This window comes from Citrobacter sp. Cpa228 (genome assembly GCF_030333085.1).
Taxonomy (GTDB): Bacteria; Pseudomonadota; Gammaproteobacteria; order Enterobacterales; family Enterobacteriaceae; genus Citrobacter; species Citrobacter pasteurii.
Window position 1 is genome coordinate 1 of sequence record NZ_JAOWGQ010000055.1, and the last position, 115,343, is coordinate 115,343.

General features: G+C 53.7%; 98 protein-coding genes (1 of these 98 running past the window's edge). 63 read left to right on the top strand and 35 right to left on the bottom strand.

All coding sequences use genetic code 11. From position 1 onward, the window contains the following. Positions 1-313 precede the first annotated feature (313 nt). Entirely contained in the window at positions 314-1,612 is a 1,299-nt protein-coding gene (locus tag OGX91_RS18590; RefSeq protein ID WP_286627146.1) for an MFS transporter, read from the top strand. On the opposite strand, the gene OGX91_RS18595 is transcribed toward OGX91_RS18590, so the two are convergent. The 5 genes from OGX91_RS18595 to trxC all read right to left on the bottom strand — a co-directional run bounded on the left by OGX91_RS18595 (position 1,609) and on the right by trxC (position 7,331). Continuing rightward, positions 1,609-1,932 carry a YfiM family lipoprotein gene (locus OGX91_RS18595; RefSeq protein ID WP_005121215.1) on the bottom strand — a complete coding sequence of 108 codons (324 nt, stop codon included), beginning with the start codon at positions 1,930-1,932 and terminating at the stop codon, positions 1,609-1,611. The genes OGX91_RS18590 and OGX91_RS18595 overlap by 4 nt on opposite strands. Before the next feature lie 44 nt (positions 1,933-1,976). Then, positions 1,977-3,332 (bottom strand): CDP-diacylglycerol--serine O-phosphatidyltransferase, encoded by a 1,356-nt coding sequence (pssA, locus tag OGX91_RS18600; protein WP_286627299.1) that lies wholly within the window; start codon positions 3,330-3,332, stop codon positions 1,977-1,979. Between the two features lie 114 nt (positions 3,333-3,446). Further along, positions 3,447-6,107 (bottom strand): bifunctional acetate--CoA ligase family protein/GNAT family N-acetyltransferase, encoded by a 2,661-nt coding sequence (locus tag OGX91_RS18610; protein ID WP_040233403.1) that lies wholly within the window; start codon positions 6,105-6,107, stop codon positions 3,447-3,449. Positions 6,108-6,143: 36 nt separating this feature from the next. Next, positions 6,144-6,842 (bottom strand): tRNA-uridine aminocarboxypropyltransferase, encoded by a 699-nt coding sequence (gene tapT / locus OGX91_RS18615; RefSeq protein ID WP_005121220.1) that lies wholly within the window; start codon positions 6,840-6,842, stop codon positions 6,144-6,146. Between the two features lie 69 nt (positions 6,843-6,911). After that, on the bottom strand, positions 6,912-7,331 hold the full coding sequence (gene trxC, locus OGX91_RS18620; protein WP_003037559.1) for a thioredoxin TrxC: 420 nt from the start codon (positions 7,329-7,331) through the stop codon (positions 6,912-6,914). Positions 7,332-7,538: 207 nt separating this feature from the next. Here trxC and OGX91_RS18625 point away from each other — a divergent pair, with 207 nt between their 5' ends. Next, complete coding sequence (locus OGX91_RS18625) at positions 7,539-8,618, top strand: tRNA/rRNA methyltransferase (RefSeq protein WP_005121221.1); 1,080 nt, start codon at positions 7,539-7,541, stop codon at positions 8,616-8,618. A gap of 33 nt (positions 8,619-8,651) precedes the next feature. Here the strand turns inward: OGX91_RS18625 and ung are convergent, their stop codons facing one another. After that, positions 8,652-9,341 carry a uracil-DNA glycosylase gene (ung, locus tag OGX91_RS18630; protein ID WP_003037561.1) on the bottom strand — a complete coding sequence of 230 codons (690 nt, stop codon included), beginning with the start codon at positions 9,339-9,341 and terminating at the stop codon, positions 8,652-8,654. A 317-nt stretch (positions 9,342-9,658) separates the two neighbouring features. Here ung and grcA point away from each other — a divergent pair, with 317 nt between their 5' ends. After that, positions 9,659-10,042: an autonomous glycyl radical cofactor GrcA gene (gene grcA / locus OGX91_RS18635; RefSeq protein WP_005121223.1), complete on the top strand. Its 384-nt coding sequence runs from the start codon at positions 9,659-9,661 to the stop codon at positions 10,040-10,042. A 123-nt stretch (positions 10,043-10,165) separates the two neighbouring features. Here grcA and srmB read toward each other — a convergent pair whose 3' ends face one another. Continuing rightward, positions 10,166-11,494 (bottom strand): ATP-dependent RNA helicase SrmB, encoded by a 1,329-nt coding sequence (srmB, locus tag OGX91_RS18640; RefSeq protein ID WP_003037569.1) that lies wholly within the window; start codon positions 11,492-11,494, stop codon positions 10,166-10,168. Positions 11,495-11,624: 130 nt separating this feature from the next. Between srmB and trmN the strand changes: the two genes are divergently transcribed. Next, complete coding sequence (gene trmN / locus OGX91_RS18645; RefSeq protein WP_149692214.1) at positions 11,625-12,362, top strand: tRNA(1)(Val) (adenine(37)-N(6))-methyltransferase TrmN; 738 nt, start codon at positions 11,625-11,627, stop codon at positions 12,360-12,362. On the opposite strand, the gene nadB is transcribed toward trmN, so the two are convergent. Then, entirely contained in the window at positions 12,347-13,969 is a 1,623-nt protein-coding gene (nadB, locus tag OGX91_RS18650) for an L-aspartate oxidase (protein ID WP_286627149.1), read from the bottom strand. The two genes, trmN and nadB, sit on opposite strands and share 16 nt — an antisense overlap. Before the next feature lie 263 nt (positions 13,970-14,232). Between nadB and rseD the strand changes: the two genes are divergently transcribed. The 12 genes from rseD to acpS all read left to right on the top strand — a co-directional run bounded on the left by rseD (position 14,233) and on the right by acpS (position 23,828). Continuing rightward, the gene (gene rseD / locus OGX91_RS18655; RefSeq protein WP_124022090.1) at positions 14,233-14,397 is read left to right on the top strand and encodes a rpoE leader peptide RseD; all 165 of its coding nucleotides are present in this window, start codon (positions 14,233-14,235) and stop codon (positions 14,395-14,397) included. After that, positions 14,394-14,969: an RNA polymerase sigma factor RpoE gene (gene rpoE / locus OGX91_RS18660; protein WP_003037573.1), complete on the top strand. Its 576-nt coding sequence runs from the start codon at positions 14,394-14,396 to the stop codon at positions 14,967-14,969. The genes rseD and rpoE overlap by 4 nt, the downstream gene beginning before the upstream one ends. A 31-nt stretch (positions 14,970-15,000) precedes the next feature. Continuing rightward, positions 15,001-15,651, top strand: coding sequence for an anti-sigma-E factor RseA (gene rseA, locus OGX91_RS18665; RefSeq protein ID WP_286627151.1), 651 nt, complete (start codon positions 15,001-15,003; stop codon positions 15,649-15,651). Then, positions 15,651-16,607, top strand: coding sequence for a sigma-E factor regulatory protein RseB (rseB, locus tag OGX91_RS18670; RefSeq protein WP_005130331.1), 957 nt, complete (start codon positions 15,651-15,653; stop codon positions 16,605-16,607). Before rseA ends, rseB begins: the two co-directional genes overlap by 1 nt. After that, a complete protein-coding gene (gene rseC / locus OGX91_RS18675; protein WP_005130330.1) occupies positions 16,604-17,068 on the top strand; it encodes a SoxR-reducing system protein RseC in 465 nt (154 codons plus the stop codon). Before rseB ends, rseC begins: the two co-directional genes overlap by 4 nt. Before the next feature lie 270 nt (positions 17,069-17,338). Continuing rightward, complete coding sequence (lepA, locus tag OGX91_RS18680; protein WP_005130327.1) at positions 17,339-19,138, top strand: translation elongation factor 4; 1,800 nt, start codon at positions 17,339-17,341, stop codon at positions 19,136-19,138. Positions 19,139-19,153: 15 nt separating this feature from the next. Beyond that, complete coding sequence (gene lepB, locus OGX91_RS18685) at positions 19,154-20,128, top strand: signal peptidase I (protein ID WP_005130326.1); 975 nt, start codon at positions 19,154-19,156, stop codon at positions 20,126-20,128. A 238-nt stretch (positions 20,129-20,366) separates the two neighbouring features. Further along, positions 20,367-21,047 carry a ribonuclease III gene (gene rnc / locus OGX91_RS18690; RefSeq protein WP_003037579.1) on the top strand — a complete coding sequence of 227 codons (681 nt, stop codon included), beginning with the start codon at positions 20,367-20,369 and terminating at the stop codon, positions 21,045-21,047. Continuing rightward, positions 21,044-21,949: a GTPase Era gene (era, locus tag OGX91_RS18695; RefSeq protein WP_005130325.1), complete on the top strand. Its 906-nt coding sequence runs from the start codon at positions 21,044-21,046 to the stop codon at positions 21,947-21,949. The genes rnc and era overlap by 4 nt, the downstream gene beginning before the upstream one ends. Before the next feature lie 27 nt (positions 21,950-21,976). After that, positions 21,977-22,705 (top strand): DNA repair protein RecO, encoded by a 729-nt coding sequence (recO, locus tag OGX91_RS18700; RefSeq protein ID WP_003037583.1) that lies wholly within the window; start codon positions 21,977-21,979, stop codon positions 22,703-22,705. Between the two features lie 11 nt (positions 22,706-22,716). Continuing rightward, positions 22,717-23,448 carry a pyridoxine 5'-phosphate synthase gene (gene pdxJ / locus OGX91_RS18705; RefSeq protein ID WP_005130320.1) on the top strand — a complete coding sequence of 244 codons (732 nt, stop codon included), beginning with the start codon at positions 22,717-22,719 and terminating at the stop codon, positions 23,446-23,448. After that, a complete protein-coding gene (acpS, locus tag OGX91_RS18710) occupies positions 23,448-23,828 on the top strand; it encodes a holo-ACP synthase (RefSeq protein WP_005130319.1) in 381 nt (126 codons plus the stop codon). Before pdxJ ends, acpS begins: the two co-directional genes overlap by 1 nt. 129 nt (positions 23,829-23,957) lie before the next feature. Here the strand turns inward: acpS and OGX91_RS18715 are convergent, their stop codons facing one another. Beyond that, a complete protein-coding gene (locus OGX91_RS18715; protein WP_003037590.1) occupies positions 23,958-24,218 on the bottom strand; it encodes a YfhL family 4Fe-4S dicluster ferredoxin in 261 nt (86 codons plus the stop codon). A 55-nt stretch (positions 24,219-24,273) separates the two neighbouring features. Next, positions 24,274-25,122 (bottom strand): MurR/RpiR family transcriptional regulator, encoded by an 849-nt coding sequence (locus tag OGX91_RS18720; RefSeq protein WP_005130317.1) that lies wholly within the window; start codon positions 25,120-25,122, stop codon positions 24,274-24,276. 117 nt (positions 25,123-25,239) lie between these two features. On the opposite strand from OGX91_RS18720, the gene murQ reads away from it, so the two are divergent. From murQ to tadA, 4 genes are read left to right on the top strand one after another with little or no spacing between them, the layout of a single operon-like run. Next, complete coding sequence (murQ, locus tag OGX91_RS18725; protein ID WP_040233419.1) at positions 25,240-26,133, top strand: N-acetylmuramic acid 6-phosphate etherase; 894 nt, start codon at positions 25,240-25,242, stop codon at positions 26,131-26,133. A 9-nt stretch (positions 26,134-26,142) separates the two neighbouring features. Continuing rightward, complete coding sequence (locus OGX91_RS18730) at positions 26,143-27,507, top strand: PTS transporter subunit EIIC (RefSeq protein WP_286627156.1); 1,365 nt, start codon at positions 26,143-26,145, stop codon at positions 27,505-27,507. 3 nt (positions 27,508-27,510) lie between these two features. After that, positions 27,511-28,146 carry a phosphatidylglycerophosphatase C gene (gene yfhb / locus OGX91_RS18735; protein ID WP_040233423.1) on the top strand — a complete coding sequence of 212 codons (636 nt, stop codon included), beginning with the start codon at positions 27,511-27,513 and terminating at the stop codon, positions 28,144-28,146. Between the two features lie 17 nt (positions 28,147-28,163). After that, complete coding sequence (gene tadA / locus OGX91_RS18740) at positions 28,164-28,700, top strand: tRNA adenosine(34) deaminase TadA (protein WP_072041501.1); 537 nt, start codon at positions 28,164-28,166, stop codon at positions 28,698-28,700. Between the two features lie 12 nt (positions 28,701-28,712). On the opposite strand, the gene mltF is transcribed toward tadA, so the two are convergent. Then, positions 28,713-30,263 carry a membrane-bound lytic murein transglycosylase MltF gene (gene mltF / locus OGX91_RS18745; RefSeq protein ID WP_040233426.1) on the bottom strand — a complete coding sequence of 517 codons (1,551 nt, stop codon included), beginning with the start codon at positions 30,261-30,263 and terminating at the stop codon, positions 28,713-28,715. A 257-nt stretch (positions 30,264-30,520) separates the two neighbouring features. On the opposite strand from mltF, the gene purL reads away from it, so the two are divergent. From purL to glnB, 5 genes are all read left to right on the top strand, one after another. Beyond that, entirely contained in the window at positions 30,521-34,408 is a 3,888-nt protein-coding gene (purL, locus tag OGX91_RS18750; RefSeq protein WP_199946805.1) for a phosphoribosylformylglycinamidine synthase, read from the top strand. 635 nt (positions 34,409-35,043) lie between these two features. Continuing rightward, positions 35,044-36,474 carry a two component system sensor histidine kinase QseE/GlrK gene (gene qseE / locus OGX91_RS18755; RefSeq protein WP_149692258.1) on the top strand — a complete coding sequence of 477 codons (1,431 nt, stop codon included), beginning with the start codon at positions 35,044-35,046 and terminating at the stop codon, positions 36,472-36,474. A 22-nt stretch (positions 36,475-36,496) separates the two neighbouring features. Next, on the top strand, positions 36,497-37,240 hold the full coding sequence (gene qseG, locus OGX91_RS18760) for a two-component system QseEF-associated lipoprotein QseG (RefSeq protein WP_040233432.1): 744 nt from the start codon (positions 36,497-36,499) through the stop codon (positions 37,238-37,240). Beyond that, the gene (gene glrR / locus OGX91_RS18765; RefSeq protein WP_304502307.1) at positions 37,240-38,574 is read left to right on the top strand and encodes a two-component system response regulator GlrR; all 1,335 of its coding nucleotides are present in this window, start codon (positions 37,240-37,242) and stop codon (positions 38,572-38,574) included. The genes qseG and glrR overlap by 1 nt, the downstream gene beginning before the upstream one ends. A gap of 60 nt (positions 38,575-38,634) precedes the next feature. Then, complete coding sequence (gene glnB, locus OGX91_RS18770) at positions 38,635-38,973, top strand: nitrogen regulatory protein P-II (RefSeq protein WP_002914032.1); 339 nt, start codon at positions 38,635-38,637, stop codon at positions 38,971-38,973. 101 nt (positions 38,974-39,074) lie between these two features. Here glnB and hmpA read toward each other — a convergent pair whose 3' ends face one another. Then, on the bottom strand, positions 39,075-40,265 hold the full coding sequence (gene hmpA / locus OGX91_RS18775) for an NO-inducible flavohemoprotein (RefSeq protein ID WP_016150774.1): 1,191 nt from the start codon (positions 40,263-40,265) through the stop codon (positions 39,075-39,077). Positions 40,266-40,590: 325 nt separating this feature from the next. On the opposite strand from hmpA, the gene glyA reads away from it, so the two are divergent. Next, the gene (gene glyA / locus OGX91_RS18780; RefSeq protein ID WP_003037627.1) at positions 40,591-41,844 is read left to right on the top strand and encodes a serine hydroxymethyltransferase; all 1,254 of its coding nucleotides are present in this window, start codon (positions 40,591-40,593) and stop codon (positions 41,842-41,844) included. A 72-nt stretch (positions 41,845-41,916) separates the two neighbouring features. Here glyA and hcaD read toward each other — a convergent pair whose 3' ends face one another. From hcaD to hcaE, 5 genes are read right to left on the bottom strand one after another with little or no spacing between them, the layout of a single operon-like run. Further along, complete coding sequence (gene hcaD / locus OGX91_RS18785) at positions 41,917-43,119, bottom strand: phenylpropionate dioxygenase ferredoxin reductase subunit (RefSeq protein ID WP_149692221.1); 1,203 nt, start codon at positions 43,117-43,119, stop codon at positions 41,917-41,919. A 9-nt stretch (positions 43,120-43,128) separates the two neighbouring features. Next, positions 43,129-43,941 carry a 3-phenylpropionate-dihydrodiol/cinnamic acid-dihydrodiol dehydrogenase gene (gene hcaB / locus OGX91_RS18790; RefSeq protein ID WP_149692222.1) on the bottom strand — a complete coding sequence of 271 codons (813 nt, stop codon included), beginning with the start codon at positions 43,939-43,941 and terminating at the stop codon, positions 43,129-43,131. After that, on the bottom strand, positions 43,938-44,258 hold the full coding sequence (gene hcaC / locus OGX91_RS18795) for a 3-phenylpropionate/cinnamic acid dioxygenase ferredoxin subunit (protein ID WP_199946807.1): 321 nt from the start codon (positions 44,256-44,258) through the stop codon (positions 43,938-43,940). Before hcaC ends, hcaB begins: the two co-directional genes overlap by 4 nt. After that, a complete protein-coding gene (gene hcaF, locus OGX91_RS18800; RefSeq protein WP_286627166.1) occupies positions 44,258-44,776 on the bottom strand; it encodes a 3-phenylpropionate/cinnamic acid dioxygenase subunit beta in 519 nt (172 codons plus the stop codon). The genes hcaC and hcaF overlap by 1 nt, the downstream gene beginning before the upstream one ends. Beyond that, positions 44,773-46,134, bottom strand: coding sequence for a 3-phenylpropionate/cinnamic acid dioxygenase subunit alpha (gene hcaE, locus OGX91_RS18805; RefSeq protein WP_286627168.1), 1,362 nt, complete (start codon positions 46,132-46,134; stop codon positions 44,773-44,775). The genes hcaF and hcaE overlap by 4 nt, the downstream gene beginning before the upstream one ends. Positions 46,135-46,269: 135 nt before the next feature. Between hcaE and hcaR the strand changes: the two genes are divergently transcribed. Continuing rightward, positions 46,270-47,163, top strand: coding sequence for a DNA-binding transcriptional regulator HcaR (gene hcaR, locus OGX91_RS18810; protein ID WP_005130297.1), 894 nt, complete (start codon positions 46,270-46,272; stop codon positions 47,161-47,163). 3 nt (positions 47,164-47,166) lie between these two features. Here the strand turns inward: hcaR and OGX91_RS18815 are convergent, their stop codons facing one another. Then, the gene (locus OGX91_RS18815; RefSeq protein WP_199946809.1) at positions 47,167-48,360 is read right to left on the bottom strand and encodes an ROK family transcriptional regulator; all 1,194 of its coding nucleotides are present in this window, start codon (positions 48,358-48,360) and stop codon (positions 47,167-47,169) included. A 114-nt stretch (positions 48,361-48,474) separates the two neighbouring features. Here OGX91_RS18815 and OGX91_RS18820 point away from each other — a divergent pair, with 114 nt between their 5' ends. The 4 genes from OGX91_RS18820 to OGX91_RS18835 all read left to right on the top strand — a co-directional run bounded on the left by OGX91_RS18820 (position 48,475) and on the right by OGX91_RS18835 (position 55,333). Beyond that, positions 48,475-51,741, top strand: a complete 3,267-nt coding sequence (locus OGX91_RS18820) for a DUF5107 domain-containing protein (protein ID WP_286627170.1) — start codon at positions 48,475-48,477, stop codon at positions 51,739-51,741. Positions 51,742-51,814: 73 nt separating this feature from the next. After that, complete coding sequence (locus OGX91_RS18825) at positions 51,815-53,254, top strand: sugar porter family MFS transporter (protein WP_005130294.1); 1,440 nt, start codon at positions 51,815-51,817, stop codon at positions 53,252-53,254. Further along, positions 53,254-54,096: an aldose 1-epimerase gene (locus tag OGX91_RS18830; RefSeq protein WP_286627172.1), complete on the top strand. Its 843-nt coding sequence runs from the start codon at positions 53,254-53,256 to the stop codon at positions 54,094-54,096. The genes OGX91_RS18825 and OGX91_RS18830 overlap by 1 nt, the downstream gene beginning before the upstream one ends. An 88-nt stretch (positions 54,097-54,184) precedes the next feature. Next, a complete protein-coding gene (locus OGX91_RS18835) occupies positions 54,185-55,333 on the top strand; it encodes a 3-phenylpropionate MFS transporter (RefSeq protein ID WP_199946813.1) in 1,149 nt (382 codons plus the stop codon). Here the strand turns inward: OGX91_RS18835 and csiE are convergent. The 7 genes from csiE to OGX91_RS18870 form a co-directional block, all read right to left on the bottom strand. Next, positions 55,328-56,605 (bottom strand): stationary phase inducible protein CsiE, encoded by a 1,278-nt coding sequence (csiE, locus tag OGX91_RS18840; RefSeq protein ID WP_199946814.1) that lies wholly within the window; start codon positions 56,603-56,605, stop codon positions 55,328-55,330. The two genes, OGX91_RS18835 and csiE, sit on opposite strands and share 6 nt — an antisense overlap. Before the next feature lie 609 nt (positions 56,606-57,214). Beyond that, on the bottom strand, positions 57,215-57,814 hold the full coding sequence (locus OGX91_RS18845; protein WP_005130287.1) for a KpsF/GutQ family sugar-phosphate isomerase: 600 nt from the start codon (positions 57,812-57,814) through the stop codon (positions 57,215-57,217). Then, positions 57,811-59,448 carry an FGGY-family carbohydrate kinase gene (locus OGX91_RS18850; protein ID WP_149692231.1) on the bottom strand — a complete coding sequence of 546 codons (1,638 nt, stop codon included), beginning with the start codon at positions 59,446-59,448 and terminating at the stop codon, positions 57,811-57,813. Before OGX91_RS18850 ends, OGX91_RS18845 begins: the two co-directional genes overlap by 4 nt. Positions 59,449-59,465: 17 nt before the next feature. After that, positions 59,466-60,419 carry an ABC transporter permease gene (locus OGX91_RS18855; protein ID WP_005130284.1) on the bottom strand — a complete coding sequence of 318 codons (954 nt, stop codon included), beginning with the start codon at positions 60,417-60,419 and terminating at the stop codon, positions 59,466-59,468. 1 nt (position 60,420) lies between these two features. Further along, the gene (locus OGX91_RS18860; RefSeq protein WP_040233450.1) at positions 60,421-61,410 is read right to left on the bottom strand and encodes an ABC transporter permease; all 990 of its coding nucleotides are present in this window, start codon (positions 61,408-61,410) and stop codon (positions 60,421-60,423) included. Further along, complete coding sequence (locus tag OGX91_RS18865) at positions 61,403-62,911, bottom strand: sugar ABC transporter ATP-binding protein (RefSeq protein WP_040233452.1); 1,509 nt, start codon at positions 62,909-62,911, stop codon at positions 61,403-61,405. The genes OGX91_RS18860 and OGX91_RS18865 overlap by 8 nt, the downstream gene beginning before the upstream one ends. Before the next feature lie 104 nt (positions 62,912-63,015). Continuing rightward, positions 63,016-63,999, bottom strand: a complete 984-nt coding sequence (locus OGX91_RS18870) for an autoinducer 2 ABC transporter substrate-binding protein (RefSeq protein ID WP_003037665.1) — start codon at positions 63,997-63,999, stop codon at positions 63,016-63,018. 420 nt (positions 64,000-64,419) lie between these two features. Between OGX91_RS18870 and OGX91_RS18875 the strand changes: the two genes are divergently transcribed. Together OGX91_RS18875 and OGX91_RS18880 are read left to right on the top strand one after the other, a co-directional pair. After that, positions 64,420-65,058: a DUF1007 family protein gene (locus tag OGX91_RS18875; protein WP_286627177.1), complete on the top strand. Its 639-nt coding sequence runs from the start codon at positions 64,420-64,422 to the stop codon at positions 65,056-65,058. Next, positions 65,049-66,029, top strand: coding sequence for a nickel/cobalt transporter (locus tag OGX91_RS18880; protein WP_286627178.1), 981 nt, complete (start codon positions 65,049-65,051; stop codon positions 66,027-66,029). The genes OGX91_RS18875 and OGX91_RS18880 overlap by 10 nt, the downstream gene beginning before the upstream one ends. A 104-nt stretch (positions 66,030-66,133) precedes the next feature. On the opposite strand, the gene suhB is transcribed toward OGX91_RS18880, so the two are convergent. Then, on the bottom strand, positions 66,134-66,937 hold the full coding sequence (suhB, locus tag OGX91_RS18885) for an inositol-1-monophosphatase (RefSeq protein WP_003037670.1): 804 nt from the start codon (positions 66,935-66,937) through the stop codon (positions 66,134-66,136). A gap of 118 nt (positions 66,938-67,055) precedes the next feature. Between suhB and trmJ the strand changes: the two genes are divergently transcribed. The 11 genes from trmJ to sseB all read left to right on the top strand — a co-directional run bounded on the left by trmJ (position 67,056) and on the right by sseB (position 76,003). Further along, positions 67,056-67,787 carry a tRNA (cytosine(32)/uridine(32)-2'-O)-methyltransferase TrmJ gene (gene trmJ / locus OGX91_RS18890; protein WP_149692233.1) on the top strand — a complete coding sequence of 244 codons (732 nt, stop codon included), beginning with the start codon at positions 67,056-67,058 and terminating at the stop codon, positions 67,785-67,787. A 239-nt stretch (positions 67,788-68,026) separates the two neighbouring features. After that, positions 68,027-68,518, top strand: coding sequence for a Fe-S cluster assembly transcriptional regulator IscR (gene iscR / locus OGX91_RS18895; protein ID WP_003037674.1), 492 nt, complete (start codon positions 68,027-68,029; stop codon positions 68,516-68,518). 242 nt (positions 68,519-68,760) lie between these two features. Next, positions 68,761-69,975 carry a cysteine desulfurase gene (gene iscS, locus OGX91_RS18900; protein ID WP_151217660.1) on the top strand — a complete coding sequence of 405 codons (1,215 nt, stop codon included), beginning with the start codon at positions 68,761-68,763 and terminating at the stop codon, positions 69,973-69,975. Between the two features lie 25 nt (positions 69,976-70,000). Then, positions 70,001-70,387 (top strand): Fe-S cluster assembly scaffold IscU, encoded by a 387-nt coding sequence (iscU, locus tag OGX91_RS18905; RefSeq protein ID WP_002913991.1) that lies wholly within the window; start codon positions 70,001-70,003, stop codon positions 70,385-70,387. 20 nt (positions 70,388-70,407) lie between these two features. Beyond that, the gene (iscA, locus tag OGX91_RS18910; RefSeq protein WP_003037681.1) at positions 70,408-70,731 is read left to right on the top strand and encodes an iron-sulfur cluster assembly protein IscA; all 324 of its coding nucleotides are present in this window, start codon (positions 70,408-70,410) and stop codon (positions 70,729-70,731) included. A 108-nt stretch (positions 70,732-70,839) separates the two neighbouring features. Next, complete coding sequence (hscB, locus tag OGX91_RS18915) at positions 70,840-71,355, top strand: co-chaperone HscB (protein WP_005120410.1); 516 nt, start codon at positions 70,840-70,842, stop codon at positions 71,353-71,355. Between the two features lie 15 nt (positions 71,356-71,370). Beyond that, a complete protein-coding gene (gene hscA, locus OGX91_RS18920) occupies positions 71,371-73,221 on the top strand; it encodes a Fe-S protein assembly chaperone HscA (RefSeq protein ID WP_005120411.1) in 1,851 nt (616 codons plus the stop codon). A gap of 1 nt (position 73,222) precedes the next feature. After that, a complete protein-coding gene (gene fdx, locus OGX91_RS18925) occupies positions 73,223-73,558 on the top strand; it encodes an ISC system 2Fe-2S type ferredoxin (RefSeq protein ID WP_003037690.1) in 336 nt (111 codons plus the stop codon). 11 nt (positions 73,559-73,569) lie between these two features. Then, positions 73,570-73,770, top strand: coding sequence for a Fe-S cluster assembly protein IscX (iscX, locus tag OGX91_RS18930; RefSeq protein WP_003037694.1), 201 nt, complete (start codon positions 73,570-73,572; stop codon positions 73,768-73,770). A gap of 61 nt (positions 73,771-73,831) precedes the next feature. After that, entirely contained in the window at positions 73,832-75,115 is a 1,284-nt protein-coding gene (gene pepB, locus OGX91_RS18935) for an aminopeptidase PepB (RefSeq protein WP_005120412.1), read from the top strand. Between the two features lie 111 nt (positions 75,116-75,226). After that, positions 75,227-76,003, top strand: a complete 777-nt coding sequence (gene sseB, locus OGX91_RS18940; protein ID WP_005120414.1) for an enhanced serine sensitivity protein SseB — start codon at positions 75,227-75,229, stop codon at positions 76,001-76,003. Between the two features lie 36 nt (positions 76,004-76,039). Here sseB and timP read toward each other — a convergent pair whose 3' ends face one another. Then, the gene (timP, locus tag OGX91_RS18945) at positions 76,040-76,168 is read right to left on the bottom strand and encodes a small toxic inner membrane protein TimP (protein WP_342446913.1); all 129 of its coding nucleotides are present in this window, start codon (positions 76,166-76,168) and stop codon (positions 76,040-76,042) included. Positions 76,169-76,506: 338 nt separating this feature from the next. Beyond that, a complete protein-coding gene (gene sseA / locus OGX91_RS18950) occupies positions 76,507-77,358 on the bottom strand; it encodes a 3-mercaptopyruvate sulfurtransferase (protein WP_155021416.1) in 852 nt (283 codons plus the stop codon). A 206-nt stretch (positions 77,359-77,564) separates the two neighbouring features. Between sseA and OGX91_RS18955 the strand changes: the two genes are divergently transcribed. The 13 genes from OGX91_RS18955 to OGX91_RS19015 all read left to right on the top strand — a co-directional run bounded on the left by OGX91_RS18955 (position 77,565) and on the right by OGX91_RS19015 (position 97,259). Next, positions 77,565-82,496: an alpha-2-macroglobulin family protein gene (locus tag OGX91_RS18955; protein WP_286627180.1), complete on the top strand. Its 4,932-nt coding sequence runs from the start codon at positions 77,565-77,567 to the stop codon at positions 82,494-82,496. Next, on the top strand, positions 82,497-84,809 hold the full coding sequence (gene pbpC, locus OGX91_RS18960; RefSeq protein WP_188232145.1) for a peptidoglycan glycosyltransferase PbpC: 2,313 nt from the start codon (positions 82,497-82,499) through the stop codon (positions 84,807-84,809). It begins immediately after the preceding gene. A 137-nt stretch (positions 84,810-84,946) separates the two neighbouring features. Next, positions 84,947-85,378, top strand: coding sequence for a nucleoside-diphosphate kinase (gene ndk, locus OGX91_RS18965; protein ID WP_181617591.1), 432 nt, complete (start codon positions 84,947-84,949; stop codon positions 85,376-85,378). A 252-nt stretch (positions 85,379-85,630) separates the two neighbouring features. Next, positions 85,631-86,797 carry a dual-specificity RNA methyltransferase RlmN gene (gene rlmN / locus OGX91_RS18970; RefSeq protein WP_003037713.1) on the top strand — a complete coding sequence of 389 codons (1,167 nt, stop codon included), beginning with the start codon at positions 85,631-85,633 and terminating at the stop codon, positions 86,795-86,797. 284 nt (positions 86,798-87,081) lie between these two features. After that, positions 87,082-88,071, top strand: coding sequence for a cytoskeleton protein RodZ (gene rodZ, locus OGX91_RS18975; RefSeq protein WP_005120425.1), 990 nt, complete (start codon positions 87,082-87,084; stop codon positions 88,069-88,071). A 26-nt stretch (positions 88,072-88,097) separates the two neighbouring features. Further along, positions 88,098-89,216: a flavodoxin-dependent (E)-4-hydroxy-3-methylbut-2-enyl-diphosphate synthase gene (ispG, locus tag OGX91_RS18980; protein ID WP_040233471.1), complete on the top strand. Its 1,119-nt coding sequence runs from the start codon at positions 88,098-88,100 to the stop codon at positions 89,214-89,216. A 110-nt stretch (positions 89,217-89,326) separates the two neighbouring features. Then, a complete protein-coding gene (hisS, locus tag OGX91_RS18985) occupies positions 89,327-90,601 on the top strand; it encodes a histidine--tRNA ligase (RefSeq protein WP_286627187.1) in 1,275 nt (424 codons plus the stop codon). A 13-nt stretch (positions 90,602-90,614) separates the two neighbouring features. Beyond that, positions 90,615-91,235 carry a YfgM family protein gene (locus OGX91_RS18990; RefSeq protein ID WP_005120429.1) on the top strand — a complete coding sequence of 207 codons (621 nt, stop codon included), beginning with the start codon at positions 90,615-90,617 and terminating at the stop codon, positions 91,233-91,235. A gap of 10 nt (positions 91,236-91,245) precedes the next feature. Further along, entirely contained in the window at positions 91,246-92,424 is a 1,179-nt protein-coding gene (gene bamB / locus OGX91_RS18995; protein ID WP_005120430.1) for an outer membrane protein assembly factor BamB, read from the top strand. Positions 92,425-92,542: 118 nt separating this feature from the next. Continuing rightward, positions 92,543-94,015: a ribosome biogenesis GTPase Der gene (der, locus tag OGX91_RS19000; protein ID WP_286627191.1), complete on the top strand. Its 1,473-nt coding sequence runs from the start codon at positions 92,543-92,545 to the stop codon at positions 94,013-94,015. A 288-nt stretch (positions 94,016-94,303) separates the two neighbouring features. Further along, on the top strand, positions 94,304-95,845 hold the full coding sequence (locus tag OGX91_RS19005; RefSeq protein WP_040233473.1) for a peptide MFS transporter: 1,542 nt from the start codon (positions 94,304-94,306) through the stop codon (positions 95,843-95,845). Between the two features lie 63 nt (positions 95,846-95,908). After that, complete coding sequence (locus tag OGX91_RS19010; RefSeq protein WP_005120434.1) at positions 95,909-96,991, top strand: Gfo/Idh/MocA family oxidoreductase; 1,083 nt, start codon at positions 95,909-95,911, stop codon at positions 96,989-96,991. A 52-nt stretch (positions 96,992-97,043) separates the two neighbouring features. Further along, positions 97,044-97,259: a zinc ribbon domain-containing protein gene (locus OGX91_RS19015; RefSeq protein ID WP_005120435.1), complete on the top strand. Its 216-nt coding sequence runs from the start codon at positions 97,044-97,046 to the stop codon at positions 97,257-97,259. On the opposite strand, the gene xseA is transcribed toward OGX91_RS19015, so the two are convergent. Further along, complete coding sequence (gene xseA / locus OGX91_RS19020; protein ID WP_199946821.1) at positions 97,256-98,629, bottom strand: exodeoxyribonuclease VII large subunit; 1,374 nt, start codon at positions 98,627-98,629, stop codon at positions 97,256-97,258. The genes OGX91_RS19015 and xseA overlap by 4 nt on opposite strands. A 160-nt stretch (positions 98,630-98,789) precedes the next feature. Between xseA and guaB the strand changes: the two genes are divergently transcribed. Both guaB and guaA read left to right on the top strand, forming a co-directional pair. Continuing rightward, positions 98,790-100,256 (top strand): IMP dehydrogenase, encoded by a 1,467-nt coding sequence (guaB, locus tag OGX91_RS19025; protein ID WP_040233522.1) that lies wholly within the window; start codon positions 98,790-98,792, stop codon positions 100,254-100,256. Positions 100,257-100,319: 63 nt separating this feature from the next. Beyond that, positions 100,320-101,897 (top strand): glutamine-hydrolyzing GMP synthase, encoded by a 1,578-nt coding sequence (guaA, locus tag OGX91_RS19030; RefSeq protein ID WP_005120440.1) that lies wholly within the window; start codon positions 100,320-100,322, stop codon positions 101,895-101,897. A gap of 93 nt (positions 101,898-101,990) precedes the next feature. Here the strand turns inward: guaA and mscS are convergent, their stop codons facing one another. Continuing rightward, on the bottom strand, positions 101,991-102,869 hold the full coding sequence (mscS, locus tag OGX91_RS19035) for a small-conductance mechanosensitive channel MscS (protein ID WP_005120442.1): 879 nt from the start codon (positions 102,867-102,869) through the stop codon (positions 101,991-101,993). 365 nt (positions 102,870-103,234) lie between these two features. Next, positions 103,235-103,438, bottom strand: a complete 204-nt coding sequence (locus OGX91_RS19040) for a YfgG family protein (RefSeq protein WP_072033354.1) — start codon at positions 103,436-103,438, stop codon at positions 103,235-103,237. Positions 103,439-103,788: 350 nt separating this feature from the next. Here OGX91_RS19040 and OGX91_RS19045 point away from each other — a divergent pair, with 350 nt between their 5' ends. Further along, positions 103,789-106,059 (top strand): sensor domain-containing phosphodiesterase, encoded by a 2,271-nt coding sequence (locus OGX91_RS19045; protein WP_149692241.1) that lies wholly within the window; start codon positions 103,789-103,791, stop codon positions 106,057-106,059. Here the strand turns inward: OGX91_RS19045 and ppx are convergent. The 4 genes from ppx to purM all read right to left on the bottom strand — a co-directional run bounded on the left by ppx (position 106,039) and on the right by purM (position 111,541). Beyond that, positions 106,039-107,580 carry an exopolyphosphatase gene (ppx, locus tag OGX91_RS19050; RefSeq protein WP_040233481.1) on the bottom strand — a complete coding sequence of 514 codons (1,542 nt, stop codon included), beginning with the start codon at positions 107,578-107,580 and terminating at the stop codon, positions 106,039-106,041. The two genes, OGX91_RS19045 and ppx, sit on opposite strands and share 21 nt — an antisense overlap. 4 nt (positions 107,581-107,584) lie before the next feature. Further along, a complete protein-coding gene (ppk1, locus tag OGX91_RS19055) occupies positions 107,585-109,651 on the bottom strand; it encodes a polyphosphate kinase 1 (protein WP_005121867.1) in 2,067 nt (688 codons plus the stop codon). Positions 109,652-109,865: 214 nt separating this feature from the next. Continuing rightward, a complete protein-coding gene (gene purN, locus OGX91_RS19060) occupies positions 109,866-110,507 on the bottom strand; it encodes a phosphoribosylglycinamide formyltransferase (RefSeq protein WP_286627198.1) in 642 nt (213 codons plus the stop codon). Further along, positions 110,504-111,541, bottom strand: coding sequence for a phosphoribosylformylglycinamidine cyclo-ligase (gene purM / locus OGX91_RS19065; protein ID WP_003838485.1), 1,038 nt, complete (start codon positions 111,539-111,541; stop codon positions 110,504-110,506). Before purM ends, purN begins: the two co-directional genes overlap by 4 nt. Before the next feature lie 295 nt (positions 111,542-111,836). Here purM and OGX91_RS19070 point away from each other — a divergent pair, with 295 nt between their 5' ends. The 3 genes from OGX91_RS19070 to uraA form a co-directional block, all read left to right on the top strand. Continuing rightward, a complete protein-coding gene (locus tag OGX91_RS19070; protein WP_182290130.1) occupies positions 111,837-113,267 on the top strand; it encodes a 6-phospho-beta-glucosidase in 1,431 nt (476 codons plus the stop codon). 183 nt (positions 113,268-113,450) lie between these two features. After that, on the top strand, positions 113,451-114,077 hold the full coding sequence (gene upp, locus OGX91_RS19075) for a uracil phosphoribosyltransferase (protein WP_003037929.1): 627 nt from the start codon (positions 113,451-113,453) through the stop codon (positions 114,075-114,077). Positions 114,078-114,173: 96 nt separating this feature from the next. Continuing rightward, positions 114,174-115,343, top strand: the 5' portion of a protein-coding gene (gene uraA / locus OGX91_RS19080; protein ID WP_003037932.1) for a uracil permease. The gene runs 120 nt beyond the window's last position; 1,170 of the gene's 1,290 nt are visible here — the first part of the coding sequence; the start codon lies at positions 114,174-114,176; its stop codon lies off the right edge, out of view.

Consider the following 115,343-nt stretch of genomic DNA (forward strand, 5'->3'; position numbering starts at 1 on the left):
AGCCCATCCTGACGGATGGGCTTTTTTGCGTCTGTGCGGGGTAAAAACCGCCGGATGCAGCGTCCCGCCTTATCCGGCCTACAGGCGCTGGACTGAATGTATTTTGTAGGCCTGATAAGCGCAGCGCATCAGGCAATTCTGACAGCCAACCTGGTTCTCTTCCTTCGAACATTTCTTAATCCTTTTCCTGCTAATTAAAATCGTGATCTATCTCCCATAATAAATTATAACAATTATATAACATTTAATTTACCAAAACAGACACGAAACATCATTGATAGATTCATAAGATCCTGGCAGGGGTACAATTTTAATGGCTGATAGCAGTGTAACTGAGAACGGGGCGCTGGCAGATGGCGACACCCGTCGTCGTATATGGGCGATTGTCGGAGCATCGTCAGGGAACCTGGTCGAATGGTTTGATTTCTATATTTACTCTTTCTGCTCTCTCTACTTTGCTCATATCTTTTTTCCATCTGGAAACACCACCACGCAACTCTTACAAACTGCCGGCGTTTTTGCTGCAGGCTTTCTGATGCGGCCAATCGGGGGATGGCTTTTTGGTCGTATTGCGGATAAACACGGGCGTAAAAAGTCTATGCTGCTGTCCGTTTGTATGATGTGCATGGGATCGTTGGTGATCGCTTGTCTTCCGGGATATGAAACCATCGGCACCTGGGCTCCCGCGCTATTACTGCTGGCCAGATTATTCCAAGGGTTATCTGTTGGTGGGGAATACGGAACCAGCGCTACCTATATGAGTGAAGTAGCCGTTGAAGGTAAGAAAGGTTTTTATTCCTCATTCCAGTATGTGACGTTAATCGGCGGGCAGTTACTGGCATTGCTGGTTGTGGTCATATTACAGCAAACGTTAGAAGACTCGGCGCTAAGAGCGTGGGGTTGGCGTATTCCCTTTGCGCTGGGAGCCGTGCTGGCTATTGTTGCGCTATGGTTGCGTCGCCAGTTGGATGAAACCTCGAAACAGGATGTCCGTGCGTTGAAAGAAGCGGGTTCTCTGAAAGGGCTGTGGCGTAACCGCAAAGCCTTTCTTATGGTACTGGGATTCACCGCTGCTGGCTCGCTGTGTTTTTATACGTTTACGACCTACATGCAGAAATATCTGGTTAATACGGCTGGTATGCATGCCAACGTGGCCAGCGGCATTATGACAGCTGCATTGTGCGTGTTTATGCTAGTGCAACCGCTGTTCGGTGCGTTGTCAGATAAAATAGGCCGACGGACTTCAATGCTGTGTTTTGGCGCGTTAGCCGCGATTTTCACTGTTCCCATTTTGACCGCGTTGCAAAGCGTGACGTCTCCTTACATGGCGTTTGCTCTGGTGATGTGTGCCTTGTTGATCGTGAGTTTCTATACGTCAATTAGCGGTATTCTGAAGGCCGAAATGTTCCCGGCGCAGGTGCGTGCTCTGGGGGTTGGGTTATCTTATGCGGTGGCTAATGCTTTGTTTGGTGGTTCAGCCGAATATGTTGCGTTATCCCTGAAGTCTGTCGGTATGGAAACGACATTCTTCTGGTACGTTACAGCGCTGGCAGTCGTCGCATTTTTGGTATCACTGATGCTGCATGGGAAGGGGAAAGGCCTGCGCCTCTAATAATGTGCCAATTGCCAGACCGCATAGCCGGTAGACGCGCCAGCCACATCCCAGGCGAAGTCCTTCCAGCTCCAGCCGCTCCCGGCGGGGCGGCTGTCCCACAGCTCTTTTGACGCGCCCAGGCTGACTGAGAACATCAAACCGATAGCTGCGCTACGATCGCGGCTGTTGCCCTGATGTTGGGCATATTCGTTTCCGGCTGCGGCAAGCATGGCGGAGGCGATAAAGTGTTGAGCTTTGTCTTGCCCACTCCAGCTGTCGTTAGCCATGTGGCTACAACCGGAAAGAAGCAAAACACTGGTAAGAATAAACAGACGCACCGTGGCCTCCATAGGAAAAACCCCGTCACTGGACGGGGTCTTGGTTACAGAATACGGCTAATTAATCTGTCGATACGAATACGGCGTAATCGACGGATAAGCTTACGTACTTTGACTGGATAGTCGGCAATGCTCTGCAGGTCGCGATAGTGCTTCACGACGGTGGTATGCGTGCGGATGAGCTCCAGCTCTTTATCGCGCAGGGGAGTCAGCTCTTGCTGAGGATCGTGGATAAGGATGGCGTTTTCCAGATCCAGACGCCAGGCGCGAGGGTTAAGGTTGTTGCCAGTCAGCAGCATCCATTTATCATCAACCCACATGCCTTTCAGATGATAGGTGTTGTCATCATCTTTCCATAAGCGCACTACCAACTGGTCGGTATTCACGTAATACTGCAGTCTGCTCAGGAAACGGCGCAGATTTATTTCATACAGATAAGGCAACGCACCGATGATCTTGAATGGCTCATCTTCTGGAATGAAGAAGTCGTTGGCGGTTTTATCACCGACAATGATTTCGACCTTTTTCCCTTCACGCAGTAGTTGAATGATATTGCGCACCAGGATGGCAGGTAGGTTGAAATAAGGCGTACAAATGGTGAGTTTGTGCTCCGCGCAGGGCATGAGGTGGAAAATAGTCTTATTTAACAGACTGGATTTTCCGAGCCCAACCAGCGGCGTGACCGAAAGCTGTTCATTATCCGCATCACCCTGAAAATGGAAGGATGCATCGCGCAATTCCTGACGGTACAGGCGGATATCGTTTTTAATTTCCGGACTTTTAGGACGATGGATATCATCGAGACGATTAACGCCGCGCCCATTCATCAGGTTCTGCGTAACCCAATCGTACATGATATCGGCCATCTTCGCGTTGCGAATCAGCTGATAGCGGTCATAGCGGTATTTATCATGTTGGTGTAAGTAAACATCGTTCAGACTGGCCCCGCTATACAGGACGCTATCATCAATGATAAAGCCTTTAAAATGCAGAACACCAAGCGCTTCGCGGGTGTTAATTGGCACGCCGTAGACAGGGATATCGATACCCGGGTTTTCCTGCGCCATTCGACAATACCAGTCAGCGTTGGTATTGGATGCCGCAACACCAATACGTCCACGCTGGGCTCGGTGCCAGTCGACAAGCACCCGTACATCTAGCTCTGGACGCTGCCGTTTTGCCGCATAGAGCGCATCGAGAATGCCTTTGCCACCGTCATCCTGTTCCAGGTACAGTGCAATGATGCAGATCCGTCGCGTCGCGCTGGCTATTTTTTCCAGCAGAGTCTCCCTGAAATTAGCGGGAGCATAAAAGAAATCTACATCATCAACTGACTGAGAAATCTTAGGTAGTTGGGCAAGGTGTTGTTGATGTTTATTACGCTTAAATTTTGACAACATCACAGTGCATTTCTTCTCTGTTCATTGAAGGGTCCTCTGTGCTTTGCAGACGACATAAGCGGGCAATGATACCACCAGTCCCCATTAATGTGGTCAACATTTCCAGTACCTTACTCACGATTCCTCGAATTGGGCCAGATTAAGCGATAGCCCAACAATTCCCTCTTCGAGCTGGACGTCAACGACAAACCCGAGTTTTCGGGCCAGGGCGACCATCCCACGATTGTTTGGCATCGTAATACCATTCAAACGTATAAGTCCGTGATCTCGCGTATATGCGATTAATTTTTCCATCAACCGGCGACCCAATCCAAGCCCTTTGAGATCGGAACGAACCAGCACGGCAAACTCGGCATCAACGTTATCAGGATCCGAGATTGCTCGCGTTACGCCGAGGATCTCTTGCTGATTATCTTTACAGCGTACCGCCACAAAGGCCATTTCCCGATCGTAGTCGATCTGCGTCATATTGGCTAAATCTTCATGGGTGAATTCGTTGATCTCACTGAAATAGCGATAATAAAGATCTTCTTTAGTTACCTGAGATATGAACTGCTGCAGATGAGGTTCATCCTCTGGCAAAATGGGACGGAACAGGCAGCGCTCCCCGTTTTTCAACTCCACCCACTCTTCAAGCTGATGGGGATAAGGGCGTACCGCAAGCCTGCTTTCGTTATCGCCCGTGAAAGGGGCAATATCCAGTGTGACGTCCAGTGCAGTAAATTCCCCAGCAGAGGCCAGTAGAGGATGGATATCCAGGCGCTGAATTTCCGGACAATCGACGATCAGGTTGGAGACCTGGACCAACAGTTGGCTTAAGCCTGCAATATCTAAGGGACGTAGTGCGCTGCGAGCGCGGATCTTTTTGTTTTTGATCCCCTGGATCACCAGATAACGCGCCAGGTTCATGTTGAGTGGCGGCAATGCGACAACAGCTTGCTCTTCAGGACGCCACTCAACTCCGCCTTCGCCCAGCATAATCAACGGGCCAAATACCGGGTCCTGTTCGACGACGACGCGCAGCTCCTGAGCGCCGGCGCGGTTAGCCATACTTTGTACTAACAAACCGTGGATACGTGCCTGTGGCCAGGCCATTTTTACCCGATCAAAAATCGCATTGGCTGCCTGCTGCACTTCTGTTGCCGTACGCAGGTACAACATAACCCCCTGAACTTCCGACTTATGCGGGATATCAGGAGAGCGCAGCTTCAGTGCTACCGGGTAACCGATTTGTTCTGCGATGTGGACGGCTTCTGCACTGTCGCTGGCGATCCATGTCGGCAGCGTGTGTAAGCCATAGGCGTGTAAAATCGGCTGTACTTCATGGGTATCCAGCGACGTTGCGCCTTCGGCAATCGCCTGCTGTAACAGATTATGCGCCTCGGCGGTGTTGGTGGTCAGAGAGTCGGGCAGCGCAGGCGTTTCCCGTAGTTGCTTCTGGTTACGTCGATATTCCACCATATGCATAAAGGCGGTGATGGTGCCTTCAGGTGTGCGGTAAGTCGGTAATCCGGCTTCGCTAAACAGTCTGCGTGCTTCCTGGGATGAAAACTCGCCGCACCAGTTGGTCAGCAACGAGACGAACTTGCCGCGCGGATGACGCTTTACCGCTTCGATCAATGCTTGCGCGCTTTCGGTTCCGGGGGCGGCTGCGCTGGGTGAGTGAATCACCATTAGCGCGTCGAAATCCTGGCTGGCAAGCAAAATATCCAGTGTCTTAACATAGTGCTCACTGCTGGCGTCGTCCCGCAGATCCAGCGGGTTGGCGATATCAACGTGTTCAGGTAGGGCATCGCGTAATTTCTGGCAGGTATCTTCACTCAATGTCGCCAGCTTGCCATTTTTTGACCATAGCTCATCTAATGCCAGTGCGGCAGGTGCGGCTCCATTGCTGATGATCATCAGCCTGTCGCCACGCAGCGGGCGCATGTGGCTCAGGGTTTCCACCGCTGAGAACAGCTCGTGAGTGTCTTGTACGCGTAATAAACCGGCGCGCTGAATAGCCGCATCCCACGCGGGATCCATCCCAGCACTGGTATGCAGCAGGCGCTGAGCCGCCGGACTGCGACCACTTTTGATCACCAAAATGGGTTTGTTGCGTGAGGCGCTACGGGCGGCGGAGACAAAGCGGCGGGCATCGCTTAAATGTTCGAGATACAGCAATATCGCGCTGGTTTTACTGTCGCGTGCCAGGTAATCCAGTAGCTCATCAACGTCGATATCCAGGCTGTCACCCAGCGCGATAAAGTAAGAAAAGCCCATTTCTCTCTGCTGTGCCCAGTCGAGTATGGTATTGGATACGGCGGCGGATTGAGAGATGAAAGCCAGCTTGCCTCGCTTAATCGGGACGGGGGAAAAGCTGGCGTTAAGCCCCTGCCAGGGAGCGAGAAGCCCCAGACTGTTGGGACCCAGCAGACGTATGTTGTAGCGTGATGCGCAGGCCAACAGCTCCGCGTGTTGCGCCGTAGGAGCCGAGAGAATAATGCAGGTTTTACAACCTTTCTCGCCAAGCGCTTCGAGCAACGTCAGGTTGCGGCTGGCATTGGTGCACAATACGGCGAGATCGGGGCTAAAAGGCAGGCTGCTGATATTGGGCCAGGCCAGTACGCCCAACACCGCTTTCCAGGCGGGGGTCACTGGTAAAACGGGGCCGTTGAACCCTCCTGCCAGCAGGTTACGCATCATCAGGTATCCTGCTCGATTAGGCTTCATTGACGCCCCAATCACAGCAATGGATTTCGGTCGCAGTAGTGCTTCCAGACCACGCTGACTCATATCGGCTTCCTTAATGACTCCAGTGACCGAATGATTTTACACGCTTTCTGGCGAGTCTGCTGTGACGCTTCCCTGATGTTGCGTTTTTCCTGCCAGGTAGCGTGTTTTAAAGCGCGTGAAGTGTTCACCTAATCCTTCGGCTGCCTGCTTATCGCCTGCCAGATCCAGTAAAGCGATTGCCACTTCGGCAGTGCAATATTGCCCCTCGGCATGGACTTCGCGCAGATGGTAAGCGGAGAGGCGTGATAGATCGACGGAGATCACCGGTAGGTTATCAAGGTACGGGCTTTTGCGGAACATTTTGCGTGCTTCCGGCCAGGTGCCATCAAGCATAATGAACAGCGGTGGTTTACCCGCCGGTGGTGTGAAAATGACCTCACGCCCCTCGTCGGCATAAGATGCCGGGAATACGACCATCGGCTGATAATCCGGATTTTTCACCAGCTCAAGCAATGCTGACGGCGGTTCGGTACGTGACCACTGAAACGCAGCGGTATCAGGCAGTATATCGGCAATTAAACGCCCGGTATTGCTGGGTTTCATCGGTTCGGTATCAAACATCACCAGGCAAAAACGACTTTTCGCCTGAGCTGGCGTCAGCGTTTCACACAGGCACAGTTTCAGCGGTAGCAGGCAGCGCTGACAGCGACGAATGCGGTTACCTCGGGCAAGAAAAGGGCGCGTGGCGCGCGCAAGACGCTCGGCACGTAACTGGAGAACGGCGTTATTGGTCATCGGGAAGCACGTTGAAAAATGCTATTGTCTCAGAGGACAAAACGGGGCACAAGATGTGCCCCGCAGAGTTTATAATGATTCGTTAAGCCAGCTATCAAACGGGGCCTTAGGTACGGCGCCATTAAGCATGTCGACGATTTCACCTTTTCTGAAGATCATGATGGTCGGGATGCTGCGGATACCGAAGCGGGCGCTGAGCTCACGTTCGGCTTCCGTATTCACTTTAACAAAACGTACTTTACCGCTACGTTCTTCCGCGACATCTTCAAAAATTGGCGCGAAGTTGCGGCATGGGCCACACCAGGGAGCCCAAAAATCAACCACCACTGGGAGATCGTCTTTTAACAGTTTATCCAGTGTTTCACCGGTCGCATTGATCACCTCCCCATCAAACAGGTCGTGACCACAGCGTCCGCATTTAGCCGCTTCCTGGACACGATCGTCGGGGATGCGGTTGATAGCCTGGCAGCTGGTACAAACGGTATTCATAACTAACCTCTGGATGAATGGAGTGGACTTCACGGCAGTAACGCCAGTATGTTTCTATTATGTTACATATTATCGGGGAGTCTGTTCTAAACAACAATGCGTTTTATTCAATGAGTACAATAGTCCTTAGCTTTTAAATGAAATAATGGCTAACGACGTGCACATCGGGTAATCTGCGCGCTTCGCGCAGAGCAGGTGGAGAAAAACATGAGCGACGAACTGAAGAACAAAAACGGCAAGGTCAAAGTGATGTACGTCCGCAGTGACGATGACTCGGATAAACGCACCCAAAATCCACGTACTGGTAAAGGCGGCGGTCGCCCCGGTACTTCCCGAGCCGAAGGCGGTCGTCGCCCTGCCCGTGATGACAGAAAGGGGCCGAACAGCGAACGCGGTCGTGAACGTGGTCGTGACCGCGATGTTGAACGCGACCGTAAACGTGAAGATTCACCGTGGCGTACCGTATCCCGCGCACCGAGTGATGATACTGCGGATAAAGCCGATCATGGTGGCATCAGCGGTAAGAGCTTTATCGATCCTGAAGTACTGCGTCGTCAGCGCGCGGAAGAAACCCGCGTTTATGGCGAAAATGCGTGCCAGGCGTTGTTCCAGAGCCGCCCGGACGCCATTGTCCGCGCCTGGTTTGTTCAGAGCGTCACCCCGCGCTTTAAAGAAGCATTACGCTGGATGGCGGCAAACCGCAAAGCCTATCACGTGGTTGATGAGGCCGAACTGGCGAAAGCATCTGGTACCGAGCACCATGGTGGTGTCTGCTTCCTGATCAAAAAGCGTAACGGTACCACCGTTAAGCAGTGGGTTGGTCAGGCCGGAGCGCAGGATTGTGTGCTGGCGCTGGAAGATATCGCCAACCCGCATAACCTGGGCGGTATGATGCGTAGCTGTGCGCACTTCGGCGTGAAAGGCGTAGTGGTACAGGACGCAGCATTACTGGAATCGGGTGCGGCTATCCGTACCGCTGAAGGTGGAGCAGAGCACGTTCAGCCGATTACCGGTGACAGTATTGTCGACGTGCTGGATGATTTTCGTAACGCGGGTTACACGGTAGTGATGACCTCAAGCGTGAAAGGCAAACCGCTGTTTACAACCACGCTGCCAGAAAAAATGGTGCTGGTGTTAGGCCGCGAACGTGAAGCTCTGCCAGAAGCAGCTTGCTCAGCAGACGATCTGTGCGTTGCGATTGATGGTACTGGCAACGTAGAAACGCTTAACGTCTCCGTTGCGACAGGTGTACTGCTCGCGGAGTGGTGGCGTCAGAACAAAGCCTGATAATAAAAATGCCAGCGATTCGCTGGCATTTTTTTACTCGCTCTCCGCCGGCAATACCGGCATCCAGTCGATCGGCTTTTCTCCCCGTTGTTCCAGCCATTCATTAGCCAGCACAAAGTGATTGCAGCCAAAGAAACCGCGATGGGCAGAAAGAGGGGACGGGTGCGGTGCTTTCAGCACATGGTGGCGCTGTGCATCAATAATCGCGCCTTTCTTCTGCGCGTGAGAACCCCAAAGCAGGAAAACAACCCCTTCCCGATGTTGGTTAATCAGGCTGATGACTTTATCGGTAAAGGTTTCCCAACCCAGACTGGCATGCGAATGCGCCTGACCCGCCCGAACGGTGAGCACGGTGTTCAGTAGCAACACCCCCTGGCGTGCCCAACTTTCCAGATATCCGTGCGTTGGGCGGGTGAAGCCGGGAATTGTTGCTTCCAGCTCTTTGTACATGTTCAGCAACGAAGGCGGAGTGGCAATCCCCGGACGAACAGAGAACGCGAGACCGTGTGCCTGGCCTGGACCGTGGTAGGGATCTTGTCCCAGAATGACGACTTTCACGTCGCCAAGTTCGGTAAAGCGAAACGCGTTAAACACATCTTTTTGCGGCGGATAAATTGTCATTCCTGACTGACGCTCGCCGGCAACAGTATGCAGTGTGTTAACAAAATAAGGCTGCTGTTTTTCTTCAGCCAGCACATCGTGCCAGGTTAATTCGGTGGCCATCTCGCTCTCCTGCGAATTTTCAATCCCCCTAGCTTAACTGCTTCTTTCGACGTCGCAAAATTCTGTACGTTTCTCAAGGGGCTACCCCTTAAAGATAGTTGAAAATTTATGTAAAAAGTTTATCTGTTTGCATGGCGTAAGTTGATGTAAAACAATAAAATCCACCTATCACCACTTTTGATGTGTGGTTTTTATTGATTTAAATCAAAGATTCAAGGGTGGGTGAGGGGTATATATACACTCAAGCAACAATGGTTTTACCAATTGGCCGGATGCGGCCAACCGAAATCAAATAATTTTGCCGGGGAGGCATCAACATGATTACAGGTATCCAGATTACTAAAGCTGCAAACGACGACCTGCTGAACTCTTTCTGGCTGCTGGACAGCGAAAAAGGCGAAGCACGCTGCATCGTTGCGAAAGCAGGTTTCAATGCTGATGACGTCGTTGCCGTCAGCAAACTGGGCGAAATCGAATACCGTGAAGTACCGGTAGATGTACAGCCAGAAGTTCGTGTAGAAGGTGGTCAGCACCTGAACGTTAACGTTCTGCGTCGTGAAACACTGGAAGATGCAGTTAAGCACCCGGAAAAATATCCGCAACTGACCATCCGTGTTTCTGGTTATGCAGTGCGCTTTAACTCTCTGACTCCAGAACAGCAGCGCGACGTTATTGCTCGTACCTTTACTGAGAGCCTGTAAGGCTCACGGAGTCATACTCCGGTAATCAGATAATCAAAAAGCGGAAGATGCTCTGACATCTTCCGCTTTTTTGTCGTTGAAAGAAGGTAAAAAAATACCGGGTTGATTCACCCGGCACTCGGTTTACTCTTTGTCGGACTGCTGGGTAGCAGCTCCACTTGGCTTACGACGTTTGCCGATATTTTTGGCGTCGCGGTGACGTTTTTTCACCCGTGGCTTCTCTTTCTCTTTCGCTTTTTTCTCGGCGCGCTTCGCCAGCACTTTCTTGGATGGCTTACCGTTGGATTTCTCACTTGGCGCGCGCGTGGTTGGACGCAGTTCGTCGATGACGCGTGCTTTCAGCGGCTCGTCAATATAGCGGCTCGCTTTGCCGAGCAGCAGGTGGTCATGCGCTTCAACCAAAGAGATTGCAGTACCTTTACGCCCGGCACGACCGGTACGACCAATGCGGTGCAGATAGGCATCGCCACTGCGCGGCATGTCGAAGTTAAACACGTGGCTGACGTCAGGAATATCGATCCCGCGTGCGGCAACGTCAGTTGCTACCAGCACGTTCACGCGACCATCGGTCAGGCGCTTGATCGCTTCGTTACGTTTGTTCTGCACCATCTCGCCTTCGAGATAGCAGTTATTAATGCCTGCCTGGCGCAGCCAGCCTGCCAGCTCGTGCACACGTTCGCGTTTGCGTACAAAGACAATTGAGCGGGTCGCTTCCGGCTGTTTTAACAGATGGATCAGCAGGGCAGTTTTGTGCTCGATATCATCGGCACGGTAGTAAAACTGATGGATCTTCTTGCGTTCGCGGGTGGACGGATCCGCCGAGACTTCGACAGGATCTTCCAGCAGACGCTCGGCAAAATCTTTGATCGCATCGCCTTCCAGCGTGGCGGAGAACAGCATGGTTTGCTTACGCCAACGGGTTTCACCGGCAATATGCTCGATGTCCTGGGCAAAGCCCATATCCAGCATACGGTCTGCTTCATCGAGGATCAGCGTTTCAACTGCATGGCAGTCGAAGTTCTCTTCTTTAATGTATTGCAGCAGACGACCAGTGGTGGCGACCACGATGTCCTGGTTTTCGCTAAAGACTTCCATGTGGTTCATGTAAGCCACGCCACCGGTAATGGTGGCGATATCCAGATGCGTATTTTTGGCCAATTCACGGGCGTGTTCGGCAACCTGCATCGCCAGTTCGCGCGTCGGTGTCAGGATTAAAATGCGCGGTGGACCGGATTTCTTGCGCGGGAAGTCGAGCAGGTGCTGCAACGCTGGCAGCAAATATGCCGCCGTTTTACCGGTGCCTGTCGGCGCAGAACCGAGTACATCACGGCCATCGAGCGCAGGCGGAATGGCGGCAGCCTGAATGGCGGTCGGGCGAGTGAAACCTTTTTCCTGGAGGGCATCCAGAAGGCTTTCATCGAGTTCAAGTTCGGAAAAAGTCGTTACAGTCATGTTCTACCTCTGAGTGGGGCGCTGATTATAGACGTTACGGCTGCAATCTTCATCTGTTTGTATGGATATACCTTCTCAGGTATTGTTTTTATCCTATGTTATCGTTTTTTTTCCAGGAAGGTTGTTCTTCATGCCCCAGTCTACATCCGTACTTCGGCGTAATGGATTTACTTTTAAGCAGTTTTTTGTGGCACACGATCGTTGTGCAATGAAAGTCGGAACGGACGGCATTTTATTGGGTGCCTGGGCTCCTGTGGCTGGCGTAAAACGGATCCTTGATATTGGTACCGGGAGCGGTCTGCTGGCGCTGATGTTGGCCCAACGTACAGATGAAAACGTCATCATTGATGCTGTTGAGCTTGATGTTGACGCCGCGCAGCAGGCACAGGATAACATCGCGCAATCTCCGTGGATGCATCGTGTGAGGGTACATTCAGAGGATGCTCAGCAATGGGTACCGCGCCAGACCGTACGTTTTGACCTGATTATCAGCAATCCACCCTATTATGAACAGGGTGTGGAATGCGCAACCCCGCAACGTGAACAGGCGCGCTACACGACCACGCTCGATCACGAAGCATTGCTCACCCTGGCGGCTGACAGCATTACGGAAGAAGGTTTTTTTTGTGTGGTGCTACCGGAGCAGATTGGTAACGCGTTTACCCAGCAGGCACTTAGCATGGGCTGGCATCTGCGATTGCGCACGGATGTAGCAGAAACCGAGGCTCGTCTACCACATCGGGTTTTGCTGGCATTCTCCCCGCAGGCCGGGGAGTGCTTTAGTGACAGGCTGGTTATCCGTGGGTCAGACCAGCGTTATTCTGAAGGCTACACGGCGCTGACCCAGGCGTTCTATCTGTTTATGTGATGACTGAGCGGCGAGAGAATAGACGGGCCTGATTCAGGAAGCTGTTCTGGATAATCCAGCGTATAGTGCAGGCCCCGACTTTCTTTGCGCATCATCGCACAGCGGACAATCAGCTCAGCTACCTGCACCAGATTGCGCAGTTCCAGCAAATTATTCGACACGCGGAAATGGGCGTAATATTCGTCGATTTCCTGCTGCAACATCGTGATACGGCGCAGGGCGCGCTCCAGACGTTTAGTGGTGCGCACAATTCCGACGTAATCCCACATAAACAGCCGCAGCTCATGCCAGTTATGCTGAATGACAACCAACTCATCCGGGTTTTCTACCCGGCTTTCATCCCAGCCCGGGAGCGTGCTGACGCCGCGTGCATAAGGCATACGCCTGTCGATATCTTCGGCCGCGGACCAGCCGTAAACCAGGCACTCCAGCAATGAGTTCGACGCCATGCGGTTGGCGCCATGCAGGCCGGTATAACTCACTTCGCCGATCGCATACAGCCCGTCGACATCTGTACGACCAAAGTCATCAACCATCACGCCGCCGCAGGTATAGTGCGCGGCAGGAACGATAGGGACCGGCTCTTTGGTCAGATCGATGCCCAGTCCCAGCAATTTTTCGTAAATCATCGGGAAATGCTGACGAACAAATTCTTCTGGCTTATGGCTGATGTCGAGGAACATGCAGTCAGCACCCAAACGCTTCATCTCATGGTCGATGGCACGGGCGACAATATCACGTGGGGCAAGCTCGCCGCGTTTGTCAAAGTCGGGCATAAAGCGTGAACCGTCCGGGCGCTTCAGGTGTGCGCCTTCGCCACGTAGCGCCTCGGTCAGCAGAAAATTGCGTGCCTGCGGATGATACAGCGCCGTCGGGTGAAACTGGTTAAATTCCAGATTGGCGACACGGCACCCTGCGCGCCAGGCCATTGCAATTCCGTCACCCGAAGAAATATCCGGATTGGTGGTGTATTGATACACTTTTGATGCGCCGCCGGTGGCCAACACTACCGACTTCGCATGGCAGGTCTCAACGGCTTCTTTATTGCGATTCCAGATCCAGGCTCCGACAACCCGACGCGTTCCCGGCAGACCGATTTTATCGGAGACAATCAGGTCGACAGCATTACTGCGCTCGAGAACCCGGATGTTGGGATGATTTTGTGCCTGGCTGACGAGGGTGGTTTCGACTTCTTTGCCGGTAGCATCCGCAGCGTGCAGGATGCGTCGATGGCTATGACCGCCTTCACGGGTCAGATGGTAACTCTCTTCACCATTGGGCTGAACCTGCGTATCAAATAAGACGCCTTGATCAATTAGCCACTGGACACATGAACGGGCGTTACTGGCAACAAACTCAACGGCATGACGATCGCAAAGACCGGCCCCGGCAATCAGCGTGTCTTCAACGTGGGAGTCAATGCTGTCGGTTTCATCGAAAACAGCGGCAATACCGCCCTGGGCATAAAATGTCGAGCCTTCACTGACAGGCCCCTTGCTCAGAACAATAACCTGATGTTTTTCAGCCAGCCGCAGAGCCAGTGAGAGTCCGGCAGCCCCGCTGCCAATAATCAGCACGTCACAGGATAATTCAGGAGTCGTATTCATGATTTTTGTTTAATTTACTAAACAGTGTTTGATCACCATAGCACCACATTGCGCGATACTGCACGTTTTATTTTTAATCGTGTTGCAATGACTAAACACAGAGGAAAGGCATGTGGATGAGTGAACGAGCAAAAATATTTTGTGAAGCAGGCCGTTAGCATCAGATTATGAGGTGAAATAAAGTGGCTGTTGGGTTACTCTGCAGGCGGTGAAATGGGCATTTCTATACAGATAGTGCGTTGATCGGGTTATGTAGACTTATAATGAGAGATAAGACCTGTCTACAACATGACAAACAAAAACAAATGCGTAACGGAACTTTACGAAACTTGAGCACTCTAAGCTTTTGCTTGCTCATAGTGAAGCTTATGGAGTGGCGTTTCGAAAGCGCGTGGAAATTTGGTTTGGGGAGACTTTACCTCGGATGAGCGAGCAGTTAACGGACCAGGTCCTGGTTGAACGGGTCCAGAAGGGAGATCAGAAAGCCTTTAACTTACTGGTGGTTCGCTACCAGCATAAAGTGGCGAGTCTGGTTTCCCGCTATGTACCATCGGGCGATGTTCCCGATGTTGTACAAGAAGCATTTATTAAGGCCTATCGTGCGCTGGACTCGTTCCGGGGAGATAGTGCTTTTTATACCTGGCTGTATCGTATTGCAGTCAATACAGCGAAGAATTACCTGGTCGCTCAGGGGCGTCGTCCACCTTCCAGTGATATAGATGCGATTGAAGCAGAAAATTACGAAAGTGGCGGTGCGCTGAAAGAAATTTCGAACCCTGAGAACTTAATGTTGTCAGAAGAACTGAGACAGATAGTTTTCCGAACTATTGAGTCCCTCCCGGAAGATTTACGCATGGCAATAACCTTGCGGGAGCTGGATGGCCTGAGCTATGAAGAGATAGCCGCTATCATGGATTGTCCGGTGGGTACGGTGCGTTCACGTATCTTCCGAGCGAGGGAAGCTATTGATAATAAAGTTCAACCGCTTATCAGGCGTTGACGATAGCGGGATACTGGAAAAGGTATTAGGCATGCAGAAAGAAAAACTTTCCGCTTTAATGGATGGCGAAACGCTGGACACTGAGTTACTCAAAGAGCTGGCTCATGACCCGGAAATGCAAAAAACCTGGGAGAGTTATCACCTGATTCGCGATTCCATGCGAGGTGATACCGCCGACGTTCTCCATTTCGATATTTCCGACCGCGTAATGGCTGCTATCGCAGATGAGCCAGTACGTCAGGCGGTGCCATTGATTCCTGAGGCCCAGCCAGCACCGCATCAGTGGCAGAAGATGCCATTCTGGAAGAAAATGCGTCCGTGGGTCGCGCAGCTTACCCAAATGGGTGTGGCCGCGTGTGTATCACTTGCAGTTATTGTTGGCGTCCAGCACTATAATGGACAATCTGAAACGTCCCAGCAGCCCGAAACGCCGGTATTTAATACATTACCGATGATGGGTAAAGCCAGTCCGGTGAGCCTGGGTGTACCTTCTGACGCGACGGCCAGCGGCGGTCAGCAACAGCAGGTACAGGAGCAGCGTCGTCGTATTAATGCCATGTTGCAGGATTACGAACTGCAACGTCGACTGCACTCCGAACAGCTTCAGTTTGAGCAGGCGCAAACACAGCAAGCCGCTGTCCAGGTGCCAGGAATTCAAACTTTAGGAACGCAATCGCAGTAATGAAGCAACTTTGGTTTGCCATGTCACTTGTGGCTGGTAGCCTGTTCTTCTCTGTAAACGCCTCGGCCAATCCTGCGTCCGGGGCGTTGTTGCAGCAGATGAATCTGGCCAGCCAGTCGCTCACCTATGAGCTGTCATTTGTCAGCATCAATAAGCAGGGTGTTGAATCCCTACGTTATCGCCATGCCCGCCTGGATAACCGTCCGCTCGCGCAACTGTTGCAAATGGATGGACCGCGCCGGGAAGTGGTGCAACGTGGCAACGAAATCAGTTACTTTGAGCCAGGACTTGAACCGTTCACGCTGAATGGCGACTATATCGTTGATTCTCTGCCATCCCTGATTTACACCGACTTTAAACGTCTTGCACCTTACTATGATTTTATCGCGGTAGGACGCACGCGTATTGCAGACCGACTCTGCGAAGTTATCCGCGTGGTAGCGCGTGACGGTACGCGTTACAGCTACATCGTCTGGATGGACACCGAAACCAAGCTGCCAATGCGTGTCGATCTCCTCGATCGGGATGGCGAAACGCTGGAACAGTTCCGCGTTATCGCCTTTACTGTTAACAACGGTGTCAGCGACAGCATGCAGACGCTGGCGAAAGCCAATCTGCCGCCGTTACTGTCAGTTCCTGCGGGGGAGAAAACGAACTTCAACTGGAGTCCATCGTGGTTACCACAAGGATTCAGTGAGGTCTCCAGCAGCCGACGTCCACTGCCGACAATGGATAACATGCCGATTGAATCGCGCCTGTATTCTGATGGCCTGTTCAGTTTTTCTGTGAACGTGAACCGTGCGTCGCAAAACAGCGCCGATCAGCTGCTGCGTACCGGACGTCGAACGGTCAGTACTACCGTGCGGGATAATGCCGAAATCACTATCGTCGGTGAGCTTCCGCCGCAAACGGCGAAGCGTATTGCAGACAATATCAAGTTCAGGGCCGCGCAATGATTAAAGAATGGGCAACGGTTGTTTCCTGGCAAAATGGTCTGGCAACGGTCAGCTGCGATGTTAAAGCATCGTGTAGCAGCTGCGCCTCGCGGGCTGGATGCGGCAGTCGTGTGCTGAACAAACTGGGGCCGCAAACAACGCATACTATCGTGGTACCCAGCGATGAACCGCTGACGCCAGGGCAGAAAGTTGAACTGGGTATTGCCGAAGGGAGCCTGTTAGGCTCGGCGATGCTGGTTTATATGTCTCCGCTGGCGGGACTCTTTATTTTTGCTGCGCTGTTTCAGGTGCTGTTTGGCAGTGATATCGCCGCACTCAGCGGGGCGATACTGGGCGGCGTGGGGGGATTCCTGATTGCGCGAGGATATTCCCGTAAGCTTGCTGAGCGCAAAGCCTGGCAACCGGTTATTCTCAACGTAGCTCTCCCGCCTGATCTGATTCGTGTTGAAACCCAGCAGTGATATCTTTGCCTGATGGCGCTGCGCTTATCAGGCCGACAGCGTCCTCAGATGCAGAGGTAGGCCGGATAAGGCGTTTATGCCGCCATCCGGCAAAAGTTTCACTGACTTTGCAAAGTTGTTTCCAGTTCCCGCTATCCTTGCTCTATGAACATTTCCTCGCCTCAGCGATGTAGTGTAGAATGCGGCGTTTCACTAAAACAGACGTTAAGCTCAGAACAGCGACTTCTCAGAGCCTGCCCAGGCAGGCGTAAGGCACAATAATTACACTATATGAAGAACATACGTAACTTTTCAATCATAGCTCACATCGACCACGGTAAATCGACGCTGTCTGACCGTATTATCCAGATCTGCGGTGGCCTGTCTGACCGTGAAATGGAAGCGCAGGTTCTCGACTCGATGGATCTTGAGCGTGAGCGCGGTATTACTATCAAAGCGCAGAGCGTGACGCTCGATTTTAAAGCATCTGATGGTGAAACCTACCAGCTTAACTTTATCGACACCCCGGGCCACGTTGACTTCTCTTATGAAGTTTCACGCTCTCTTGCCGCCTGTGAAGGCGCACTGTTGGTCGTTGATGCCGGGCAGGGTGTTGAAGCGCAAACACTGGCTAACTGCTATACCGCCATGGAAATGGATCTGGAAGTGGTGCCGGTACTGAACAAAATTGACCTGCCAGCCGCCGATCCAGAGCGTGTGGCGGAAGAGATTGAAGATATCGTCGGTATCGATGCGGCTGACGCTGTCCGTTGCTCGGCGAAAACCGGCGTTGGCGTGACCGACGTTCTTGAACGTCTGGTGCGTGATATTCCGCCGCCGGAAGGCGACCCGGAAGGCCCGTTACAAGCGCTGATTATCGACTCCTGGTTCGACAACTATCTCGGTGTGGTCTCGCTGGTGCGTATTAAAAACGGCACCATGCGTAAAGGCGACAAAATTAAAGTGATGAGCACCGGGCAGGTTTACAACGCCGACCGCCTGGGGATCTTTACGCCGAAGCAGGTTGACCGTACAGAACTGAAGTGTGGCGAGGTAGGTTGGTTAGTTTGCGCTATTAAAGACATCCTCGGCGCACCGGTAGGCGATACCCTGACGCTGGCTCGTAACCCGGCAGATAAACCCCTGCCTGGCTTTAAAAAAGTGAAGCCGCAGGTATATGCGGGTCTGTTCCCGGTCAGCTCCGACGACTACGAAAACTTCCGTGATGCGCTTGGTAAGCTGAGCCTCAACGATGCTTCCCTGTTCTACGAGCCGGAAAGTTCTACCGCGCTGGGCTTCGGCTTCCGCTGTGGCTTCCTGGGGCTGCTGCACATGGAGATCATTCAGGAGCGTCTGGAACGTGAATACGATCTGGATCTGATCACCACTGCGCCGACCGTAGTTTACGAAGTGGAAACCACCGCGAAAGAGACTATCTACGTCGATAGCCCGTCCAAGCTGCCGCCGCTGAATAACATTTACGAACTGCGCGAGCCGATTGCTGAATGTCATATGCTGCTGCCGCAGGCATACCTCGGCAACGTTATTACGCTGTGTATCGAGAAGCGTGGTGTACAGACCAACATGGTTTACCACGGTAACCAGGTTGCGTTGACCTATGAAATCCCGATGGCGGAAGTGGTGCTCGACTTCTTCGATCGTCTGAAGTCGACCTCTCGTGGTTACGCGTCGCTGGATTATAACTTCAAACGCTTCCAGGCGTCTGACATGGTGCGCGTTGATGTTCTCATCAACAACGAACGCGTCGATGCACTGGCACTGATTACCCACCGCGATAACTCCCAGAGCCGTGGCCGTGAACTGGTCGAGAAGATGAAAGATCTGATCCCTCGCCAACAGTTTGATATCGCAATTCAGGCGGCCATTGGTACGCACATCATTGCGCGTTCAACGGTGAAGCAGCTGCGTAAAAACGTTCTGGCTAAGTGCTACGGTGGCGATATCAGCCGTAAGAAAAAGCTGCTGCAAAAACAGAAAGAGGGTAAAAAGCGAATGAAGCAGATCGGTAACGTCGAACTGCCGCAGGAAGCCTTCCTCGCTATTCTGCATGTCGGTAAAGACAGCAAATAATCTTAAGGAGTTGGCATGGCGAACATGTTTGCCCTGATTCTGGTGATTGCCACACTGGTGACGGGCATTTTATGGTGTGTAGATAAGTTTGTCTTCGCGCCAAAACGCCGGGAGCGCCAGGCTGCGGCACAGGCCGCTGCAGGCGATTCACTGGATAAAGCAACGCTGAAAAAAGTTGCCCCTAAGCCGGGCTGGCTGGAAACCGGTGCGTCTGTTTTCCCGGTACTGGCTATTGTGCTGGTGGTGCGTTCATTTATTTATGAGCCGTTCCAGATCCCGTCGGGTTCGATGATGCCAACACTGTTGATTGGTGATTTTATTCTGGTAGAGAAATTTGCCTACGGAATTAAAGATCCTATTTATCAGAAAACGCTGATCGAAACCGGCCATCCGAAACGCGGTGATATCGTGGTATTTAAATACCCGGAAGATCCGCGTCTGGACTACATCAAACGCGCTGTCGGTTTACCGGGAGACAAAGTGACGTATGATCCGGTGGCGAAAGAGGTGACGATTCAGCCTGGATGCAGTTCTGGTCAGGCGTGTGAAAACGCGCTGCCGGTAACGTACTCTGATGTTCAGCCAAGTGATTTTGTACAGACGTTTGCTCGCCGCAACGGCGGGGAAGCGACCAGCGGTTTCTTTGACGTTCCGCTGAATGAAACGAAAGACAACGGTATTCGCCTGACCGAGCGTAAAGAAACGCTGGGTGAGGTAACACACCGCATTCTGATGGTGCCAATCGCGCAGGATCAGGTGGGGATGTATTACCGTCAGCCGGGTCAGCAGTTAGCCACCTGGATCGTTCCTCCGGGGCATTACTTCATGATGGGCGATAACCGTGACAACAGCGCGGACAGCCGTTATTGGGGATTTGTACCGGAAGCAAATCTGGTGGGTAAAGCGACCGCTATCTGGATGAGTTTCGACAAACAAGAAGGTGAGTGGCCAACAGGCGTTCGTTTGAGCCGCATTGGTGGCATCCACTAATTGCTGATAATGGTTCACGCTGTTGTCTTAATAACAACAGCGTGAATTATTTCTCGGATTAATTCCCTCAGACTAACGACATCCCTTGTCGTTGTGTATAGAATATTCCCCCGAAGTTTTAGGTTGGCACCGTCAGGTTGCCACGGCACACGAAACAGCGTTGGTTTCTCTAATGACGGATGTATATCAGGTCTGTTTCGTGTGCTGAATTGTTGACGCATTCATTTATTGGTATCGCATGAATCCCATCGTAATTAATCGGCTTCAACGGAAGCTGGGCTACACTTTTAATCATCAGGAGCTGTTGCAGCAGGCATTAACTCACCGTAGTGCCAGCAGCAAACATAACGAGCGTTTAGAATTTCTGGGCGACTCTATTTTGAGCTTTGTTATTGCGAATGCGCTGTATCACCGTTTCCCGCGTGTGGACGAAGGTGACATGAGCCGCATGCGCGCCACGCTGGTGCGTGGAAATACGCTGGCTGAATTAGCCCGTGAATTTGACCTCGGTGAATGTTTACGCCTGGGACCGGGCGAGCTGAAAAGCGGCGGTTTTCGTCGCGAATCAATTCTGGCCGATACCGTCGAAGCGTTGATCGGCGGCGTCTTCCTCGACAGCGATATTCAAACCGTTGAACAGCTGATCCTGAACTGGTATCAGACTCGTCTGGATGAAATTAGCCCAGGCGATAAACAAAAAGATCCGAAAACGCGCCTGCAGGAATATTTGCAGGGTCGCCACTTGCCGCTGCCGTCTTATCTGGTGGTGCAGGTTCGTGGTGAAGCACACGATCAAGAATTTACTATCCACTGCCAGGTCAGCGGCCTGAGTGAACCGGTGGTTGGCACAGGTTCGAGCCGTCGTAAGGCTGAGCAGGCTGCCGCCGAACAGGCGTTGAAAAAACTGGAGCTGGAATGAGCATCGATACAACTTACTGCGGATTTATTGCCATCGTCGGTCGCCCGAACGTCGGCAAATCCACCCTGTTGAATAATCTGCTTGGGCAGAAGATTTCCATCACCTCACGTAAGGCGCAGACAACACGTCACCGCATTGTCGGTATTCATACCGAAGGTGCGTATCAGGCGATTTATGTTGATACCCCGGGCCTGCACATGGAAGAAAAGCGCGCCATCAACCGCCTGATGAATAAAGCGGCGAGCAGCTCGATTGGTGATGTTGAACTGGTTATTTTCGTTGTCGAAGGCACGCGCTGGACGCCGGACGACGAAATGGTGCTTAACAAGCTGCGCGACGGTAAAGCGCCGGTAATTCTGGCCGTGAACAAAGTTGACAACGTTCAGGAAAAAGCCGATCTGCTGCCGCACCTGCAGTTCCTGGCAAGCCAGATGAACTTCCTCGATATCGTCCCGATCTCTGCCGAGACTGGCCTGAATGTTGATACCGTTGCGGGCATCGTACGTAAGCATCTGCCGGAAGCTATTCATCACTTCCCGGAAGATTACATCACTGACCGTTCTCAGCGGTTTATGGCTTCTGAAATCATCCGCGAAAAGCTGATGCGTTTCCTCGGCGCTGAATTGCCGTATTCCGTAACCGTTGAGATTGAGCGTTTTATCTCCAACGAGCGTGGTGGCTACGATATTAACGGTCTGATCCTCGTTGAACGTGAAGGGCAGAAGAAGATGGTTATTGGCAACAAAGGGGCCAAAATTAAAACCATCGGCATCGAAGCGCGTAAAGACATGCAGGAGATGTTCGAAGCGCCCGTTCACCTCGAACTGTGGGTGAAAGTAAAATCTGGCTGGGCCGATGACGAACGCGCGCTGCGTAGCCTCGGTTACGGCGACGACGTCTAAACCCATCTTCTGAAACACGGCGAGTATATGGAAGGATGGCAACGAGCCTTTGTCTTGCATAGTCGCCCCTGGAGCGAAACCAGTCTCGTGCTGGACGTCTTCACGGAAGAGTCGGGTCGCGTGCGCCTTGTCGCCAAAGGCGCACGTTCTAAACGTTCCAATCTGAAAGGCGCACTCCAGCCTTTTACCCCGTTGTTGCTTCGCTTTGGTGGACGTGGTGAGGTCAAAACTCTACGTAGTGCTGAAGCCGTTTCTCTGGCACTCCCTCTTAGCGGTATCACGCTGTACAGCGGCTTGTATATCAACGAGCTTGTCTCGCGCGTCCTTGAATACGAGACCCGCTTTTCTGAACTCTTTTTCGATTATCTGAACTGTATTCAGGCGCTGGCTGGTGCGACAGGTTCGCCAGAGCCTGCGCTGCGTCGCTTTGAGCTGGCCTTACTTGGACATCTGGGATACGGCGTCGATTTTACCCACTGTGCGGGCAGCGGCGAGCCGGTAGACGACACCATGACCTATCGTTACCGGGAAGAAAAAGGGTTTATTGCCAGCGTTGTTATTGATAACAACACGTTTACCGGACGCCATCTCAAAGCGCTTGAGTCGCGTGAATTTCCCGATGTCGATACGTTACGCGCCGCGAAACGCTTTACCCGCATGGCGTTAAAGCCGTATCTTGGTGGTAAGCCGTTAAAAAGCCGGGAACTGTTCCGGCAATTTATGCCAAAACGCGCAGTAAAAACAAATAATGATTAATGAGGATTGTCATGGCTGAATTACTGTTAGGCGTCAATATTGACCACATTGCCACGTTACGTAATGCACGCGGTACCGCATACCCGGATCCGGTTCAGGCGGCGTTTATCGTTGAACAGGCGGGCGCGGACGGTATTACCGTACACCTGCGTGAAGACCGTCGTCATATCACCGACCGCGACGTACGTATTTTGCGCCAGACGCTGGATACACGCATGAATCTGGAAATGGCTGTCACCGAAGAGATGCTGGCGATTGCCGTTGAGACTAAGCCGCATTTTTGCTGCCTGGTGCCGGAAAAACGTCAGGAAGTCACGACGGAAGGTGGTCTGGACGTCGCCGGCCAGCGAGACAAGATGCGCGATGCCTGCAAACGCCTGGCGGACGCTGGCATTCTGGTTTCGCTGTTTATCGATGCCGATGAAGAGCAGATTAAGGCCGCAGCCGAAGTCGGCGCGCCGTATATCGAAATTCACACCGGCTGTTACGCCGATGCGAAAACCGACGCAGAGCAGGCCAGCGAACTGGCGCGTATCGCCAAAGCGGCAACTTTTGCCGCCAGCCTTGGCCTGAAGGTGAATGCGGGTCACGGCCTGACATACCACAACGTTAAAGCCATTGCGCGGATCCCGGAAATGCATGAGTTGAACATTGGCCATGCCATTATCGGACGCGCGGTGATGAGCGGTCTGAAAGATGCCGTGGTGGAAATGAAACGCCTGATGCTGGAAGCGCGTGGCTAATGGCGATTCTGGGTTTAGGCACGGATATCGTGGAGATTGCGCGGATCGAGGCGGTGATCTCCCGCTCCGGTGAACGCCTGGCCAGACGGGTCCTGAGTGACAATGAATGGGCCATCTGGGAAACGCATCAGCAACCGGTGCGTTTTCTGGCAAAGCGCTTTGCGGTAAAAGAGGCCGCAGCAAAAGCCTTCGGGACGGGTATTCGCAACGGTCTGGCGTTTAATCAGTTTGAAGTTTTTAACGATGAACTTGGTAAGCCGCGTTTGCGGTTATGGGGCGAGGCGTTAAAACTGGCGGAAAAACTGGGTGTCGCGCATATGCATGTGACGCTGGCCGATGAGCGTCACTACGCCTGCGCTACGGTGATTATCGAGAGTTAGATTCTGCACGTTGCCGGATGGCGACGCGTAGCGTCTTATCCGGCCTACGGGTAATACGATTATTGCGGGGGCTGGGTAGGCCTGATAAGCATTAGCGCCATCAGGCTTCATCGTCGGATGGCGACGCGGTTAAAGTTTATCGGCGTGGTGCATCAGCACAAACTTATCCCACAACTGCTCTTCCGTTTCGACATGTGCCGGATCTTTCAAAATAGTATTGGGGATCGGGCACACTTTCTGGCAGGTTGGCGTGTCGTAATGGCCTACGCATTCCGTACATTTGTCGCTGTTAATCTCGTAAATGCTGTCACCCATCGAGATTGCCTCATTCGGGCATTCGGGCTCGCACATATCGCAATTGATACACTTTTTAGTGATTAACAGGGCCATCAGGAAACTCTCAAAACATCACAAATCGGGCGGGCATTATACGCGCATTCTTTGCTCAGACCAGTTTTTTTACCAGAGCTTCGCTGTGGCGAATGCGTTCCGGGGCGTGCTCCAGATCCTGCTGCACCAGCGCCATAAACAGTAAATCAGTCAGCATCATTTGCGCGTGGGTGGAGGAAATCGCTGCGCTACGCGTGGCCTGCTCCTCGGCAATCGTGTACAGACAATGGCTTGCGCGCTGCTGCAGGGCGTTCGGTGTAAATCCGGTGATGGCGAGAATTTTGGCTCCGGCGCGCAACGTTTCATCCGCAGCCAGGTTGAGCTCACGGCGTTCGCCGGTATACGAAATGGCCAGCAGCAGATCGTTGGGCGAAAGCGCCTGCACTGCCGCCAACAGGGCATGCATATCGCGTTCAACCACCGCGTTAAAACCAATCTTTAGCAGTTTCCAGGCAAAATTCTGCGCCACCAGACCCGATGCGCCAATCCCGGTCACGATAATGCGCCGGGCTGAACGCAGCATTGTGACGCTCTCCATCAGTTTCTCTTCGCTGTTGACGTCCAGCGTCGCATGCATCGCCGCCACGTTCTCCTGAATCAACTTTTCCCCCACCAGACGCATAGGATCGTCACCGCGAATCTGATTATGTACCGGAATGGAATGGGGGTTGGGATTGCTGGCCAGCGCTTCGCTGATCGCCAGTTTGAGTGCCGGAAATCCTTTAAAACCCATCTTTTGCGCGAACTTCACCACGCTGGACTGACTGACACCCGCCTCCGCGGCCAACTGCTGCGAACTGAGATGACGCGCAGTATCCGGCTGGGCAAGGAGATAATCCGCCAATTTTTTATCGCTTTGCGCGAGATCCGGGTAACGCTGACGAATGCGAATTAAACAGTTCATGCTGTCTCCTGGCGAAAACGTGATGGCGATTACAAAACAAAATTTCATTCGCCTGGATGAATATAATATTCCATTATGGCAGATTATTATGAATTAAAAATTCCTAAGGAACAAAAAATGAATCTCGGTGCATTAGTTTCAGAAACCCGCAATCCACAGACCATGGACCTGGATGCGCTCTCCACGCTGGAGTTGGTTCATCGTTTTAATCAACAGGATACGCTGGTAGCCGAAGCAGTAAAAGCAACTCTGCCTCAAGTTGCGTGCGCGGTCGATGCGGCAGCTAACGCGCTAAAAGCAGGTGGCCGCATTATTTACATGGGAGCGGGGACCAGCGGGCGTCTCGGGGTACTGGATGCGTCTGAATGCCCACCGACCTTCGGCGTTCCACACGGTCTGGTGGTTGGGCTGATTGCCGGTGGGCCGGGCGCGCTGCTGAAGGCGGTTGAGGGTGCGGAAGATAACCCACAGCTAGGTGAAGACGATCTGCGTGCGCTCAATCTTACCGCACAGGATCTGGTGGTGGGACTGGCGGCTTCAGGTCGTACGCCGTATGTGATTGGCGGGCTGAAATATGCGCGTTCGGTAGGTTGTACGACGGCGGCTATTTCCTGCAATCCGGATTCACCTATTGCACATGAAGCGGATATTGCCATCTCCCCGGTGGTGGGGCCGGAGGCGCTGACGGGCTCAACGCGACTGAAATCCGGTACCGCGCAAAAGCTGGTGCTCAATATGATCTCCACCGGGGCGATGGTGAAGTTTGGCAAGGTTTATCAGAACCTGATGGTGGACATGCAGGCAACCAACGTCAAACTGGTCGATCGGGCGTGCCGTATGGTGGTTGAAGCCACGGGCATTGCGCGTGAACAGGCGCAAGCGCTGCTAAAGCAGACTGATTTTGACGTCAAGCCGGCTATTTTAATGGCGCTCACAGGCCTGGATGCCGCTGCCGCCCGCGAAAAGCTTGCCGCTCACCAGGGTTTTTTACGCGCGGCGTTAGAACACTAAGAGGTGTATATGGATAAGACGGCGGTGCTGGCCAGCGATATTCTGCTGGGCGTTGGCGGAGAGAAAAATATTCTGCGCCTGGAAAACTGTATGACCCGCGTCAGGGTGGAAGTTCAGGATGATGGACAGCTCGATATCCCTCGTCTCAGGCAACTGCCCGGTGTCAGCGGCTACGTGAAGCAGGGCGCGCAGCACCAGATCATTGTCGGCCCCGGTAAAGCGGCCAAGGTGGTGGATGCTATGCGCTCTCTGATTGCCGATAGTGGCGAAGGTGCAGATACGAATGATATCGAGCGCACGAAGTCAGAGGCCAAAGCGAAGTACAAAGCGCCCATGAGCGATGCGCTGCGCAAGCTGGCGAACGTCTTTATCCCTCTTATTCCGGCATTTATTGCCTCCGGTTTGATTACCGGCATTATTAACATCCTTAAGCGCCCGGACATCGTGGGGGATTTTGCGACCCACTATCCAAATATGCTTGGGCTGATGGGAATATTTGGCAGCGCCGTGTTTGCCATCATGAATATTCTGGTCGGGGTAAATACCGCCAAAGTCTTCGGCGGTTCGCTGGCGATGGGCGGGGTGATGGCGGGGATCCTCTCCAGTCCGCAACTGGCGCAAATCACGCTGTTTGGCGAAGCGTTGCAGCCGGGGCGCGGCGGGGTGATCGCGGTGCTGCTGGTGGTGGCGTTGATGTGCTGGATCGAACGCAAATTCCGCGAGCTGTTGCCGGAATCGCTGGAGCTAATCCTCAACCCACTGCTGACCACCCTTATTACCGGGACAATCGCCATTGTGGCGCTGCAACCGCTTGGCGGCTGGATTTCTGAGTCTATTGCTCACGGCGCATCCTGGGCTATCGATCGCGGCGGTTTCCCGGTAGGTGCCGTGCTGGCAGGAACCTTCCTGCCGTTGGTGCTCACTGGACTTCATCAGGGATTGGTGCCCATCCATGTTGAGCTGGTTCAGGCACACGGTTATAACGCGCTCTTTCCTATCCTGGCGATGGCAGGCGTCGGACAAATTGGTGCTTCCATTGCCGTACTGATGAAAACCCGAAATGCGCGGTTAAAAAAAGTAATCAAAGGTGCGCTGCCGGTTGGGCTGCTGGGCATTGGCGAGCCGCTGATTTTTGGCGTCACGCTGCCGTTAGGTAGACCGTTTATCGGTGCCTGCCTTGGCGGAGCGGTAGGTGGGGCGCTGATTAGCTACTGGAAGGTGGCGACGGTTATCACCTTTGGCATCTCTGGATTACCGCTGGCACTGACGATTGTTGCCGGAAAAGTGATGTTCTATCTGTTAGGCTATTTGGTAGCAGTTATCGCCGGGTTCCTGTTTACCTGGCTATTGGGGTTCAACGATCCAGAGGACTAAGGTTTGACCAATCACCAGCGCCGCGTTGTCTTTTTTGATTTGGATGGCACTTTACACCAGCAGGATATGTTCGGTAGTTTTATACGTTATCTGCTGCGTCGCCAGCCGTTGAACGCGTTGTTGGTGCTACCTCTGTTACCGGTGATTGCGCTGGCATTGCTGATACAAGGGCGTGCCGCCCGCTGGCCAATGAGCCTGCTGTTATGGGGATGCACTTTTGGCCGCAGCGAGGCGCGTCTGAAAGCGCATCAGTCCAACTTTGTGCGCTGGTTTCGCAGTAACGTGACGGCGTTTCCGCTCGTTCAGCAGCGTCTGACAACCTACCTGTTAAGCTCTGACGCTGACATCTGGCTTATCACTGGCTCTCCGCAGTCGCTGGTCGAGCAGGTTTACTTCGACACGCCGTGGCTACCGCGTGTCAATTTGATCGCCAGCAAAATGGCGCGGGGATACGGCGGGTGGGTACTGACGCTGCGCTGCCTGGGCCATGAGAAAGTCACTCAACTGGAGCGGCAGATTGGCGCACCACTGTCTCTTTACAGCGGCTATAGCGACAGTAAGCAGGACAATCCGTTGCTCTCTTTTTGCCAGCATCGCTGGCGCGTCACGCCGCGCGGAGAGCTGCAACAACTCGAATAGAGTAAACGATAGCGTCTGTGTATAATGCGCCCGCTTTTATTGGTGGAGTAACCCCTTTGTCTGAAGTTGAATTTAGCCACGAATACTGGATGCGTCACGCCTTAACGCTGGCTAAACGCGCCTGGGATGAGCGTGAAGTCCCGGTGGGTGCAGTATTAGTGCATAACAACCGCGTGATTGGCGAAGGCTGGAACCGTCCGATCGGCCACCATGATCCGACTGCTCACGCTGAGATTATGGCGCTGCGTCAGGGCGGCCTGGTACTACAAAACTACCGTCTGTTAGATGCCACGCTGTACGTCACTCTGGAGCCGTGCGTGATGTGTGCAGGCGCGATGGTCCATAGTCGTATTGGCCGGGTGGTTTTTGGCGCACGCGATGCGAAAACGGGCGCTGCCGGGTCATTAATGGATGTGCTGCATCACCCTGGGATGAATCATCGGGTTGAGGTGACCGAAGGTGTGTTACGGGATGAATGCGCCACGCTGCTCAGTGATTTTTTCCGCATGCGTCGGCAGGAAATCAAAGCGCTGAAAAAATCCGCCAATCAGTAAATACCAACCAGACTACTTGTCCTCTTTCTTCTGTGCTGAAAACAGCAGAGAAGGGGAGTGCGACAGATAGTTTGACGACGTCTGAGTCAGAAAGGCTGAAAGTGGAAATTTATCTTTACCCAACAGCTCAGTCGGTGACACCGCAGGGTAATTCTGAGCCAGTTGCTGCGTTTCCTGCGCCTGTTTTTCTTTCTCCTGCAGATACCCCACCAGGCTAATCTGGTATTTACGGATGTTTTCCACATAGGCGTAGGCCTCGTGACCGCGCGCATAGCCATAGGTCAGCTTGTTGTAATACGGCTTTTGGCTGAGTAGCGGCAGACGCTGTTTTACGTCGGACCAACTGTTCGGATTGCCTTTGGTTTTCACTGTCAGCGCCCGGGCATCCAGCATGTGCGCATACCCCATGTTGTAGGCCGCAAGTGCAAACCAGATGCGTTCTCCTTCGGGGACAGTATCCGGCACTTTACTCATCATGTCCTGCAAATACCGCGCGCCGCCGCTGATGCTTTGTTCGGCGTCGGTACGATCAGTTAGCCCGAGACTCTGGGCGGTATTTTTGGTCAGCATCATCAGCCCGCGTACACCGGTCGGGGAAGTCGCCTGCGCGTCCCAGTGTGACTCCTGATAGGATATTGCCGCGAGCAGTCGCCAGTCTATCTCCTGCGCATACTTCTCAAAGAGCGGCTTGAGGTCCGGTAATACGCTGTCTACGGCGCGCAAAAAGGTGCGGGTATCGACATAGTCAAAATCATCGCCATGCCCAAGATACTTCTCTTCCAGTCGCGCCAAAGAACCATCTTCATTCATGGTATTAAAGAAATCCAACAGCGCGGCAGATAGCGTGTTGTCGTCGTCCAGACGACTAAACCAGGTCACCGGCTGTTCGTCGGAGACGTCCAGCGCCACGGCCAGCTCAGGATGAACGCGCTGGTATAAGCTGATGGCAACGGAATCGGCAATGGTGTAATCCAGCTTTCCGGCGATAACATCATCAAGCAGTTCAGTGGTGCCCTTTTTCTCATCAACGTTCCAGCTCAGGTCCGGGTATTTTTTTTCTTTTAACTGCTGGAGGTCGTTTATCACCACGTGTCCCGGGGCTATGGTCAACTGATTATCGGTCACACTGGCAAGGCTGCGAGGGCGATATTGCCCAACCCGATACACCAGTTGTTGCGATACGGAATAGTAGGTCGGACCCGGCTGATAATTTTTAACGCGCTCGCTGTTATAGACCAGGCCTGCGGCTAACAGATCGGCATTACCGTTATCCAGGTCGTCAAAAAGCTGGCTGATGTTCTGGCGTACGGTGATTTTCAGCTTCACACCCAGGTAGTTGGCGAAGGCTTTAGTCAGTTCGTAATCCAGGCCAAACTTTTTCCCATTAAGCGTGGCATAAGTGAGCGGTGAGTCGATGGTACTGACGCGCAGCTCTCCCCGCGACTGAATGGCGGCGATACGATTGTCGGCTTTACCGAACCAGGGGATAGATGGCCAAAGGGCCGCTGCCAACAACAGCGTTAATATGCCGATGAACAGATAATTAATCTTTAATTTTTTCAATTAGTTAATTCTCTGAACCGTACGTTTTCTCTGCCTGCTGTGGTGCTGATTAAGAAGTGAAGTTGTCATTAATGAGCGGCATTTTGCTTAAACTTGCGCCAGTTGGCAACTTATTCAGAAACCAGACCGCATTTGATGATAAGAAATGGTTGTGATTTTATTTCGACGCAAACGGTTTCGTCGACGCGCCAGATTCTTTATAATGACGCCCGTTTCCCCCACTTGGGCACACCGAAAGCTTAGAAGACGAGAGACTTATGATGGAAATTCTGCGTGGTTCACCTGCACTGTCTGCATTCCGTATTAACAAACTGCTGGCACGTTTTCAGGCTGCCAACCTCCAGGTCCACAATATTTACGCCGAGTACGTCCATTTTGCCGATCTGAATGCACCGTTGAATGAGGATGAGCACGCGCAGCTAGCACGTCTGCTGAAATATGGTCCTGCTCTTCACAGCCACGCCCCTGAAGGCAAACTGCTGCTGGTTACGCCTCGCCCTGGCACCATCTCCCCGTGGTCTTCTAAAGCGACTGATATTGCCCACAACTGCGGCCTGCAGCAGATTAGCCGCCTGGAACGTGGCATTGCCTGGTATGTTGAGGCCTCTACGCTGACCTCTGAGCAGTGGCAGATGGTTGCCGACGAACTGCACGACCGCATGATGGAAACGGTTTTCCCTGCGCTGAACGATGCCGAAAAACTGTTTGTTCATCACCAGCCAGCACCGGTCTTAAGCGTTGACCTGCTGGGTGAGGGACGCCAGGCGCTGATCGACGCTAACCTGCGTCTGGGTTTGGCGCTGGCGGAAGACGAAATCGACTATCTGCAGGATGCGTTCACCAAACTGGGACGCAACCCGAACGACATTGAACTGTATATGTTTGCGCAGGCTAACTCCGAGCACTGCCGCCACAAGATTTTTAACGCCGACTGGGTTATCGACGGTAAACAACAGCCTAAGTCGCTGTTCAAGATGATCAAGAATACCTTCGAAACCACGCCGGACCACGTGTTGTCTGCCTATAAAGACAACGCCGCGGTAATGGAAGGTTCTGAAGTGGGTCGCTATTTTGCCGATCACAAAACCGGCCGCTACGATTTCCATCAGGAACCAGCCCACATCCTGATGAAGGTAGAAACTCATAACCACCCGACGGCTATCTCTCCGTGGCCAGGTGCGGCAACCGGCTCCGGCGGAGAAATCCGCGATGAGGGTGCAACCGGTCGTGGTGCAAAACCGAAAGCCGGGCTGGTAGGCTTCTCCGTCTCCAACCTGCGTATTCCTGGCTTTGAACAGCCTTGGGAAGAGGACTTTGGTAAGCCGGATCGTATTGTCACCGCGCTCGACATCATGACCGAAGGCCCGCTGGGCGGCGCGGCGTTTAACAACGAATTTGGTCGCCCGGCGCTGACCGGCTACTTCCGTACCTATGAAGAAAAGGTCAACAGCCATAACGGCGAAGAGCTGCGCGGTTACCATAAACCGATCATGCTGGCAGGCGGGATCGGTAACATCCGTGCCGATCACGTGCAGAAGGGCGAGATCGTCGTTGGCGCCAAGCTGATCGTCCTCGGCGGCCCGGCGATGAACATTGGCCTTGGCGGCGGGGCAGCCTCCTCTATGGCTTCTGGCCAGTCTGATGCCGATCTTGATTTCGCTTCTGTACAGCGTGATAACCCGGAAATGGAACGTCGTTGCCAGGAAGTTATCGACCGCTGCTGGCAGATGGGCGATGCCAACCCGATCCTGTTTATCCATGACGTTGGCGCGGGTGGCCTGTCTAACGCCATGCCGGAGCTGGTCAGCGATGGCGGCCGCGGCGGTAAGTTCCAGCTGCGTGACATCCTCAGCGACGAGCCGGGCATGAGCCCGCTGGAAATCTGGTGTAACGAATCCCAGGAGCGCTATGTGCTGGCGGTTGCCGCCGACCAGCTACCGCTGTTTGACGAACTGTGTAAGCGCGAGCGCGCGCCGTATGCGGTGATCGGTGAAGCCACCGAAGAACAGCATCTGACACTGAGCGATAGCCACTTCGACAATCAGCCGATCGACATGCCGCTCGATGTGCTGTTGGGCAAAACGCCGAAAATGACCCGCGATGTGCAGACGCTGAAAGCCAAAGGCGATGCACTGAATCGTAGTGAAATCTCGATTGCAGATGCGGTTAACCGCGTGCTGCATCTGCCGACTGTCGCGGAGAAAACGTTCCTCGTGACCATCGGCGACCGTACCGTTACCGGTATGGTGGCGCGCGATCAGATGGTGGGGCCATGGCAGATCCCGGTCGCCAACTGCGCGGTCACTACTGCAAGCCTTGATAGCTACTACGGTGAAGCGATGTCTCTCGGCGAGCGCGCGCCAGTCGCATTGCTCGACTTCTCAGCCTCTGCGCGTCTGGCGGTAGGCGAGGCGCTGACCAACATTGCGGCAACGCAGATTGGCGATATCAAACGCATTAAACTGTCGGCCAACTGGATGGCGGCTGCGGGTCACCCTGGCGAAGACGCCGGGCTGTACGAAGCGGTAAAAGCCGTTGGGGAAGAATTATGTCCGGCGCTTGGCCTGACCATTCCGGTGGGCAAAGACTCTATGTCGATGAAAACCCGCTGGCAGGAAGGCAACGAACAGCGTGAAATGACCTCGCCGCTGTCGCTGGTGATCACCGCCTTTGCCCGCGTGGAAGATGTGCGTCACACCATCACTCCGCAGCTTTCTACTGAAGACAACGCCCTGTTACTGATTGACCTTGGTCTTGGTCACAACGCGCTGGGCGCAACGGCGCTGGCGCAGGTTTACCGTCAACTGGGGGATAAGCCTGCCGATGTGCGTAACGTAGAGCAGCTGAAAGGCTTCTACGACGCCATTCAGGCGCTGGTCGCACAGCGTAAGCTGCTGGCCTACCATGACCGTTCCGACGGCGGACTGCTGGTTACGCTGGCGGAAATGGCTTTCACCGGTCACTGCGGTATTGAAGCTGATATTCACTCTCTGGGTGACGATCGTCTGGCGGCGCTGTTTAACGAAGAGCTGGGCGCGGTCATTCAGGTTCGGGCAGCCGATCGTGACGCGGTTGAGGCGTTGCTGGCTCAACATGGCCTGGCCGATTGCGTGCACTATCTGGGTCAAGCCGTGCAGGGCGACCGCTTTGTGGTTGAAGCAGATGGTCATGCGGTGTTCAGCGAAAGTCGTACCACGATGCGTATGTGGTGGGCGGAAACCACCTGGCAGATGCAGCGTCTGCGCGACAACCCGGAGTGTGCCGATCAGGAACACGATGCTAAAACCAACGATGCCGACCCAGGCCTTAACGTTAAACTGTCGTTTGATATCAACGAAGATATTGCCGCGCCGTACATCGCCACTGGCGCGCGTCCGAAAGTGGCCGTGCTGCGCGAGCAGGGCGTGAACTCCCACGTCGAAATGGCGGCGGCTTTCCACCGTGCGGGCTTTGACGCCATCGATGTACACATGAGCGACCTGCTGGGCGGACGCATCGGCCTGGGTAACTTCCAGGCGCTGGTGGCTTGTGGTGGCTTCTCTTACGGCGATGTGCTTGGCGCAGGCGAAGGTTGGGCGAAGTCAATTCTGTTCAACAACCGTGTGCGTGATGAGTTCGAAACCTTCTTCCATCGCCCGCAAACGCTGGCACTCGGCGTGTGTAACGGATGTCAGATGATGTCTAACCTGCGTGAGCTAATCCCCGGAAGCGACCTGTGGCCGCGCTTTGTGCGTAACCACTCCGACCGCTTTGAAGCCCGCTTCAGCCTGGTCGAAGTGACGCAAAGCCCATCTTTACTGCTTGCCGATATGGTGGGGTCGATGATGCCGATTGCCGTTTCTCACGGAGAAGGTCGCGTAGAAGTGCGTGACGATGCGCATTTGGCTCAGCTTGAGAGCAAAGGGCTGGTGGCGCTGCGCTACGTTGATAACTTCGGTGAGGTGACCGAAACCTATCCGGCTAACCCGAACGGTTCGCCGAACGGTATTACCGCTGTTACCACCGAAAATGGTCGTGTAACCATTATGATGCCACACCCGGAACGCGTGTTCCGTACCGTGAGCAACTCCTGGCACCCGGAAAACTGGGGCGAGGATAGCCCGTGGATGCGTATCTTCCGCAACGCGCGTAAACAGCTTGGATAATTAGCCTATGATCATCAGGCCCCTCTCGTGAGGGGTTTTTTTTTGTCTGCCGTCTGATGACGCTACGCTTATCAGGCTTACGGGGAAATGCGGTTGTAGGCCGGATAAGGCGTTCACGCCGCTATCCGGCAATAAACTCAGCGCTTGCACCTAAAAGTAAAGTGTCGGGAAATGCCGACATAGGTGAGGTGGCGTTGTCGTCAAAAAGAGACATTTAATTTTTTGATTTATAAAGAATTTGTTTTTAAATGCTACAGGTGTTGCTGATTGGCGACGGTGTGGGTGAAAAATGGTCAAAATCATTTCTCAAATAAATAATCATATTTTCTATATTTATCATTGTGTTAATAAAGTGTTTTGAATATTGGCACAGATGCTGCATAATATTAACCAGTGGCTCATTCACCTTCTTATGTCAGCCCCTTCGGGACGTGCTACATAAACTTCGAATGACGCACAACAAGGTGCCTGCCGTCCAACATCTGATATTAGCGAAGCTCATATCAACCTTCGGGCGAAACGTCGAGTTAGGCACCGCCTTATTCCATAACAAAGCCGGGTTAATCCCGGCTTTGTTGTATCTGACGTTCCCCTCAGTTAGCATCAATCTATTTCCGTCCATTGAGAGTAACGCCTTGAAGCGCTGGTCTGTTTTCCCCCGATCTTTACGTCAATTGGTGACGCTGGCATTTTTGCTGATCCTGCTGCCGTTGTTAGTTTTGGCCTGGCAGGCGTGGCAAAGTCTGAATGCCCTGAGCGCGCAGGCAGCGCTGACTAACCGAACTACGTTGATTGACGCCCGACGCAGTGAAGCGATGACCAATGCTGCCCTCGAGATGGAGCGTAGCTACCGACAGTATTGTGTGCTGGATGATCCGACGCTGGCAAAGGTTTACCAGAGCCAGCGTAAACGTTATAGCGACATGCTGGATGCACATGCGGGCGTGTTGCCGGACAACAAGCTCTACCAGGCGTTGCGGCAGGATCTCAACGATCTCGCTCAATTGCAGTGTCGTAACAGCGGCCCTGACAGCGTGGCGGCAGCCCGCCTGGAAGCCTTCGCTAATGCGAATACCGACATGGTGCAGGCCACACGTACCGTGGTTTTCTCGCGTGGTCAGCAGTTACAACAAGAAATTGCCGAACGTGGTCAGTTCTTTGGCTGGCAGGCGCTGCTGCTGTTTCTCGTTAGCCTGGCGATGGTGCTGCTGTTTACCCGCATGATTATCGGCCCGGTGAAGGGCATCGAGCGGATGATCAACCGTCTGGGAGAAGGGCGCTCACTGGGCGATAGCGTATTATTTACCGGGCCCCGTGAGCTGCGATCCGTGGGGCAGCGCATTATCTGGCTGAGCGAACGTCTTTCCTGGCTTGAGTCGCAGCGGCATCAGTTTTTACGCCATCTTTCTCATGAGCTGAAAACACCGCTGGCGAGTATGCGCGAAGGTACCGAATTGCTGGCCGATCAGGTAGTGGGCCCGTTAACACCGGAGCAAAAAGAGGTGGTCGGCATCCTCGATGACAGCAGCCGCAACTTGCAAAAACTGATTGAGCAGCTTCTCGATTACAACCGCAAGCTGGCGGATGATGAGGTTGAGCTTGAAAGTGTAGAAATCGCGCCGCTGGTGGAAAGCGTGGTTTCTGCGCATAGCCTGCCCGCCCGCGCCAAAATGATCCATACTGATGTTGCGCTTGCGGTGAACGCCTGCCTGGCTGAGCCGATGCTATTAATGAGCGTGCTGGACAATCTTTATTCCAATGCGGTGCACTACGGCGCTGAATCCGGTAACATTTGGATCCGCAGCAGTTTGCATGGCTCAACGGTATATATTGATGTAATGAATACCGGCACACCGATTCCAGAAGCGGAACAGACCATGATCTTCGAGCCTTTTTTCCAGGGAAGCCATCAGCGAAAAGGGGCGGTAAAAGGAAGCGGATTGGGGCTGAGCATTGCCAGAGATTGCATCCGCCGTATGCGGGGCAAACTGTATCTGGTTGATGACCATGCGCAAAACGTTTGTTTTCGCATAGAGCTGCCGCTAGCTGCTGCGAAAAATCACTAAAATAAACCTAAGTCTGGTGAGTATGCCTTACGTTGTTGTTCGAATGCTTAAACGACATTTTTTCCGTCGCGTTATCCTCGCAAGCCTGCCGTGTCTGGCGCTGGTTGGCTGCGTTCCGAACGCGGTGAATCATATCATCGGCGATCCTTCTCAGGAGAAAATTCCGCCGCATCAACTGGCGGACTACCTTGCAACCGACTGTACGGATATCTGGTCGCTGTCTGGCCAGTCCACAGAAACCAACCCGCTGTACTGGCTGCGGGCGATGGACTGTGCCGATCGCATGATGCCGGTGCAGGCGCGCAGTGAAGCCAGTGCTCAACTCACGGATTCCTGGCAGGGCGCTTTCAAACGCGGGATCCTGCTTGATAACGCCCGTATTACCCCGCCTGAACGGCGGGAGGTAGTTACGCGTCTCGACGCGTTAAACCCACAAATTCCGACTCAGGTTCGACCGCTTTATCAGGCCTGGTTCCGTAATCAAATGTTGCAGTTACAGCTTGCCGAAGAGCGCCTGCGCTACAGTAAGCTCCAGCAGTCGTCAGACAGCGATCTCGATACGCTGCGTCAACAGCAACAGCATTTGCAGTCCCAGCTCGATCTCACGACCCGCAAGCTGGAGAATCTGACCGATATTGAGCGCCAGCTTTCCACGCGCAAACCCGCCGGGAGCTACAATCCTGATGCGCCGCACGGGAACGATAAACTCACCACGCCCGATGACGAGAATGGCGCCACGCCGCCAGCCGATGAGGTAACGCCATGATAAGCCGTAAGCCTGCGCATCTGCTGCTGGTGGATGATGACCCGGGTCTGTTGAAATTACTTGGAATGCGACTGACCAGTGAAGGCTACAGCGTCGTGACCGCGGAAAGCGGGCAGGAAGGGCTACGGGTGCTGAATCGCGAAAAAGTGGATCTGGTTATTAGCGATCTGCGCATGGATGAAATGGACGGCATGCAGCTGTTTACTGAAATCCAGAAAGTGCAGCCGGGCATGCCGGTGATTATCCTGACCGCTCACGGCTCCATCCCGGACGCCGTTGCGGCGACCCAGCAAGGGGTGTTCAGTTTTCTCACTAAGCCAGTCGACAAGGACGCGTTATATCACGCGATTGACGGGGCGCTGGAACAGTCTGCGCCTGCTACTGATGACAGTTGGCGTGAGTCTATTGTCACCCGCAGCCCGCTGATGCTACGTCTACTGGAACAGGCGCGAATGGTGGCGCAATCGGATGTTAGTGTCTTGATCAACGGCCAAAGCGGAACCGGGAAAGAAGTTTTCGCCCAGGCTATTCACAACGCCAGCCCGCGCAGCCACAAGCCCTTTATTGCCATTAACTGTGGCGCGTTGCCGGAACAACTGCTGGAGTCTGAACTGTTTGGTCATGCGCGCGGCGCTTTTACCGGCGCGGTGAGTAATCGTGAAGGGTTGTTTCAGGCCGCAGAAGGCGGCACGCTTTTTCTCGATGAGATTGGCGATATGCCTGCACCGTTACAGGTGAAACTGCTGCGCGTATTGCAGGAACGAAAAGTCAGACCGTTGGGCAGTAACCGCGATATCGACATTGATGTGCGGATCGTTTCTGCGACCCACCGCGATTTACCCAAAGCGATGGCTCGGGGCGAATTTCGCGAGGATTTGTACTATCGCCTCAACGTGGTGAGCCTGAAGATCCCTGCGCTGGCCGAGCGTACGGAAGATATTCCGCTGCTGGCGAACCATCTGCTGCGCCAGTCTGCTGAACGGCACAAACCGTTCGTACGCGCCTTTTCAACCGATGCCATGAAGCGGTTAATGACCGCCAGCTGGCCGGGCAACGTGCGTCAACTGGTCAACGTAATTGAGCAGTGCGTGGCGTTGACCTCTTCGCCAGTGATCAGCGACGCGCTGGTGGAGCAGGCGCTGGAAGGGGAAAACACCGCGCTGCCGACCTTTGTTGAGGCGCGTAACCAGTTTGAGCTTAACTATCTGCGTAAGCTGCTGCAAATCACCAAGGGCAATGTGACTCACGCGGCAAGAATGGCGGGGCGCAACCGCACCGAATTCTATAAGTTGCTTTCTCGACACGAGCTGGATGCAAACGATTTCAAAGAATAAATCTGCGGATTATGTTAGCTTTATTCGATCAAAAGACAGGCGACCTTTTCAAGGAATAGCATGAAAAAGATTGATGCGATTATTAAACCCTTCAAGCTGGACGACGTCCGCGAAGCGCTGGCAGAAGTCGGTATCACCGGGATGACGGTAACGGAAGTGAAAGGCTTTGGCCGTCAGAAAGGCCATACCGAGCTGTACCGTGGCGCGGAATATATGGTGGATTTTCTGCCGAAGGTAAAAATTGAAATTGTGGTTACCGACGACATCGTCGATACCTGCGTCGACACCATTATCCGTACTGCCCAGACCGGCAAGATCGGCGACGGTAAGATTTTTGTTTTCGACGTGGCTCGCGTTATTCGTATTCGTACCGGTGAAGAAGACGACGCGGCAATCTAAGCCGCGCCGTTATTTTGTCGGCCTGACAAGCGTAGCGCATCAGGCCGAGTGATTGCCGGATGGCGGCGTAAACGCCTTATCCGGCCTACTCGCGTAATACATTACAAGACTTTATGCGGACCGAAGCATTCGTAATGAATGTTCTCGTTTTTCACGCCCAGGCCGACCAGCTGCTTCGCGGCGAACTGCATGAAACCAACCGGACCGCACAGATAAAACTGCATCGCCGGATCGCTGATTGCGCTTTCCAGCTTGTTCAAATCCATCAGACCTACGCTATCAAACGCACCTTTCGCGCGATCGGCTTCGGTTGGCTCACGATACCAGGTGTGCGCACTAAAGCGCGGCAGCGTTTTGCCGAGTTCATTTACTTCATCAGCGAAGGCATGTACATCGCCATTTTCTGCCGCGTGGAACCAGTTAACCTGCGCCGTATGCTTCGCTTTTGCCAACGTGTCCAGCATCGCCAGCATTGGGGTTTGTCCCACGCCCGCGGAGATAAGAGATACCGGGGTGTCGGTCGCGACGTCCATAAAGAAATCGCCCGCAGGTGCGGCCAGGTGAACAATGTCGCCAACATTCGCGTGGTTGTGCAGCCAGGTGGAAACCTGACCACCGTCTTCACGCTTAACGGCAATACGATAGCCTTTGCCGTCAGGTTTACGGGTCAGTGAGTACTGACGAATTTCCTGATGCGGGAAACCTTCCGGCTTTAACCAGACGCCCAGGTATTGTCCCGGATGATATTCAGCTACTGCGCCACCATCGACAGGTTCAAACTCAAAGCTGGTGATCAGTGCACTGCGTGGGGTTTTTGCCACGATGCGGAAAGGACGGGTACCTTCCCAGCCGCCATTTTTATTGGCATTTTCGCTATAGATTTGCGCTTCACGGTTGATGAAAACGTTCGCCAGTACGCCATACGCTTTACCCCACGCATCCAGAACTTCCTGGCCTGGGCTGAACATTTCGTCCAGCGTTGCCAGCAAATGACCACCCACGATGTTGTACTGCTCTGGTTTAATCTGGAAACTGGTATGCTTTTGCGCGATTTTCTCAACCGCTGGCAACAGCGCCGCCAGGTTTTCGATATTGCTGGCATACGCGGCAATCGCGTTAAACAGCGCCTCGCGCTGATCGCCATTACGCTGGTTACTCATGTTGAAAATTTCTTTCAGCTCTGGGTTATGCGTAAACATGCGATCATAGAAATGTGCGGTCAGCTTCGGACCTGTTTCAACCAGCAGGGGAATGGTGGCTTTCACTGTAGCGATGGTTTGTGCGTCAAGCATACGGTCTTCCTTTATCTGAGACTTTAATGATGTATGTCAAATACATCTTATAAAAAATACCCCTGCATTGTAAATGGTTCTTTGTAACTTTGCGTTGTAAAGGTTACATCGTGAAAAATCTGCATCACAAACCTGAAAAGAAATCCGTTGAAATTCAGCAGACCTTTGTTCTCCAAAGCCTTGCGTGCCGTGAAGGTAATCGTTTGCGTAAAATCCTTTGTCAAGACCTGTTATCGAAGAATGATTCGGTTATACTGTTGGCCGAAGTCCTAGGGACTGCCTTTTTAGGCCGAAATTCTATTGTTAGCTGAGTCAGGAGATGCGGATGTTAAAGCGTGAAATGAACATTGCCGATTATGATGCCGAACTGTGGCAGGCTATGGAGCAGGAAAAAGTACGTCAGGAAGAGCACATCGAACTGATCGCCTCCGAAAACTACACCAGCCCGCGTGTTATGCAGGCGCAGGGTTCTCAGCTGACCAACAAATATGCTGAAGGTTATCCGGGCAAGCGCTACTACGGCGGTTGCGAGTACGTTGATATCGTTGAACAACTGGCTATCGATCGTGCAAAAGAGCTGTTTGGCGCTGACTACGCTAACGTACAGCCGCACTCTGGTTCTCAGGCTAACTTCGCTGTTTACACCGCTCTGCTGCAACCGGGCGATACCGTTCTGGGTATGAACCTGGCACAAGGCGGCCACCTGACTCACGGCTCCCCGGTTAACTTCTCCGGCAAACTGTACAACATCATCCCTTACGGTATTGATGAGTCCGGCAAAATTGACTACGAAGACATGGCGAAGCAGGCCAAAGAGCACAAACCGAAGATGATCATCGGTGGCTTCTCTGCTTACTCCGGCGTTGTTGACTGGGCAAAAATGCGTGAAATCGCTGACAGCATCGGTGCATACCTGTTCGTCGATATGGCGCACGTTGCGGGTCTGATTGCCGCTGGTGTTTATCCGAACCCGGTTCCACACGCACACGTTGTCACCACCACCACCCACAAAACGCTGGCGGGTCCACGCGGTGGCCTGATCCTGGCGAAAGGCGGTGACGAAGAGCTGTACAAAAAACTGAACTCTGCGGTGTTCCCAAGCGCGCAGGGCGGCCCGCTGATGCACGTGATCGCGGCGAAAGCCGTGGCGCTGAAAGAAGCAATGGAGCCTGAGTTCAAGGTTTACCAGCAGCAGGTTGCTAAAAACGCCAAAGCGATGGTGGAAGTGTTCCTGAACCGTGGTTACAAAGTGGTTTCTGGCGGTACTGAAAACCACCTGTTCCTGCTGGATCTGGTTGATAAAAACCTGACCGGTAAAGAAGCTGACGCTGCGCTGGGCCGTGCCAACATCACCGTCAACAAAAACAGCGTGCCGAACGATCCGAAGAGCCCGTTTGTGACTTCCGGTATCCGTATCGGTTCTCCGGCAATCACTCGCCGCGGCTTCAAAGAAGCGGAAGCGAAAGAGCTGGCTGGCTGGATGTGTGACGTGCTGGACAACATCAATGACGAAGCCGTAATCGAGCGCGTCAAAGGTAAAGTTCTGGATATCTGCGCACGCTTCCCGGTTTACGCGTAAGCCATACAAACACCTTATCCGGCCTACAGGTAACTCACATGTAGGCCGGATAAACGAAGTGCCATCCGGCAGTTATATTGACTTAAGCAAGATTGTTTCATCGACTAAAGCCGCCATTGGTGGCTTTTTCTTTGCCTGAATCCATTTTCTCAATAAACGTATTTCTCGTCCCTGATTCAACGTTACTGCGCCGACAATCACGCCATCCTGCAGGTTAAACCATATTGCTTTATGCGCATCTGAATTGCCGCGTATGAGCCAGCGTTCTCCCTGCATCTCACCGACAAACTGTAGGTTATCGCTGTACTGATCGGTCCAAAACCAACCTGGCGTGGCAGTGGGCAGCGGCAAGCCGAGCATCGCCGCGGCAGCAACCTGTGCCTGGAAGTTAGCATTTTCCCAACTTTCCACACGGACTAACGAACCGTCCGGTTGGCGAGTGAGCGCCACGTCACCGGCGGCGAAAATGTCCGGGTCGGTCGTGGTGCAGGCGGTATCAACGATAATGCCATTAGCCGTCTCCAGCCCTGCTTCGCAAGCCAGTACATCATTCGCCACGATACCGATGCCGTAAACTACGGCATCGGCCAGCAGCGTCTCGCCGTTTTGCAGCGTCAGCGAGAGAAACTCTCCCGCTTCGGCGTGTTCAATGGCGCTGTTGAGTAACACCCGCACGCCCGCCTGCTGGTGGCGGGCAAGCAGGTAATCGCGCACAGGAGCAGGGGCGTTGCGGCCCATCACCGACGACGCCATCTCGACCACGGTTACCCGGCAGGCGCGCTGGGTCGCACTGGCCGCCAGTTCCAGGCCAATGGTGCCCGCACCGACGATCACGATAGCCTTACCCGGCTGTAGCACATCGCGCAGGCGTTCGGCGTCTCCAGCATGGCGCAGAGTAAAGCAGCGATCGCCCAGTTTATCCAGCAGTGGAAGAGGACGAGCAGCCGCTCCCGTGGCAATCAGTAGCTGATCCCACGGATAAACCTGGCCGTCAGCCAGCACTAGCTGATGTGTCTGGCGACCGAGCGTCTGGATAGTCACGTTCAGATGCAGATGAACATTATTTTCCTGCCACCAGGCCGTGTTTAGCACCGGCTGTAGCTGCGGGGCGTCGTCCAGCAGCATAGCTTTGGACAATGGCGGGCGTTCGTACGGCTGATGCGGCTCATCGGAAAACAGGTGTAATTCGCCGTCAAATCCCTGCTGGCGCAGTGCGGCGGCAGCCATAGCAGCAGCCTGACCGCCGCCGACGATAGCGATAGTTTTTTTGTGCATAACGCCTCCTCAGAGATCCAGACCAGCGGCGACGTGGCGAATACCGCGAATACCCAGCCCGGCATCGGCATTGATCATCACGCCACTTAATGTGCGGTTGTTGCGTTTTGACGCCAGCATCACATACGGGCCGGTAAAATCCGCAGGCTCAGGGAAAAACTGTAGCGGCAAAATAGCGGCGATTTTTTCTGGCGTCAGCGACTGCATAATTGAGGTATCGCTTTGTCCCAACGCTTGCGGGCCGCGCAGATCGGTCGCCATACCGCACGGACCGACACCGTTAACACGTACCTTTGGCGCCAGCTCGTAGGCCAACTGGCGAATCAGCCCGGTAGCCGCATGTTTAGAGGCGGTATACAGAGGGCCGCCGCCGCCGGGATACCATGACGCATTGGACAAGGTAAAGATGATGCTGCCTTCGCTGGCGATCAGTGCCGGGGCACAGGCTTTCGCGCCCAGCAGATAGCCCAGCACGTTAACGTTGAACAACTCATGAAAGCCGCTCTCCAGCGCCTCAACAGAGGTGTTCACCAGCGTTGCGTTGTGATCCCAGATGCCCGCATTGCCAATAAAACAGTCCAGCTTGCCAAACGCGGTGAGGATCTGATCGACCGCACGCTGATAGTCGGCGTAGCAGGTGACGTTGCCCTCTACCGCCAGTACGTGTTCGCCAAAACGCTGGCGCAGGCTGGCGACTTTGGCTGGCGACAGTTCGAGCGTGGCGACCTTCGCGCCTTCTTCAATAAAGCGTTCGACCAGCGCCAGGCCGAGGCCGGAGCCGCCGCCGGTAATAAAAACCACGTTATCGCGTAAATCGCTCATCGGGTGTCCTCTGGAATATCAACAAATACATCGCTACCTTCCACGTAAACCGCGTAGGTGGTCAGCGGATCGGTGGCAGGTAAGCACAGCGCTTTACCGGTTTTCAGGCAGAAGCTGGCCGCATGCAGCGGGCATTCCACCGTGGCATCGTCTTCCAGATAACCTTCTGACATCGAGGCGTTACCGTGGCTACAGCGATCGTTAATGGCATAGAACTCGCCGCCAACGTTGAACAGCGCGATGACGGGCGAGGTATCAAGCCGGAGCGCTTCACCCTCCGGTAAATCCCCTACAGGGCAGGCAAATACACGGCTCATCAGAACAGTACACTCAGGTTATGGGAGGTGATCACCGCTTGATCCAGCACGATCTCACGCGCCAGTAAGCGCCACTCATCGCCGGGCAAACGACGGACTTTGTCCACGCGCGTGCCGACGTAAAACGTCTCGTCCCGCTCTTTTTGCGCGCGATACAGCAGATAGTTGAGGCGCACGGCGAAGACGTCGGGCACGTCGGTTTCGCTGATTTGTAAGTTGCTAATCAGATGACGGGTGCGGGAAGGCGGCTCCTCCGCCCAGGCCATGCCGGTTTCCAGCCGCGCGATGCGGCGCTCAAGCTGGTCTTTGTTGTCGTTGAAAATCCAGGTGGTCGGTGGCTGCACGCCTTTGCGACGGTCGCGCGTCTGGGCATTGACCGTGGTACGCATGGTGTAGCGAATGTCGTCATCCAGCAGCGCCAGCCAGTCGCGAAACTGCCAGTCGTCGAGCAGACGCGCTTCTTCATACAGAAACTGGCTGATGCGATGATGAAGCTCAAGAGAAACTAACGTGCTCATTTCATCACCTCCTGCTGGTAAGCGGCGGTTTTCTCGTGTACGTCCTGCCAGCTTTCGCTGCTGAGCAGATCGGCCCAGCGTTGGTACATGCCACGCGCGGCGGTTTCCGAGAAGATGTAGTTGGTGATCCCCGGAATACCGTCTTCACGGCGTTTTTCCTGACCTAAGCCCATCTCGAGACACAGGCTGGTATTGCGCGCCCGGTGGCCCTTAAGCAGTTTTTGAATCTCGCACCAGTTTTCCGAGTCGTCCTGCTCAAGGAATCCGGCTGGCCCGAAGGCGCGGGTGGCGCTGTTTTCAAACGCGGCTTTCACTTCATCAGAGGCGGCTTTATCGGTAATACAGAACGCCCACACCTCTACCTGGTCGGGTCCACGTGGATGCCAGACGCGCAGCGTCGCGGTACCGTTCAGCCAGGAAAGCGTGGGGAAAATGTTGTTGTGCCCGGCTAGTCGCAGGGCGCGAACCTTGCCCAGACGTTGTTCGGCTTCCGCATAGGTGTCGCGGTAGTAGCTGGAGACTTCACCGTCGACCCAGACGTTAGCATCTGGTTTTTCAGTAAAGAAGAAACCGCTGCCGTGGCCGTCCTGGCCGAACTGTAGCGCGTCTTTGGCGGTTTCCCACACCGGGCGGGCGGTCTGGCCGTCGCCGAGGCGCTTATCGCTCCCGTCGTCTTTCGCCCCCAGCACCTGCACGGCGGAGGCATGGCTGAACAGCGCGTGATACTGGTCGCTGGCAAACTGTTCGGCGGGGAATTTCCAGTTGCAGTCGATGGTCCATTTCTGGACGCCGCCGACGATTTCGGTGCCGCCTTCACGGCGGTCGAGCACGCCGTCGAGATACCAGGCGATGTCGCCGAGATAATCGAGAAGCGTTGGCGCGGAGGTATCCCAGTTACCGAAAATCAGTCCCTTGTAGCTCTCTACGCCAGGCACTTCGTTCAGCCCCCAGTGGGATTTGCATAAACCTTGCGGATAAGCGCGCGGCTCCAGCGGGACGTCGATCAGCTCGCCGTTAATACCGTAAGACCAGCCGTGATACGGGCAGGTGAAGGCGCGGGTATTGCCGCAGTCGGCGTAGCTGACGCGCATCGCGCGGTGGCGGCACTGGTTGAGAAACGCTTTGATGCTGCCGTCTTTCTGGCGGACGACTACCACGGCATCTTCGCCCATGTAAGTGTTAAAAAAATCACCGGGTTTGGGGATTTGGCTTTCGTGGGCGAGAAACAGCCAGCAGCGCCCGAAGATGCGTTCCAGCTCCAGTTGGTAAATTTCAGGGTCGGTATAAATTCGTGGGGTAACGCGACCGTTTTGCGTGTCGATCAGTTGGTAGATGTCTAAATTTGAGGGTGTGGTCATATTTTTTAATCCTGAAAGCTAAGATGTATTGACCTTCATTTTTTGTGCCATAAGGATGTTGCTGGTTAGTTATCAATCTGTGAAATAGTAAATTTCTACCAGTTGAGACATTTTTTCGATAACAAGGAGCAGGGCATGGAACTGAGGCACTTACGCTATTTTGTGGCGGTGGCGCAGGCGCTGAATTTCACCCGAGCGGCAGAAAAATTGCATACCTCCCAGCCGTCGTTAAGCAGTCAGATCCGCGATCTGGAAACCTGCGTAGGCGTTTCGTTACTGGTGCGGGATAAGCGAAAAGTTGCGCTGACGGCGGCGGGAGAATGCTTTTTACAGGATGCGCTGGCGATCCTCGAACAGGCGGAAAACGCCAAAGTTCGCGCCCGTAAAACGGTGCAGGAAGATAACCATTTTGCGATTGGTTTTGTCCCTTCCGCAGAGGTGAATTTGCTACCGAAGGTGCTGCCTTTGTTTCGTTTAAAGCAGCCGGATACGCACATTGAACTGGTGAGTTTGATAACCACCGAGCAGGAGGAGAGGATCCTGCGCGGTGAGCTGGACGTTGGCTTAATGCGCCACCCGGTGTACAGCCCGGATCTCGATTATCTGGAGCTGATTCATGAGCCGTTGGTAGTGGTGTTACCGGTGAATCATCCGTTAGCTAATGAGCAGGCAATCTCCGCAGAACAACTACACGGCGTGAATTTTGTCAGCACCGATCCGGCCTATTCCGGCGCGTTAGCGATGATTGTCAAAAACTGGTTTAAGCAGCAAAAAAGCCAGCCTAACATTGTGCAAGTGGCAACCAACATTCTGGTGACCATGAACCTGGTCGGCATGGGGTTGGGGGTGACTTTGATACCCGGTTATATGAATAATTTTAATACCGGACAGGTGGTTTTTCGGCCAATTATTGGTGATGTCCCAACCATCGCGTTGCTGATGGCGTGGAAAAAAGGGTTGCTCAAACCGGCACTGACCGATTTTATCGTCACGGTACAAGAACGTTTGGCCGTGAGTCTGACAGTGTAATGGTTACAACTCGCTGAGCTGTGACTCGACATACAGATAGCCAATTCCCATGAGTTGCTGGGCACGATTGAGCTGGCCGAAGCTTATCTGAGTCGCTCTGGCGCGCGGGTTATCACCGTGATCAAACGGGTTAAACCCCGTTTGCTGCACCAGCGTATTGAGCCAGCTATCGCCAAAAGCGCAGCTACGACCGTACAACCATATCTGGTTAATATTCAGTATATTCAGAAAGTTATATAAACTTAACCCGATGGCGCTGGCGGCATGTTCGGCCCAGGCCTGAATACGAACATCACCGTTCTGCCAGGCTGCAATAAGCTGGTCGGTGGTGAGCGTTTCCGGATCGTAAAGGGGCGTCGGCTGCGATTTCATCCACACGCGGGCCTGCTTTTTCAACGCGCTTAATGACGCCACCGTTTCCAGACAGCCATAGCGACCGCAGTCACAGGCAATTCCATCGGGATGAATGATGGTGTGTCCAATCTGACCGCTGCCATACAGACTACCGCGCCAGATATTGTCGTTAATCACAAACGATGAACCAATGCCGTAATCAACGTTAATCACGCAAAAATCACCGTTAGCCGCTGGGTTTTGCCATTTTTCGGCCAGCGCCAGCATTACGCAGTCATTGTCCAGGCGGACCTGTACGCCGAGCATCTCTTCCAGCAGATATTTTATCTCCACCGGTGTTTTCCATGGAGCCTGGGGCATGGTTTTTGATGCGCCGGTGATCGGATCAACCTGACCGTGAACCCCGAGCGCCAGATTAATCGTGACCTCGGGAAATTGTCGACGGTATTCCCGCCAGTGTGCAGCCAGGGCCGACAGCAGCGCTTTGGGGGTTTCCGGTTTAATGACCTCATGACGCCAGTCGCCGATGGCAACCAGCCGCGCGTCCGCCAGTTGGCTGGTGATACTGGTCGGGGTGACGTTGATACATAGCGTCCATGCGCCTTTTTCTGGCAAATGATAGCTGCCGCTGCTCAAACCGCGCTGGCTTAAGGTTTCTCGCGAATGACTGATTCTCCCTTCATCCATCAGCTCTTCGAGGATATTACTGACCGCCGGGATCGACAGGCTGGTGAGCTGCGCCAACTGTGACTTGCTGAGCTGCTTTTCCCGCCACAGGTGCGACAAAAAGATCTGCTTATTCGCCTGACGAACCCTGGCGTTGTTGAACCCCGAACGCTGCATTCACTTAACTCCCTTAACTATATTGCGTGAGCATTGCGCATTTTAACGCCACTTAACTGCCGCAGAATAGCATCAAGTTGAATTTTTACTTTTGTTTATTGAGTGGAGAGCGGCATGTACGGTTCAGTTAAAGTCTGGCAAGAAACGATCACCCTCCCAACGTGGACGGCGGGTGAAGAAGACGCTAACCCCATGTTTCTGGAGAAAAGGGTTTATCAGGGATCTTCTGGCGCGGTGTACCCGTATGGCGTGATTGATACGCTGACCGGCAAACGTGAAATGCGCGACTACAAGGCGGTGTGGATGGAGAATGACTTCATTCGCGTCATGCTGTTGCCGGAGTTAGGCGGGCGTATTCATCGAGCGTATGACAAAGTACAGCAGCGCGATTTTGTCTACTACAACGAAGTGGTGAAACCCGCTCTGGTCGGCCTGCTTGGGCCGTGGATCTCTGGCGGCATTGAATTTAACTGGCCACAGCATCATCGCCCAACCACTTTTATGCCGGTCGATTTTACGCAGCAACAGGGTGAACACGGCGAATATACCGTATGGATGGGTGAGATAGAACCTATGCGCGGTTTACAGGTAATGACCGGATTTACGCTGTATCCGGATCGCGCCCTGATCGAGATAACCGGGAAGGTGTTTAACGGTAACGCCACGCCGCGCCATTTTTTATGGTGGGCGAATCCAGCGGTGAAGGGCGGCGACGATCACCAGAGCGTGTTTCCGCCAGATGTGACCGCAGTATTCGACCACGGTAAGCGCGATGTTTCTGCGTTTCCCATCGCCACCGGCACATACTATAAAGTGGACTACTCGGCTGGCGTGGATATCTCGCGCTACAAAAATGTTCCGGTACCGACCTCCTACATGGCTGAAAAATCAGATTATGATTTTGTTGGCGCATGGCATCACGGTGAGCGAGGCGGGCTGCTACATGTGGCTGACCACCACGTTTCGCCAGGGAAAAAACAGTGGACCTGGGGCTATGGCGACTTTGGCGTTGCCTGGGATCGTAACCTTACCGATGACAACGGTCCTTATATTGAACTGATGACTGGGGTCTTTACCGACAACCAGCCGGATTTCACCTGGCTTGCGCCGTACGAAGAGAAAGTCTTCGTACAAAACTTCCTGCCCTACAGCGAACTGGGCATGGTGCAAAACGCCAGCACGCAGCTGGCGCTGCGCCTGGTACGTGAGAGTAACCAGCTTTCTGTGGGCGTTTATGCCATTGCGCCGCTGCACGACGTGCAGATTACGCTTTCTGCCGATGGACAACCGTTCTATGAGCATACGCTGACCCTGGAGCCCGGACAAAGCTGGCTGGCTGATGTGTCTGACGATAACCATGCGCGGGTAACGATGACTGTCACTGATGCCGATGGCATTACGCTTTTGCAGTACGAAGAGCACATCGCGCAAGAGTTACCACTGCCATCGGCGGCCGTCGCGCCAGCGCTGCCAGAAGCGCTGTCTAATACCGACGAACTCTATTTTATTGGCCAGCATCTGGAGCAGTACAACCACGCCAGTCGCTATGCCGAGGATTATTATCGCCGCGCGCTGGAAATTGATCCGCTGGATTACCGCAATAATGTTGCGCTGGGGACGCAGGCATTAAACCGCGCGGACTGGGCGCTGGCGGCGCATTGTGCGGGTAAGGCGCTGGAACGGGCGCATAAACTCAATAAAAACCCGCGTGATGGCGAGGGGAGTATGCTGCTGGCCGCGGCACAAGAACGTCAGGGCGATGATGACAGCGCCTGGGATAATTATTATAAGGCCAGCTGGAGCGGCAACTGCCGGGATGCGGCTTTCTGGTCGTTAGCGCGTTTGGCGATGAAGCGTCAGGACTACGCCGGTGCACTGGAAAAGGTCGAGCAGAGCTTACGCTTTAACGGCAGTAACAACCTGGCGATGGGGCTAAAAGCGCTGGCGCTGGCAAAGCTTGATCGCAATGCGCAAGCGCTGGACTACATTCGCCAACAGCTGGTGGATTATCCGCTGAGCTATACCCTGCACTATGCGCGCTGGGCTATCTGCCAGGATGAAGCGACAGCGCTTGCGCTGATCACGATTACCGGGCGGCGTGGGACCAACGCGTGTGAACTGGCAGGCTGGCTGACCTCTTTGGGGCAAAAGGATGCTGCTCGTGGTGTGTTGGAACTGCTCAACAGCCAGGAAACGTTGCCGATGCTGTGGCGCGCCTCGCTGAGCGACGATCCACAACCTTTCATCGAGCGAGCCCGTGCATGCCTGCAAAACCGCGTTCGTTTCCCCAATACGCTGGATGAAGTGCAGATGCTGCAAAGCCTTGAGCAGAGCGCATTTGCCCGCTATTTACTCGGCTGTTTCTGGTACAGCAAACGGCGTTATGCCGAGGCGGTTTCCTGCTGGCAGTTCACGCTTGCGCAGGAAGCGGATTTCGCTCCGGCGCATCGTTTACTGGGCATCTACGCCTGGAACAAACTGCACGATGCGCAGCAGGCGAAACAGTATCTGTCGCAGGCTGTTGCACTGGAGCCGCAAAATGCCCGCTTCCTGTTTGAACTCGACTATCTCAACAAGCTGATGGCACAACCGGCTGAACAGCGCCTGCAGCGACTGGAAGCCAGCAAAGAGATTGTCTTCCAGCGTGATGATCTGACGGTGGAACTGCTCAGCTTGTGGAATGGATTGGGGCGCTATGACGATGCCGCCGCAGTATTACGTGAGCGGGTGTTCCATCCGTGGGAAGGCGGTGAAGGCAAAGCCACCGGGCAATACCTGCTTAATCAATTGCATCGCGCGCTGGCTGCCGTGCAGTCCGGCGACCCGCAAACTGCTATTACGCAACTGCAACAGGCGCTGCACTATCCGCAAAACCTCGGGGAAGGCCGTTTGCCAGGGCAAACGGATAACGACATCTGGTATTTGCTGGGGTATTGCGCGCAGTTGCAAGGCCATTTCGAAGAATCTCAGCGCTACTTCTCCCGTGCGACGCGCGGCGGAAGCTCACTGGATGCCGGACGTTACTACAACGACCAGCCAGTGGACTATCTCTTCTGGCAGGGTATGGCGCAGAGAAAACTTGGCGATGATGCAGAGGCGGACGCTCTGTTCAATAGCTTCCTGCAATGGGTTGAGTCGCATCACGACAACGTGCCGGATGTTGATTTCTTTGCCGTATCGCTACCCGATCTGGTGGTGCTGGATACCTCAGCACAAGCAAAACACCAGCAACACTGCCTGTTTATCAATGCGCTTGGGCATCTGGGGTTGGGAAATAGCGCCGCCTGTCAGCGTGACCTTGATGAACTCCTGCAACTCAATCCGGCGCATGACAAGGCATTACTGCTGCGTCACGCCATTAACGTAAGGCTTTTCCGGTAACACCTGAAACGGGTGGGGGAGAACCTCACCCGAAACCTTCTGTCCCCTGCGTTTCCCTGAAAGAGGAATCATAATGAATAACGCGCAGACACATTTAAAGATTGGTTACGTCTGGACTATCTGCCTGGTTGCGGCCTGCGGTGGATTACTGTTTGGCTATGACTGGGTGGTAATCGGCGGGGCAAAACCCTTCTATGAAGCGTATTTCTCGATTACCGATCCGGCGCAATCCGGCTGGGCGATGAGTTCCGCGCTGGTCGGTTGTATCTTTGGGGCGCTGATTTCCGGCTGGTGCGCCGATAAGTTTGGCCGAAAGATGCCGCTGATCCTCTCGGCGATCCTGTTTAGCGCTTCCGCCTGGGGAACCGCCGTCGCCAGTAACTTCGATATGTTTATTGTTTATCGCATTGTGGGCGGCGTGGGGATTGGTCTGGCGTCTGCGCTAAGTCCGCTGTATATCGCCGAGGTCAGTCCAGCGGAAAAGCGTGGTCGCTTTGTTGCCGTTAACCAGCTCACCATCGTGATTGGCGTACTGGCGGCGCAGCTTATCAACCTGATGATTGCTGAACCTGTCGCCACAGGCGCCACACAGCAGGCGATTGTGGAAAGCTGGAACGGTCAGACGGGCTGGCGCTGGATGTTTGGTGCGGAATTGGTGCCTGCGGTAATTTTCCTGGTGCTGATGTTCTTTGTGCCTGAATCGCCGCGTTGGCTGGTGAAAGCAGGCAAAGTCGATCGTGCTCGTGCCATGCTGCAGCGCATTGGTTCGACGGAATATGCCGGGCAAACGCTGAAAGAGATCGAACATACGTTGCAAAAAGATAACCACAAGGTCGCGTGGTCAACGCTGTTACAACCGCAGATCAAGCCGATTGTGATTATTGGCATGGTGCTGGCGGTGTTCCAGCAGTGGTGTGGGATCAACGTTATTTTCAACTATGCACAAGAGATCTTCGCCTCTGCCGGATTCGACATCAACGGTACCTTAAAATCGATTGTGGCGACGGGGATCATCAATCTGGTCTTTACTCTTGCCGCTCTGCCGTTAGTGGACAAAATTGGCCGTCGTAAACTGATGCTGTTCGGTGCGTCAGGATTGACGGTTATCTACGTACTGATTGCCGGGGCGTACGGGTTGGGCATTATGGGCTGGCCGGTTCTGGTTCTGGTGCTGGCGGCAATCGCGATTTATGCCCTGACGCTGGCGCCGGTGACCTGGGTGCTGCTATCAGAAATTTTTCCCAACCGCGTGCGCGGGCTGGCAATGTCGCTCGGTACACTGGCGCTGTGGATTGCCTGCTTCCTGTTGACCTATACCTTCCCGCTGCTCAATGCGAGCCTGGGCGCGTCGGGAAGCTTCCTGCTGTACGGTGTGATTTGCGCGATGGGCTTCATCTATGTTCTGCGTAATGTACCGGAAACCAAAGGCGTGACGCTGGAAGCGCTGGAGGAACAGCTGGCGGCACAGCATACGAAAGTTGTCGCATCAGCCCAACCGCGAAGCGCCCGCTAATGGAGGGTCTGTTAACGCTACAAAACGCACATCTGCGGATGTGCGTCGATCCGCAGGGCGGTTCGCTACTGAGTCTGGTGTCGGTACAACATCAACAGGCCGTTTTACGCGAAGGCCTGGGGCAGCGACCGGATGATTGCGGCATGTTCCCTATGCTGCCGCTGGCTAATCGGGTGGTGGGCAATCGCTTCCTGCTGCGTGGTGAACAGGTGGTTTTACCTCAGCATGATGCAGACGACACCTTCTTCCTGCACGGCGACGGCTGGCTGAAGCGCTGGGAGGTGGTTACCGCGACCCAAAGCGGCTGTTTGCTGCAGTTGCGTAGTTGGCACCCCTGCGGCTACGACTATACGGCGCAGCTGTGTTATCAACTGGAAGCGTCCAGCCTGCACGCCTCGTTGACGCTTACCCATTGCGGTGAGCAGCCGATGATCTATGGCTGTGGATTTCATCCGTTTTTCGCCTTTGATAAACGCAGTACGGCGCAGTTCACCGCCAGCGGCTTTTGGCCGGAGGGAGAACAGCATCTGCCGCAGGAATGGCAACGTGTCATTCCACCTACGGCGGATTTCATGCGTGCGCAATACGGTGAGGATAGCTGGCTGAACGTCGGCTATTCCGGCTGGAGCGGACGGGCCGTTATTCAGCGAGATGTGATGAAAGTCACGATTTTAGCGCAAACTCCATGGTTGATGCTGTTCAGAATGTCGGGTGAGCCGTTCCTGTGTCTGGAGCCGCAGACGCATCCGGTGAATGCCCACCACATGCCGGGGCAGCCGGGGTTGCAGGTTTTAGCGCAGGGAGAACGCTGCCATTTTGCGATGCAAATTTGCGTCGAATAGGGCAAAAGCCATGTTATCTGCCTGTTAATGCTCTCTTGCGCCAGCCTGCGTTTGTCGCCAGACTATCGCCACCAAACGGGAGGGATTCATGGCTTTGCATTCCACGCGCTGGCTGGCGCTCGGTTATTTCACCTACTTCTTTAGCTACGGTATTTTTCTGCCTTTCTGGAGCGTTTGGCTCGAAGGGCTGGGGCTGACGCCGGAAACGATTGGTGTACTGTTGGGGACTGGGCTGATTGCCCGTTTTCTCGGTAGTTTACTGATTGCGCCGCGCGTAAGCGATCCCTCTCGTCTGATCTCAGCTTTACGTATTCTGGCCCTGTTGACGCTGGTATTTGCGTTGGCCTTCTGGGCGGGGACCAACGTGGCGTGGCTGATGGTGGTGATGGTCGGCTTTAACCTGTTTTTCTCGCCGCTGGTGCCGTTGACCGACGCACTGGCCAACACCTGGCAAAAACAGATAACCATGGATTACGGTCGGGTCCGGCTGTGGGGATCCGTGGCTTTTGTGATCGGCTCTGCGTTGACCGGCAAGCTGGTGAGCTTGTTTGACTATCGGATTATCCTGGTCCTGCTGTCGCTTGGCGTTGCATCAATGCTGCTGGGGATGATGATCCGCCCAAGCGTACAGCCAGCGGGGGAGAACCGTCAGCAGGAGAGCGCGGGATGGCCCGCCTGGCGCGCGCTAATAACCCAAAGCTGGCGTTTTCTGGCGTGCGTGAGTCTGTTGCAAGGCGCGCATGCCGCTTATTACGGTTTCAGCGCTATTTACTGGCAGTCTGCCGGGTATTCCGCTTCGGCGGTGGGCTATTTATGGTCTTTAGGCGTGGTGGCGGAAGTGATTATTTTTGCGCTTAGCCACAAGCTGTTCCGCCGCTTTAGCGCTCGCGATCTTCTGCTGCTTTCCGCCGTTTGCGGCGTGGCGCGTTGGGGTCTGATGGGCTGGAGCACAGCGCTACCATGGCTGATTGTGGTGCAAATCCTGCATTGCGGAACGTTTACCGTCTGCCACCTGGCGGCGATGCGTTACATTGCTGCGCGACAGGGCAGTGAGGTGATTCGTCTCCAGGCGGTGTACTCGGCGGTGGCGATGGGCGGCAGCATCGCCATCATGACCGTATTCGCGGGATACCTGTACCAGAATCTGGGCAGCGGCGTATTCTGGGTGATGGCGCTGGTGGCACTTCCGGCAATCTTTCTGCGTCCGAAGGTGGCGGCGCAGCCTGCAACGTTATGATTCGAGGATTTTGCGGATCTGCTGCTGTTGATGCGGCGTCAGCGCCAGATCCGCATGAATCAACGGCGGCGAAAACAGCGGTAGCGGCGTGGTGTATGGCGTAATAATCAGTGTTACGCCACGCGACGCTCCCTCTTTTTGAAAGTCCTGCATCGGCATGTGTTTTACGTTGAGCGGCAGCAGCGTCAGTTCGCGCAGCTGTTGCTCTATATGCATTTCGAGTTGTTCGTTACTACCGGTCAGCAGGATAATCTGCTTCTCATGCAAATCCTTCTCCTGCATCAGCCAGGCACCGAAAATAACCGCAACCAGCCCGATCTCTTCTTCGGAAAACTGCACGTCGTATTCCGCTTCGAAGCCGTGTATCGCCTCGCGGGTGGTACGTACCAGCCGGGGGTAAAGTCGGCTGAACTCCTCCGGTAGCGTGTTATCAATGCCGATGGCAAACACGCTGCGGTTCAGTGCCTGGGCCAGGTGGATATACAACTGGTCATTCAGCCCTTGCTCGTCGCTGAAGCGCACGTTGCCATACTCGCGAAAACGCAGCACCAGCCGCGCAATAGCAAGGCGCAGGCGGCGATCCTGCTGGTGATTATCGCGGATCGGGTCGGGGATGCGGATCATTGAGAATAACAACGCCATAAACAGCGATTCGCCCAGCGGCGCACTTTGTATGACGTGGCGCTGCCAGTGACGGCCAATTTCCTCGGCGAGCGGATACTCCGCGCAGGATTGCGCCCACCGTTGCTGAAGTGGATTAAACTCCGGGGTGCTCCCCGCGTGATGTTGCAGCAGGCAATATTGTAAATACAGGCGCAGAAACTGGATATCACGGCACTCAAACGGCTTCTGTAAGCGCCGGGAACAGAGGTTAATAAGCGCATGCAGGTTGGTGTCATCATACAACGTCCGTGCAATACCTTGTTGTTTCAGCTCCATTTTTAATGCGGGCGTGAAATGCTGGGCGATAAAAGTCGGGCAAATCCGCAAACCACGGCGCAGCCACTGCAACAGACACAGGCGCTGATTGAGCGGAGTCCCTTCGATCGCATAGCCACCATTCTGCGCGGTGGTAATCGCGAGTCGGTGATAACGCTGGATTTCGAGTCCGGCACCGATAATATCTTCCCGAACCGTGGCATCATCAACGCCATTGAGACTGGTAAAGGTCTGAGTCGTGGCGATTTGGCCGGGCAGGAAAAGCGTCAGCAGTACCTGGCAACGGCGCTGGGGAGCGGAAAGTACAGATGGCGGAGCAAGCGTTGACATCATCTGTAGGGTCTCCCGTAAGTATGTTTGATAAGAATAGCTAAAGTTTGCTCATAGATTTGAGGAATGGAATGCTTTCCACCAGGAATGCTGGAGAGCGTCACAGAATTTTTAACGTGCGGAACAGATAGCGGGAGTGGAACGCAGCGCGTTAATCCGCTTTTTCACTGTTTTATCTTTTTGTTGAGATATAAAAAAATGCCAGAGATGTACTGCATGTCTGTTAAGCATTATGGAGAACATGTGATTCCGTACGGGGGGCGCTTCAGCGCTCTTGCTTTCAGCTATATCCGTTTTGCTGTTCAGATATTTTCAAATAAAAATACAGGTGGTCAGGTGTGGGCTGATCCGGCTGAAAATTGCCGACGTGTTTCCGTAAGGCCGGGAGAACCCGCAGGGATGCGGGTTCAGGGCGCGTTTTGCAGGGACGCTACCTCGCGCCCGGCCCGGTAGCCTGGAGGAATAAACGGAGGGGACCACGAAGTGGCAATTTTCCCGCCGGGAGCCGGGATTGTTAAGGGTACGGCGATAGTACCCTTAACACGTTCACAGGCAGTATCGTTTCAGAGAAGTGAAAAACATAAGGTGAACGTAACAATACGCCGGATGGCGTTACTGCTCACGACTCAGCGTTAATCCCACATCGCCGCCCGGATGCACAGACAACAGCGTCTCCTTTGAGTAGCCGCTCTCGCTCATCAGACAGGCGCAGGCGGCGTCAAAGATAGCCAGCACCAGTAAAATCGAGGTGGTAGCCAACATGTTCAGCGGGTCAGCCTCTCGCTGTACGCCGGTGGAAATCACCAGCCTCGACGCTTTCGCGATGGCCGAATCCGCGTTTTCAGTCACGCTCAGGATTGGCACATTTCTCGCTGTCAGCCCTGGCAGCAGCCGGGTGAGTTCGTCTGAATTGCCCCCGCGCGACAGCATAATCACCAGATCGTTAGCGCGTAAGAAGCCCAAATCGCCATGCGCCGCATCCGTTGCGTTGAGATAAATCGCCGGACGTTCCACGCAGGCGAGCATATGCGCGACTTTACGCGCCGCAATGCCAGAGGTACCGACGCCGGTGACGACGATTTTGCCCTGACAACCGCGCAGCTCCGCCATCAGCAACTGCCAGACAGGTTCGGTGAGATGCTGCCCCAGACCAGCAAGGGCATCGCTATAGAGCTGGAATACGCCGCTGGCCTGAGACCATGAATCACTCATGCGTCCTCCTGCATCAACTGGCGGTATTTCATATGGTCCTGATACATCTCGTGGAACACCCGATATTTGCGATCGTAGTACTGCTTAATGCGATTGGTCTGCGGGGTGACCGTTTTACCAATCCGGCTCATCGCCGACATCGCTTCCGGGAAGGTGTCGAATACGCCTGCGGCGATAGTCCCCATCATGGCGCCGCCCAGCAGCATGGCTTCGCTCTCTTCAGGCAGCAGCATCGCACAGCCGGTGGCGTTGGCATGCTCCTGAACGAAGATCGGGTTTTTCGTCCCGCCGCCGCTGGCCATAATCGTATCGATGGTGTAGCCGCTTTGATTCATCGTTTCGATGATATGCCGCGTTCCCAGCGCAATGGCCTGGATGGTCGCAAGATACTGCAGCGCCATATCTTCCGGCGTGCGCGACAGCTTCAGTCCGGTGATCCCACCGGTGAGCGTGGGGTTGGCGCGCGGCGAGCGGTTGCCGTGGAAATAGGGCAGGATGTGCATATCGCGGGTCAGAAAGGCGATATCTTCCGGCTCTCCGGCCATTTTACGCAGCAGCGCATTCAGCACTTCATAAATGGTCTGCCCTTGAGATTTCGCCTGGGTCAACAAGGTTTCGTAACATGGATGCGACTGAATAACGTGGTCGATTAACGCCCCAGTTGCCGACTGCCCACCTTCGTTGAGCCAGTACTCCGGCAGCACGGCGGAGTAGTAAGGCCCCCAGACGCCGCCGATAAAGCGCGGCTCTTTGGAAATCGCCATATGACCGGTGGAGGTGCCGCCAATTAGTGCGACGCGGCGATCGAAATCAGCCACCTCGCCGGAGACACCGCAGGCGCCAAGCGTGCCGAGCGTACCGGCATGGGCATCGATGATAGAGACGCTGACCGCGGTCCCCGGAATCAGCCCCATTTCGCTGGCGGCGCGCGCAGAAAGACCATGACCAAGCGGTTCGCCCATGGTTTTCACGTAACGGCCAATTTTGGCAGCATCGTGTTCCAGCAAGTCTTCCAGCCCAATCTGGCGGAAATAGCTGGCATCCCACTTGTCTTCATGGCCCATATAAGTCCATTTACACACCGTCGAGCACAATGAGCGCGTGTCATCGCCCGTTGCGCGCCAGGTCAGGAAATCGGGCAGGTCAAAGTAATAACCGGCATTGGCCCAGGTGTTAGGCATATGTTGCTTTAGCCACAGCAGCTTTGGCGTTTGCATTTCCGGTGAGATAATGCCGCCAACGTAGTCCAGCACCCGGTGGTGCAGGGCGTTGATGCGTTCGGCCTGGGTAATGGCGCGGTGATCCATCCACACAATGATGTTCTGTTCGCTGCGCCCGGACGGACTGATGGTCAGCGGTTTACCTTCTTTATCCAGCACCACCAGTGAACAGGTGGCGTCAAAACCCAGACCTTTCACCTGGATAGGGTTGATATCCGACTGGTTAATCGCATCGCGAACCGCGTTACACACCGCCTGCCAGATGTTATCGGAAGACTGCTCAACAAAATCGGCCTGCGGACGGTAAATCTCGATGGCCCGACTGGCCTGTCCGACCATTCTGCCGTTGAGATCAAACACGCCAGCACGGGCGCTTCCGGTTCCGACATCCACACCAATAAAGTAACTTGCCATAATTTTTTCTCCTGAAATCAGGCTTTACGATTCTGTAATGCGATAAAGAGGATCAGCACCGCGCCCCACAGCGCCATCGTCAGATAGCTGCTGACCCCCAGCAAGTTAAGGCCGCTTTCCAGCATTTGCAGCACAATCAGCGCCAGTACCAGGCCGATAATGCGTCCGAAGCCGCCATCCGGATTGATGCCGCCGAGTACGGAAGCAAGGATGGTGACCAGCAGGTAGGACTCGCCGTATCCGGCTTTTGCCGAGTTGAATTTCGCCATCATCAGAATGGCGGCGACCCAGCCGAGCAGGGCTGAAATCACGTACACGGAAATTTGCACCCGTACGGTATTCACACCACTGTAGCGGGTAGCCTGTTCATTGGAGCCGACGAGATACAGGCTGCGCCCCAGTGTGGTGTGCTCCAGCAGTACCCACAGCAGGATTGCCACCAGGAAAAAGAGCAACAGCGCCACCGGAATACCCGCAATCGTGGCGTTGCCAAGGTACTGAATTGCGGTCGGGAAACCCGAAATCACTGTCCCGTTGGAAAGCAGAATATTCAGCCCGGAGATAAGCGTCATCGTGCCGAGGGTGGCGAGAATCGGTGAGACGCCGACCCAGGCAATCAGCGCGCCGTTGAGCGTACCGATAGCCACCGCCACGGCAGCGCCCGCCAGCAGCGCCAGCGCCAGAAACAGCGGGTTATCCGGATGGGTGACGATAATCGCCGCCATCACCAGCGAGCAGGCGTTCGCCCCGGCAATAATTGACAGGTTAATGCCGCCGGTCAGCATGGTCATACCCATCCCGAGGGCCAGCATGCCGAGGATCGGTAACTGTGAGCCTATCGACTGGAAGTTAGCGACGCTGAAAAAACGACTGCCGAGCAGGGCTGAGAAGACCAGGGCGACGACCACAATAATGACGCATTGCAGACGAATGATGGCATCACCGGGTAAAAATCTGGCGATTGTTTTCATCTCAAAGCTCCCTTGCCAGTTTGCGTTTTTCGTTCCAGGCCGTGGCACTGATGCTGACCAGGATAATGGCGCCGCTGAATACGGTGTGCCAGTAAGAGGAGACGCTGAGTAGCGTCAGACCATTTTGTAAGAAGGCCAGCAGGACAACGCCGAGCAGGGTTCCGGTCAACGTTCCGCGCCCACCGCTCATGCTGGTTCCGCCGAGTACGACCGCCGCCAGCACCGTCAGCTCAAAGCCGAGCAGCGAATTGGGCGCAACTGACTGAGTGATTTGCGCCTGCACCACGGCGGCAACACCTGCCAGAATGCCCATATAGCCATACACGTAGAAATGCAGTTTCAGCAGATTTAACCCCAGACGCGAGGCCGCGTCGCGGTTACCGCCCATAGCGTAAACCTGTCGGCCAAGACGGGTATAGTTCATCAGCACAGCGGTAAAGATGATCACCGCCGCCAGGCACAGCAGGGGCAGGGTGAGGCCGTAGTCGTAGCCATCTGCCGCGGTGAAGGAGAACCAGTTAATGCCGTTCATAAACCAGTCAGGGAAACCGTACAGCCAGGTGCCTTTGGTGGCGTAAACCAGAAGGCCGTAGTAGACGTTCAGCGTGGCGATGGTAATGATGATTGCCGGAACGCGCAGCCAGTAGACCAGGAAGCCATTAATCAGTCCAAGCAGCAGGCCCACCGCAATCGCAATGGTTAACGCCAGAGCGAAGTTGCCGCCGTGGCCGATCACCCAACTGGCCATCGCATACTGGGCAATCGCGGTCATCGCCGGAAATGAGATATCGATCCCACCGGAAATCAGCACCACAAACAACCCGCAGGCGAGAATGCCGAGAATCGCGTAGCTGGTGGCCACATCTGTCAGATTGCCGAGCGAGAGGAACTCATCGGTGCTGACACTTAGCCCAACCGCCAGCGCCACGACCAGCAGGCCCAGCCAGAATTCATGTTGCCCGATTAAACGGGACAGAAGCATCTTATTCATTGATTACCTCGACCACTTCAGCAATCTCCTCTTCACGGCAGTGATGAGGATTAAATTCCGCCACCAGCCTGCCGCGACGCATCACCAGCACGCGGTGGCTGTTGTAATACGCTTCCGGAATTTCATCGCAAATCATCAGCACCGCCATCCCCTGTTCCGCCAGATCGCGGGCGATCTGGTAAATACCCTCTTTGTTGGCGATATCCACGCCTACGGTAGGCGAGTCGAGGATCAGAATGCGGGGATTCGTCGCCACCCATTTGGCAATGGCGATACGCTGGGCATTCCCGCCGGAAAGCGTTTTGACCGGGAGATGAGGATCGGACACCTTGATATTGAGCTCGCGGATTAAATCGGCGACCAGCTTTTGCGCTTTATGATGATTGAGCAGGCCGCTGCCGGTATGCAGTTGATCAAAGACCGTGACGATGGTGTTGTCGTAGATCGATTGCTCCATGATCAGCCCCTGCGTCAGGCGATCTTCTGAGACGTAGCCGATCCCGTGCTTAATGGCGTCGTGGTTATTACGCAGCGTGACCGGCTGACCGTTAATACGCATCTCGCCGCTTTCCGGGTGCGTCATGCCGAACAGGCTCAGGCAAAGCTCGGTGCGCCCGGCGCCCAGCAGGCCGACAATCGAGACAATCTCGCCGCCATGCAGCGACAGATTAATGTTCTGGTATTTGCCTCTGCGGCTGAGGTTGCGCAGTTCCAGCAGGGGCTCTCGATCGTCGAATGATTTCTCCGGCAGCGGGCTGTAGTGGAAGCGTTGTCCGGTCATCAGGAAAGCCAGCTCGTGACTGTCCAGTTCGCTGGCAGGATATGTGCCCACCAGTTTGCCGTCGCGCATCACGCTGATACGGTCTGCCACTTCCATTACTTCATCCAGACGATGGCTGACAAACACTACGCAAATGCCGGCCGCTTTCAGTTCGTTAACCACCTTCAGCAGGCCATTGACCTCCTGACGGGTCAGCGAGGCGGTGGGTTCATCCATAATCACCAGGCGCGCGTCGGCGGCAATCGCCCGACAAATAGCGACCAGCTGTCGGTCGGCAATCGAGAGTTTTTCAACTTTTTTATCGGGATCGATGTTCACACCAATACGCTTCATGGCGGCCAGCGCCTGCTGTTTCATGGAACCGCGACGCACCCAGATATCGCCGCCGGGAAGGTAGCGGTTAACCGCAATATTTTCTGCGACGCTAAAGTTAGGAAACAGCGACAGGTCCTGGTAGATAACCTGAATGCCGTAGTGGGACGAAAGCTGCGGCGTCAGGTGATGGAACAGTTTGCCATCGAGTAAAATCTGCGCGCCTTTTTCCGGGTGATATACCCCGGAGATCACTTTAATAATGGTGCTTTTACCACAGCCGTTTTGACCCGCCAGACAGTGAACTTCGCCTTTTCTCAGCGTCAGATTCACGTTATCCAGCGCCAGCACGCCCGGGAATTGTTTGCTGATATTCTCAAGAGTGATAAATGCGGTGGTGTCTGTCATGGACAATACCCCTGCGAGCGTCCTGACGGACGCTGAGTGTTAGTTTGGTGGATAGCGCCGACCAGACGGTCGGCGTTATGGTTTCCCTGGTGTTGGCAAAAGCCTTAGAAACCGAGTGACTGTGCGTTGTCTTTGGTGACTTCGAGGATCTTGTTAAAGCGGATCACTTTCTTCTCCGTGTCGATATCGGCTTTCCCTAAACCGTCGATACTCAGATCGGCATTGACTTCTTTGCCCTGCAACAGCTGATCGGCAACCGTTACCAGCGCATAGCCCGCATCTTTTGGATCCCACAGCAGCGCTTTTTTGATATCACCGCGCATCAGGTAAGGCGCAGCTTGTGCTGGCATGGCGATCCCGACAACGGCAATTTTATCTTTGGCGCGTTTTTTCTGTACAGCCTGACCCGCACCGATTGGACCCAGCGAGCCGAAACCGATAATCCCCTTCATCTGCGGATAGGTTTTCATCAGATCCAGCGTCGTGGCGTAGGATTTATCGATGCTTTCCGCAACCGGCAGACGTGAAGTGACCTCGAACATTTCCGGATATTTTTCTTTCTGGTACTTGATTGCATAATCCGCCCACGCGTTATGCAGTGGGACCGTCAGCGAACCGACATAGATGGCATAACCCCCTTTGCCGCCCATGTTTTTTGCTAGCTCATCCACGTTGGCCTGCGCGTATTTTTCACTGTCGATGGTTTCGATATCCCACTGACCGATTTGCTCGTCCGGGGATTCGTGCGTCAGGACCACAATGCCTTTATCGCGCGCTTTTTTCAGCACTGGCTCAAGAACCTTGGCATCGTTGGGTACCACGATGATCGCGTTGACGTTTTTGGCGATCAGATCCTCAATGACTTTGACCTGCTGTGCCGGATCCGGCGTAGACGGACCGGTCTGGTAAGCGTTCACATCCAGTTTTTTTGCTGCTTCGTTAACACCGGTTTCCATGCGGTTAAACCACGGAATACCGGTGACTTTGGCAACCACAGCAATTTCATATTTTTCCGCCGCAAAGGACGTGCCGGACAACATGCATGCAGAAACCAGGGTTGCACTGAGTAATGCGAGTTTGAATTTCATAGTTGTACCTTTCGTAGGGGGCAGGACATGTCACGGCGTGAAGTTAACAACGAATGGAAGAGGGAATGAATCACAAGTTTGATGAATGTGATCTATGCCCGTTAATGTTAATTTATAGAAAATAAATGGTTAAATAATGGTTAAATTTGAGCGGATTTATAATAAGTTGAATGAATTAAAAGTTAAAAAATCATTGAAATGAAACCAACATTTAACATTTTATTTTCATTTGACTTAAGTTCTGGCGATAAAAAGGGATTTGCTCTGGCATTGATGAACAATAAATTGTCTAAATTGAGAACTGAATCGATACCGGAAAACGGTGCTCAACATTTTTTCGTTCAATGGTATCCTCGGCATACTTGCGCCAAATACGGCATCATTATTTGTGGCGGTGTTGATTTTTATCGTGGAGAACTCATGCAAGGCGTTAAACGTATCATTATGACGTGGTTTCTCGCTGTTCTGTCCTTTGGCGCAGGTGCGCATCCCCACAGCTTTATTCATCTGAAAACCGAAGTCGTGAGCGAGAATGATCGGTTCGTCGCGCTAAAAATGCGCTGGACGATGGATGAAATCACGTCGGCGGATCTGCTTTACGACGCGGGGAATGCTAAACCTGGCGATGAAGTTTGGAAAAAACTGGCGGCGGAAGTGATGGCCAACGTTCTCGGGCAGCACTATTTCACCGAAGTGTGGCACGAAGGGAAAAAGGTAAAGTTTAAAAACAGACCGACGGAATATGGCATGGCGCGTGAAGAACACCAGGCGGTGCTGACGTTCGTTCTGCCGCTGGCCGAAGCTCAACCACTGAGCGGTCAAAAATATACTATTTCAACCTTCGATCCGACCTACTACGTCGATATGAGCTATGACAAAGACAGCGACGCCCGGCTTTCACAGACCATAAGCCAGCAATGCCATATTTCAGTGCATACACCGACACCGAATGAACACATGCTGAGCTTTGCGCAGTCGCTGGATAAAGAAGACGCACCGCCGGAGGATATGGAGTTGGGTAAACAGTTTGCACAGACGGTGACGCTGCAATGTCAGTAGTTTATCAACAACGCGCAGCCAGACGTCGTTGGCTCACGCTATGGCCGCTGGCGGTCTTTTTGCTGCTGGCGACAGGCGGGGTGCTGTGGCTATGGCAGGCCTGGCCGCAGGTGATGATGCAAAGTGTCGTCTGGCAGCGTGACGTTAACCAGCAGATGAGCGGGTTGCTGAAAGCGGTTGCCGCGAATCCCACTCGTGCGGGCGGATCTCTGCTGCTGTTTAGCTTTATTTATGGGGTATTGCACGCATTGGGGCCGGGGCACGGCAAAATCGTCATCACGACCTGGCTTGCGACGCATCCGTCGAAGCTCAAGTCGAGCATTGGGCTGACGCTGGCGTCTTCCCTATTGCAGGGGCTGGTGGCAATAGGACTGGTGGTTGTAGTCCTCACGGTGCTGCAACTGCCTGCCCGACAGCTGCATATGAGCAGTTTCTGGCTGGAGAAAGGAAGTTATGCGCTGGTTGGCATGTTGGGCGTTTTATTGTGTGTCCGTGCGCTGAAGAAATTGCGCCAGCTGCTGATGCGCCCGAAATTCACCGCCTTTACGCCGCACCATGTGCATCACGAGGGCTGCGGCTGCGGGCATCAGCATTTGCCCAACCCGGAACAACTGCAAAGCGGCGATGACTGGCGCGCCCGGTTGATGATTATTCTCTCTATGGGCATGCGTCCCTGCTCTGGCGCAATTATGGTGCTGCTGTTCAGTAAAGTGGTTGGCGTTTTTAGCTGGGGCATGGCGTCGGCGCTGGCGATGGCAGCAGGAACCTCTTTGACGATTACGTCACTGGCTCTGCTGGTACACTGTTTTCGCTCGCTGGCGGTGAGAATTAGCGGACACAAAGCGCCGGTGCTGTGGCGGCAAATCGGATGGATCACGCTGGCATTAGCCGGTGGGGCGGTGCTGATTGCTGCTGCGGTAGTGATGTGGATGAGCGCGGTGCCGGTGGGACGGGGGTTAAGACCGTTTTAGCACTGTTGTCGGATGAATGCCTGATGGCGCTTCGCTGATCAGGCCTACGGGGAACTCCCCAGGTAGGCCGGATAAGGCGCAAGCCGCCATCCGGCATCAAACGATTAACGCTTCAGCGCATCGCTCAGTTCGTCACGCATGTTAGCCAACATGGCTTTAACAACGCGCGGGTTACCTGCAACGATGTTGCCAGTCGCCAGGTAGTTATGACCACCGGTGAAGTCGCAAACCAGTGCGCCAGCTTCACGCGCAATCAGCTCGCCTGCGGCGAAATCCCAAGGTTTCAGACCAATTTCGAAGTAACCGTCAACGCGCGCCGCGGCAACGTAAGCCAGATCCAGCGCAGCAGAACCTGTGCGGCGGAAGTCAGCGCACTCGGTAAACATTTTGCCAAGAATTTTCATGTAAGAAGCGGCGTGCTGCTTCGCTTTGAACGGGAAACCGGTGGCGATGATGGTGCCGTCCAGATCGCGGGCGGTGCTGCCACGCAGACGATAGCCGTTCAGCTGTGCGCCCTGGCCGCGGGTTGCGGTGAACAGTTCGTTACGCATCGGATCGTAAACAACGGCGACTTCAGTACGGCCTTTAATGCGTACTGCGATAGATACCGCGAAGTGCGGCAGACGTTTTACGAAGTTGGTAGTGCCATCCAGTGGATCGATAACCCATTGAACATCCTGATCTTCACCTGCGTGCTCACCGCTTTCTTCGGTGATGATGGTGTGCTGTGGGTAAGATTTGCGAATAGTTTCGATAATAATCGCTTCGGCGGCTTTATCGACGTTAGTCACGAAATCATTGCTGCCTTTCTGGCTGGTTTCTACAGAGTCTGGGGTTTCGTAGTGTTTGGCAATTACATTACCCGCCTTGCGCGCTGCGCGCACGGCGATGGTCAGCATCGGATGCATCGGTCTCTCTCACTGGATGTTAAAGAACGGGAAAACGGCGCAGAGTATAGCAGCGAGTTCGGAATATGTCTTCGTTTTATGATAATATGCCCGAATAATCTTTAGCCGAAGAAATACAATGCTGCAAAATATTCGAATTGTGCTGGTGGAAACCTCTCACACTGGCAACATGGGCTCTGTAGCCCGCGCAATGAAAACCATGGGTTTAACCAATCTGTGGTTGGTAAATCCACTGGTTAAACCGGATTCCCAGGCCATCGCTCTGGCGGCAGGTGCCAGCGATGTGATCGGCAGCGCGCAAATCGTCGATACTCTCGATGAAGCGCTGGCGGGTTGCAGCCTGGTGGTAGGCACCAGCGCGCGCTCCCGTACGCTGCCGTGGCCGATGCTGGATCCGCGTGAATGCGGTTTAAAAAGCGTCTCTGAAGCGACGAATTCGCCCGTAGCGCTGGTGTTTGGTCGTGAACGCGTTGGCCTGACGAATGAAGAACTGCAGAAGTGCCATTACCACGTCGCTATTGCTGCGAACCCGGAATACAGTTCGCTGAACCTGGCGATGGCGGTGCAGGTCATCTCTTATGAAGTGCGCATGGCCTGGCTGGCAACGCAGGAAAGCGAGAAGACCGCAGAATACGAAGAAGCTGAGTACCCGCTGGTCGATGATTTAGAGCGTTTTTACGGTCATCTGGAACAAACGCTGCTGTCGACCGGTTTTATCCGTGAAGGGCATCCGGGACAGGTGATGAACAAGCTGCGCCGTCTGTTTACGCGTGCGCGTCCTGAGAGCCAGGAGCTGAACATTTTGCGCGGAATTTTAGCTTCAATTGAGCAACAGAATAAAAGCAAGTAACTGTACTAATGCCGGATGCGCTTCGCTTATCCGGCCTACGAATCGTGCGGCCTGTAGGCCGGATAAGCGAAGCGCATCCGGCAAACGAATACCGCACGGAACGTCAAATACCTGACTAAATTAGTCAAGTAAATAGTTGACTGATTTAGTCGGGAATGTCAGACTTGCCCCTGCTATGCAATACCCCCATTTTACAATAAAAAACCCCGGGCAGGGGCGAGTTTGAGGCTAAGTAAGACATGAGACTGACATCAAAAGGGCGTTATGCCGTGACCGCAATGTTGGACGTTGCGCTCAACTCCGAAACGGGCCCGGTACCGTTGGCTGATATTTCTGAACGTCAGGGCATTTCCCTGTCATATCTGGAGCAGCTGTTTTCCCGTTTGCGTAAAAACGGTCTGGTTTCCAGCGTACGTGGACCAGGCGGCGGGTATCTGCTGGGTAAAGATGCCGGCAGCATCGCAGTAGGTGAAGTCATCAGCGCTGTGGACGAGTCTGTAGATGCGACCCGTTGCCAGGGCAAAGGCGGTTGTCAGGGCGGCGATAAATGCCTGACCCACGCGCTTTGGCGCGATCTGAGCGATCGTCTGACCGGTTTCCTCAACAACATTACGTTGGGTGAACTGGTGAATAATCAGGAAGTCCTGGATGTGTCTGGTCGCCAGCACACGCATGACGCTCCACGCACTAATCGTGCACAAGACGCGATCGACGTTAAGTTACGCGCATAATTTGCCCGTTATATTTCGTGCCGCAACTGCGTTGGCCACACTTGCTCGCCCCAGTCACTTACTTGATGTAAGCTCCTGGGCACTCTCAAGTTTGCCGCCTTGCTGCAACACGAACTATTTAGGGCAAAGATAATAAGATATTAGAATCAGGCCGGGGTGTTAGACGCCCCGTTAACTCGGTCGTACATCCAGCCGGTTGCCTGATTCCTTGCATTGAAGCGATGTACGGAGTTTATAGAGCAATGAAATTACCGATCTATCTCGACTACTCCGCAACCACGCCGGTGGACCCGCGTGTTGCCGAGAAAATGATGCAGTGTCTGACCCTGGACGGAAACTTTGGTAACCCAGCGTCTCGTTCACACCGTTTCGGCTGGCATGCTGAAGAGGCGGTAGATATCGCCCGTAACCAGATTGCCGATCTTGTGGGTGCCGACCCGCGTGAAATCGTCTTTACCTCCGGTGCGACTGAATCCGATAACCTGGCGATTAAAGGTGCAGCCAACTTTTATCAGAAAAAAGGCAAGCACATCATCACCAGCAAAACCGAACACAAAGCCGTGCTGGACACCTGTCGTCAGCTGGAGCGCGAAGGGTTTGAGGTTACCTACCTCGCCCCGCAGCGTAACGGCATTATCGACCTGAAAGAACTTGAAGCGGCAATGCGTGACGACACCATCCTCGTCTCCATCATGCACGTGAATAACGAAATCGGCGTGGTGCAGGATATCGCGACTATCGGCGAAATGTGCCGTGCGCGCGGCATCATCTATCACGTTGATGCGACCCAGAGCGTGGGCAAACTGCCTATCGATCTGAGCCAACTGAAAGTTGACCTGATGTCCTTCTCCGGTCACAAAATCTATGGCCCGAAAGGCATCGGTGCGCTGTACGTGCGTCGTAAACCGCGTATTCGTATTGAAGCCCAGATGCACGGCGGCGGTCACGAGCGCGGCATGCGTTCCGGTACGCTGCCTGTGCACCAGATCGTTGGGATGGGTGAAGCATATCGCATCGCCAAAGAAGAGATGGAAACCGAGATGGCGCGCCTGCGCAGTCTGCGTAACCGTCTGTGGGACGGCGTGAAAGATATGGAAGAAGTGTATCTTAACGGCGATCTCGAGCAGGGCGCACCGAACATTCTCAACGTTAGCTTCAACTATGTTGAAGGCGAATCGCTGATTATGGCGCTGAAAGATCTGGCTGTATCCTCCGGTTCTGCATGTACTTCTGCAAGCCTGGAGCCATCCTACGTGCTGCGCGCGCTGGGAATGACCGACGAGCTGGCACACAGCTCAATTCGTTTCTCTTTAGGTCGTTTCACTACCGAAGAAGAGATTGACTACACCATCAATCTGGTTCGCAACTCCATCGGCCGTCTGCGTGACCTTTCTCCACTGTGGGAAATGTTCAAACAGGGCGTGGATCTGAACAGCATTGAATGGTCACATCACTAATCGGTATCGATAAGGAGAATTCATCATGGCTTACAGCGAAAAAGTAATCGATCATTACGAGAATCCACGTAACGTGGGCTCTTTTGACAACAGCGACGAGAACGTGGGCAGCGGCATGGTGGGTGCACCGGCCTGTGGCGACGTGATGAAGTTGCAGATTAAAGTCAACAATGAAGGTATCATTGAAGACGCGCGTTTCAAGACTTACGGCTGCGGTTCCGCTATTGCTTCCAGCTCTCTGGTTACCGAATGGGTGAAAGGGAAATCTCTGGACGAAGCACAGGCGATTAAAAACACCGATATCGCCGACGAGCTTGAACTGCCACCGGTGAAAATTCACTGCTCTATTCTGGCTGAAGACGCGATTAAAGCCGCGATTGCGGATTACAAAAGCAAACGTGAAGCAAAATAATTAAGAGTTGAGGTTTTATTATGTCGATTACCTTAAGCGACAGTGCAGCAGCGCGTGTAAATACCTTCCTGGCAAACCGCGGTAAAGGGTTTGGTCTGCGTCTGGGCGTGAGAACCTCCGGCTGCTCAGGTATGGCCTATGTACTGGAATTTGTTGACGAGCCGGCGGCTGAAGATACCGTGTTTGAAGACAAAGGCGTTAAAGTTGTGGTCGACGGTAAGAGCCTGCAATTCCTCGACGGTACGCAGTTAGACTTCGTCAAAGAAGGTCTGAACGAAGGGTTTAAGTTCACTAACCCGAACGTGAAAGACGAATGTGGATGCGGCGAAAGCTTCCACGTGTAACGCGCTTACCGATAACCCCACCGTGGTCGCCTGCGCGTGGGGTTTGTTTTACCTGACTCTCTGGTTTTGCTCCCGTGAACAACAGAGAATCGATGCCCTGAGAATGTTATGGACTACTTCACCCTCTTTGGCTTGCCAGCCCGTTATCAGCTCGATACTCAGGCGCTGAGCCTCCGTTTTCAGGATCTACAACGTCAGTATCATCCTGATAAATTTGCCAGCGGCTCTCAGGCGGAACAACTTGCTGCGGTTTCGCAGTCCGCCACGATCAACCAGGCCTGGCAAACGCTGCGTCATCCTTTGATGCGCGCCGAATACTTATTGTCTTTACACGGTTTTGATATCCGTAGCGAGCAGCACACGGTGCGCGATACCGCGTTCCTGATGGAACAACTGGAACTGCGTGAAGAGCTGGACGAAATTGAACAGGCGAAGGACAGTCAACGTCTGGATACGTTTATGCAACGCGTCAGCGAAATGTATAACGTTCGTCATCAACTGATGGTGGAACAGCTGGATAGCGAGACGTGGGACGCAGCGGCAGATACCGTGCGTAAGCTGCGTTTTCTCGATAAACTGCGAAGCAGTGCAGAACAACTCGAAGAAAAACTGCTCGATTTTTAATTTCCGGAAGCGAAAATGGCCTTATTACAAATTAGTGAGCCTGGTCTGAGCGCCGCGCCGCACCAGCGTCGTCTGGCGGTAGGTATCGATTTAGGCACCACCAACTCCCTGGTTGCGACCGTACGCAGCGGCCAGGCCGAAACGTTGGCAGACCATGAAGGTCGCCACCTGTTGCCGTCAGTGGTTCACTATCAGCAGCAGGGTTATTCTGTCGGTTACGATGCCCGCGCCAATGCTGCGCTGGATACGGCAAACACCGTCAGTTCGGTAAAACGCATGATGGGCCGCTCTCTGGCGGATATCCAGGCGCGTTACCCGCATCTGCCATATACGTTCCAGGCAAGCGAAAACGGCTTGCCGATGATTGAAACCGCTGCCGGATTGCTTAATCCGGTGCGCGTCTCCGCGGATATTCTGAAAGCGCTGGCCGCGCGGGCGACCGAATCACTGTCCGGCGAACTGGACGGCGTGGTAATCACCGTTCCGGCTTACTTTGACGATGCACAGCGTCAGGGGACCAAAGACGCCGCGCGTCTGGCGGGCCTTCACGTATTGCGTCTGTTGAACGAACCGACCGCAGCTGCGATTGCCTATGGTCTGGACTCCGGTCAGGAAGGCGTGATTGCGGTCTACGATCTTGGCGGCGGTACTTTTGATATTTCTATTCTGCGCCTGAGCCGCGGCGTGTTTGAAGTGCTGGCGACCGGCGGTGATTCCGCGCTCGGCGGCGACGATTTTGACCATCTGCTGGCCGATTATATTCGCCAGCAGGCTGGCGTGACCGATCGTAGCGATAACCGCGTACAGCGCGAACTGCTGGATGCCGCGATTGCCGCGAAAATCGCGCTCAGCGATGCCGATTCTGTGACGGTTAACGTGGCGGGATGGCAGGGTGAAATCACCCGTGAAACCTTTAATGAACTCATTTCCGCACTGGTCAAGCGTACGCTGCTGGCCTGCCGTCGCGCGCTGAAAGATGCGGGCGTGGAGCCGCAGGATGTGCTGGAAGTGGTGATGGTCGGTGGTTCAACGCGCGTGCCATTGGTGCGTGAACGCGTCGGTGAATTTTTTGGCCGTACACCACTGACTTCTATCGACCCGGATAAAGTGGTGGCTATCGGAGCGGCAATCCAGGCGGATATTCTGGTCGGGAACAAACCGGACAGCGAAATGCTGCTGCTGGACGTTATCCCGCTGTCGCTCGGCCTTGAAACGATGGGCGGTCTGGTGGAGAAAGTGATCCCGCGTAACACCACGATTCCGGTGGCGCGCGCGCAGGATTTTACCACCTTTAAAGATGGCCAAACCGCGATGTCCATTCACGTGATGCAGGGTGAACGTGAGCTGGTGCAGGACTGCCGTTCACTGGCGCGTTTTGCGCTGCGCGGCATCCCAGCATTGCCAGCTGGCGGCGCGCATATCCGCGTGACCTTCCAGGTGGACGCCGATGGCCTGCTGAGCGTCACCGCGATGGAAAAATCCACCGGCGTTGAGTCCTCAATTCAGGTTAAACCGTCCTACGGTCTGACCGACAGTGAAATCGCCTCCATGATTCAGGATTCGATGAGTTTTGCCGAGCAGGACGTTAAAGCCCGTATGCTGGCAGAACAGAAAGTCGAAGCGGCACGCGTACTGGAAAGTTTATCCGGTGCGCTGAACGCTGATGCCGCGCTGTTAAGCGCCGCAGAACGTCAGGCTATCGACACCGCAGCCGCGCACTTGAGCGAGGTTGCACAGGGTGACGATGTTGACGCGATAGAACAAGCCATTAAAAACGTAGACAAACAAACCCAGGAGTTCGCCGCTCGCCGCATGGACAAGTCCGTCCGTAGCGCGCTGAAAGGCCATTCCGTGGACGAGGTTTAATATGCCAAAGATTGTTATTTTGCCTCATCAGGATCTCTGTCCCGATGGTGCAGTTCTGGAAGCTGAGACCGGCGAAACCATTCTTGACGTTGCCCTGCGTAACGGTATCGAGATTGAACACGCCTGTGAAAAATCCTGTGCCTGCACAACCTGCCACTGCATCGTACGTGAAGGTTTTGATTCTTTGCCGGAAAGCACAGAAGAAGAAGACGACATGCTGGATAAAGCCTGGGGACTGGAGCCGGAGAGCCGTTTAAGCTGTCAGGCGCGCGTCACCGAGGACGATTTAGTGGTCGAAATCCCACGTTACACAATCAATCATGCGCGTGAGCATTAACAGAGGGTAGTATGGGACTGAAGTGGACCGATAGCCGCGAAATCGGCGAGGCGTTGTACGACGCGTTCCCCGATCTCGACCCCAAGACCGTTCGTTTCACCGATCTGCACCAGTGGATCTGTGACCTGGAAGAGTTCGATGATGATCCACAGGCATCGAACGAAAAAATCCTTGAGGCCATTTTGCTGGTCTGGCTGGACGAAGCCGAATAAGTCAACGGGCTGCCCACGGGTGGCCCGTTTTCCTGTATGCGCGAAAATAAGGATAAATACAATGACAGAAGCCATGAAAATTACGCTTTCCACGCAACCTGCCGATGCCCGCTGGGGTGAAAAGGCGACATACAGCATTAATAATGATGGCATTACCCTGCACCTGAACGGAAAAGATGACCTCGGCCTTATCCAGCGCGCTGCGCGTAAAATTGACGGTCTGGGTATTAAACATGTCCAACTGGATGGTGAAGGCTGGGATACCGAACGTAGCTGGGCGTTCTGGCAGGGCTACAAAGGACCAAAAGGCACCCGCAAAGTTGAGTGGGCTGCTCTGGATGAGGCACAGCGCAAAGAGCTGGATAACCGTCTGAAAATTATTGACTGGGTGCGCGATACCATTAACGCCCCGGCAGAAGAGCTGGGCCCGGAACAGCTGGCGCAACGCGCAGTAGACCTGCTGTGTTCTGTTGCCTGCGATAACGTCTCTTACCGCATCACTAAAGGTGAAGATCTGCGCGAGCAGAACTACATGGGATTGCATACCGTAGGTCGTGGCTCCGAACGTCCTCCGGTGCTGCTGGCGCTGGATTACAATCCAACTGGCGATAAAGAAGCCCCGGTTTATGCCTGTCTGGTTGGCAAGGGAATTACCTTTGACTCCGGCGGATACAGCATCAAGCAAAGCGCATTTATGGACTCAATGAAGTCTGATATGGGCGGTGCGGCAACGGTCACCGGCGCGCTGGCGTTCGCCATCACCCGTGGTCTGAACAAGCGCGTGAAGCTGTACCTGTGCTGCGCGGATAACCTGATCAGCGGCAACGCCTTTAAGCTCGGCGATATTATTCACTATCGCAACGGTAAAAAAGTTGAAGTGATGAATACCGATGCCGAAGGGCGTCTGGTACTGGCCGATGGTCTGATCGACGCCAGCGCGCAAAAACCAGAATTGATCATTGATGCTGCGACGCTGACCGGCGCGGCAAAAACGGCGCTGGGCAACGATTACCACGCGCTGTTTAGCTTTGACGATCAACTGGCTGCCCGTCTGCTGGCAAGTGCGGCGCAAGAAAACGAACCGTTCTGGCGTCTGCCGTTGGCAGAGTTCCACCGTAGCCAGTTGCCGTCTAACTTTGCCGAGCTGAATAATACCGGCAGCGCGGCCTATCCGGCGGGTGCCAGCACCGCGGCGGGCTTCCTGTCCCATTTCGTGGAAAACTATCAGCAGGGCTGGCTGCATATTGACTGCTCTGCAACCTATCGCAAAGCGCCAGTTGAGCAGTGGTCTGCGGGCGCAACCGGTTTAGGTGTGCGTACTATCGCGAATCTGTTGACTGCCTGAAAGGTGTTTTTGTAGGCCGGGTAAGCGAAGTGCCACCCGGCATTGTGCCTGATGGCGACGCGGTGCGTCTTATCAGGCCTACAACTCATATATTCATAATTTGTGATCTCTATGTCCGAAACGAAAAACGAATTAGAAACCCTGCTGGAGCAAGCGGCGACAGAGCCTGCGCATCGCCCGGCATTTTTCCGTACTTTACTGGAGTCTACCGTCTGGGTGCCGGGTACTGCCGCAGAAGGCGAGGCGGTGGTTGAAGACAGCGCCCTCGACCTTCAGCACTGGGAAAAGGAAGACGGCACCACCGTGATCCCGTTCTTTACCTCCCTGGAAGCCCTGCAGCAGGCGGTTGAAGATGAGCAGGCATTTGTCGTCATGCCGGTGCGTACATTGTTTGAAATGACGCTCGGCGAAACGCTGTTTCTCAACGCGAAACTGCCGACCGGCAAAGAATTTATGCCGCGTGAAATCAGCCTGCTGATGGGAGAAGAGGGGAATCCGCTCAGCACCCAGGAAGTACTGGAAGGCGGTGAATCGTTGATCCTCTCTGAAGTCGCTGAACCTCCGGCGCAGATGATTGACTCGCTGACTACGCTGTTTAAAACCATTAAGCCGGTAAAACGCGCATTTCTCTGCTCGATCAAAGAAAGTCCGGATGCCCAACCCAACCTGCTGATTGGAATTGAAGCCGATGGCGATATTGAAGAGATTATTCATGCCACGGGGAGTGTTGCAACGGACACGTTACCGGGCGATGAACCGATTGATATCTGCCAGGTGGTGAAAGGTGAGAAAGGGGTCAGCCACTTTATTACCGAACACATCGCGCCTTTCTACGAGCGTCGCTGGGGCGGATTCCTGCGGGATTTCAAACAGAACAGGATTATCTGAGTAAAGGAAAGCCGCCCCATAGGGCGGCTACCTGGCTTACTTGCCCTGGGCGCTGAGCGTCACGCGTACAGAATTACCTGAGTAACTCCGATCCCCGTGAAGACACAACGTTCCAGATACAACAAGCACGATACAGAAGTACCGTATCTTCATTGCGCGGTCCATGCGAAGACCGCATCACGACAGCACCACTGGCGATCATGCCGTGATAGCAAGCGCTGAGGTGCACCTGCGTATACGGCCATACAATGACCTTCCCTAAAGCCAGTGCCTGTTTGCGAGACAGCGGAAAGGGCCGCTCAGAATAATACATTAAATGTTGAATAGTTTCCCTGTTAATTAACTTGACTTTTATTCTATTAAACCGGAATATTTAGCTACTGAGGTGCGCCTGCGTTGCTATGGCAACACAGCCTGCTGGGAAGGCCGCGAACCGGACTGGCACAAAAAAACCGCTCAATGAGCGGTTTTTTTGTGGGCGAAAAAGAGGTGTAAATCAGATTTTATTTAGTCTCAGCGGGTTCTACCGGTAAATCGTTGCGCGCTCCCCATTCGCTCCATGCGCCGTCATACAACGCGACGTTGGAAACGCCCAGCGTGGCAAGTGCGAGCACCACCACGGCAGCCGTTACGCCGGAGCCGCAACTGGCGATAATAGGGCGGTCAAAACTCACGCCGTGGCTGAAGAAGATAGCATCCAGCTCATCGGTGGTTTTTAATTCACCGTCACGAACCAACTCTGTCCACGGTACGTTCAGCGCACCGGGCACATGACCACGCTTCAGGCCTGGCCTCGGCTCGTCAACTTCGGCGTTAAAACGCGCAGCCGGTCGCGCATCGACAATCTGTGCGGTTTTTTCATGGCTGGCCAGCAGGACATCGGTCACCCGCACTACGGCCTCTGGCGTAAACGCGGCGTCAAACTCGCCTTCGGGCAAATCAACGTTCCCTTTCTGCAACGGTAACGCATCACGCTGCCAGCTCGCAAAACCGCCTGCCAGAATGGAGACATTTTCCACGCCAAATGCGCGCAGCATCCACCAGGCACGCGGGGCAGAAAACAGGTTGCCATCATCGTAGACAACCAGATGCTTATCCTGATGAACCCCCAGCTCGCGCATAGCTACGGCAAAGGCTTCCGGGCGCGGCATCATGTGTGGCAATGACGAGGTATGGTCGGAAAGCGCTTCAATATCAAAAAAGACTGCACCAGGAATATGGCTCGCGCGATACTCCTCGCCAACATCGCGATCTTCCTGTCCTGGAGGAGCCATCCGGGCATCAAGAATTTGTATTTCCGGATCGTCAATGTGTTCGATAAGCCAGTCGGCAGCGACAAAGAAGGCGGTGGTCATAGGCATCTCCATTTTTACCAGGTTTCGGCGAATTGTCGGCTGTTTACCGTAAAGCGACAAGTAAAAGAGGCTGATTTGTCAGGTGGACCCACATTAATCACGAAAATTCAGACAACAACATCCTATTACTGACTTCCACCTGTTGAAATCTGACGCATAATAGTTGTTCTACGTAGCTAACGGGCCACTCAGGCCAGGGATGAAAAATGAAACATTTACGCGTAGTGGCCTGTATGCTGATGTTGGCGCTGGCGGGGTGCGATAATAACGATAAGCCGTCGGTGGCGGCAAAAAATGATACGCCCGCCCCACAGACCACGCCGGCAAAAGATCCGGGGCAATTACAAAAGCTGATGCAGCAAAGCCAGGGCAAGCCGTTGACGCTGCTGGATGCCTCAGAAGTCCAGTTGGATGGTGCGGCGACGCTGGTGCTGACTTTTTCTATTCCTCTCGATCCTGAACAAGATTTTTCTCGCGTACTGCATGTTGTCGATAAAAAAAGCGGCAAAGTGGATGGGGCCTGGGAGCTGGCGCCAAATCTGAAAGAGCTACGCTTACGCCACCTCGAACCTAACCGCGAGCTGGTGGTGACCATTGAGCGTGATTTATTGGCACTGAATAAAGCGACGTTCGCTATCGACTATGAAAAAAATATTACCACCCGCGACGTCCAGCCAAGCGTAGGCTTCGCCAGTCGCGGCTCGCTGCTGCCGGGAAAAGTGATTGAAGGGCTGCCGGTGATGGCTCTTAACGTCAATAGCGTGGATGTGAACTTCTTTCGCGTGAAGCCTGAGTCGCTCGGTGCGTTTGTCAGCCAGTGGGAATACCGCAATTCGTTGTCTAACTGGGAGTCCGACAATCTGCTGAAAATGGCGGAACTGGTGTATACCGGGCGCTTTGACCTCAATCCTGCGCGCAATACCCGCGAGAAACTGCTGCTGCCGCTGAGCGATATCAAGCCGCTGCAGCAGGCGGGCGTGTACGTGGCGGTGATGAATCAGGCCGGACATTACAACTACAGCAATGCCGCGACGTTGTTCACGCTCAGCGATATTGGTGTGTCTGCACACCGTTACCATAATCAACTGGATGTCTTTACGCAGAGTCTGGAAAACGGTGCCGCGCAGCAGGGGATTGATGTCACCTTACTCAATGAAAAAGGACAGACGCTGGCACAGGCGACCAGCGACGCTCAGGGGCACGTGAAGCTCGAGACGGATAAAGACGCCGCCTTATTGTTGGCCCGCAAAGACGGGCAGACCACGCTGCTGGACCTGAAGCTCCCGGCGTTGGATCTGGCTGAATTTGATATCGCTGGCGCGCCGGGATACAGCAAACAGTTCTTTATGTTCGGCCCACGCGATCTCTATCGTCCTGGCGAAACGGTGATCCTCAACGGATTACTGCGCGACAGCGATGGTAAAACGTTGCCCGACCAGCCGGTGAAGCTGGAGATCGTGAAACCCGACGGACAGGTTTTACGCTCGGTAGTTAGCCAACCGGAAAACGGCTTGTACCGCTTTAGCTGGCCGCTGGACAGCAGCGCGCCAACCGGCATGTGGCATATTCGGGCTAATACCGGTGATAACCAGTCGCGGATGTGGGATTTCCACGTCGAAGACTTTATGCCGGAGCGAATGGCGCTCAATCTCACCGCAAACAAGAGGCCAGTGGCACCAACTGATGAAGTGAAGTTCTCGGTGGTGGGCTACTACCTGTACGGCGCGCCCGCCAACGGCAATGCGCTGCAAGGACAGCTTTATCTGCGTCCGTTGCGGGATGCGGTACAGGCGTTACCGGGCTTCCAGTTTGGGAATATCGCCGAAGAAAACCTTTCCCGTAGTCTTGATGAAGTTCAACTGACGCTGGATGACCACGGTCGCGGCGAAGTGACCACCAACAGCCAGTGGCAGGAGACGCATTCCCCGTTACAGGTCATTCTGCAAGCCAGCCTGCTGGAGTCGGGCGGTCGTCCGGTGACCCGTCGGGTTGAACAAGCCATCTGGCCTACGGATACGCTGCCGGGTATTCGTCCGCAGTTTGCGGCGAAAGCCGTTTATGACTACCGCACCGATACCACCGTGAATCAGCCCATCGTCGATGAAAACAGCAACGCCGCGTTCGATATCGTGTATGCCGACGCGCAAGGCGAGAAAAAAGCAGTATCCGGATTGCAGGTGCGTTTGATCCGTGAACGCCGTGATTACTACTGGAACTGGTCTGAGGGCGAGGGCTGGCAGTCTCAGTTTGATCAAAAAGATCTGGTGGAGGGTGAGCAGACCCTGGATCTTAAGGCCGATGAAACCGGTAAAGTCAGTTTCCCGGTTGAGTGGGGCGCCTATCGCCTGGAAGTGAAAGCACCGAATGATGCGGTGAGCAGCGTGCGCTTCTGGGCCGGTTATAGCTGGCAGGATAACAGCGACGGCAGCGGGTCAGTACGTCCCGATCGCGTGACGTTGAAACTGGACAAACCCAATTACCGTCCCGGCGATACTATGACGCTGCACATTGCCGCGCCCGCCGCTGGCAAAGGCTATGCGATGGTTGAATCCAGCGAAGGTCCGCTGTGGTGGCAAGAGATCGACGTGCCGACGGCGGGTCTTGATCTCTCCATCCCGGTCGATAAAAGCTGGAACCGCCATGACCTGTATCTCAGCGCTTTAGTGATACGCCCTGGCGATAAATCCCGCTCAGCAACGCCAAAACGGGCGGTCGGGTTACTGCATTTACCGTTAGGTGATGAAAACCGTCGTCTGGGGCTGGCGCTGGAAAGTCCGGCGAAAATACGGCCCAATCAGCCGTTGACCGTCAAGATTAAAGCCAGCGTTAAAAATGGTGACGTGCCAAAACAGGTTAATGTACTGGTCTCTGCCGTTGACAGCGGGGTCCTGAATATTACGGATTACGTCACGCCGGATCCGTGGCAGGCGTTTTTCGGGCAAAAACGCTATGGCGCGGATATTTATGATATTTACGGCCAGGTAATCGAAGGTCAGGGGCGTCTGGCGGCATTGCGCTTTGGTGGTGATGGCGATGAGTTAAAACGCGGCGGCAAGCCTCCAGTCAATCACGTTAACATCGTGGCGCAACAGGCGTTGCCGGTCATACTTAACGAGCAAGGCGAAGGTACGGTGACATTACCGATTGGTGATTTCAACGGCGAGCTACGGGTCATGGCGCAAGCCTGGACTGCGGATGACTATGGCAGCAGCGAAAGCAAAGTGATTGTCGCCGCGCCGGTGATTGCTGAACTGAATATGCCGCGCTTTCTGGCAGGGGGAGATACGTCGCGCCTGACGCTGGATGTGACCAACCTGACTGACAAACCGCAAACGCTGGACATTAAGCTCGTAGCCAGCGGTTTACTGGAGCTGATGGGACAAGATCCCGCGCCGGTAAATCTGGCGCCTGGCGTACGGACTACGTTGTTTATTCCGGTGCGTGCGCGGGAGGGCTTTGGCGATGGCGAAATTCAGGCGCAGATTAGCGGTCTGACGTTACCGGGCGAAATGCTGCCTGTTCAGCATAAGCAGTGGAAGATTGGTGTGCGTCCGGCGTTCCCGGCGCAAACCGTTAACACCGGGGTCGCGCTTCAGCCGGGCGCAACCTGGCAGCTTCCGGGTGAAGAACTGACGAATTTCTCCCCAGCGACAATGCAGGGACAACTGCTGTTCAGCGGTAAACCGCCGCTGAATCTGGCGCGCTACATCCGTGAACTGAAAGCTTATCCTTACGGTTGCCTTGAGCAAACGGCGAGCGGGTTGTTCCCGTCTTTATACACCAACGCCGCGCAGCTGAAGGCGTTAGGTATCGCGGGCGACAGTGATGAAAAACGCCGTGCGGCAGTAGAGATTGGTATCTCTCGTTTACTGCAAATGCAGCGTGACAACGGTGGGTTTGCGCTGTGGGATAAGAACGGAGCGGAAGAGTACTGGCTGACCGCGTATGTGATGGATTTCCTCGTTCGGGCGAATGAACAGGGCTACAGCGTGCCGGCAGAGGTCATTAACCGGGGCAACGAGCGACTTCTGCGCTACTTGCAGGATCCGGGCATGATGTCGATTCGTTATACCGACGACGCATCAGCGAGCCGATTTGCCGTCCAGGCCTACGCCGCGCTGGTACTGGCTCGTCAGCAGAAAGCCCCGCTCGGCGCGCTGCGTGAGATCTGGGATCATCGTGCACAGGCCGCTTCGGGTTTACCGCTATTGCAACTGGGTATTGCGCTGAAAAATATGGGCGATGCTAACCGTAGTGAACAGGCGTTGACCCTGGCGTTGAATACGCCACGCCGCGATGCGCAGCAGTGGATGGCGGATTACGGCAGCCAGCTGCGCGACAACGCGTTGATGCTGGCCTTGCTGGAAGAAAACAAACTTAAACCTGAGGTACAGAATACGCTGCTGAACACCTTGTCAGAACAGGCCTTTGGGCAGCGCTGGCTCTCTACCCAGGAAAATAATGCGCTGTTCCTTGCCGCGCGTACGTTACAGGATTTACCTGGCTCGTGGCAGGCGCAAACGTCACTCTCTGAACAGCCGTTAGCCGCAGAGAAATCACAGACGCGTAATCTGGATGCCGACGCGCTGTCTACGCTGAGCGTGACCAATACCGGTAATCTGCCTCTGTGGTTGCGTCTGGATGTGAGCGGTTACCCGCAAACCTCGCCAACGCCTGTCAGCAACGTTCTGCATATTGAGCGTCAGATCCTGGGGCTCGACGGGAACAGCAAATCGCTGGATTCTCTGCGCAGCGGCGAACTGGTGCTGGTCTGGCTGGAGGTGAAAGCCAGCCAGAACGTACCGGATGCGCTGGTGGTCGACTTACTGCCAGCGGGCCTGGAACTGGAAAACCAGAATCTGGCCAACGGCAGCGCCAGCCTGCAGGACAGCGGCAGCGAGGTGGCTAATCTGCTCAATCAGATGCAGCAGGCGAATATCCAGCACGTTGAGTTCCGCGACGATCGCTTTGTCGCCGCGGTGGCGGTCAACGAAGGACAGCCGGTGACGCTGGTGTATCTGGCGCGGGCGGTAACGCCGGGAACGTATCAGGTTCCTGTGCCGCAGGTGGAGTCAATGTACGTTCCGCAGTGGCGCGCGACCGGTGCGACAGAGGGACTGTTGATTGTCAGACCGTAAATGATGCGTGGGTTGGGTAAACACGGCTGCTGGCTCTGGCTGGCAGCCGCTACGTTATTGCTTACGGCGGCGGTTTGGGCGGCAGATAAAATCTGGCCGCTGCCGCTGCACGAAGTCGATCCGGCGCGTGTCGTGGTGGCCTATGATGGTACGCCGCTCTGGCGCTTCGCCGACGCGGATGGCATCTGGCGCTATCCGGTGACAATTGATGAAGTGTCCCCCCGGTACCTTGAGGCGTTAATTAACTACGAAGACCGCTGGTTCTGGAAACATCCTGGCGTTAATCCTTTTTCAGTACTGCGTGCGGCATGGCAGGATCTCTCCTCCGGGCGCGTGGTTTCGGGCGGTAGCACGCTCACCATGCAGGTCGCACGATTGCTCGATCCCCATCCGCGCACCTTCGGCGGCAAATTCCGCCAACTCTGGCGCGCATTGCAGCTGGAATGGCATCTCTCCAAGCGCGACATCCTGACGCTGTATCTTAACCGCGCGCCGTTCGGCGGTACGCTGCAAGGGGTGGGAGCCGCAAGCTGGGCCTATCTTGGGAAATCACCCGCGCAATTGAGTTATTCCGATGCCGCGCTGCTGGCCGTGCTGCCGCAGGCACCGAGTCGCCTGCGCCCGGATCGTTGGCCGGATCGCGCCGAAGCCGCGCGAAATAAAGTGCTCGAACGCATGGCAACGCAGGGTATTTGGCCAGCCAGACAAGTGCAGGAATCACGCGAAGAACCGGTCTGGCTGGCGCCCCGACAAATGCCGCAGCTCGCGCCGTTATTCTCGCGCATGATGCTGGGAAAAAGCCGGAGCGATAAAATCGTGACCACCCTTGACGCCGGATTGCAGCGCCAGCTGGAAGAGCTGGCGCAAAACTGGAAGGGGCGCTTACCTGCGCGCAGTTCGCTGGCGATGATTGTGGTCGATCACACCGACATGAGCGTGCGTGGCTGGGTCGGCTCGGTAGATATGAATGACGACTCCCGCTTTGGTCATGTGGATATGGTGAATGCGATTCGTTCGCCGGGCTCGGTGCTGAAGCCGTTCATCTATGGTCTGGCGCTGGATGACGGACTCATCCATCCGGCTTCATTGTTGCAAGATGTACCGCGTCGCACCGGGGATTATCGACCAGGGAATTTTGACAGTGGTTTTCATGGCCCGGTGAGTATGAGCGAAGCGCTGGTGCGTTCGCTGAATTTACCCGCCGTGCAGGTACTCGAAGCCTATGGCCCGAAGCGTTTTGCCGCAAAATTACGTAATGTGGGCTTGCCGTTGTACTTACCCGCAGGAGCCGCGCCGAATCTGTCGCTGATTTTGGGCGGCGCGGGGGCGAGACTTGAAGATATGGCGGCGGCGTACAGCGCCTTTGCCCGCCAGGGGAACGCGGGAAAACTGCGCCTGCAGCCAGACGACCCGCTGCTGGAGCGTCCGTTGATGTCAGCAGGTGCGGCGTGGATTATTCGCCGCATTATGGCTGACGAAGCACAGCCGCTGCCGGATAACGCGCTGAGCCGCGTGGTGCCATTGGCATGGAAAACGGGTACCAGCTATGGCTATCGCGACGCGTGGGCGATTGGCGTTAACGCCCGTTATGTGATTGGCATCTGGACCGGCAGGCCCGACGGTACGCCGGTGGTGGGGCAGTTTGGTTTTGCCAGCGCTGTGCCGTTGCTCAATCAGGTCAACAATCTTTTGCTCTCTCGCGGGACAAATCAGCCGGAAGACCCGCGACCAGAGTCGGTCAGTCGGGGCGTAGTGTGCTGGCCTGGCGGGCAATTTTTGCCAGACGGAGACGGCAACTGCCGTCGCCGCTTAGCGACCTGGCTACTGGACGGTAGCCAGCCGCCAACGTTGTTATTGCCCGAACAGGAAGGCGTGAGTGGCATTCGTTTCCCCATCTGGCTGGACGATGAAGGCAAACGTGTGGCGGCGGATTGCCCACAGGCGCACGAGCAAACGTTAATCGTCTGGCCTTTGCCGCTGGAGCCATGGTTACCGGAGTCAGAGCGCCGTGGGGCAAGGCTACCGCCGGTTTCTGCCACGTGTCCGCCGCTGGGACAGGTTGCTTCCCTGCCGTTGCAGTTGACAGGCGTTCGCGATGGCGCGATTGTGAAGCGTTTACCCGGTTCTGCGCAGGCCTTATTGCCGGTACAAACCAGCGGCGGGACAGGCGATCGCTGGTGGTTTCTTAACGGTGAACGGCTGGATGAACGCGGACGCCGTTTGACGCTACAGTTGGCGACCAAAGGAGATTATCAACTGTTGGTGATGGATGACGCCGGACAGGTGGCGACGGTGAGATTTTCGTTGCAGTAGACCAGTTGGTCACTGTTTGTTGCTAAAATTCATCTTATTTTAAAGAAATGTTATCTTCGTCAATAGTCAATTGCCGGGATGCTCTTTATAATCCGCGCCAGGTAAACCACAACAAAACATCTTTTTCAGAGGTAATCATGACTATTGAACGTACTTTTTCCATCATCAAACCAAACGCGGTGGCAAAAAACGTTATTGGGAGCATCTTTGCGCGCTTTGAAGCTGCAGGGTTCAAAATTGTTGGTACTAAAATGCTGCACCTGACCGTTGAGCAGGCGCGCGGCTTCTACGCCGAGCATGATGGCAAGCCGTTCTTTGACGGTCTGGTTGAATTCATGACCTCTGGTCCAATCGTTGTTTCTGTTCTGGAAAGCGAAAATGCCGTACAGCGCCATCGCGATCTGCTGGGTGCAACCAACCCGGCAAATGCGCTGGCTGGTACTCTGCGCGCAGATTATGCTGACAGCTTTACTGAGAACGGCACCCATGGTTCTGACTCCGTTGAGTCTGCGGCGCGTGAAATCGCCTATTTCTTTGGTGAAGGCGAGGTTTGTCCGCGCACTCGCTAATAAAGCTCGTCCTGTAGGCCGGATAAGCGTTTAGCGCATCCGGCACTGCTTTGCCTGATGGCGACGCGAGGCGTCTTATCAAGCCTACGTTCTTTCTTTACATATTATTTTCGCTAATGCTTCGTGCAAACGTGGCATCCCTGCGCCAGACTTTGTACAATGCAACGCCCCGGAAGAGCAGATCGCTTGCCGGGGCGTTTCTTTTTAACCCTCCACGGGCCACAACGTGTAACAACGAGGCCGGAAAAAATTATGTCTGAATTAGTTAACACCTCTGAAGTCGTCATTCCTGCGGTTCCAAATAAAAATGGAAAAATTAACCTGCTGGATCTGAACCGTCAGCAAATGCGCGAATTCTTCAAAGAAATGGGCGAAAAACCGTTTCGTGCCGATCAGGTCATGAAGTGGATGTACCACTATTGCAGCGACAACTTTGATGACATGACTGACATCAATAAGGTTCTGCGTAACAAGCTGAAAGAAGTGGCTGAAATTCGCGCCCCGGAAGTGGTGGAAGAGCAGCGTTCTTCTGACGGTACGATCAAATGGGCCATCGCGGTTGGCGATCAGCGCGTAGAAACCGTGTATATCCCGGAAGACGATCGCGCCACCCTGTGTGTTTCTTCACAGGTCGGTTGTGCATTAGAGTGTAAATTCTGCTCTACGGCGCAACAGGGCTTTAACCGTAACCTGCGGGTGTCGGAGATCATTGGTCAGGTCTGGCGCGCGGCGAAAATCGTCGGCGCGGTGAAGGCTACGGGCGTGCGTCCTATTACCAACGTGGTGATGATGGGGATGGGCGAGCCGCTGCTCAACCTGACTAACGTCGTGCCGGCGATGGAAATCATGCTGGACGACTTCGGTTTCGGGCTGTCCAAGCGTCGCGTTACGCTCTCCACCTCAGGCGTTGTCCCTGCGCTGGATAAACTGGGTGATATGATTGATGTCGCACTGGCGATTTCTCTGCATGCGCCAAATGATGAAATTCGTGACGAAATTGTGCCTATCAACAAGAAGTACAATATCGAAACGTTCCTCGGGGCTGTGCGCCGCTATCTGGAGAAATCCAATGCGAATCAGGGTCGTGTAACCATCGAGTATGTGATGTTGGATCACATCAACGATGGCACTGAGCATGCTCATCAGCTTGCTGAACTGCTGAAAGATACGCCGTGTAAGATCAACCTGATCCCGTGGAACCCGTTCCCGGGCGCGCCGTATGGCCGTAGTTCTAACAGCCGTATCGATCGTTTCTCCAAAGTGCTGATGAGCTATGGTTTCACCACCATCGTGCGCAAAACACGTGGCGATGACATCGATGCAGCCTGTGGTCAGCTGGCGGGCGACGTTATTGACCGTACTAAGCGTACTCTGCGCAAGCGTATGCAAGGCGATGCTATCGATATCAAAACCGTTTGATGCCGAATGCACTACGGTATAAATAATGTACCGTAGTGCAATGTAAGTTACATAAGGTCCTTTGTTGTAGTCGTCTGAGCAATAATAACGGTGCGTTTTAGTCGACTTTAAGGCAGTATGTAGCGGTTCAACAAGCGTTTAGCCCTCAGGTTTACGCTGTTTTGTCATTGATAGTCTGACCGTTTTATACTGTCTGACGAAGGTTAACTGACCAGATGTTTCGCGGTGTGGGTGAGCATTGTGGCTCGCCGGCATCAGAACCCAAATTTACGCAGCTGTAGCGAATGAATACTGAAGCCACGCACGACAAAAATGAAGCACTCTCCACCGGCGTTCGTCTGCGCAATGCCCGTGAACAACTCGGATTCAGCCAGCAGGTGGTCGCGGAACGACTCTGCCTGAAGGTTTCCACGGTACGCGATATTGAAGAAGATAAGGCGCCAGCCGATCTCGCTTCAACATTTCTGCGCGGGTATATCCGTTCTTATGCGCGTCTGGTGCATATTCCTGAAGAAGAACTGTTGCCAGGGTTGGAAAAACAGGCTCCGATTCGTCCTGCCAAAGTCGCACCGATGCAGAGCTTTTCGCTCGGTAAGCGTCGTAAGAAACGCGATGGCTGGTTAATGACCTTTACCTGGCTGGTACTGTTTGTCGTTGTCGGACTGACAGGCGCCTGGTGGTGGCAGAACCATAAGGCGCAGCAGGAAGAGATCACCACCATGGCCGATCAATCCTCCGCTGAGTTGAATGCCGGTAAAGAGGGGGCGCAGAATGTACCGTTAGATACCAGCGCTGCAGCAAGCCCGGATACCACGTCGGCTGCTGACAATGGCGCGGTAACGGATGCAGCGCCAGCGCAACAAAATGCCGCCGCGACTCAGGCTCCGGCTGCTGATGCGCAACAGAACGCCGTTGTGGCGCCTTCTCAGGCTAACGTTGATACCGCAACCGCACCGGCCGCTGCAGCACCGCTGCCGACTGACCAGGCTGGCGTCACGACACCGGCTGGCGATCCTAACGCGCTGGTGATGAACTTTACTGCTGACTGCTGGCTGGAAGTCACCGATGCGACCGGCAAGAAACTGTTCAGCGGGATGCAGCGTAAAGATGGCAATCTGAATCTGGTCGGTCAGGCGCCATATAAACTGAAAATTGGCGCTCCGGCGGCAGTGCAGATTCAGTTCCAGGGTAAACCTGTCGATCTAAGTCGTTTTATCAGAACTAACCAGGTTGCGCGTCTGACCGTTAATGCCGAACAATCAACGGCTCAGTAACAGACGGCAATGCGGGAGATTTTTTAATGCATAACCAGGCTCCAATTCAACGTAGAAAATCGACACGCATTTACGTTGGGAACGTGCCGATCGGCGATGGCGCGCCCATCGCCGTACAGTCGATGACCAATACGCGTACCACGGATGTGGAAGCAACGGTTAATCAGATTAAAGCGCTGGAACGCGTAGGCGCAGACATTGTTCGTGTCTCTGTACCGACAATGGATGCCGCAGAAGCGTTCAAGCTTATCAAACAGCAGGTTAACGTCCCGCTGGTTGCTGATATTCACTTCGACTATCGTATCGCGCTGAAGGTGGCGGAATACGGCGTTGATTGCCTGCGTATCAACCCAGGTAATATCGGTAATGAAGAGCGTATTCGCATGGTGGTGGATTGCGCTCGTGATAAAAATATTCCTATCCGCATCGGCGTCAATGCCGGATCGCTGGAAAAAGATCTGCAGGAAAAATACGGTGAGCCGACGCCGCAGGCGCTGCTGGAATCTGCGATGCGCCATGTGGATCATCTCGATCGACTGAACTTCGATCAGTTCAAAGTCAGCGTGAAAGCGTCTGACGTTTTCCTCGCCGTGGAATCTTATCGCCTGCTGGCGAAACAGATCGATCAGCCGCTGCATCTGGGGATCACCGAAGCCGGTGGCCTGCGTAGTGGTTCCGTGAAGTCCGCGATCGGCCTCGGCCTGCTGTTATCTGAAGGGATCGGCGATACGCTGCGTGTTTCTCTGGCGGCGGATCCGGTGGAAGAGATCAAAGTGGGTTTTGATATTCTGAAATCACTGCGCATTCGTGCGCGCGGGATCAACTTTATCGCTTGCCCAACCTGCTCGCGTCAGGAGTTTGACGTTATCGGTACAGTGAACGCGCTGGAGCAACGCCTGGAAGATATCATTACGCCAATGGATGTATCGATCATCGGCTGCGTGGTAAACGGCCCTGGTGAAGCGCTGGTTTCTACGCTGGGCGTGACGGGCGGTAACAAGAAAAGCGGTCTGTATGAAGACGGCGTGCGTAAGGACAGACTCGATAACGACGACATGATTACGCAGCTTGAAGCCCGCATTCGTGCTAAAGCAAGTATTCTGGACGAAGCGCGTCGTATCGACGTGCAGCAGCTTGAAAAATAACAACGTGATGGGAAGCGGCATGCTTCCCGTGTATGATTGAACCCGCATGGCGCCCGCATTGTTCGGGTTAGCGCTGAGGGTTCATTTTTATATTCATAAAGAGAATAAACGTGGCAAAAAACATTCAAGCCATTCGCGGCATGAACGATTATCTGCCTGGCGAAACCGCCATCTGGCAGCGCATTGAAGGCACTCTCAAAAACGTGCTCGGCAGCTATGGTTACAGTGAAATCCGCTTGCCGATTGTAGAGCAGACCCCGTTATTCAAACGCGCGATCGGTGAAGTCACCGACGTGGTTGAAAAAGAGATGTATACCTTTGAGGACCGCAATGGCGACAGCCTGACGTTGCGTCCTGAAGGGACTGCGGGTTGCGTACGCGCCGGCATCGAACATGGTCTCCTGTACAATCAGGAACAGCGTCTGTGGTATATCGGGCCGATGTTCCGCCACGAACGTCCGCAAAAAGGACGCTATCGTCAATTCCATCAGTTGGGTTGCGAAGTTTTTGGCCTGCAAGGCCCGGATATTGATGCTGAACTCATTCTGCTGACCGCTCGCTGGTGGCGCGCGCTGGGTATTTCTCAGCATGTCAGCCTGGAGCTGAACTCAATCGGTTCGCTTGAAGCCCGCGCTAACTACCGTGATGCGCTGGTCGCCTACCTGGAACTGCACAAAGAGAAACTGGACGAAGACTGCAAGCGCCGTATGTACACCAACCCGCTGCGCGTTCTCGACTCCAAAAACCCGGAAGTACAGGCGCTGCTCAACGACGCGCCTGCACTGGGCGACTATCTTGACGACGACTCGCGCGAGCACTTCGCGGGCTTGTGCAAACTGCTGGAGTCCGCAGGCATTGCCTACACGGTCAATCAGCGTCTGGTTCGTGGTCTTGATTACTACAACCGCACCGTATTTGAGTGGGTCACCACCAGCCTGGGCTCACAGGGTACCGTGTGTGCAGGTGGTCGTTATGACGGTCTGGTAGAGCAACTTGGCGGCCGCGCAACGCCGGCTGTAGGCTTTGCTATGGGCCTGGAACGACTTGTTTTGTTAGTTCAGGCAGTTAATTCGGAATTTATTGCCTCCCCTGTTGTCGATATATACCTGGTTGCTTCAGGGGCGGACACGCAGTCGGCGGCAATGCGGCTTGCAGAACGTCTGCGCGATGAAGTTCCTGGTGTGAAACTGATGACTAACCACGGTGGCGGCAACTTTAAGAAACAGTTTGCTCGCGCCGATAAGTGGGGCGCCCGCGTTGCACTGGTACTGGGTGAGTCCGAAGTGGCTGACGGTACTGTTGTAGTGAAGGATTTGCGCTCTGGTGAGCAAACGGCAGTAGCGCAGGATAGCGTTGCCGCGCATTTGCGCACTCTACTGGGCTAAGGAGAAGGACAGCGTGGAAATTTACGAGAACGAACACGACCAGGTTGATGCGGTAAAACGCTTCTTTGCTGAAAACGGCAAAGCGCTGGTTGTTGGGGTAATTTTAGGGGTTGGCGCGCTGGTCGGCTGGCGTTACTGGACCAGTCATCAGACGGAGTCCGCACGCTCTGCTTCTCTGGCATATCAAAATACGGTGACTGCGGTTAGCGCAGGTAAGCCTGATAGCATTCCTGCTGCAGAGAAATTTGCCGCGGAAAACAAAAACACCTATGGCGCATTAGCGTCAATGGAACTGGCACAGCAGTTTGTTGACCAAAACGAACTAGAGAAAGCCGCGGCCCAGTTACAACAAGGTCTGGCCGCCACCAGCGATGAGAATCTCAAAGCGGTGCTTAATCTGCGTCTTGCTCGTGTTCAGGTTCAGCTTAAGCAGGCTGATACCGCGCTGAAAACACTCGATACCATTAAAGGTGAAGGGTGGGCGGCAATTGTGGCCGATCTGCGTGGTGAAGCGTTGCTGAGCAAAGGCGATAAACAAGGTGCGCGTAGCGCATGGGAAGCGGGCGTGAAAAGCGATGCCTCTCCTGCTCTGAGCGAAATGATGCAGATGAAAATCAATAATTTGTCCATCTGAGAGGGACCCGATGCAATTGCGTAAATTACTTCTGCCAGGGCTGCTTTCCGTTACCCTATTGAGCGGCTGTTCACTGTTTAGTGGCGAAGAAGATGTCGTTAAGATGTCCCCGTTACCGGTGGTTGAAAACCAGTTTACTCCGTCTACTGCCTGGAGCACTTCTGTAGGTAACGGTATTGGTGATTTCTACTCCAACCTTCATCCTGCGCTGGCGGATAACGTGGTCTATGCAGCCTCTCGCGCCGGTGTGGTGAAAGCGCTGAACGCAGACGACGGCAAAGAAGTCTGGTCTGTTAATCTGGGTGAGAAAGACGGTTGGTTCTCCCGTGCATCTGCTCAGCTTTCTGGCGGTGTAACCGTGTCGGGCGGCCATGTTTATATTGGCAGCGAAAAAGCACAGGTTTATGCGCTTAACACCAGCGACGGGACCACCGCATGGCAAACGAAAGTTGCCGGCGAAGCGCTGTCTCGTCCGGTTGTTAGCGATGGCATGGTGTTGATCCACACCAGCAACGGCCAGTTGCAGGCATTGAACGAAGCTGACGGCGCCATCAAATGGACCGTGAACCTCGACATGCCATCACTTTCCTTACGTGGTGAATCCGCTCCGGCGACCGCCTTTGGCGCAGCTATTGTGGGTGGCGATAATGGTCGCGTAAGTGCCGTACTGATGCAGCAGGGCCAGATGATTTGGCAGCAGCGTATTTCTCAGGCCACTGGCCCAACCGAAATCGATCGTCTGAGTGATGTCGATACCACGCCGGTTATCGTCAATGGTGTAGTTTACGCACTGGCTTATAATGGTAACCTGACGGCGCTGGATCTACGCAGCGGCCAGATCATGTGGAAACGTGAGCTCGGCTCGGTGAATGATTTCATCGTCGATGGTAATCGTATCTATCTGGTTGATCAGAATGACCGTGTGCTGGCGCTGACTACCGACGGCGGCGTGACGCTGTGGACGCAAAGCGATCTGCTGCACCGTCTGCTGACGTCTCCGGCTCTGTATAACGGCAACCTGGTCGTAGGCGATAGCGAAGGCTACCTGCACTGGATTAACGTTGAAGATGGTCGCTTTGTCGCTCAGCAGAAAGTCGACAGCTCAGGTTTCCTGACAGAGCCGGTCTCTGCTGATGGTAAACTGCTGATCCAGGCGAAAGACGGTACGCTGTACTCCATTACGCGTTAATCGTCGCGGCCGCTCGCTTTGAAAAACGGCTCCTGGTGCAGGGGCCGTTTTACTGTTTTTAACAATGGCGCAAAAATAGCGTCCGTTGTCTGATGATTTTTTAAATGAGGCTTTAAACATGGTACCTGTGGTCGCGCTTGTCGGGCGCCCTAACGTTGGCAAATCCACGTTATTTAACCGTCTAACTCGCACCCGAGATGCGCTGGTTGCGGATTTCCCGGGTCTGACTCGTGACCGTAAGTACGGTCGTGCGGAAATTGAAGGCCGCGAGTTTATCTGCATTGATACTGGCGGTATTGATGGCACCGAAGACGGTGTTGAAACCCGTATGGCTGAGCAGTCGTTGCTGGCTATCGAAGAAGCGGACGTTGTGCTGTTCATGGTGGATGCGCGTGCTGGTCTGATGCCGGCAGATGAAGCCATTGCCAAGCATCTGCGTGCGCGCCAGAAACCAACCTTCCTCGTTGCCAACAAAACTGACGGACTCGATCCGGATCAGGCGGTTGTTGATTTTTACTCGCTGGGGCTGGGCGAAATTTACCCCATCGCGGCGTCCCATGGTCGTGGCGTTCTCAGCCTGTTGGAGCATGTTCTGCTGCCGTGGATGGATGACGTCGCTCCGCAGGAAGAAGTGGACGAAGACGCGGAATATTGGGCGCAACTGGAAGCCAAAGAAAATGGCAAAGAAGAGCCTGAAGACGACTTCAACCCGCAGGATCTGCCGATCAAACTGGCGATTGTTGGTCGTCCGAACGTAGGTAAGTCCACGCTTACTAACCGTATTCTTGGCGAAGATCGTGTGGTGGTTTACGACATGCCGGGGACCACGCGTGACAGTATTTATATCCCAATGCAGCGTGATGAACGCGAATATGTGCTCATCGATACCGCAGGCGTGCGCAAGCGCGGTAAAATTACCGAAGCGGTAGAAAAATTTTCCGTAATCAAAACGTTGCAGGCAATTGAAGATGCCAACGTGGTGATGCTGGTGATTGACGCACGCGAAGGGATCTCCGATCAGGACCTCTCGCTGTTGGGCTTTATCCTCAATAGTGGGCGCTCACTTGTTATCGTCGTCAACAAATGGGACGGCCTGACACAGGAAGTGAAAGAACAGGTAAAAGAGACACTGGACTTCCGTCTGGGCTTTATCGACTTTGCCCGCGTTCACTTTATCTCTGCGCTGCACGGCAGCGGTGTAGGTAACCTGTTCGAATCCGTGCGCGAAGCGTATGACAGCTCGACCCGCCGCGTCAGCACCGCGATGCTGACTCGCATCATGACCATGGCGGCAGAAGATCATCAGCCGCCGCTGGTACGTGGTCGCCGTGTGAAGCTTAAGTATGCACACGCCGGTGGTTATAACCCACCGATTGTGGTGATTCATGGTAACCAGGTGAAAGACCTGCCGGATTCATACAAGCGCTATCTGATGAACTACTTCCGCAAATCACTGGAAGTCATGGGTACACCAATCCGTATTCAGTTCAAAGAAGGGGAAAACCCGTTTGCCAACAAACGTAATACACTGACACCAACTCAGATGCGTAAGCGTAAGCGTTTGATTAAGCACATCAAAAAAAGCAAGTAAGTTTGCTGATGGCGATAGAGGCCCGCGTAAATCGCGGGCTTTTTTTCGCCTGTACCTGTCTGTTTGCTGTCAATGACTATTCGCTTTTTACCAAGTTTAAATCTAAGAAAGTAGACAATTGTCGAATTTTCATCTTAAAGTCACCCGGTTGGTACTAGACAAAACTACTGTCAGGTTATCAAATGGTTAAATAACTCTTCGCCGTATGTAAAAAATCGACCAGCTACGTACCTGGCCGGCGTACATCACGGTGTTTACAAGCACACGACATATCTTTTCGGGAGAATTATGCAATCCTCTGTTAATCAAAAAGAAAGCCGAACTTTCTTCGGTCATCCTTATCCGCTCGGCTCATTGTTCTTCACAGAGATGTGGGAGCGTTTCTCGTTTTATGGCATTCGCCCGTTACTGATCCTGTTTATGGCGGCTACCGTTTATGACGGCGGCATGGGGCTGGCGCGTGAAAATGCGTCGGCGATTGTCGGTATCTTTGCTGGTACGATGTATCTTGCTGCGTTGCCGGGTGGCTGGCTGGCGGATAACTGGCTCGGCCAACAAAAAGCGGTATGGTATGGCTCCATCCTGATTGCGCTTGGTCACCTGTCGATTGCGCTCTCGGCCATCATGGGTGACAACCTGTTCTTTATCGGCCTGATGTTTATCGTGCTCGGCTCTGGTCTGTTTAAGACCTGTATCTCGGTGATGGTGGGTACGCTGTATAAAAAAGGCGATGCGCGTCGTGATGGCGGTTTCTCGCTGTTCTACATGGGTATCAATATGGGCTCCTTCATTGCTCCGTTGATCTCCGGGTGGCTGATTAAATCTCATGGCTGGCATTGGGGTTTTGGAATCGGTGGCATCGGGATGCTGGTCGCGTTGATTATCTTCCGCGTATTTGCTGTTCCGGCGATGAAACGCTACGACAGCGAAGTCGGTCTGGACTCGACCTGGAACAGCCCGGTAGTCAAAAGAAAGGGCGTAGGCACGTGGTTGTTGGCGCTGGCGGTAGGTGTGGCAGTCATTGTTACCCTGATTGCTCAAGGTGTGATTGTGATTAACCCGGTCGCGGTAGCCAGCGTGTTGGTGTATGTGATTGCGGCATCCGTAGCCCTCTACTTCATCTACCTGTTTGTCTTTGCCGGGCTGAACCGTAAAGAGCGCGCCAGACTGTTGGTCTGCTTTATTCTGCTGGTTTCCGCTGCCTTCTTCTGGTCGGCATTTGAGCAAAAACCAACGTCGTTTAACCTGTTCGCTAACGACTACACTAATCGTATGATCGGCGGTTTTGAAATCCCGGCAGTCTGGTTCCAGTCGATTAACGCGCTGTTTATCATCCTGCTGGCCCCGGTCTTTAGCTGGGCGTGGCCGAAGCTTGCCAGCATGAACATTCGCCCGAGCAGTATTACTAAATTTGTTATCGGTATTCTGTGTGCCGCAGCGGGTTTTGGCCTGATGATGCTGGCAGCGCAAAACGTGCTGAATAATGGTGGTGCAGGCGTTTCGCCTTTCTGGCTGGTGGGAAGTATCCTGATGCTGACGCTTGGCGAACTGTGTCTGAGTCCGATTGGTCTGGCGACGATGACGCTGTTGGCACCGGAAAGAATGCGTGGGCAGATGATGGGCCTGTGGTTCTGCGCCAGTGCGCTGGGTAACCTGGCCGCGGGTCTGATTGGTGGTCATGTGAAGGCCGACCAGCTTGATATGCTGCCGGATCTGTTTGCGCGTTGTTCTATCGCGTTGATAATCTGTGCTGCGGTATTGGTAGTCCTCATTGTTCCGGTACGCCGTATGCTGGAGAATGCGCAGACTAAACCGGTTACCAGCGCCTGATAACACCTCGACATTGCCGGGGCGGGCATTCTGCTCCGGCAATTCAATCAACGAGGTAAAAGTATGTTGTTAGGGTTTGTGGGGCTTGGCGCGGTGGTTGAAACGGCATACTTGCCCGCATTACGTCATATGTTCGGTGATTCATTCCGCTGTGTGGGATTTGATGTGCAACCCGCAAAACAGCCTGCAGATGTGACACGCTGCGCATCGCTCGCTGAACTTCTGGCAACACCGCTTGATACCCTGTTTATCACCACCGCATCCCTGCACCATCTTGAGGTGCTGGAACAGGCGCTGGCCGCTCCCATCGCACGTATCGTGGTCGAAAAACCGATTGTCGCCACGCTTTCCCAAATTGAAAAACTGAAAATGCTGCTGGTTCAACCCGGCGTCGCTGATCGCGTACTGGCGCTAGACCATTGGATGGCGCGTAATGGCGCAATGCAGCTGGCATTAGGGAAACTCGGGGCGCAGTGGCAGGGCGATAACCCACAACCGACACTGGTTTCCCACTTTTCGGACATTGTTAAAATCGAAGGTTTCTTGCAGGAGCCAAGCGGGTTTAACGCCGCAGGGGAGCCTATAGCGCTTAACTTTGCCACCGGTGAGCCGGATGCGCGCGAGCTGCGCCACCCGGATGGCGTGATTCTGGATATCGGTACGCACGTGCTGGCAATGTTGCGTGAAACGGTACGTTGCCTGGGCGGCAATGACAGTATGACTTTGCAGGTGAAGCGGGCTAAAGACCGCCTGGGGCGTGATATCTCCCGCGGTGACCTGACTACGGCAGAGGGTGAAGCTCATCTTCAGGGGCAGATTAGCAGTATACCGCTGGATATCTGGCTGAATAAATACGCGGGTCCAACTGGCGGTCAAAAAGGTTTGCGCCTGTATCTGAGCGATGGTCGTATCATCAGCCATGACCGGCGCGGGGCCGAGGATGTGCTTGAAGTGATTGACGGTGATGCTGTGCGTCGCTGGAGGCTTCCCGGTACGATTTATGCCCATTGTCTGGCGGAACATATTCTGGGGGCGCAAAGTCTGTTTGAACGCAACCCACAGGAGGTGAGGTGCACAACGCAGCGCAGACTGGAGGAGGTTGAACGATTACTCACCTTGCAGCAACAGCTGCGTGGCCCACACTAAGCGTATCGTGGTAAAATTAATGCAGAGCTGAATGCCCTTTAGAGGAGTCACCATGTCAATGAACTGCCCGGATTGTCACGCAGAACTGGAACTGCAAAACGGTGTGGCGCACTGTGAAAACTGCAAAAAAGATATTCCGTTAGAAGCGCGCTGTCCGGAGTGCCATCAACCGCTCCAGGTATTAAAAGCCTGCGGAGCGGTGGATTACTTCTGTCAGAATGGCCATGGGTTGATTTCGAAGAAACGCGTGGAGTTTGCGCCGGTTTAATCCGGCTTTTTCTTACGCGTTTTCTTTGCCGCCGTTACGCCTTTCACTTCACTCTCTACCCAACCATCTGACAGTCGGGTCGTGAGCACATCACCGGCCTTCACCTGTTTGGTCTGCTTCAGCACTTTGCCGTCCGTCGCGGTAGTGACGCTATAGCCGCGCGCCAGCGTGGAAAGCGGGCTTACGGCTTCAAGATGCGTCACCACATTACCAAAGCGTTCTCGCTGCTCGCTTAAACGCGCGCGGATATTCTCCGCCAGACGATATTCCAGTTGCTGAATACGGGTTTGCGCCCGATAAATGCGCGACTGTGGGTTTTGTTGGTTCAGGCGTTGACTTCCGCGCTGTTGGCGCTGGTTGGCTTGCTTAATCTTATTCTCAAGTGCGAAGTTCATTCTCTGCCGCAGCCGCTCCAGCACTGTTTGCTGACGGGCCAGACGCAACTGAGGGTGCTGCTGTTGCAGACGGTGGAACATCTGAGTGAAACGGCGGTTGAGGTTCGCGATGTAGTAATCCATCGCCATACCCAGACGCTGCTGCACAGACTGAATCTGGCGTAACAGCTCCTGTTGATTGCGGCTGACAATTTCCGCCGCCGCAGACGGCGTAGGCGCGCGCAAGTCGCCGACGAAGTCAGCAATAGTGACATCGGTTTCATGGCCAACGGCGCTAACGACCGGAATGGCACTGTTAAATATTGCCCGCGCCACGCGTTCGTCGTTAAAGCTCCATAAATCCTCCAGCGATCCACCACCACGCCCGACGATTAAAACATCGCACTCCAGACGTGCGTTAGCCAGTTCAATGGCATGAACAATCTGCCCCGGCGCATCATCACCCTGCACGGCGGTTGGGTAAATTATCACGGGCAGGGAAGGGTCACGACGTTTCAGAACATGGAGGATATCGTGCAGCGCAGCCCCGGTTTTCGAGGTGATCACCCCGACGCAATGGGCCGGTGAGGGCAACGGTTGTTTGTATTGCTGATCGAACAAACCTTCAGCCTGTAATTTGGCTTTCAGCTGTTCATATTTTTGCTGCAACAATCCTTCGCCCGCAGGCTGCATGCTCTCGACGATTATCTGGTAGTCGCCGCGCGGCTCGTACAGCGTAATGTTGGCGCGTACCAGCACCTGCTGTCCATGCTGCGGGCGGAAGGTCACCCGGCGGTTACTGTTGCGGAACATCGCGCAACGTACCTGGGCGGTGTCATCTTTAAGCGTGAAATACCAGTGGCCTGAAGAGGGCTGGGTGAAATTCGAAATTTCGCCGCTGATCCACACGTGTCCCATTTCCTGCTCAAGCAGCAGACGAACCGTCTGATTCAGGCGGCTTACGGTAAAAATTGAGGTGGTTTGAGAGGATAACATGTGAGCGGGATCAAATTCTAAATCAGCAGGTTATTCAATCGAAAGTAACATGCTCACAGAGGAGCGCAAGGTTTTTTTGCAAAAAAGTGTGGATGCAATCGGTTACGCTCTGTATAATGCCGCGGCAATATTTAATAACCTCCCAGGTGAGATATTGCCCATGCTACGTATCGCTAAAGAAGCCCTGACGTTTGACGACGTCCTCCTCGTTCCCGCTCATTCTACCGTTCTGCCGAATACTGCTGATCTCAGCACCCAGTTGACGAAAACCATTCGCCTGAACATTCCTATGCTCTCTGCGGCTATGGACACCGTGACGGAAGCTCGCCTGGCAATTGCCCTGGCTCAGGAAGGCGGCATCGGTTTTATCCACAAAAACATGTCCATCGAGCGCCAGGCCGAAGAAGTTAAACGTGTGAAAAAACACGAATCTGGCGTGGTGACCGATCCGCAGACCGTACTGCCCACCACCACGCTGCGTGAAGTGAAAGAACTGACCGAGCGTAATGGCTTTGCAGGCTATCCGGTTGTAACGGAAGACAACGAACTGGTCGGTATCATCACCGGTCGTGACGTACGCTTTGTTACCGACCTCAGCCAACCGGTTAGCGTTTATATGACGCCGAAAGAGCGTCTGGTAACCGTACGCGAAGGCGAAGCGCGTGATGTTGTGTTTGCAAAAATGCACGAAAAACGTGTTGAGAAAGCGCTGGTCGTTGATGACAGCTTCCATCTTCTCGGCATGATCACGGTTAAGGATTTTCAGAAAGCAGAACGTAAACCTAACGCCTGTAAAGACGAGCATGGTCGTCTGCGCGTTGGTGCTGCTGTCGGCGCGGGTGCTGGTAACGAAGAGCGCGTTGACGCGCTGGTTGCCGCGGGCGTTGATGTACTGCTGATTGACTCCTCTCACGGTCACTCTGAAGGCGTATTGCAGCGTATTCGTGAAACTCGCGCTAAATATCCGGATCTGCAGATCATCGGTGGTAACGTCGCAACGGGCGCTGGCGCTCGCGCTCTGGCTGAAGCCGGCTGCAGCGCTGTTAAAGTGGGTATCGGCCCTGGCTCCATCTGTACCACCCGTATCGTTACCGGCGTAGGTGTACCGCAGATCACCGCTGTTTCTGACGCCGTTGAAGCGCTGGAAGGCACCGGTATTCCGGTTATCGCCGATGGCGGTATTCGTTTCTCTGGCGACATCGCGAAAGCAATCGCTGCCGGTGCTGCTGCAGTCATGGTGGGCTCCATGCTGGCGGGTACTGAAGAATCCCCGGGTGAAATCGAACTGTACCAGGGCCGTTCTTACAAATCTTACCGCGGTATGGGTTCTCTGGGCGCGATGTCCAAAGGCTCCTCCGACCGTTACTTCCAGAGCGATAACGCCGCCGATAAACTGGTCCCGGAAGGTATCGAAGGCCGCGTAGCGTATAAAGGCCGCCTGAAAGAGATCATTCACCAGCAGATGGGCGGCCTGCGCTCCTGTATGGGGCTGACCGGCTGTGGTACTATCGACGCGCTGCGTACTCAGGCTGAATTTGTCCGTATCAGCGGTGCGGGTATCCAGGAAAGTCACGTTCACGATGTGACCATCACCAAAGAGTCCCCTAACTACCGCATGGGCTCCTGATAAGTTTCCGCGCCCGGCTCTATGCCGGGCGAATTTGTTTCACTTGCCTCGGAATTAGCGTCAATGACAGACAATATTCATAAACATCGCATTCTCATCCTCGATTTCGGATCGCAGTATACTCAGCTGGTTGCACGTCGCGTACGTGAACTGGGCGTCTACTGTGAACTGTGGGCATGGGATGTTACGGAAGCACAAATTCGCGAATTCAACCCAAGTGGTATCATTCTTTCCGGTGGTCCGGAAAGCACCACCGAAGAAAACAGCCCGCGTGCGCCAGAATACGTTTTCAATGCCGGTGTGCCGGTGTTCGGCGTCTGCTACGGCATGCAGACCATGGCAATGCAGCTCGGTGGCCACGTTGAAGGGTCTAACGAACGTGAATTCGGCTATGCGCAGGTAGAGGTTCAGACTGACAGCGCGCTGGTGCGTGGTATTGAAGACTCCCTGACCGCCGACGGCAAACCGCTGCTGGACGTATGGATGAGCCACGGTGACAAAGTGACCGCCATTCCTGAAGGTTTCGTCACTGTCGCCAGCACCGACAGCTGCCCGTTCGCCATTATGGCGCACGAAGAAAAACGCTTCTACGGCGTACAGTTCCACCCGGAAGTGACCCACACCCGTCAGGGCATGCGTATGCTGGAGCGCTTTGTGCGTGACATCTGCCAGTGTGAAGCGCTGTGGACGCCGGAAAAAATCATCGACGACGCTGTTGCACGTATCCGTGAGCAGGTTGGCGACGATAAAGTGATCCTCGGTCTGTCCGGTGGCGTTGACTCCTCCGTCACCGCGATGCTGTTGCACCGTGCGATCGGCAAAAATCTGACCTGTGTGTTCGTTGACAACGGTCTGCTGCGCCTGAATGAAGCTCAGCAGGTGATGGATATGTTTGGTGACCACTTCGGTCTGAATATTGTTCATGTTGAAGGCGAGCAGCGTTTCCTGGATGCGCTGAAAGGCGAGAGCGATCCGGAAGCCAAACGTAAAATCATCGGTCGTGTGTTCGTTGAAGTGTTCGATGAAGAAGCACTGAAACTGGAAGACGTTAAATGGCTGGCGCAGGGCACTATCTATCCGGACGTGATTGAATCCGCGGCTTCCGCCACCGGTAAAGCACACGTTATCAAATCTCACCACAACGTGGGTGGCCTGCCGAAAGAGATGAAGATGGGTCTGGTTGAACCGCTGCGTGAGCTGTTCAAAGACGAAGTGCGTAAGATTGGTCTGGAGCTGGGTCTGCCGTACGACATGCTGTACCGTCACCCGTTCCCGGGGCCGGGTCTGGGCGTGCGCGTACTGGGCGAAGTGAAGAAAGAGTACTGCGATTTGTTGCGTCGTGCAGATGCTATCTTCATCGAAGAACTGCACAAAGCTGACCTGTACAACAAAGTCAGTCAGGCGTTCACCGTGTTCCTGCCGGTACGTTCCGTTGGCGTCATGGGCGATGGCCGTAAATACGACTGGGTTGTTTCCCTGCGTGCTGTTGAGACCATCGACTTTATGACCGCCCACTGGGCGCATCTGCCGTATGACTTCCTGGGCCGCGTCTCTAACCGCATCATCAACGAAGTGAACGGTATTTCCCGCGTGGTGTATGACATCAGCGGTAAGCCGCCAGCTACCATTGAGTGGGAATAATATCTCTCTCCGTTAGTGGTTTTTGAAACGGTAATATGTCAAACCCTCTTTAACAGAGGGTTTTTTATTGCGCTCACACCGAAGTACAGCCTATTAATCAACTAACTGTAGCTGGGGGTGAGATTGGGATGACACGTTCTCCACGCGGATATCCATCTGCGGATACGGCAGGGCAATATGGTTGGCGTCCAGGGCTTCTTTAATGTTTTCCAACAGATCGTAATAGGTATTCCAGTATTCGATGTTGGGTACCCATACGCGGACGTAAAAATTCAATGCTGAAGCGCCCAGTTCACCCAGACGAACGGTCACCCCACGTTGCTTATCGATGCGGGTATCTTGCCCGATAATATGGTTAATCACGCGCTTAACGTCAGCTATCCGGCTCTGATAGCCCACGCCAATCACCAGATCGATACGGCGGAAAGGGTGGCGGGAATAGTTAATGATATTGTCAGCGATGATCTTACCGTTTGGAATGACCACTTCTTTGCTGTCGGCGGTGAGCAGGGTGGTGGAGAAAATATGCACCTTTTCCACCGTTCCGGTGACTGCCCCAATTTGTACCACTTCTCCGGCGCGGAATGGACGCAGGGAGACCAATAGTACGCCAGCGGCAAAGTTGGAGAGTGACCCTTGTAGCGCAAGGCCAATGGCCAACCCAGCAGCGCCAATGACGGCAATAATAGATGATGTTTCAATACCCACGCGCCCTAATGCGGCTACCACGGCAAAGGCGAGGGTAATGTAACGTACCAGCGCAGTGAAAAATTGAATGATGGTTCTGTCGACTTTACGTTTTAACAGTAACTTTTCCAGTCCACGGGAGAGCAGGCGAGCGATAAATTTACCGACAAACAGTAAAATCACGGCGGCAACAATATTCCAGCCAAACTGAATAACCGCGTCGCTATGCCCGGAGATCCATTCAACACCGCTTCGTATTTTCGGAAATAATGAAAAACCACTCATGGTATTACCCTGTAGAATTTAAAATGGTAACAATTCAAATAAGTATTTAATTCCATACGTAATGTTAATACTTTCGTCTGTGATATTTTCTGGCGATATTAATTGGCGTCTATTTGAACACAGTGTGTCTTTTTTATACCCAATAAATCGAAATGTGAAAATCAGCGCGAATAGTGCGGTGAAGTGGGATTAAAAGATTGTGCATTTGTGCGAAAAACGCAGTCTGTTATCCGATAATTCAGTGCGTGTGGTGGGTAAGACTGCGTAATGTTTCATCACTCAAATCCCTTACCGGATGGTTAAATGTCTGGCACTTAGCCATCCGGTAAGGAATCTTAATGCTGAGATATCACAGGCGCGAGCGATCAGCGCACGTCGGTTTGAGCAGGAGATGCCTGTTGCGGCTGGGTGATCTGCTGAGATTCTTTTTTGTTCTGGTGGTGGTGCCACGCACCAATGGCGGAGTAGACAAAGCGTCCGAAGAAGAAGAGAAAACTGATAAGCAGTACGATCCGGATCATGCGACTATTAAATCGGTGTCGTTTGCGTAGGCTGGTAACCTGGCTCACAAAAGGTTCCTTGTAGTGTACCCAACTGAGGGCGATACTCACATTAAGGCATACTGTGAGGAAATGGTCAATTTTTCATTATGTAAAATTGCTTCAGTTGTTTCATCCTCATATGTTATGAATATTAATATTATTATTTGCATTAATAATGAAATAACGATAAAAAACAATGAAAAGAGTAATAATTGATTAATGAGGGGCTTTTTTTTTGATATATGTCAAACGTCACCTTTTGCTGACAACTAAAATCGATGAGGCATAGTGATGTATTTAACTTTACCGTTTTAGAGTCAGGTGGGATGCCTGTCTGAATACCCCCTGCAGGATGTGCGGGATTCTACTGAGCATCTATGAAACTCAATAAAAATTATATTGGTATGAGAGATAGATGGTGGGCGTTACCTCTCATCTTACCATCTTTGCTGTTGCCTATATTGAGCGCTGCCAATACCTATGCCCATATTAGTACTGGGACCGTAATTCTTTTCTACATGCCTTTGGCGTTGATGATTAGCCTGATGCTATTTTTTAGCTGGGCGGCATTGCCGGGAATTATCATTTCCATTATCTGCTACAAATATCCACAGGTTGGGTTATTTGAAACGCTGTCAATTATTACGCACTTTATTGTTACGATAGTGCTGAGTTGGGGAGGGTATAAAGTATTTGCTCCCCGGCGGAACAACGTATCTCACGGTGACTCTCGCCTGATGTTTCAGCGCATGTTTTGGCAGGTCTTCTGTCCGGCAACCCTGTTTCTGATACTCTTCCAGTTTGCCGCGTTTGTCGGCGTCTATGAGAGCAAATCCGTTATGGTGGGGGTTATGCCCTTTAATACTGGCACGTTGATCAACTATCAGGCCATGCTGACCGGGAATCTGGTTGGGGTTCCACTGTGTTACTTCATTATTCGAACGATTCGTAATCCGTTGCATATCAGAGGCTATTTTTCTCAATTAAAGCAACAGTTTGACGCCAAAGTTACCAAAATAGAGTTTGCGGTCTGGCTGATTGTTTTGACCACAATAATGACATTGTTGTGTCTACCACTAGATGAGCACAGCTCAATATTTAGCACAAATTATACCTTGTCGTTATTGCTCCCTGCCATGTTATGGGGAGCAATGCGATACGGTTTTAGATTTATTTCGCTGATATGGTCTGTCGTACTGATTATCGCAATCCATTATTATCAGCGCTATATGCCCTGGTATTCGAGTTATGACACACAGCTTGCCATTACCTCGTCGAGTTACCTGGTTTTTTCCTTCATCGTGAACTTCATTGCCGTACTGGCAACGCGCCAACGCTTTGTTACCCGGCGCAACCATCGCCTGGCATACTTTGATCCGATGGTGCATCTGCCGAATTTGCGCGCATTGAACCGGGATTTGAAAAAAACGCCATGGTCAGTGCTCTGCTTTTTGCGTGTTCCGGGCATGGGACTACTGGTAAAAAATTACGGCATTATGCTGCGTATCCAGTACAAGCAAAAACTCTCACAGTGGATAACGCCACTGTTGGAACAGGATGAGCATGTCTATCAGTTATCGGGTAATGACTTAGTTTTGCGTTTTAACACCGAGTCGCATCAGGAGCGCATTGAAGCCCTGGACAGGCATATCAAACAGTTCCGTTTTATTTGGGATGGCATGCCTTTACAGCCGCAGGTGGGGATCAGTTTTTGCTATGTCCGTTCTCCTGTTAACCATATCTATCTGTTACTGGGGGAGTTAAGCACCATTGCCGAGCTTTCTCTGGCGACTAATGCGCCAGAGAACTTGCAGCGCCGAGGCGTAATGCACTTGCAGCGGGATCTGAAAGATAAAGTGGCGATGATGAATCGTCTACAGCAGGCGCTGGAGCACAATCGCTTTTTCCTGATGGCGCAGCCGATTTCTGGCGTACGCGGCGACGTTTATCATGAAATCCTGCTGCGCCTTGCAGGAGATGACGGTGAAACCATCCCTCCTGATTGCTTCTTGCCGATCGCGCATGAGTTTGGCTTGTCGTCCAGCATCGATCTGTGGGTGATTGAAAATACGCTGAAGTTTATGGCGCAGAATCGGGAAAAAATGCCTGCCCGTCGGTTTGCCATTAACTTATCACCTACGTCGATATGTCGCGCCCGACTTCCACATGATATCAATCAGTTACTGGTTAAGTACAAGGTTGAAGCGTGGCAGTTGATTTTTGAAGTTACGGAAAGCAACGCCTTAACCAATGCGGAACAGGCACAGGCAACGTTACTGCAACTGCAATCTATGGGCTGTCAGATTGCGATTGATGATTTTGGCACCGGATACGCCAGCTATGCGCGACTGAAGAATGTGAGTGCCGATATCCTGAAAATTGACGGCAGCTTTATTCGCAATATCGTTTCGAACAGCCTCGACTATCAAATTGTGGCCTCTATTTGCCACCTGGCGAGGATGAAAAGAATGCAGGTGGTTGCGGAGTATGTCGAAACTGAAGAAATACGCAGTGCGGTGATTTCGCTGGGAATTGATTACCTGCAAGGATATTTGATTGGTAAACCCCTGCCATTGCATGAAACGCTGGAAGAACAGGTGCCAGCTGAACTGGCACCTGCTGAGAGTTTATGCGGCGATATCGGGTGAGCTTTCTTCTTCAATTTTGAGACGCCAGCCGGTTACGCCCTCCCAGTATTGCTGCTCTTTTTCCAGATCGAGCAGCACCAGCGCATTTTGGCTAAACCAGTCATGCGGGAAGCGTAAGGTCCAGTGGTTGTCATCAGTTATCAGAGTCAGGGTTGGTGGCGTGGTGGTCGCCTGGCGCTGATTATTCAGCAGTACGCCCAGGCGCAATAGCTGAATTAACGGCAGAAACTGTTTTTTCTTGAACAACGTAAAGCGGGGCAAATCATCCAGTTTCACCGCTTTGCGATGATAACGAACTAATGTTGCCATCATCAGCTGTTGTTCCTGATTGAATCCCGGTAAGTCACTGTTTTGTAAAATATAAGCGGAGTGTCGATGTAAGCCGCTGTGGTTGATATTCAGCCCAACCTCATGCAGCATTGCTGCCCAGCGCAGTAATGCTTCCAGTTGAGGATTGGCCAGTTTGGGCTGCTGCGTATGCCACTGGTCGTACATTTGCATCGTTGTTTCCAGCACGCGCCGGGCCTGTTCACTGTCAATGTTGTACTGGTTCGCCAGACTGCTGGCGGTACGGCTGCGAACGTCCTGGTGGCGAAAACGTCCTTCCATCTCGTACAGTACGCCTTCGCGTAGTGCGCCATCAGAAAGGCGAAGTTCGCGGATCGCCAGCGCGTCAAACACGCCGCACAGAATCGCGAGCCCGGGAACAAATACCGCTTTTCGCTCTTCTGACAGCCCCGGCAGGCTGAGCGCATCAAATGAGGCATGCTTCAGCACTTCAGATGTCAGTTTGTCCAGGCGTTCAGGGGTGATAAAACCGTCTTTTTCACCCATCTCCAGCAGCACTTCGTGTGCCGCTTTAATCGTGCCTGACGCGCCCATTGCGACATTCCAGCCCTGAATGCGAAACTGCCACGTTAAGGTTTCGAGCTTTTGCGCTGCCGCCATGCGGGCACGCTGAAAGTTTTCCCGGCTGATGACACCGCCCGGGAAATACATCTGGGCAAAACTGACGCAGCCCATACGGCGGCTTTCGACCAGCTTGGGTTCGAAATCTTCGCCGATCACCAGTTCTGTTGAACCGCCGCCGATATCGATAACCAGCTTGCGGCCTTTTTCCGGCTGAGTGTGTTCCACGCCCATAAAAATCAGTCGGGCTTCTTCGTTACCGGAGATAATCTCAATCGGGTAGGGAATGACTTTTTCCGCTCGCTTGAGAAAATCGGTCGCATTCAGCGCCTGACGCAAAGTATGGGTTCCCACGATGCATACGCTTGACGGGGGAAAGCCCTGCAGACGTTCGGCGAACAGCGACAGGCAGCTTAATCCGCGCTCCATTGCCTCTTCGCTCAGCTTGTTATCTTCGCCGAGGCCATCCGCCAGATGAACGCGTTGTTTCAGTCGTCCGATAATCTGCATTGCGCCATCAACCACGCGGGCAATGACCATATGGAAACTGTTTGAACCAAGGTCGACCGCAGCAAATTCCTGCGGTCGTGGAGTCTTGTCGTGTATTGGCATAGCGTTAGTCAGGTTGCTCGAGTGATTTGATGTAGTCGTAAATCGCCAATTGTGACTGAACTTTGCGGCGGTTTCCGCGCGGTACGTAGCGATTACTGAGTTCTTTATCGATGAAGCGAGCCTTCACCGTGTCGCTGAACAGGATATCGATAATATCCAGCACGCGCTGTTTGAGGCGAGGGTCAAGCAGCGGGGTGGCGACTTCGATGCGATAGTCGATATTGCGGGTCATCCAGTCTGCGGAGGAGAGGTATACCTGCTTATCGCCACCGTTTTCGAAAATATAAACCCGGTCGTGTTCAAGGTAGCGGTCGACAATGCTTATCACGCGAATGTTGTCGCTGATACCTTCCAGATTTGGGATCAGAGAACACATACCGCGAATCAACAAATTAACCGGTACGCCTGAGCTTGAGGCCGCATAGAGACGATCAACCAGGCCCTTATCGACCAGGTTGTTCAGTTTTAGCGTGATACCGGAAGGCTGCCCTTGCTGCGCATTGGCGATCTCTTTGTCGATCATCGCGTACAGCAGACGGCGTGAGTTCTGCGGAGAAACCAGCAGATAATCGAACGTCACCGGACGATACGGGTTTTCGATGAAGTTAAACACCCGACGAACCTCGTTGGTGATACGCGAATCAGCGGTCAGCAACGAGTAGTCGGTGTACAGGCGCGCTGTTTTTTCGTTGAAGTTGCCCGTCCCGATATGCGCATAGCGCACGACTTCATCACCTTCTTTACGCGAGATAAGGAACAGTTTGGCGTGAATTTTCAGGCCCGGCGCGGAGAAGATGACGTGAACGCCCGCTTCAGTCAAACGCTTGGCCCAGTGAATGTTGGCTTCTTCATCAAAGCGCGCCTGCAATTCCACCACTACGGTGACTTTTTTACCGTTATGCGCGGCATGGATCATTGCGTCGATGATGCGCGAGTCTTTTGCCACACGGTAGATGTTGATCTTTATCGCCAGCACGCTCGGGTCGAAAGAAGCCTGACGCAACAGTTCAAGAACGTGCTCAAAGGTGTGATACGGGTAATACAGCAGTACATCGCGCTCGCGGATTGCATCAAAGCCGTTACGGAACTTCTCTTTATCGAACCAGATATGGCGCAGACGCGGCAGGGGTTTGTTCACCAGGTTAGCTTTGCCAACGTTGGGAAAGTTAATAAAGTCTTTGAAGTTATGATAACGCCCGCCGGGCACAATCGAATCGTAGCGAGAAATTGTCAGTTTTTCACGCAGTACCTCAACCAGCGCATTGGGCATGTCGCGCTGATAGACGAAGCGTACAGGCTCTGCGGTCAGACGCTGTTTCAGGCTGGATGACATCAGCTCCATCAGGCTCGATTCCATCTCGTGCACCAAATCGTATTCGGCGTCACGGGTCATTTTCATCGAATAGGCGTTAAGTGCGTCGTAATCAAAGAACCCTTTGAAAATATCGTCAAGGCAATAACGTAAAATGTTGTCCAACAGGATCATCGGTTTGCGACGACGCGGGGTCTCCGGGGGCAGATTCACAAAACGGGGAACCTTATCAGAAGGGATTTCCAGCAGCGCGTAGCGGATTGTATCGCCGCGGATAATTTCCACCGCCAGATAGGTGTAGTCGTCTTTCAGGAACTGAACTAAATCCGTCTCGCGGTTAATCAGGATCGGCGTAATGTGCTGGCGAAGATATTGCTTGAAGTAATGGCGTAACCAGCTCTGTTGATTGGCCGATAGCTGACGTTCGTTGATGAGGAAAATCTGGTTGCGCGCCATCTCCAGCAGCAACTCGTTGTACAGGCCGTCAAATTCCTGATCGGCTTTTAATACGCGAGCCTGGATTTTGCCTAAAAGGTGGCGGGAGTGAGAGTTTGAACCCTGTTCTTCGCTAATAATGATTCGGCGCTTCAGTTCGGCAAAGCGAACCTTGTAAAATTCGTCGAGGTTGTTGGAATAGATGCCTAAGAAACGCATCCGTTCGATCAACGGGTTTGATTTATCAGCAGCTTCCTGGAGTACGCGTTCGTTGAACGCTAACCAACTGAGTTCTTTCTCGATGTATAGCTTTTCCTGACCCATTACCACTTTTACTCCGTTTCATTCACGGGACACTACCGATTTATTATGGCGAGCATTGCTCTCAGATGTCCAACTGTGCCAGAAAAATATGACAATAAACCGTCTGATAGCAAAGAGAAAGGGGGAGCGTAGATGAATACCGGAGATGTTAACCGGAAAAGGTATTTATGCCTGTAGACCGGAGGGTGAGATCCGGTTTACAGGTCGGATTTTATTATTCGTCGGCGGCGTAGCCTTGTGGCGGCAGACGAACGCCGTCCAGCCATGCTGCGTTATCACGCATCTTCAGGCGACCATCGGTAAACCAGCTTACCACCAGCGGGTAAATGGTATGTTCCTGGGCCTGAACCCGTGCCGTGACATCATCTTCGCTGTCGCCTTCAAATACCGGAACCTTAGCCTGGAGAATAACCGGCCCACCGTCCAGTTCATCGGTGACGAAGTGGACGGAGGTTCCATGTTCTTCATCGCCATTTTCCAGCACCTGGCGGTGCGTATGCAGGCCTGGATACTTCGGCAATAAAGACGGGTGGATATTCAGCAATCGCTCAGAATAGTGCGCGACAAACGCCGGGCTGAGGATGCGCATATAACCGGCCAGCACCACGACATCAGGTGAATAAGCGTCAATTTCCTGAATCAGCTGGCGGTCGAAGGCTTCGCGACTGGCAAACTGGGCGGCTTCCAGCGAGTGCGCCGGAATATTCGCTTCGCGTGCACGCTCAAGGCCGAACGCATCGGCCTTGTTACTGAATACTGCACGTAGGGTGCCATTGATTTTTTTCTGTTTGCAGGCGTCGATCATCGCCTGCAAATTGCTTCCGTTGCCGGAAATGAGCACCACAATGTTTTTCATTCAATGACCACACGCTGTTCGGAATCAGAAGCTTTGATGATACCGATTTTCCATGCGTTTTCACCTTTCTCATTGAGCAAAGCCAGGGCTTTGTCCACTTCCGGAGCTGGCAGGGCGATAACCATGCCTACGCCGCAGTTAAAGGTGCGATACATCTCATGCTGGCTGACGTTACCCGCCGTTTGTAGCCAGTTGAAGACGGCTGGCCACTGCCATGAAGATTCGTCGATCACGGCCTGCGTGTTGTCTGGCAGAACGCGAGGAATATTTTCCCAGAAGCCGCCGCCAGTCAGGTGCGCGATGGCATGCACATCAACCTTCTCGATCAGTTCCAGAATGGATTTTACGTAAATGCGGGTCGGAGCCAGCAAGTGATCGGCCAGCGACTTGCCTTCAAGCTCGGTGGTTTCCGGGTCACAACCGCTGACTTCAACGATTTTACGCACCAGAGAGTAACCGTTGGAGTGCGGACCACTGGAGCCGAGCGCAATCAGTACGTCGCCGTCAGCCACTTTAGAACCGTCGATAATCTCTGATTTTTCGACGACGCCAACGCAGAAGCCTGCCACGTCGTAATCTTCGCCGTGGTACATCCCCGGCATTTCAGCTGTTTCCCCACCGACCAGCGCACAGCCAGACTGCAGGCAGCCTTCGGCAATCCCGTTAATGACGCTGGCTGCGGTGTCCACATCCAGTTTGCCGGTTGCATAGTAGTCGAGGAAGAACAGCGGCTCAGCGCCCTGAACCACGAGGTCGTTGACGCACATTGCGACGAGGTCAATGCCGATAGTGTCGTGGCGTTTCAGATCCATCGCCAGACGCAGTTTTGTGCCAACGCCATCAGTGCCGGAAACCAGTACCGGTTCACGATATTTTTGCGGCAATGCGCACAGCGCACCGAAGCCACCCAGACCACCCATAACTTCCGGACGACGCGTTTTCTTTACTACGCCTTTGATTCGATCAACCAGAGCATTACCTGCATCAATATCAACACCGGCATCTTTGTAGCTAAGAGAGGTTTTATCGGTCACTGCCTGCTTCCCCACATGTTTACTTGCAGTAAAAGTTAAATTCGGCGCAATTCTAACAGGGAAAGCAAACGTTTGCGAGCCTGCTCTGCATCAAGTTTTATCTGCTGATTTTTTCAGCATTTTACAATCATTTATCTATTTGTTTGAACTGCGCCACGAAAATGAAACCGGGTACAGTCTTGTGCTTGAAACCTGCCAGCCGAATGCACAGTATCGTACTGAAACCGGTTTCTGTTTTCTGTTACGAACCTCACTGAGAGTGTTTTGCGCAGACTCATCACGATAGGGGAAGGGGATGTCAGGATTTAAAGCAGATTTCATGTGGGGTGGTGCTGTCGCCGCTCATCAACTGGAAGGTGGCTGGCAGGAGGGCGGTAAAGGCATTAGCGTTGCCGATGTCATGACGGCGGGGGCACATGGCGTAGCGCGTGAAATTACTGACGGTGTGATTGCCGGTAAAAACTATCCTAACCACGATGCCATCGATTTTTATCATCGCTATAAAGACGACATCAAGCTGTTTGCTGAAATGGGGTTTAAATGTTTTCGCACTTCCATTGCCTGGACGCGGATTTTCCCTTTAGGCGACGACGCGCAACCTAATGAAGCTGGCCTGCAGTTCTATGATGATCTGTTCGACGAATGCCTGAAATATGGCATTGAGCCGGTGATTACGTTGTCGCACTTCGAGATGCCCTACCATCTGGTGACGGAATATGGCGGCTGGCGCAACCGTAAGCTGATCGACTTTTTTGTCCGTTTTGCCCGGGTGGTTTTCACTCGTTATCAGCACAAAGTGAAGTACTGGATGACGTTTAATGAGATTAACAATCAGGCAAATTATCACGAAGACTTCGCGCCCTTTACTAACTCTGGTCTGAAATACCTGCCCGGTGAAGATCGCGAACCGGTCATGTACCAGGCGGCGCACTATGAGCTGGTAGCCAGCGCGCTGGCAGTAAAGGCCGCACGCGAGATTAACCCGACGCTGCAAATTGGCTGCATGATTGCGATGTGCCCAATTTATCCGCTGACCTGTGCGCCGAACGACATGATGATGGCGATGAACGCCATGCATCGCCGCTACTGGTTCACTGACGTACACGTGCGCGGCAAATACCCGCAGCATCTTCTCAATTACTTTGCCCGTCGTGGCTTTGAACTGGATATCACCGAGGAAGACCGTCAGGCGCTGACCGAGGGCTGCGTTGATTACATCGGCTTTAGCTATTATATGTCTTTCGCGACCCAGGCAACGGCGGACAACCCACAGCTGGATTACGACGAGTCGAAAAGTCTGGTTTCTAACCCGTACGTGCAGAAATCGGACTGGGGCTGGCAGATTGATCCCGTCGGTCTGCGCTATTCGCTGAACTGGTTCTGGGACCATTATCAGTTGCCGCTGTTTATTGTAGAAAACGGCTTTGGTGCGATTGACGTGCAGCAGGCCGACGGCTCGGTGGATGATTCCTATCGTATTGACTATATGGCCGCGCATATCCGCGAAATGAAAAAAGCGGTGGTGGAAGATGGCGTGGATCTGATGGGCTATACCCCGTGGGGTTGTATTGATTTAGTCTCGGCCGGGACGGGGGAGATGAAAAAACGCTACGGCTTTATCTATGTTGATAAAAATAATGACGGGAGTGGGACATTAGCACGCTCGCCGAAGAAATCTTTTTCCTGGTATCGAAACGTCATCCAAACTAATGCTGAAAACCTATAAAATTCATAGCATTGATAACAAGCCCCGCACTTATAGCGGGGCTTGTTTTATACTCATCATCCGGACGCAAACGATTTTGGTTGATCCATATCAAGCGTATCCAGTGTTGCGCCAGAGACGAAAAGCGGTATAATCCGGCGATTTTTTTTGTGGTTGCCACTCGTCTGAGGAAAGGAGAAGAGTATGAAGATCGTGGAAGTCAAACACCCACTCGTCAAACACAAGCTGGGACTGATGCGTGAAAACGACATCAGCACTAAACGCTTTCGTGAACTCGCCTCGGAAGTTGGCAGCCTGCTGACTTATGAAGCAACCGCTGGTCTGGAAACCGAAAAGGTGACCATCGAAGGCTGGAACGGTCCGGTTGAAGTTGACCAAATCAAAGGCAAAAAAATCACCGTTGTGCCAATCCTGCGTGCGGGCCTGGGCATGATGGAAGGCGTACTGGAAAACGTTCCGAGCGCGCGTATCAGTGTGGTGGGTATGTACCGCAATGAAGAGACGCTGGAGCCGGTTCCGTACTTCCAGAAGCTGGTCTCTAACATTGATGAGCGTATGGCGCTGATCGTTGACCCGATGCTGGCAACCGGCGGTTCCGTTATCGCTACCATCGACTTGCTGAAAAAAGCAGGCTGCAGCAGCATTAAAGTCCTGGTGCTGGTTGCAGCGCCGGAAGGTATCGCGGCGCTGGAAAAAGCGCACCCGGATGTTGAGCTGTACACTGCCTCCATCGATCAGGGACTGAACGAGCACGGATACATTATTCCGGGGCTCGGCGATGCCGGCGATAAGATTTTTGGTACCAAGTAAATGAATAAATAAAAAGAAGCCGACTTTAAGAGTCGGCTTTTTTTTGAATAAAACAACCCAATCGCTAATAACAAACAACACTCAGAGGAAAACACTATGACGCGCCGTGCTATCGGGGTGAGTGAAAGACCGCCGCTTTTACAGACAATCCCGCTTAGTTTGCAGCACCTGTTCGCCATGTTTGGCGCAACGGTACTGGTGCCAGTCCTGTTTCATATCAACCCAGCTACCGTTCTGCTGTTTAACGGCATTGGTACGTTACTGTATCTCTTTATTTGTAAAGGTAAAATTCCGGCTTACCTCGGTTCAAGCTTTGCGTTTATCTCCCCGGTTCTGCTGCTGCTGCCGCTAGGATATGAAGTGGCGCTGGGCGGTTTCATTATGTGTGGCATCCTGTTCTGCCTGGTTTCGTTCATCGTTAAGAAGGCCGGTACTGGTTGGCTGGATGTCATGTTCCCGCCTGCGGCGATGGGCGCAATCGTTGCCGTCATCGGTCTGGAGCTGGCGGGTGTCGCTGCGGGTATGGCGGGATTACTGCCTGCTGAAGGACAAGCGCCAGACTCAACAACCATCATCATCTCAATGGTGACGCTGGCGGTGACGGTATTTGGTTCCGTACTGTTCCGTGGCTTTATGGCGATTATCCCGATTTTGATTGGGGTGCTGGCTGGGTACGCGCTCTCCTTCGTGATGGGCGTTGTGGACACCACGCCGATAGCGCAGGCTCACTGGTTTGCTCTGCCAACGTTTTACACGCCGCGCTTTGAATGGGTCGCTATTCTGACCATTCTGCCTGCGGCGCTGGTGGTTATTGCTGAACACGTCGGGCACCTGGTGGTAACGGCGAATATCGTGAAAAAAGATTTGATTCGCGATCCTGGCCTGCATCGATCTATGTTTGCTAACGGTCTGTCGACGGTGATCTCCGGCTTCTTCGGTTCTACGCCGAACACCACGTACGGCGAGAACATCGGTGTGATGGCGATTACCCGCGTTTACAGTACCTGGGTTATTGGCGGCGCGGCGATTTTCGCCATTCTGCTCTCCTGCGTCGGTAAACTGGCGGCGGCGATCCAAATCATTCCACTGCCGGTCATGGGCGGTGTATCTCTGCTGTTGTACGGCGTGATTGGCGCTTCCGGTATTCGCGTGTTGATCGAGTCAAAAGTTGACTATAACAAAGCACAGAACCTGATCCTGACCTCGGTCATTTTGATCATCGGCGTCAGCGGCGCGAAAGTTCACATCGGTGCTGCTGAGCTGAAA

Coding starts and splice junctions, on each gene's coding strand:
- OGX91_RS19045 (WP_149692241.1), top strand. CDS start 103,789: ATGAAACTCAATAAAAATTATATTGGTATGAGAGATAGATGGTGGGCG.
- OGX91_RS18590 (WP_286627146.1), top strand. CDS start 314: ATGGCTGATAGCAGTGTAACTGAGAACGGGGCGCTGGCAGATGGCGAC.
- pepB (WP_005120412.1), top strand. CDS start 73,832: ATGACAGAAGCCATGAAAATTACGCTTTCCACGCAACCTGCCGATGCC.
- sseA (WP_155021416.1), bottom strand. CDS start 77,358: ATGACCACCGCCTTCTTTGTCGCTGCCGACTGGCTTATCGAACACATT.
- glnB (WP_002914032.1), top strand. CDS start 38,635: ATGAAAAAGATTGATGCGATTATTAAACCCTTCAAGCTGGACGACGTC.
- srmB (WP_003037569.1), bottom strand. CDS start 11,494: ATGACTGTAACGACTTTTTCCGAACTTGAACTCGATGAAAGCCTTCTG.
- lepA (WP_005130327.1), top strand. CDS start 17,339: ATGAAGAACATACGTAACTTTTCAATCATAGCTCACATCGACCACGGT.
- rpoE (WP_003037573.1), top strand. CDS start 14,394: ATGAGCGAGCAGTTAACGGACCAGGTCCTGGTTGAACGGGTCCAGAAG.
- rlmN (WP_003037713.1), top strand. CDS start 85,631: ATGTCTGAATTAGTTAACACCTCTGAAGTCGTCATTCCTGCGGTTCCA.
- OGX91_RS18715 (WP_003037590.1), bottom strand. CDS start 24,218: ATGGCCCTGTTAATCACTAAAAAGTGTATCAATTGCGATATGTGCGAG.
- hcaE (WP_286627168.1), bottom strand. CDS start 46,134: ATGACCACACCCTCAAATTTAGACATCTACCAACTGATCGACACGCAA.
- pdxJ (WP_005130320.1), top strand. CDS start 22,717: ATGGCTGAATTACTGTTAGGCGTCAATATTGACCACATTGCCACGTTA.
- OGX91_RS18845 (WP_005130287.1), bottom strand. CDS start 57,814: ATGAGTGATTCATGGTCTCAGGCCAGCGGCGTATTCCAGCTCTATAGC.
- OGX91_RS19015 (WP_005120435.1), top strand. CDS start 97,044: ATGTCAATGAACTGCCCGGATTGTCACGCAGAACTGGAACTGCAAAAC.
- murQ (WP_040233419.1), top strand. CDS start 25,240: ATGAATCTCGGTGCATTAGTTTCAGAAACCCGCAATCCACAGACCATG.
- acpS (WP_005130319.1), top strand. CDS start 23,448: ATGGCGATTCTGGGTTTAGGCACGGATATCGTGGAGATTGCGCGGATC.
- iscU (WP_002913991.1), top strand. CDS start 70,001: ATGGCTTACAGCGAAAAAGTAATCGATCATTACGAGAATCCACGTAAC.
- OGX91_RS18835 (WP_199946813.1), top strand. CDS start 54,185: ATGGCTTTGCATTCCACGCGCTGGCTGGCGCTCGGTTATTTCACCTAC.
- OGX91_RS19010 (WP_005120434.1), top strand. CDS start 95,909: ATGTTGTTAGGGTTTGTGGGGCTTGGCGCGGTGGTTGAAACGGCATAC.
- purL (WP_199946805.1), top strand. CDS start 30,521: ATGATGGAAATTCTGCGTGGTTCACCTGCACTGTCTGCATTCCGTATT.
- hscB (WP_005120410.1), top strand. CDS start 70,840: ATGGACTACTTCACCCTCTTTGGCTTGCCAGCCCGTTATCAGCTCGAT.
- guaB (WP_040233522.1), top strand. CDS start 98,790: ATGCTACGTATCGCTAAAGAAGCCCTGACGTTTGACGACGTCCTCCTC.
- rseD (WP_124022090.1), top strand. CDS start 14,233: ATGAGAGATAAGACCTGTCTACAACATGACAAACAAAAACAAATGCGT.
- recO (WP_003037583.1), top strand. CDS start 21,977: ATGGAAGGATGGCAACGAGCCTTTGTCTTGCATAGTCGCCCCTGGAGC.
- rseB (WP_005130331.1), top strand. CDS start 15,651: ATGAAGCAACTTTGGTTTGCCATGTCACTTGTGGCTGGTAGCCTGTTC.
- OGX91_RS18820 (WP_286627170.1), top strand. CDS start 48,475: ATGTACGGTTCAGTTAAAGTCTGGCAAGAAACGATCACCCTCCCAACG.
- fdx (WP_003037690.1), top strand. CDS start 73,223: ATGCCAAAGATTGTTATTTTGCCTCATCAGGATCTCTGTCCCGATGGT.
- qseG (WP_040233432.1), top strand. CDS start 36,497: ATGCCTTACGTTGTTGTTCGAATGCTTAAACGACATTTTTTCCGTCGC.
- trxC (WP_003037559.1), bottom strand. CDS start 7,331: ATGAATACCGTTTGTACCAGCTGCCAGGCTATCAACCGCATCCCCGAC.
- OGX91_RS18870 (WP_003037665.1), bottom strand. CDS start 63,999: ATGAAATTCAAACTCGCATTACTCAGTGCAACCCTGGTTTCTGCATGC.
- grcA (WP_005121223.1), top strand. CDS start 9,659: ATGATTACAGGTATCCAGATTACTAAAGCTGCAAACGACGACCTGCTG.
- OGX91_RS18825 (WP_005130294.1), top strand. CDS start 51,815: ATGAATAACGCGCAGACACATTTAAAGATTGGTTACGTCTGGACTATC.
- OGX91_RS18875 (WP_286627177.1), top strand. CDS start 64,420: ATGCAAGGCGTTAAACGTATCATTATGACGTGGTTTCTCGCTGTTCTG.
- rseA (WP_286627151.1), top strand. CDS start 15,001: ATGCAGAAAGAAAAACTTTCCGCTTTAATGGATGGCGAAACGCTGGAC.
- glyA (WP_003037627.1), top strand. CDS start 40,591: ATGTTAAAGCGTGAAATGAACATTGCCGATTATGATGCCGAACTGTGG.
- ispG (WP_040233471.1), top strand. CDS start 88,098: ATGCATAACCAGGCTCCAATTCAACGTAGAAAATCGACACGCATTTAC.
- hscA (WP_005120411.1), top strand. CDS start 71,371: ATGGCCTTATTACAAATTAGTGAGCCTGGTCTGAGCGCCGCGCCGCAC.
- hcaR (WP_005130297.1), top strand. CDS start 46,270: ATGGAACTGAGGCACTTACGCTATTTTGTGGCGGTGGCGCAGGCGCTG.
- hcaC (WP_199946807.1), bottom strand. CDS start 44,258: ATGAGCCGTGTATTTGCCTGCCCTGTAGGGGATTTACCGGAGGGTGAA.
- OGX91_RS18830 (WP_286627172.1), top strand. CDS start 53,254: ATGGAGGGTCTGTTAACGCTACAAAACGCACATCTGCGGATGTGCGTC.
- bamB (WP_005120430.1), top strand. CDS start 91,246: ATGCAATTGCGTAAATTACTTCTGCCAGGGCTGCTTTCCGTTACCCTA.
- guaA (WP_005120440.1), top strand. CDS start 100,320: ATGACAGACAATATTCATAAACATCGCATTCTCATCCTCGATTTCGGA.
- OGX91_RS19070 (WP_182290130.1), top strand. CDS start 111,837: ATGTCAGGATTTAAAGCAGATTTCATGTGGGGTGGTGCTGTCGCCGCT.
- OGX91_RS18880 (WP_286627178.1), top strand. CDS start 65,049: ATGTCAGTAGTTTATCAACAACGCGCAGCCAGACGTCGTTGGCTCACG.
- iscR (WP_003037674.1), top strand. CDS start 68,027: ATGAGACTGACATCAAAAGGGCGTTATGCCGTGACCGCAATGTTGGAC.
- OGX91_RS18815 (WP_199946809.1), bottom strand. CDS start 48,360: ATGCAGCGTTCGGGGTTCAACAACGCCAGGGTTCGTCAGGCGAATAAG.
- OGX91_RS18860 (WP_040233450.1), bottom strand. CDS start 61,410: ATGAATAAGATGCTTCTGTCCCGTTTAATCGGGCAACATGAATTCTGG.
- OGX91_RS18955 (WP_286627180.1), top strand. CDS start 77,565: ATGAAACATTTACGCGTAGTGGCCTGTATGCTGATGTTGGCGCTGGCG.
- OGX91_RS18625 (WP_005121221.1), top strand. CDS start 7,539: ATGAGCGACGAACTGAAGAACAAAAACGGCAAGGTCAAAGTGATGTAC.
- iscA (WP_003037681.1), top strand. CDS start 70,408: ATGTCGATTACCTTAAGCGACAGTGCAGCAGCGCGTGTAAATACCTTC.
- ung (WP_003037561.1), bottom strand. CDS start 9,341: ATGGCCACCGAATTAACCTGGCACGATGTGCTGGCTGAAGAAAAACAG.
- OGX91_RS18855 (WP_005130284.1), bottom strand. CDS start 60,419: ATGAAAACAATCGCCAGATTTTTACCCGGTGATGCCATCATTCGTCTG.
- hcaB (WP_149692222.1), bottom strand. CDS start 43,941: ATGAGCGATTTACGCGATAACGTGGTTTTTATTACCGGCGGCGGCTCC.
- csiE (WP_199946814.1), bottom strand. CDS start 56,605: ATGATGTCAACGCTTGCTCCGCCATCTGTACTTTCCGCTCCCCAGCGC.
- OGX91_RS18720 (WP_005130317.1), bottom strand. CDS start 25,122: ATGAACTGTTTAATTCGCATTCGTCAGCGTTACCCGGATCTCGCGCAA.
- tapT (WP_005121220.1), bottom strand. CDS start 6,842: ATGACCAATAACGCCGTTCTCCAGTTACGTGCCGAGCGTCTTGCGCGC.
- rodZ (WP_005120425.1), top strand. CDS start 87,082: ATGAATACTGAAGCCACGCACGACAAAAATGAAGCACTCTCCACCGGC.
- nadB (WP_286627149.1), bottom strand. CDS start 13,969: ATGAATACGACTCCTGAATTATCCTGTGACGTGCTGATTATTGGCAGC.
- OGX91_RS19005 (WP_040233473.1), top strand. CDS start 94,304: ATGCAATCCTCTGTTAATCAAAAAGAAAGCCGAACTTTCTTCGGTCAT.
- mscS (WP_005120442.1), bottom strand. CDS start 102,869: ATGAGTGGTTTTTCATTATTTCCGAAAATACGAAGCGGTGTTGAATGG.
- purN (WP_286627198.1), bottom strand. CDS start 110,507: ATGAAAAACATTGTGGTGCTCATTTCCGGCAACGGAAGCAATTTGCAG.
- hcaF (WP_286627166.1), bottom strand. CDS start 44,776: ATGAGCACGTTAGTTTCTCTTGAGCTTCATCATCGCATCAGCCAGTTT.
- iscS (WP_151217660.1), top strand. CDS start 68,761: ATGAAATTACCGATCTATCTCGACTACTCCGCAACCACGCCGGTGGAC.
- hcaD (WP_149692221.1), bottom strand. CDS start 43,119: ATGCACAAAAAAACTATCGCTATCGTCGGCGGCGGTCAGGCTGCTGCT.
- ndk (WP_181617591.1), top strand. CDS start 84,947: ATGACTATTGAACGTACTTTTTCCATCATCAAACCAAACGCGGTGGCA.
- xseA (WP_199946821.1), bottom strand. CDS start 98,629: ATGTTATCCTCTCAAACCACCTCAATTTTTACCGTAAGCCGCCTGAAT.
- der (WP_286627191.1), top strand. CDS start 92,543: ATGGTACCTGTGGTCGCGCTTGTCGGGCGCCCTAACGTTGGCAAATCC.
- ppx (WP_040233481.1), bottom strand. CDS start 107,580: ATGCCAATACACGACAAGACTCCACGACCGCAGGAATTTGCTGCGGTC.
- iscX (WP_003037694.1), top strand. CDS start 73,570: ATGGGACTGAAGTGGACCGATAGCCGCGAAATCGGCGAGGCGTTGTAC.
- era (WP_005130325.1), top strand. CDS start 21,044: ATGAGCATCGATACAACTTACTGCGGATTTATTGCCATCGTCGGTCGC.
- OGX91_RS18610 (WP_040233403.1), bottom strand. CDS start 6,107: ATGAGTCAGCGTGGTCTGGAAGCACTACTGCGACCGAAATCCATTGCT.
- suhB (WP_003037670.1), bottom strand. CDS start 66,937: ATGCATCCGATGCTGACCATCGCCGTGCGCGCAGCGCGCAAGGCGGGT.
- ppk1 (WP_005121867.1), bottom strand. CDS start 109,651: ATGGGTCAGGAAAAGCTATACATCGAGAAAGAACTCAGTTGGTTAGCG.
- trmN (WP_149692214.1), top strand. CDS start 11,625: ATGCCCCAGTCTACATCCGTACTTCGGCGTAATGGATTTACTTTTAAG.
- OGX91_RS18850 (WP_149692231.1), bottom strand. CDS start 59,448: ATGGCAAGTTACTTTATTGGTGTGGATGTCGGAACCGGAAGCGCCCGT.
- OGX91_RS18865 (WP_040233452.1), bottom strand. CDS start 62,911: ATGACAGACACCACCGCATTTATCACTCTTGAGAATATCAGCAAACAA.
- lepB (WP_005130326.1), top strand. CDS start 19,154: ATGGCGAACATGTTTGCCCTGATTCTGGTGATTGCCACACTGGTGACG.
- rnc (WP_003037579.1), top strand. CDS start 20,367: ATGAATCCCATCGTAATTAATCGGCTTCAACGGAAGCTGGGCTACACT.
- OGX91_RS18730 (WP_286627156.1), top strand. CDS start 26,143: ATGGATAAGACGGCGGTGCTGGCCAGCGATATTCTGCTGGGCGTTGGC.
- pssA (WP_286627299.1), bottom strand. CDS start 3,332: ATGTTGTCAAAATTTAAGCGTAATAAACATCAACAACACCTTGCCCAA.
- pbpC (WP_188232145.1), top strand. CDS start 82,497: ATGATGCGTGGGTTGGGTAAACACGGCTGCTGGCTCTGGCTGGCAGCC.
- sseB (WP_005120414.1), top strand. CDS start 75,227: ATGTCCGAAACGAAAAACGAATTAGAAACCCTGCTGGAGCAAGCGGCG.
- hmpA (WP_016150774.1), bottom strand. CDS start 40,265: ATGCTTGACGCACAAACCATCGCTACAGTGAAAGCCACCATTCCCCTG.
- upp (WP_003037929.1), top strand. CDS start 113,451: ATGAAGATCGTGGAAGTCAAACACCCACTCGTCAAACACAAGCTGGGA.
- trmJ (WP_149692233.1), top strand. CDS start 67,056: ATGCTGCAAAATATTCGAATTGTGCTGGTGGAAACCTCTCACACTGGC.
- rseC (WP_005130330.1), top strand. CDS start 16,604: ATGATTAAAGAATGGGCAACGGTTGTTTCCTGGCAAAATGGTCTGGCA.
- timP (WP_342446913.1), bottom strand. CDS start 76,168: ATGGACCGCGCAATGAAGATACGGTACTTCTGTATCGTGCTTGTTGTA.